We start from the raw sequence: 111,109 nt of genomic DNA on the forward strand, positions 1-111,109 counted from the left end.
AAGGAAGGCCGCGACCGTGCCCACACGGATGAGGCTGAACCATCAGCCTCGCGCGATCAAACCAGCGTCACCTTCCCAGTGGCCAAGTCGTACACGCCGCCCGCCACCATCAGCTTCTTTTGCTCGACCATGCTTTTCAACACCGGCTGCGCGCTCTGTAATCGCTGGACGGCCAAGCGGACGTTTTCAGCGATGGCGGCGGCCAGCAGGTTTTTCGGTTCGCCCTTGCTGGCGCGTTCCACGGCGGGTTTGATGGCGTTGACCAGTTCGGGCAGATGGCCGGGCAGCTCGGCGTTTTCTTTCAGCACCTTTACCGTGGCATCCACCGCGCCGCAATTGTTATGGCCCAGCACCACGATCAGCGGCACGTTCAGAAACTTGGCGGCATATTCAAAACTGGCCAAGCCATCGTCATTGACGAAGTTTCCCGCCACGCGAACGATAAATACATCGCCCGGGTTCTGGTCAAAGGCCAATTCCGGCGCCACCCGGGAATCCGAACAACTGAGTATCGCGGCAATCGGTTTCTGCGTTTTGACGCGAGCCGCCCGGCCCGCTGAAAAGTCCCGCATATTGGGTTTGTTGGCCGCATACCGGGCGTTGCCGGCCAGCAGTCGTTTCAACGCCTCTTCGCCACCAATGTCATTCGACGGGACTTCGGCATAGGCGGTTTCCGCCCAGCCCGTCGCGCCAAAAGCCGCCAGACCCGCCGCGCCCAACAGCAGGCGGCGGCGGGGGTTGTCCGGCGTGGAAGCAGTCAGGCAATCAGCACAGTCGCACATAGGTTTCTCCCAAAGGACAAATGTCCAGAGAATTCGTGCGCAATCATTGTGCGGCGATAACTGTGTTTTGACGCGGTAACCCGTGTGGACTTAACAATTGTTTTGGCTGGCCGGCGCTTGACCTTGCCAGCGTGGGCATCTTTAGGCTGGGGGCCTGGTTTGAATGTTCCAAGACCATCCACTAAGGCGGGCCCTATGCCAAAAATCACTGTTCTTCCCCATCCCGATCTTGCTCCCGCCGGCGCAGAGCTGGACGTTCCCGCGGGAACGTCGCTTTGCGACGCGCTGCTGGACCACGGAATAGCCATTGAACACGCGTGCGAACAAAGCCGCGCCTGCACGACATGCCACTGCATCGTGCGCAGCGGTTTCGATGCGCTGAATGAAGTGGAAGAGGGCGAAGAAGACCTGCTGGACCGCGCCTGGGGAGTCGAGCCGCAGTCACGTCTAAGCTGCCAGGCCATCGTCGGCGATGAGGACGTGACGGTCGACATCCCCAAGTACACCGTCAACCATGCGAAGGAAAATCACTGAAGCCAGACGCGCTGCTGCCCGCCGATAGGTCGCCCGCTGAGCGAGGGTTCCCCCCTATTGAAGGGCTTGTTTTCGATCCCTTACATCGGTGTTACGACTCCAACGATAGGATTTGGATATTCGAAACTAGGAGTCCATCATGAATAACGAGAAGCCGACACCCGAACCAAATAAGCGTCGCTGGCCTTTCGGCTATGGGGACGAATCCAATCAGCTGGAGACGTCATGGACTGTTCGGTAGAAGGAAAAGTGGCATTCGCGGATGGCCATTCGTACCATTTCGCCACGGTGGACGCCGCGCTGGCATTTGCCGAATGCGTGAAAAGCTCCCAGCAACCCGGTCAATGCGCGGCAGCCAATGGCTGTACGCAGACGGTAAAGCTGGAAGATGTGGCGGCCGCGGAAGAGCAGGAGCAGCGCGAAGACCGCTGATCAGCGGCCGGGTTCAGTCGCGCCCCTGGGTCATTGCACCCGGGGGCGCGACGTCGTTTGCGTTACCCCGTTTACGTTACTCCGTTTACGTCGGCCCGTTTACGTCGGCCCGTTTAGGTCACGCCGTTTGCGACGCCTCTGCGTTAGCCGGGCGCACGCTGCCGGGTTTGCCGTAAAACCAGTAGGCACAAAGAAAACCGGCAAGCATACCCGGCAGGCCACCCACAAATAACGGAAACACCATGTCGCGCACGGCGGCGTCGCGGCCGGAGAACGGCAGGAATGCACCCATTCCAAAGACCAGGCCGACCAGCGCTACCTTGCCCAAGGCTTTCCAGGTGGATCGCACCGGCCGTAGCGCGCCGGCCACGATGCCGCACAGCAGCGCGGGGATGACACCAAACAGATAAAACCAGGGCAGGCCAAAGACCATGATCATCAGGTTTTGGGGCGTTTGCGACAGCACGCTGAGAACCAGCGTAACGGCGATGCCGCCAATGGCGGGCGCGATGAACGCAAACATCAAGCCGCCCGCGAAAATATCGCTGCGTATGCGGTGGCCGGTGTCATCCGGGCTGCGTCGGGTCACCCGATAAACCACGGATGCCACGGTGGCCAATAGCAAAATGGCGGCGGTGATGATCAATTTCATGGCGCCATTCTGGCATAAACCCAAGCTTGCGCCGGCACGCGTTAATGCCGGTAGACTGCTTGCTTTCGCGTCCCGTTTTTAATGGGGCAACGAACCGGCGCCGGCCCATGCGGGTGGCCAGGCGCCAATATCAAGGGGGCATCAACGCTGTGAAAATAAAAAAACTGATTGAAGAACGCCGTCTGGGCGAACGCGTCGCCGTCAGCGAACGCGACGACCCGACCCACGCCGATACGCTGGCCGCGCTGGACCAGCTGGACGGCGCGCAATACAGTTCCGTCGCCTTCGTGACGGAAGACGACACCGTCATGGCGATCGGGGGCGGCGATGGCGCGTTTGTCGTGTCCATCACGCTGGATGACGACGCGCGCATCTATACGCTGGTCGACCCGTCGCGGTCCGAAGACCACGACCAGGAAGTGGTGGTGGGCGGGCAGGCGGGCAGCTACCAGCAATACCAATGCGTGGACCGCGACATGGCGAGGGCGGCGCTGCTGCATTTCCACCAGGAAGGCGCGCCGTCACCCGACCTGCAATGGGTTAGCGAGTAGGGCGGGCTTTACACCACCCGCGTCAGCACCTTTTTTTCCCGGAACCAGCCGTCCAGATTGGCCACCATCAACTCGGCCATGGCGCGGCGGGTTTCGTGCGTGCCGCTGGCGATGTGGGGCAACAGCACCACGTTGTCCATGGCGTGCAGGGCGGCCGGGGTCTTGGGTTCATGTTCGAACACGTCCAGCCCGGCGCCCGCAATCCGCTTGCCTTCCAGGGCGCTGACCAGCGCGGCCTCGTCCACGACCGTGCCGCGCGCGATATTGATGAGCCACCCATCGGGGCCCAGCGCTTCCAAGACACGCGCGTTCACCATGTGCTGCGTGGCGCCGCCACCGGGCACCGCCAGCACCAGGAAGTCGCACTGCGCGGCCAGCGTTTCGATGTCCGGCACGTAACGGTATTCCGCCGGCGCATCCGCGCGCGGCTTGCGGTTGGTGTACAGAATTTGCATGTCGAAGGCGGCGGCGCGGCGGGCGATCTGCAAGCCGATATTGCCCAGGCCCACGATGCCGCAGCGCTTGCCGCTCATGCGGGTGCCCAGCGGAAAGCCTTCGTTGGGCCAACGGCCGGCGCGCACGAAGCGGTCGGCTTGGGCGATGCGGCGCGCGGCGGCCAGCATCAAGGCCAACGCCGTGTCGGCGACGCAGGCGTCCAGCACGCCCGGGGTGTTGGTGACGACCACGCCGCGTTCGCGGGCGGCCGCCAGGTCTATCGTGTCGTATCCCACGCCAAAACTGAAAATGCCTTCCAGCGCGGGCAGCGCGTTGATCAGGTCGGCGGTAGCGCCAAAGCGTCCGCTAGTGGCGATGCCGCGTATGTTGGCGCCGTGTTCGCGCAGCAGCGCATCGGCGTCGGCGGCTTCCCACAGGCGATGCACGTGATAGCGCGATTCCAGGTCGGCGACCAGATCGGGCAGCAATGGGCCGACCATCAACAGGTGCGGGGCGGAGGAGGGCGTGGAATCTGTCATGGATGCGGCTTATTGGAAAGGCTGAAAGAAAATGGCTAAATGAAAGCGACCGGCCCGACCATCGGGCCGGTCAACGATCAATTGGTCTGGATATTACGGGTCTTGATGATCTGCCCATAGCGCGCGCGTTCGCTAGCGGCCAGCTCTTGCAACTGCTGCGGGGTGGAGCCGTGCGCGACGGCGCCTTGCGATTCCAGCTTGGTCTTCATGACCGGATCGTTGGCCACGTCGCGAATGGCTTGCGACAGCTTTTCAATCACGGCCGGCGGCGTGCCGGCAGGCGCCAGCACGGCGGTCCACGAGCCGGATTGCGCGTTCTTCACTCCCGCCTCATCGATCGTGGGCACGTCGGGCATGGCGGGCGAACGCGTGGCGCCCGTGACGGCCAGCGCGCGCAGCTTGCCGCCGGTGACGTAGGGCATGGTTTCCAGTACGGACGCAAACAGCATGTCGACGCGGCCGGCCATCAGGTCGGTCATGGCGGGGCCGCCGCCTTTGTACGGCACGTGCATCAGGTCCACGCCCGTTGCCTGTTGGAAGATTTCGCCGGACAGGTGCGGCGCGCCGCCCGTGCCCGAGCTGGCGAACGTGTGCTTGCCAGGTTCCGCCTTGGCCAGCTTGACCAGTTCGCCCACATTCTTGGCGGGCAGGGTGGTGGGCACGACCAGCACGAAGGGCAGGTCCGAAAAGAGTGACACGGGGGCGAAGGCGGTGGCCGGGTCCGAATGCAGTTTGTAGATCCACGGGTTGATCGCCAGCATGCCCGAATTGGCGAACAGCAGGGTGTAGCCGTCGGCGGGCGAACGCGCCACCAGGTCGGCGGCGATCTGGCCGCCCGCGCCGGGGCGGTTGTCCACGACCACGGACGACGCCAGCTTGTCGCCCAACGCCGCCGCCAACAGGCGCGCCGAGATGTCGGTGCCGCCGCCCGGTGAAAAAGGCACGATCAGGTTGATCGGGCGCTCGGGGTAACCGGCGGCCTGCGCGCTGAACGGCAATGCGGCGGTGGCGGTCAGGGCCAGCGCCGCGGCGATGAGCCGGACGCGGTGGCGTGCGATGGGGGTTGTCTCCATATCTTTTCTCTTTTTGGGGGGGGAACGGCTTGCGCCGCGAAAAAATTACCGTGCTGCGGTGATGCTCCTTTGGATCCCTGATGCCGTCGTGCGGCCTTTTTTTGCGAGTATAGAAACGGCTTTCGATGGATAGCCGTTCGAGCTATAAATAGCATTGATCAATTCAAGGATTGAATCGATGGAGTTTCGTCAGCTGGAGTGTTTCATTGCGGTAGCCGAGGAATTGCACTTCGGCCGCGCGGCCGAACGGCTATGCATGACGCAGCCGCCGCTGTCGCGCCAGATCCAGTTGCTGGAGCAAGACCTGGGCGTGACGCTGTTCGAGCGCAACAGCCGGCAGGTGTTGCTAAGTGCCGCCGGACGCCGCTTTCTGCGCGATGCGCGTCATTTGCTGGAGTTCTCGGCACGGGCCGCCGCCACGGCGCGGCGCACCTCGGGCGGCGAGGCCGGACATATCACCCTGGGCTTTACCGCCGTGGCGTCCTACCGCTTGATGCCGTCGATGATCATGCGGGCGCGCAAGCTGCTGGCCGATGTTGAAATCCAGCTGCGCGAAACGGTCAGCACCGATCTGGCGCGCTTGCTGGTGGCGCGCGAACTTGACGCGATTCTGGCGCGCAGCGTGCCGCAGCAGGCGGGCATCGAATCGCGCTTGGTCGAGCGCGAACCGCTGGTGCTGGCCTTGCCCGTCGGATCGCCGTTATGCGAACACGAGACCGTGCCGCTGCGCTTGTTGCAAGGGCAGCCCTTCGTGCTGTATTCGCCGCGTGACGGCAAGTATTTTTACGACCGTATCGTGGGCGCGTTTGGGCTGGCCGATGTGCAGCCGGACTATGTGCAGCGCGCGGGGCAAACCCATACCTTGCTGGCGCTGGTGCGGGCGGGGCTGGGCGTGGGCATCGTGCCGGATTCCGCGCGTGAACTGCGCTTTGAAGGCGTGGAGTTTCGTCCGATCGGCCAGCGCGATCTTTACGCGGATATGTATTTGGCGTGGCACGCCCAGCATGACAATCCCGCGCTGGACGCGTTTCTGGAACGCGTGGTGGGGGTGGATGTCGCGGCGCGCCGCGCGCCGTAGGCCGCCGTGCCTACAGCTGCATCTTGCGCTTGCCCAGCAGCGTCAACGCCAAACTACGGCCGGTACGCATGAACGGGTACAACGCCGTGGACAGGCAGGGGTTGCGGAATACGGCGGCGTTCACGCTGTTGAACAGGTCGTTACTGGTGCTGATCAAGGCCAGCCGGTTGATGCAATCGGCGCCCCAGTAGTCTTGCCCATCCAGGTGCAGCAGCATGCCCTGGTTCAAGTCGTAGCCTTGCGCCTTGTAGGCCACGGCCAGGTCGGGGTGGTCGCGCATGTTCAGCAGGTCGATCGGCCCCACCGCTTTCTGCAATTGCAGCATCCGCACGTAGTTCGAGCAGAAGGGGCAGTCTCCGTCGTACAACAGGAAGTTCTTGGAGATGGACATGATGCACCTTGGGTTGAAAACACAGGTCCATTAAAGCGCAATGCGTGCCGCTGTGCGCGGGGCGTTCTGCCAGCCCCCGGCCTTCACCCTTGCGCGGGCGGGCGGCGCGTGGCGGCGTCGCGATCCTGGTCGCGCCAGCGCGCGCGCAGCTGTCCGATCTGGCGCAGCGCCGCTTGCGACATTTTCCACCAGCCGAACGGCCGGGGGTCGGCCAGCATGCTCATGGCGCGCGCGTAGTCCAGCGTCAGCCCGGGCGTCCAGGCCATCGTCAGGGCACGTTTACGAATCTGCGAGGCCACCCACAGTTCCGGCGTCAACAGCAGACGCAGCAATACGCGCCAGCCGGCCTGGCTGCCATGCAGCCGTCCCACCACGCCGTCCAGCGCGGCATCCAGCGCCCGGGCAACCGAGCTTGAGCAGTTGCGGTGAGTCAGGTTGTAGGTGCTGTCCTGGCGATACTGCTGCCAGAAATCGGCCAGCTTCTGCGCGTCGTAATTGCGAAACCGCACGCGCACGGTCGACGGGCACCAGGCCTTGGATTCCGTGGGGTAGTCGGGTTGATACACGCCGGGGATATCGTTTTCGGCGGTGGCGCGCAGCAGGTTGCCGAATTCATCGGGCGAGCGGTCGATTTCGTCGCGCGGGTACAGGCTGATGTAGATGCCTTCCGGCGATTCCAGGGCGGCGTGCCCGGTCGAGATGACGCCGTTGACGTCCACGGCCGCAATGTAGCGGTCCACCAGCGGAAGGTTGCGTGTTTGCGCCTTGGCCGAGCCGGACGGCGTCCACACGTGTACCGTCAGCGCGGGCTCGGAGTCGGCGGGGGGGCCATCCCACATGGTGGGGCCAAGGGGGCGGGGCGACAGTGTCGACCCTGCCTGTGAAGCCGCCGTAGCAGCGGGCTCCGACGGCATGAAGTCCGGCGACGGGTTGGAGGCGAACGCCGGGTTCGATGCCAGGTGCCTGACCCGCCGCGCCAGCCACAACAGCTTCAGGCCCGCGATGCCCAGGAACAGTCCTACGCAATACGGCAGCGTGCCGACATAGTTGGTGGGGTAGGGCTGGAAGAAGAAAATGGCCAGCAGGATTTCTACGATGCCCCCCGCAAAGGCGTAGCGCCAACGCTGGTAGCGCACCACATACGCGGCCAGGCACTGCAATACGCCGTCGGTCAGGAACAAGGCGCCAAAAATCATCGACAGGGCAAAGTGCCCGTGGTGGTGGCCCGCCAATATCAAGCTGCCGGCCAGCAGCACGAACAGCCCTTTCACATAACGCAGCACACGCTGCCCGCCCACGCCGCTGGACGCGATCATCAGCGTGGCCAGTCCTTCGATGATGAAGAGGATGGCAAAGGCGTTCAGCGGAAAGTACAGCGCGTTGTCCAGCGCGTCGATGAAAACGAAGATGCCCGCAACCAAGAAAAACAACCCGGCCGCGAACAGGCCCTTCCAACGCTTGCGCAGATAGGGGACTCCCAAGAGCAGCAATACAAGTTGTGGCATGCCTGTGTTCCGGTTCAAGAAGGGCGAAGGACGAAAACCGAATCGTACAGAAACTTGATGGCTTTTTTATCTTTATGGCCGGCGCTGCGCCGGCGGCTAGGGCTGCGGCTGGGGCGTCGTCGGCGCATCCCATGCCAAGCGCATCGCATAGCCGCGCACGTCTTCCGGCCACGCGGCGACACACCGCACGTAGCGGTCGCGATCATCGGCATACAGCGCGCGGGTGGCTTCTTCAAAGCCGGGCAGGTTGCCGGCCATGCTGGCCATGAACCGGTACGCGGCTTCCTGGCGCTGACGTTGCCGACCTTGCGCGTCGTTGTCACGGCGAGCCTGTTCCACCAGCTTGCGCAACGCCACCGACGCGCCGCCCGGCTGCGCGCCCAGCCAATCCCAATGCCTGGGCAACAGCGTGACTTCGCGCGCCACCACGCCCAGCTTGGGCCGGCCGCGCCCGCGCGGCGCCAGGGCGGCGCTGTCGGAAATCTCGTTCGATTCGGGGGGGCCGTCAGCGGGCGCCGCGCCAACGGGCGCCGCGCCATCGGGCGCCGCGCCGGCGGGCGAACGGTAGCGGTCGGCAACCTGCGCGTCGGACCCGGACAGGTTCAGGTCCGTCTGCGTGCCACTGCCGTCTTGATAGACAAGCAGCGCTTGCGCCGCATCGGCGTCCATGGCGCGCTTGACGGCAAGCGCCACGTCGGCCAGCGGCCCGGCGGCAAGTATTCGGTGGCCTTCAAAGGCGGTGTAGGTGGGGGCGGGCGAGTGGTCAGAGGCAGTCATGGCGTATGGGTTGCGGTGGCCAATATCGGGTTGGATGCGTCCAACGCCTTTTGCGAAACGGCGGCGGAAACGTGGTGCAATTATGACCCGGGTGAAAATAGCCTGTCAATAACGCCCGGGTAAAAATAGTTGTGGGATTCGTGTGTCGGGGCTATAACCCGGGCACTGATTCCGGCGCCCATGCGTGCCGGCCTGGCTGCGCCGTGCCCTGTAAAAAACCCTGCATAAACCTAGGGTAGACACCTAGAAAAAATCAGCGGGCGGCGTATAATCTTGCTTTGCGCCCGGAGTTACCCATGCGTCTCGTTCAAAAAGCGCTCACCTTCGACGATGTGTTGTTGGTGCCTGCGTATTCCGAGGTGTTGCCGCGCGACACCTCCCTGGCCACCCGCCTGACCCGCAATATCAGCCTGAATATTCCGCTTGTGTCCGCCGCCATGGACACCGTCACCGAGTCTCGCCTGGCTATCGCCATGGCCCAAGAAGGTGGCATCGGCATCATTCACAAGAATTTGACCGCCGATCAGCAAGCCCGTGAAGTGGCTCGCGTCAAGCGCCACGAATTCGGCATCGTGATCGATCCGGTCACCGTCACCCCCCAAATGAAAGTGCGCGACGCCATTGCGTTGCAGCGCCAGCATGGCATTTCGGGTCTGCCGGTCGTTGAAGGCCGCAAGCTGGTCGGCATCGTGACCAATCGCGATCTGCGTTTTGAAGAAAACCTGGATCAACCCCTGCGCAACATCATGACGCCGCAGGAACGCCTGGTCACCATGAAGGAAGGCGCCACGCTGGACGAGGCTCAGGCGCTGATGCACAAGCACCGTCTGGAACGCGTGCTGATCGTGAACGACGGCTTTGAGCTGCGTGGCCTGGCCACCGTCAAAGACATCGTCAAGAACACCGAACACCCGATGGCCAGCAAAGACGGCCAAGGCCAGTTGCGCGTTGGCGCGGCCGTGGGCGTGGGCGCGGGCACCGAAGAGCGCGTGGAAAAGCTGGTTGCCGCCGGCGTTGACGTCCTGATCGTCGACACCGCGCACGGCCACTCCAAGGGCGTGCTGGAAGGCGTGCGCTGGGTCAAGCAGAACTACCCCAAGGTTGAAGTCATTGGCGGCAACATCGCCACCGCTGCCGCCGCGCGCGCGCTGGTCGAGTACGGCGCCGACGGCGTCAAGGTCGGTATCGGCCCCGGCTCCATCTGCACCACGCGTATCGTCGCCGGTGTGGGCGTGCCGCAGATCCATGCCATTTCCGAAGTGGCCAAGGCGCTGGAAGGCACGGGCGTTCCGCTGATCGCCGACGGCGGCATCCGCTACTCGGGCGACGTCGCCAAGGCGCTGGCCGCCGGCGCGTTCTCGTGCATGATGGGCGGCATGTTCGCCGGCACGGAAGAAGCCCCGGGCGAAGTCGTGTTGTTCCAAGGCCGCTCGTACAAGTCGTACCGCGGCATGGGCAGCCTGGGCGCCATGACGGACGGCTCGGCCGACCGCTACTTCCAGGACCCGGCCAATAACGCCGACAAGCTCGTCCCCGAAGGCATCGAAGGCCGCGTCCCCTACAAGGGCAGCGTGCTGGCCATCATTTACCAATTGGTCGGCGGCATCCGCGCCTCGATGGGCTACTGCGGCGCCGCCACCATTGACGACATGCGCACCAAGGCCGAATTCGTGGAGATCACCTCCGCCGGCGTGCGCGAGTCCCACGTACACGACGTGCAGATCACCAAGGAAGCGCCTAACTACCGCGCCGACTGATCCGTACAGTCAACTACAATGTCATGCATCACGCACCGGCAGAATCGCATTAACAATCGCGGTTCTGCCGGTGCGGTTTTATTTAATCGGTAGAGCTCAATGCACCAGCGCATCCTCATTCTTGATTACGGTTCGCAAGTCACCCAACTGATTGCCCGCCGCGTCCGCGAAGCCGGCGTCTATTCCGAAGTGCACCCGGGCGACGTCGACGACGCCTTCGTGCGCGACCAAATGGCGCAGGGCTTGAAGGGCATCATTCTGTCCGGCAGCCACGCATCCGCGTACGAAGAAGGCTCGATGCGCGTGCCGCACGCCGTGTTCGAACTGGGCGTGCCGGTGCTGGGCATCTGCTACGGCATGCAGTCCATGGCGCAGCAACTGGGCGGCGTGGTCAGCTTCTCGGACCACCGCGAATTCGGCTACGCCGAAGTGCGCGCCCACGGCCACACCAAGCTGCTGGAAGGCCTGGACGACTTCACCACGCCCGAAGGCCACGGCATGCTGAAGGTCTGGATGAGCCACGGCGACAAGGTCACCGAGCTGCCCCCGGGCTTCAAGCTGATGGCGTCCACGCCGTCGTGCCCCATCGCCGGCATGGCCGACGAAGAACGCCGCTTCTACGCCGTTCAGTTCCACCCCGAAGTCACGCACACCGTCCAAGGCAAGGCCATGCTGGCCCGCTTTGTGAACGAGATCTGCGAATGCCAGGGCGACTGGAACATGCCCGACTACGTCGCCGAAGCCGTCGCCCGCATCCGCGAGCAAGTCGGCACCGACGAAGTCATCCTGGGCCTGTCCGGCGGCGTGGACTCCTCGGTGGCCGCTGCCCTGATCCACAAGGCCATCGGCGACCAGCTCACCTGCGTGTTCGTCGACCACGGCCTGTTGCGCCTGGACGAAGGCAAGCAGGTCATGCAGACCTTCGCTGAAAACATGGGCGTGAAGATCATTCACGTCGACGCCACCGCCCAATTCATGGGCAAGTTGTCTGGCGTTGCGGACCCCGAAGCCAAGCGCAAGATCATCGGCCGCGAATTCGTCGAAGTGTTCCAGGAACAAGCCGGCAAGCAGCAAAGCGCCAAGTGGCTGGCCCAGGGCACGATCTACCCCGACGTCATCGAATCCGCCGGCGCCAAGACGGGCAAGGCCACGTCCATCAAGTCGCACCACAACGTGGGCGGCCTGCCGGACACGCTGAACCTGCAACTGCTGGAACCCCTGCGCGAACTGTTCAAGGACGAAGTCCGCGAACTGGGCGTTGCGTTGGGTTTGCCGCCGCAGATGGTCTACCGCCACCCGTTCCCGGGTCCGGGTTTGGGTGTTCGGATTCTGGGCGAAGTGAAGCATGAATATGCTGAACTGCTGCGCCGTGCGGATGCGATCTTCATTGAAGAATTGCGGAACACCAAGGATGAAGCTAGTGGCTTGACCTGGTATGAGCTGACGTCCCAAGCGTTTGCCGTGTTCCTGCCGGTGAAGTCGGTGGGTGTGATGGGCGATGGACGGACTTATGAGTACGTTGTGGCGCTGCGTGCAGTCCAGACGTTTGACTTCATGACGGCCGACTGGGCGCCGCTGCCGCACCCGCTGCTGGCTCGCGTTTCTTCGCGGATCATTAATGAAGTGCGCGGGATTAATCGCGTGGTTTATGACGTGTCGAGCAAGCCGCCGGCGACGATTGAGTGGGAGTGATCCTGCTTAAAGGCTGAGGTAAGAGAAAAGAGCGCTTCGGCGCTCTTTTTGTTTCTGCCGTGGTTGTCAGTGGCTTTAATTGGGGAGGTGGCTCGCAGCTCAATAAGAATGGGAGGTTCAAATTAAAGTCCTCCCGTTTTTTATTCGGACCAAAGCGATCATGCTAACCGCCGCTCGCTCGTCGCCCGAAAACTAGGGTTATCCGGGATTCTTTATGCTTAAACTTTTGTGAAGAATAAGCGCCAGATGCAGGGCTCCGCCGCGATGAGGCATCAAGGTGGTTCACCGGGGTGCGGCACCTGACGCACCGTACGCAGGATCGCGCGGTGGCGGCCCAGAAGGAGAATCGGATGCTGTTGCGTAGACATTGCCTGGCCGTGATGATGCTGGCGCTGACTGGCTGGGCGACGGGCAGCCAGGCGCAAACGGCGCCTCAGGCCTGGCCGACCAAGCCGGTGCGTCTGGTTGTGGGATTGGCCCCTGGCGGGCTGGTCGACGTGCTGGCGCGCACGGTTCAGCCGCATTTGGCCGAGGCCTTGAAGCAGACCGTTATCGTGGAGAATCGGGGCGGGGCGGGCGGCAACGTGGCGGGCGCCGAGGTGGTGCGTAACGGCGGAGACAACCATACCTTCTTGCTCAATCCATCGACCACCGAATCGGTCAACCCGCTGATGTTCACCAGCATGCCGTTCGATCCGCAGCGTGACCTGCGGCCGGTTGCCTTGTTGGCCAACAGCCAGTTGTTCCTGTTTGTCCGGTCCTCGCTGGGCGTGGATACGCTTGAAGCGTTCGTCGAATACGCGCGCAAGCAGCCCAATCCGCTTAACTACGGGTCGGCCGGCAACGGCACGACGCCGCATCTGGCTGGCGAGCTGCTCAAGCAGGCTACCGGCATGCAGGCCACCCATGCGCCATATCGCGGCGTGGCGCCGGCGATACAAGACCTGGCCGCGGGCCAGATCGACTTTGCGTTTGGACCGGCCACGGTTTTTCCCATGGTGCAAGCGGGCAAGCTGAAGGTGCTGGCGGTGGCGAGCCGGCAACGGGCTGCCGTGGCGCCGGACATACGGACCTTTTCTGAGGCGGGCATTGACGGCGTTTTCGCGGACAGCCTGTTCGGCGTGTATGCCGCCGCCGGCACCCGCGATGATGTGGTCGATCGCATGAACGGCGAAATCAACAAGGTGCTGGCGCGGCCGGAGATCAAGGCGCGATTCCTGGACGCCGGCGCCGAGGCGCTACCGCTGAGCGTGGCGGACTACACCGCGCGCGTGCAGGACGAAAAGAAATTGTTCGCCCCATTGATGAAGTCATTGGGGCTGAAGGAACAGTAGAGAAATAAGGAAATAAGGAGTCAGACTGCAATTTCGATGAGACTGCAATTTCGCCGATGCCAGCGAAAAATTGCAGTCTGACTCCATGGTGCATCAGCCCAACAGTTCCTTGCGAACGATTTCCGCGCCTTCGCTCAAAGCCAGCAGCTTGCCCTTCGCAATAGCCCGCGACAACGGCGCCATGCCGCAGTTCGTGCACGGATACAGCTTGTCGGCATCCACAAACTTCAGCGCCTTTCTCAGCGTATTGGCGACTTCTTCGGGCGTTTCCACCTTATCGCTTGCCACGTCAATGGCGCCGACCATCACCTTCTTGCCGCGAACCAGTTCAAGCAGATCGATCGGCACGTGCGAGTTGTGGCATTCCAGCGAGATGATGTCGATATTGGATTTTTGCAGCTTGGGGAACGATTCCTCATACTGACGCCACTCGGACCCCAGCGTCTTCTTCCAGTCGGTATTGGCCTTGATGCCGTAGCCGTAGCAGATGTGCACGGCGGTTTCGCACTTCAGGCCTTCGATGGCGCGTTCCAGCGTGGCGATGCCCCAGTCGTTGACTTCGTCGAAGAACACGTTGAATGCCGGCTCATCGAATTGGATGATGTCCACGCCCGCGGCTTCCAGTTCGCGGGCTTCCTGGTTCAGGATCTTGGCGAATTCCCAGGCCAGTTTTTCGCGGCTCTTGTAGTGGGCGTCGTACAGCGTGTCGATCATCGTCATGGGGCCCGGCAGCGCCCATTTGATGGGTTGCTTGGTTTGCTGGCGCAGGAACTTGGCGTCTTCAACAAACACCGGCTTTTGACGGCTGACGGCGCCCACCACGGTCGGCACGCTGGCGTCATAGCGATCACGGATTCGAACGGTTTCGCGCTTTTCGAAATCGACGCCGTCGAGATGTTCGATGAACGTCGTGACAAAGTGCTGACGGGTTTGCTCGCCGTCGCTGACGATATCAATGCCCGCATGCTGTTGTTCTTGCAGCGCCAGGCGCAAGGCGTCTTGTTTGCCCTCGACCAGCTCTTCGTCTTGCAGCTTCCAAGGCGACCAAAGTTTTTCAGGCTGTGCCAGCCACGAGGGCTTGGGCAGGCTGCCGGCGGTGGAGGTGGGCAGTAGTTTTTTCATGATTAGGTCGTCTCGTCTGTTTTTTGAGTGATTAGTGCGCGTAGTTGGCGGCCCAGCTTTCCAGCACGTGCTTGTAGGGTTTGATGAAGTGCTCTTCCGTGAACTTTCCCTGCTTCACGGCAAGCTGGCTGCGCTCATCGCGGTCATAGACAATCTGCGTCAGCGAGTAATCCTGATTCTTCAGGCTCGGTTGATAGACCTTGCCCGCGGCGGAATTGGCGTTGTAGATCTCGGGGCGGTAGATCTTCTGGAACGTTTCCATCGTGCTGATGATGCTGATCAGCTCAAGGTTCGTGTAGTGGCCAAGCAGGTCGCCCTGAAAATAAAAGGCCAACGGCGCGGCGCTGCCCGGGGGCATGAAGTAACGGACCTGCAAGCCCATTTTTTCGAAGTACTGGTCCGTTGGCGAGAATTCGCTTTGCTGATATTCAACACCCAGGATGGGGTGCTGATTTTCAGTACGCAGGTACGTCTTGCTGCTTGAGGCGCTGATGCAGATGACCGGCGGCTTGCTGAATCGCTCGGTGTAAGCGCTGGAACCGACAAAGTGCTTGAACAGCTTGCCGTGCAAGTCGCCGAAACCGTCGGGCGAGCTAAAGCTGGATTTGTTCTTGTTGTGCTCTTGCAAAAGCACGCTGAAGTCGTAGTCGCGCACGTACGAAGAGAAGTTATTGCCGACGATCCCATCGATGCGTTCGTTGTTGTGGCGGTCGACGATATTGGTCTTCAATATCTCAATCAGCGGAAACGCATCACTGCCGCCGTTGGCGGCGATGTTCATTTCAACCGAGATGATTTCAAGTTCGACCGTGTAGCGATCTGCCTTGGGGTTGTCCCAATGCGCCAGACTATTGAAGCGCCTGTCGATCATCTTCAGCGTGTTGCGAAGGTTCTGTTGGCGACTCGCGCCCCGCGCCAGATTGGCGAAGTTGGTCGTGATGCGCGTGTTGTCGGACGGCTGATAATTTTCATCAAAAGGAATGCTCTTGATGTTGAAAGTGAACGCGTTGCTCATGGTGATGGTGTGCTGATTTTGGCGAATGGAATACGGAGCCGGCTGCCGCTAGGCGACGGACGCTATGGCCGCTGCGGGCGGCGTTGAATTGGCTTTGCTTCAGGCTGCTACCGGTTCTTCTGTGGCGGCGGTGCTTGGATGGCGCATCAATTCGATTAAGGGCAACGCGCGCTGGACCGCCAGTCTGGCCCGTTCGATCAGGGCCATGTCGTGCAGGCGGTAGTCGGCAAAATCCTTGTCGGTCGCGTAGACGCCCAGCGGCAAGGTGCGCGCCTGGAAGAAGCTGAACAAGGGCCGCAACTGGTGATCGATGATCAGGGCATGGCGTTCGCTGCCGCCGGTGGCCGCCAACAAGACGGGCTTGTCGATGAGGGCGTCTTGATGAATGAAGTCGAAGAAGTGCTTGAACAGCCCCGTGTACGAGCCTCGGTAGACCGGGGTTGTCACCACCAGGACGTCCGCTTGTTCGACCGCGCCAAGCTCGCGCTCCACCGTGTCGGGCAATTGAGAGCGCCAGACGGCGCCGGCCAGTTGCGGGGCCAGCTCACCCAGTTCAACAAGGTGTTGGTCGCACGGAATATGGTCGGCGATCAGGTCCAGCAGGTGTTCTGCCAGGGCCGCTGACTTCGAGGGGCGTTGCAGTCCGCCGGAAACTGCGACTAGACGGAGTGGACGTGTCATCTTTGCTTCACATGAATAGAGCTGCCCGGCGCGGCATCTGTGTTTGTGCAGTTGCAGCATCAAGCTGGAACCGCATGCTAGAGGAGGGTAACGATGAAGTAAAATGGTTTTATTTCACCTATCCATGAGCAGGAATCATCTGAATGCTTGAACGCATCCACCTCAGCATCGTCCAGCAGGTCGAAAAGCAAGGGTCGTTGACGGCCGCTGCGGGCGTGTTGAACCTGACCCAGTCGGCACTGAGCCACAGCATGAAGAAGCTGGAAGTGCAGTTGGGCACCGACGTCTGGCTGCGCGAAGGTCGAAGCCTGCGCCTCACCCAGGCCGGCCAATACCTGCTGGCGGTGGCGAACCGCGTGTTGCCGCAACTGGACCTGGCCGAAGAGCGACTGGGCCAGTTCGCGCAGGGCGAACGCGGCGCGCTGCGCATTGGCATGGAATGCCACCCTTGCTACCAATGGTTGCTGAAGGTGGTTTCACCGTATCTGGCGGCGTGGCCCGACGTGGATGTGGACGTCAAGCAGAAGTTCCAGTTCGGCGGGATCGGCGCGCTGTTCGGCTACGAGATCGACCTGCTGGTGACGCCGGACCCGCTGTTCAAGCCGGGCCTGAAGTTCGAGCCTGTGTTCGACTACGAGCAGGTGCTGGTCGTGCCCAAGGGCCACCGCCTGGCAACGGCTGCGTACGTGAAGCCGCAGCAGCTGACGCAGGAAGTGTTGATCAGCTACCCCGTGGACATCGAGCGCCTGGACATCTACAACCAGTTCCTGCTGCCGGCAGGCGTCACGCCCAAGCGCCATAAAGCCATCGAAACCACCGACATCATGGTGCAGATGGTGGCCAGCGGACGCGGCGTGGCCGCGCTTCCGCGCTGGCTGGTCGAGGAATACGCGGCCCGGATGGAGGTGGTGCCGGTACGGCTGGGCGCGCGCGGCATCGCCAAGCAGATTTTTCTTGGCGCGCGCGAAGCGGACAGCGCCATTGATTACGTGCGGGCATTCATTGAACTGGCCCGCCACCCGGGCACCGACGCGCCGACCGCTGTGGCGCAAGAAGCCAATGGACAATCACGGTAGCGCTACAGTGAATGTCGCGACTCCAGCGGGCACGGAATCGTCCTGACAGTCCCAGCTACATTAGAAAGTCACGCAGCGGCGCGGGGTAGAGTACGCAGGCATCGAAGATCTGGATGTCGCAATAAACGAAAGCCGAAGGCTCACTCGTGCCTGCCCCCCTCGATCAGCATGCCTCGCAACCGCTGGCGCTGTCTTTCCAGCGCCGCTATCTGCTTCTCCAAGATCGCCAGCCGTTTGCGCTTCGCATCCTTCATATCCGCGCATGCCTTCGCCCCTTCAATCAGCAACATGCAACCCGGAAAGTTGCGGATTTCTTCCAAACTGAAGCCGGTAGCGATCAATCGCTGAATCTGCTTGACCTGAGTGACGGCCACTGCGTCAAAGGCGCGGTAGCCATTCTGGGCACGCGTTGACGCAAGCAAGCCATGCTGATCGTAGTGACGAATCGAACGTACGCTGACGCCGGTTGCTTGCGCCAGCGCGCCGATCTTCAGCAGGGTGGTGGGCTCAGTTTTATTCATGGATCGAACCTTATCACCTAGTGCTTGACTGTGACACTAATGTCAGGCTTTAGCCTGGGCTCTTTCCATTCGAAGGAGCTTCAACATGATGTCTTTCACCGCTTTCACCCATTGGCGCAAGGGGTTTGCCGCAATGGCCCTGATGGTTCTATGCACGCTGGCGCGGGCCGCAGTAGATCCATACACAGTGACGGCGCCTGATGGCGTGCGCATCGCGGTGCAAGAGGCCGGCGACCCGAACGGTCAGCCCATCATCTTTATTCACGGTTTGCTTGGCAGCCACCTTAGCTGGGAAAAGCAGGTCAACAGCCCTCAGTTGCAGCGCTACCGCCTGATCACTTTCGATATGCGGGGGCATGGCCTGTCCGGGCAACCTGAGCGTGCCGATGCCTACCGTGATGGACGCCGTTGGGCGGATGATCTGGCTGCGGTGATTGCGGGGTCAGGCGCCCGGCAGCCCGTCTTGGTGGGATGGTCGCTAGGCGCGGCGGTTACCACGAATTATCTGGCTGCCTATGGTGACGAGAAAATCGCCGGTGCCGTGTACGTGGGAGGGGTCATCGAGCTGACACCGGAACAAATCGTGTCGCAGCCGCATGCTTACAAAGGAATGGCGTCGCCAGATCTCAAGACGCATCTCGATGCTGAACGCGAATTTATGGCCCTGTGCTTTGCCACCCAGCCTGACGCGCGGACGTTCCAGCGTTTGCTGGCCAATGCCGCCATGGCTTCCCAGAGCATGCAGAACGCCGTGCACGGTATGTCGCTGAATGCGCCCAAGGGCTTGGGGGCCATGCACAAGCCGCTGTTGTTGATTTATGGCGCGCGTGATGCGTTGGTGCAGGCCCAACCGTCCTTCAATCGCGCCAAGGCCTTGAACGCCGGCGCCATCGGCAAGTTCTACGCAGACTCGGGGCATGCTCCCTTTCTGGAGGAGGCCGAGCGTTTCAACCGCGATCTGTCCGCCTTTGCTGACGCCGCGACGCAGCCCTAGCCGTTCATGTGCCCAGCGCAAATATCAACGCTGGCATGTTTTATGGCGATCGATATAAAATCCCCGGACGTTCTCGGGTACCTGCCACGCACGTGCCTTCGTCAACCCGCTTGCCCCACGGAAGGCCACCGCATGACGCAACTTGCCGACCCCGTCCAGGATGCCCCCGTCGGACCCGTTCCCGTCCCCCATCTTCCGCGACCCTCGCGCAAGACTCTCCACGGACTCTGTTGGGCGGGCCTCAGCGTGTTGATCTTTGCCGGCTGGTTTGTGGTGACGCGCTTTAGCGTGACGCGCGAACTGCGGTTGTGGGATGTCACCGCGCTGCGGTTCGGTATCGGCGCTGTGATTCTTTTTCCGGTGCTGCTGCGGGGTTCCGGGCGCATATCCGGCAAACAATGGGGTGAGGGACTGTTGTACGCCTGTCTGTGGGGCATGCCTTTTGTCCTGGCGGTGGCTCTGGGACTACAGCTCACGTCAGCCGGGCGGGCGGCGGCAGTCGCGCCGACATTGATGCCCGTTTTTGTCGGGCTTTTTGCCTGGGTCTTCCTGAAAGAAAAGCAGGGCTGGGGCCGCTGGCTGGGCTATCTGGCCATCGTCATCGGATTGGTCTGCATGATTGCGGGCGGCGCCTCGGCGCACGGCGTGGCGAACCCCGTGGGGATCCTGGCGCTGATCACTGCCGCCGCGATGTGGGCCGTCTATACGCTGCTGTTTCGGCGCAGCGCGCTGACGCCGGTGCAGGCCGCGGCGTTGATCTGCTTCTGGTCGGCCGTGCTGTTTCTGCCGATCTACCTGATTGCCGGCCTCAGCCGCCTTGGTTTGGCGTCGGCCGGCGAAATTGCTTTGCAGGCGTTTTACCAAGGCGTCTTGATGAGCGGCGTGGCCATCGTGTCCTTCAACAGATCCGTTGCGCTGCTGGGGCCGTCCGCCGCCACGGCCATCATTGCCTTGATCCCGGCGGTTGCCGCGCTGACCGCCATTCCCGTCCTGGGCGAGCTGCCGTCGTGGGAAGAGGGCATTGCCCTTCTTGCCGTCGTTGGCGGCGTGCTGCTGGCGTCCCGTCCCAAGCGCAAGGCAGCAGCCCCATCGACCACCACGACAGCGAGACAACAGCCATGATCCGTTTTTACTTTCATCCGACGCCTAACCCCGCAAAGATCGCGCTTTTCCTGGAAGAGACCGGGCTGGAGTACGAAGCCGTGCCGGTCGACACCAGCAAAGGCGAGCAGCACACGCCGGCGTTTCGGGCCATCAACCCGAACGGCAAGGTGCCGGCCATTGTTGATACTGACGGCCCTGGCGGCAAGGAAGCGCGCGTGTTCGACTCGACGGCCATCCTGATCTACCTGGCCGACAAGACCGGCCAGCTTACGGGCACCCCCGAAGATCGGCCTGAGCTGCTGTCGTGGTTGCTGTTCATTGCGTCCGGCCTGGGTCCGTTTTCCGGCCAGGCGGTGCACTTTCAGTTTGCCGCGCCGGATGGTCTGGACTACGCCGTCAACCGTTACCGCCGCGAAGCCGACCGGCACTATCAGGTGCTGGACGAGCATCTGAAGGGGCGCGAATTCATCGTGGGCAACTGCTACACCATCGCCGATATTTCGGCGTGGGGCTGGCTTGATCGGGCCTCCCGCGTGCGCAAGGGCGCAGAAGACCCGCTGGCGCCGTTTCCGGAATTGAAACGCTGGTTCGCCGGCGTGGATGCACGCCCGGCGGTTGCGCGCGCCCGGGCGCTCAGCAAAAGCCACCAATGGAAAACCGTCAACGACGACGAGACCAAGCGGGCCTTGTTTCCCTCAAATTTCGCGCCTGCGTCGTCGCAAGCGATTTGAAATGAAGATCCAGAACGAGCGTAATAGGATGACGTCACCATCGTCTGCTTATTGCACGACACAGCCGCGTAGGGTTGCACATGGCGCGCCCCAAAGAGTTTGACGAAGCGGCGGCGCTTGATGCCGCTATCGAATGCTTCTGGTCGCGCGGTTACGAAGCCACGTCGGTGCGTGATCTGGCCGCTGCCATGGGCATCGTGGGCCCCAGCTTGTACAACACGTTTGGCGACAAGCGCCGGCTGTACCAGCGGGCGCTCGCGCATTACGTCGAGCGCGGCTTTTGCGAACGGGTCAGGCGTTTTGAATCGCAAATGACGCCTCGCGAGGCCATCGGTGCGTTCTTTGACGAAATCATCGAACTATCGCTGGCGGACGAACAGCGCAAGGGCTGCATGATCGTGAACTCGGCGCTGGAGTTGTCTGCGCACGATGCCGAGTTCCAAGAGGCGCTGGCGCTTGTGCTGCGGGATATGGAGGCTTTCTTCCTGCGCTGCGTGCAGGCGGGCCAGCAAGCCGGCACGATCAACGCCACGCAGCCGGCGGATGACCTTGCGCGCATGCTGCTCGGCTTGCTGATGGGCCTGCGCGTGCTGGCGCGCTCGCGGCCGGAACCGGAGCTGCTGCGTGGTCTGGTTCGGCCCGCGCTGGCCTTGCTTGATGACGCCCGCCCGCGTTGATGACAAGGCCGGACAAAGCGGCGGGCTCCCCGCAATAAACCCGGCATCGGGCAATGGCCTCGAACTTGTCTACCAAAGCTGGCCGCACGGGCGGTGATGTGTTGAGGCTGTCCGTGCCGTGCTGCCTTATAAATCCAGCACGAGCCTGCTGCCCTTGGCGCTGGACACGCAAATCAGCATCGTCTTTTGCGCGGCCTTTTCCGCGTTGCTGAGATATTGGTCGGCGTGTTCGGCTTCGCCTTCCAGAATGCGGGTCTCACAGGTGCCGCACACGCCTTCGCGGCACAGGCAATCCACCGGCACGGTGCTGTCGCGCTCGATGGCGTTCAGGATGGACTCGCCGGCGGCCACCTCTACGGTCTTGCCGGACTTGGCCAGCACCACGGTGAAAGCGCCGCCGGTTTGCTTGGGCGCGGCGAATTGTTCGACGTGCACGCGCGCTGACTCGATCCCGACCGCTTGCGCGGCGCCGCGCACGGCATCGATCAGTGAGGGGGGGCCGCATACGTAGGCGTGCGCACCGGGTTCCATGCCGCCCAGCAGGCCCGCCAGATCCATGCGCTGGCCTTTGCTGTCGACATAGAAACGGACGCCATTCCCGCAAAGCCGGGCAAGCTCGTCCCGAAAAGCGCCGTGTTCGTCAGCGCGATAGGCGTAGTGCAGTTCGTACGAACCACCGCACCGGTGCAGGTCATGCAACTGCGACATGAATGGGGTGATGCCGATGCCGCCGGCGATCAGGACGTGGTGGCGGGCGGCCTCGTCCAGGGCGAATAAGTTGCTGGGCGCGGTGATGTAGAGTGCGTCGCCTTCGGCCACCTTGTCATGCATAAAGGCAGACCCGCCTTTGGACGGCGTTTCGCGCCGCACGCCGATCTGGTAGTTGCCCAGGGCGTTGGGCGAACTCATCAGCGAGTAAGCGTTGTTGTAATGGCGACTGCCGTCGCGCAGCTGCACGATGATGTGGCTGCCGCCCGTGAAGGGCGGCAACGCGCCGCCGTCCATGGCTTCCAGCGTGTAGCGCTTGACCAGCGGGGTGACGTGCTCGATGCGCGCGACGCGCACGAGCAGGGCCGCTTGGGTGCTAAGGGTGCTGGCGGTGCTGGTGGTGCTGGTGGTGCTGGCGGTGCTGGCGGTGCTCAGGCCGCTCATGGTGCTGATGGTGCTCATGGTGCTCATGCTTGGGCCGTGGCGCGATGGAGCGCGGGCGGGGAAGTGTCGGCAGACAAGGCTTCCTGGTATTCCGTGGCCAGCTTGCGATGAAAATGCACGATGCCGTGCTCGCTGATTCCACTGCGCTGGCGGTCGACCATGATGCGGCCTTGCCCGCGATAGCCGCGCGACTTCAATCCCTTCTGCACGCTTTCCACCAGTCGCAGGTCTTCAGGCCGAAAAACGTCGCGATACCAGTCCACCAGCGTCTGCTGTTCCTCGGTCAATTCCTTGTTCAGAAAGTAAATGTCGTAGTGCTGCAACGTGACGCCCGCGCTGGCGGGGAATTCGTAGATGACGGTCATGAAGTCGGCGCCCGGCGGCACGTTGAACATCGTGCAGGGCCAGGCCCAGAAGCCTGCAAAGCTGGGGTCCTTCACCGAGGCATCAACCTTGAAGGATTTTTCGGACGACTTCGCCAGGCCGAATTGCAACGTCCAGTTGCCGTGCATCGTGTGGGTGTATTTGTCGACCTGGACAGAGTCCGCAAAGCTGGGGTGCACCGGGCCGCAGTGATAGCACTCCAGGTAGTTGTCAACGATGGACTTCCAATTGGCGGGGGTTTCAGTGACGAAGCGCGCGGCCAGTTGTAGCGTGTCCACCACCGGGCAGGCGGCGCGCAGGCGGGCTTCGAAGCCGGGGAGTTGGTCTTCTACCGACCCCGCGCGGGGGTTCAGGTTGATGAAGACAAAGCCCGCGGCTTCTTCGACCTTGATCGGGACCAGCGTGGCCTTGTCGCGGTCAAAGTTGGGCACGTTGTCGCAGTTGCGGGCGAAGGCCAGCTCGCCATCCAGCTTGAACGTCCAGGCGTGGTACGGACAGGTGATGACGTTTTTGGCTTTGCCGCTGCCTTGCAACAGTTGGTGGCCGCGATGCGGGCACACGTTGTAGAACGCGCGCAGGATGCCGTCGCGGTCGCGCAGCACAATGATGCTTTCACCGATGATGTCGCGCGTTACGTAGTGGTTGGGCTCGGCTAATTCGCTGCGATGGGCCACGCAGATCCAGCTGTGGGCAAAGATCTTTTCCTGCTCGTACTGGAAGACGGCGGCTTGGGTGTAATACGGGGCGGGCAGCGTCCAGGCGTTTTCTTCGTCGGCGTTGAAGTCGACGGGTAGCTTGGGGATGCGGTTCATGATGATCTCCTGGGAACAAAGGCCGGCTGGGTGGGCGATTCAATCTGATGCGCCGGGATATCTCCGTAGTCCTGCATCAACCAGCGGAACAGGCCGAACAGCTTGATACCCAGAATGAAGACAAAGGGGATGGCGGTCAGCACCACGGCCGTTTTCATCGTTTCCAACGACGCCTTGGTGAACAGCATTGCCAGCGGGACCAGCGTCAGTGCAATGCACCAGAAGACGCGGCTGGCGGGCGTGGGGTCTTCGCCTTCCGACAGGTTGCGCGTGGTGGTGGCGGCGACGGCGTAGGCCACGGCGTCGACGTGGGCGGCCAGAAAGACCAGCATGGTTGCCAGATACAGCGCCAAAAATAGCTTGCCGGCCGGCAGCGCGCTTAGCAGCATTTCCACTGCCGTTTCGCCGCCTTGTTCCTGCAAGACGCGGGGCACGTCGATGGCGCCCGTCATGAACTGGTGCATTGAATAGCTTTCCAGCGCGCCGAAGAAGAACCAGCATCCGGCGCTGCCGCCCAGCAGCAGCGCATAGATCACTTCCTTGATCTTGCGGCCCTTGGAAACGCGCGCCACAAACATGGCCACGCCCGGCGAATACGACACCCACCACAGCCAATAGAACACCGTCCAACCGCGGTTGAAGGCCCCGTCGCCGGCGGGGTCGGTGAAGAGGCTCATGCGGACGTAGTTTTGCAGCATCAGGCCCAGGCCATTGACGATGTTGTTGCCGGAAAACTGCGTGGGGCCCACGACCAGCACGACGGCAGCCAGCAGCAGCGCGCCCCAACAGACCAGATGGCTCAGGCGCTTCATGCCGCTGGCGATGCCGATATAGGCGCTGGCCGAAAACAGCGCGGACACGCCGACGATCACGATCACCTGCATGGCGAAGGTGTCGGGCGTGCCGACCAGGCCGGCCAGGCCGCGCGTGAAGGTGGAGGCCGTCAGCGCAATGGACACCGTCAGCGCGCCGAACATCGTCAGCAGGAAGATCAGGTCCGCCAGACGGCCGACGGGACCCGTCGCACGGAACCCGGTTATCGCCTGGAGGATAGATGCCAGGTTCAACCCCGCCTTCTTGCGCACATGAAAGTGGTAGGCCATGGCCAGCGAGGGCAGGGCGTATACCGCCCACGCGCTTAACCCCCAGTGGAAAAACGAATAGCTGATGCTGGTTTCTAAAGCCTCGCGCGTGCCGGACGCGACGTTGAGCCCGGGCGTTTGGTAGTAGTAGGCCCACTCCATCACGCCCCAATACAGCGTCGACGAGCCCATGCCGGCACAGATGAACATGAAGATCCAGGACAGCGTCGAATATTCGGGCTTGCTGTCACCGAGGCGCACGTTGCCGTATTTGCTGAACGCCAGGCCGATGCAGGCGATGACGCAGCCGAAAACAAACACCTGGATCAGCGAGCCGAATGAACGCGTGGTCCAGTCGAATAGATCGGCGGCGGTGGTGGCGGCTTGCATGGGCCACAGGACCATGGCGATGACGGTGAGCAGCACGGCGGTAAGTGTGCAAAGCGTCAGGAACCCGTCGCGGCGTGGCGCGGCTATTTTCACGTTGTCTCCTTCCTTGCGTCGTTGCGCGCGGTATCTTGTCGTGTGTTAACCAGAGGTTTACATTAACCATTGATTAACCCAATGATTGACCCGGACTGTAGGAAGAACCTTGCCCATGCACAAGCTTCAATCGGAAAACGGCGCGTTTGTAACGGGTGGTTTTTGTTTTCGCTGTGTCGGCTGGACACGGTCGTCATGAAAGAAGACAGCTTTGCATTCCGCTTGAAAGAGCTGCTTGAACACAAGCAACTGACCCTGCAAGCCGTGGCCGGCGCGCTGAACGTCTCGCGCCCCGCCGTCCATAAATGGACGAAGGGCGGCGAGATCGACTACGAAAAGCTGCGCAAGCTGGCGGCGTTTCTGAGGGTGAACTGGATCTGGCTGCGATACGGCGAGCAAGCGCGGGAAGAGGCCGGTGCAGCAAGCGCCGTGGACATCCCCATGACGGATACGCGCCGCCGCTACATGGCCGACATCATGGAAAGCGAAGCGCGCATGAAGCTGGCGCAAGAGGGCGCGCGCATCGTTACGTGGGAATGGAACCTGATCACGGACGACGTCAGCTACTCGCCCAACGTCCAAGCCGTATACGGTTGGCGCATTGTCAGCAACGACAGCTTCTGGTTGCACGTGCACCCCGACGACGTTGCCATGATGCAGGCGGTCTACGACGAATCCCTGCGCACCGGCAACGCGCACGAATTCGACTTTCGCGTGATCCAGCCGGATAGCGCCCTGCGCTGGATTTCCTCCCGCGCCACCCCCGTGCGCGACTTTGACGGACGCATCGTCAAGGTGGTTGGCATCAGCATGGACAACACCGCCCGCAAGCTGGCCGAGCAATCCCTGCGCGATCAGCAGGCGCGTTTTGAAGCGGTATTTGAGCTGACGTCGCAAGGCATGGCGCTGCTGGACGCCGACCTGCGCTGCGAATCCGTCAATGGGGCGCTGGCGACGATGCTGGGGGCCGACCCGAAAGCGCTGCTGGGCGATGGCCTGGCCGGGCTGCTGGCCGATGGCGGCGCGCGCCTGAAGAAGATGCTGCACGGCAGGCCCACCGCCGCGTTTGGCGCAAAGATGCGCGGCGAGGATGGCCGCTGGCTTGCAGTGAACGTGCGGGCGGTGTTGACACGCGGCACAGAGGTGGGGGCAGCGGCGTACTTTGCGTTGGCGGTGGAGCAAGGGTGAGCGGGGGGAAGACGCTGCCAGCCCGCCCCGCGCAAACGCCGGTCATCACCCCCCGCGACTCTTCACCACCAAATTGCTCACAAACACCTGCACCACTTCATCTTTCTGATTCAAGGTGGTGGTGCGTGCTTTGACCAAGCCCTGTTCCGGCCGGGTTTTCGACGGCCGCACTTCCAGCACCTCGCTTTCTATCCGCAACTCGTCGTCCGGACGCACCGGCAGCGGCCAGCGCATTTCTTCCACGCCCGCGCCGATGATGCCGCCGGCGGGTTTGAAGTCGCTGGCGACCAGCAGTTGCATGGTCAGCGCGGCGGTGTGCCAGCCGCTGGCGGCCAGGCCTTTGAACAGCGTGACGTTGGCCGCGTCTTCATCAAGATGGAACGGCTGCGGGTCGAATTCCTTGGCAAAGGCCTTGATGCGTTCGCGCGTGACGCGCACGCGGGCGGTGCCGATGAAGCGTTGTCCGGGGGTCAGGTCTTCCAGGTAGTGCACGGCCATGTTGGTTTGCTCCGTCGGTGGGCGTGGCAGGCGTGAATAAGGAAAAATCAGCGGGGGGATTCTGAAGCCAGGGACGCCAGCAATTCGCTGCGACAGGCTTCGAGGATTTCGTCGGCTAGCGGCGAGTCATCAGGGCAGGCCCGCGACAGCGCGACGGCGCCGATCACGTGGGCCAGCAAATCGATGCGCTTGGCGCGCGCGCGCTTGGCGGATAAAGACGGGTCTATGTTCGGATTTGAATCGGGGTTTGAATTCGCACCCGAATCCGCACCCGAATGCGCACCCGAATGCGCACCCGAATCCAGGCCCGCGTTCAGACCCGCGTTCAGGCCCGAATCTTGCGGCGCATCGTCGTCCTTGGCCAACGCCGCCAGCATGTTCTCGATGCCTGCGGCAAAGGTGGTCTTGACGTCGTCGGACTGGCGCGCGGCGTCGCCGCACAGGGCGGCCATGGTGCAGCCCGCGCTGCGGCCGTCGCGATGGGCGCGGGACAAGTAGATGTTGACGAACTTGGCGGGGTCCATGTCGCCCGTCATCGCCAGGGATTGCGACAACCCCGACGCGGCCGTTTCGGCCATCAAGTCGGCCTTGGAGCGGAAGTGCTTGTAGAACCCGCCGTGGGTAAAGCCGGCGGCGGCCATCAGTTCGGCCACGCCCACGCCGTCGTACCCGCGTTCTCGAAACAGGGTCGATGCGGTCTCGACAATGTGCGCCCGGTTTGCCTGCGCCTGCGCCTTGGTGACCCTCATTTTTGCAACCTCGTGTGATGACACGCCCGCGCGTGCCAGTCTGTTAATGCCATGTGCAGGTGACAAATATACATTGATGTCGATTATCATCAAAGTGCTTGACGATTTAGATGTTGATCATCATCATTAACGCCGTTGGCCGCCCGGCCCGGACCGTAATCCGGACCTGGCCCTGGCGCGATCAGCCCAAGGCCAACGCCTTGCGCACCGCAATCAACCCCTATTTATGGAACCCGACCATGACCGACAACGCTTTGTTCCAGCCCTACACCTTGGGACCCCTGACGCTTTCCAACCGCATCGTGATGGCGCCGCTGACGCGCAATCGGGCCGAAGCGGGCTTTGTGCCCAGCCGCCATGCCGCGACGTACTACGGCCAGCGCGCTTCGGCGGGTTTGTTGATTGCCGAGGCGACGCAGATCTCGCAGCAGGGGCAGGGGTATCAGGACACGCCGGGTATTTACACGGCTGCGCAGGTCGAAGGCTGGCAGCAAGTGACGCAGGCCGTGCATGCCAAGGGCGGCAAGATTTTCCTTCAGTTGTGGCATGTGGGCCGCGTGTCGCACGTGGACCTGCAAGAGAACGGCGCCGCGCCGGTCGCGCCGTCCGCCATCCGCGCCGAGACCAAGACGTTTGTAAACAATGCCTTTGAGCCGGTGTCGATGCCGCGCGCCTTGGCGCTGGACGAGCTGCCCGGCATCGTCGACGACTTTCGCCAGGCAGCCGCGAACGCCATCGCGGCGGGTTTCGATGGCGTGGAAATCCACGGCGCCAACGGTTATCTGCTTGAGCAATTCGCCAAGGATGGCGCGAACCATCGCGACGACGCGTACGGCGGTTCGGTGCAGAACCGTGCGCGGCTGTTGCTGGAGGTGACGCAGGCGGTGGCCAACGAGGTGGGCGCCGACCGTACCGGCGTGCGCATTTCGCCGGTGTCGCCGGCCAACGGCATTACGTGCAGCGACCCGCAGGCGCAGTACGACTACATCGCTGATCAGCTCAATGCGTTGGGCGTGGTCTACCTGCACGTGGTGGAGGGCGCGACGGGCGGGCCGCGTGATGTGGCGCCGTTCGACTACGGTTCGCTGCGCAGGCGTTTTACGAACACCTATATCGCCAACAACGGGTATTCGCTGGACCTGGCCACCACCCAGCTTGCCCAGGGCCATGCCGACCTGTTTGCATTCGGCCGTCCGTTCATCGCCAACCCCGATCTGGTGCAGCGCCTGAAGACGGGCGCTGCGCTGGCGCAGCTGGACCCCGCCACGCTGTATGGCGGCGGCGCACAAGGCTATATCGACTACCCGGCGCTGGCCGACGCGCGCTGATTGGCGGGCTATCGCCGTTTGCGCGGCGTGTCATCCGCGGACTTACAACGAGAACTGCAAAATGAATTCCTCTACTGTTTTGATTACCGGCGCGTCCTCGGGCATAGGCGCAACCTATGCCGAGCGCTTTGCGCGGCGCGGCCACGATCTGGTGCTGGTGGCGCGCGACCTGACCCGGCTGGAGACGCTGGCTGCGCGCTTGCGGCAGGACCATGGCGTGGCGGTTGACGTGCTGGCGGCCGACCTGACGCGCAATGACGACATTGAAGCCGTCGAGGCCAGGCTGCGCGATGATGCCCGCATCCAGATCCTGATCAACAACGCGGGCGCTGCGCAGACGGGCAACTTTGTGGCGCAGACGCCCCAGGCGGCCGGCCAATTGGTGGCGCTGAACACGACCGCGCCCACGCGGCTGGCCAGCGCCATCGCGCCGCGCCTGGTGCAGGCCGGCGCCGGCGCCATCGTGAATGTGGGTTCGGTGGTGGGCTTCATGCCGCAGTTCGGCATGGCGGTGTATGGCGCCACCAAAGCCTATATGTTGTTCTTGTCGCAGGCCTTGCATGAAGAGCTGGCGCCCGCCGGCGTCTATGTGCAGGCGGTGCTGCCCGCCGCCACGCGCACCGAGATCTGGCAACGCGCGGGCATCGATATCAATGCGCTGCCCGAAGTGATGGACGTGGGTGAATTGGTGGATGCGGCGCTGGTCGGATTCGACCGCCGCGAGACGGTGACGATCCCGCCGCTGCACGAGGCGTCGCGCTGGGATGCCCTGGACGGGGCGCGCCAGGCGCTGTTGGGCGACATCAAGATGGCCAGCGCGGCCGCGCGCTATCAGGCAGCGTGAGGCGACGATGGGCGAGCGTCGGTGCCGACATGCCCGCCCGTCTTTGCAGTCGTGGGTGCGCAAGCCACGTCTTGGTGTCCAAGCCAAGGCTATTGAAGCATCGGCGCGCCCAGTCCGATCGCGCCCGTGTTGATCAGCCGTTGCAGATACTGCGTGCCTTCGCGCAACGCCTCGGCTGGGGTTTCCCAAGGCGTGTGCGGGCAGGGCATGCACCAGTCAACCAGGATGTCGGTGCATCGCACCACCTGCACCAGCGAAATGAAACCGGCCGGCAACGCGCCTGGCTTTTCCAGCGCGCGCAACGGGATGGCACGTACGCTAAGGACGTAGCCGCGATACTGCGTGATGACGGAATGCTCCATAAGGCCTCCCCCACATGGTGGCTAAAACGCGAACGCGCCCGGCATACACCGGGCGCAACGTTTCAAGCCTGCCGATCAAGTCACGGTGACAGAGATCTTGCGGGGCTGCGCCTCGCGCAGTCGCGGAATCTGCAAGGTCAGCACGCCGTGCTTCAAGTTGGCGGTGATGTTGTCCTTGTCCAGATCATGGCCCAGCGTGAAGCTGCGGCGGAACAGCGGTTCGCGCAGTTCGTTATGCACCAGCCGCACCTCGGCCGGCACCTGCACCGCGGCTTCGCCTTCGATCAGCAATTCGTTCGACTGCACCTTGATCGACAGCCTGTCCTTGGACACGCCGGGCAGGTCGGCCAAGAGCGTAATGCCGGTGGTGTTCTCGTAGATGTCCACGGCGGGCAGGGTGGCGGGGCGGTTGGTGTCGTCAGCGACCTTGGCCAGGGATTCCGAGCCACGCGTGGCGGCTAGTTGGTTGCGTTCTTCCATGATGATCCTCCTGTGTCGTCGGCCAGTGTTCATTGGATGGAAATCAAACGCGGCTTGGCGGACTCGCGTTTGCCGATCGAAATGCAAAGGCAGCCGTCGGTGTAGCGCGCCTGGATGTTCTCTGGATCGGCGTCGGCAGGCAGTTCCACCACGCGGCTGAATCGGCCGCGCGCGCGTTCGCGTGCATACAGGGTGGTTTGCCCGGAAGGTTCTTCTTCGCGGCGTTCACCCGAAATGGTCAGCAGGCCTTTTTCCATGGTGACTTCAAGCGCGTCCGGGTCTACGCCGGGCACAAACGCCACGACTTCAATCGAGTCGGCGCACGCGCCTACGTTCACGGGCGGAAAGTCACCGCGTGCCGTGGACCGCAAGTTGGAAGGCGCGGTCGAGGATCGCAGGATTTTGTCCAGCTGTTGCAGGGTGTCCAGGGCGGAACTGATGCCGCTATCGAAAAATGGATAAGTTGCCATGTTCGTCTCCCGATAAGGTCTGGTTCAGACGGGCGTAGGGCTTGGCGGCATGGGGTGTCTACGCTGCGCTGCCCCGCCATAGCGCAAATGTGGCATCGGGTTTGCGGGTTTCAAGAGAGGGGGCGATTGAATTCTTCAATCAAGGCGGCGGGAAAAATTGCGGATTTTTAGCGCGAGTGGTGGCCCGCGGGCGGCGTTGAACGGCCGTGGCACGATGCGCCTTTCCCCGCCGGTTGAGCGCCTTGTGAAGACGCGATAAATTCATTCGACACGTTGGTTCGATGGGCATGACCCCACGCGAAATCCGCTTTTGGCTAACGGAGATCCCATGGACATATTCACGACTATCCACACGCACATCTCCGCGCTGGGCCTGCCGCTGTATGCGGTCAGCGCCAGCGCGGTGCAAAAGGCAGACACCCCCATTTTGTTGACGCTGCACTGGCATGGCTTCAAGCCTGACCGGACGGCGATTGCACAGCCGCTGCGGTCGGTGGCGGCGTCGGCCTTGCAGTTGAATCAGCGCTGGAACCACTACGCCGAAATCGATGAAGCCGTGCTTGAAGCCGGATGGCGCTTGGGCGCCTGGGACGTGGAACGCGTGGCGCATCCCGGTTGGTGCCGCCTGAATGCGCCGCTGGAAGAAGCCGTGGCTTGCCGTCGGGCGTTTGCCGACTATTCCGATCTGCCCGGCGGGCAGGAACGCGTTGCGCTGGAGGCGCCGGATCATTCGGCGCTGATGGAGCTGGCCGCGCGCAAGGGATACCTGCGCTGGATGTTCCGGCCGCGCAAGAACGGCATCTGGAATCAGACGGACGCGGACGACGCCACGGTGGACGCCGAGGGAGGCCGTACGCAACCCTGTCCCGTGCATGCCGCGCCCGCCGCCCAGCTGCAAAAGCGCGTGACGTTTCGGCTGGGAAAGGCGGTCGGCATCTGGGTCTGCGGTGATGCACGTCGGTGATGCACGTCCCTGATGCAATTTGATTCAATTTGCGGCTCTTGAACTTGCGCGGCCCTGCCCATAAATCCTGATGCGCGCCCGCGAAGGCGCAGTGTTTGGTGATCTGAATTGTTCAGGAGATTGAGTCATGAAGATCCGTCCCCTCTATGACCGGGTAATCGTCAAGCGCATCGAACAGGAACGCAAGACCGCATCCGGCATCGTGATTCCCGATTCCGCGGCGGAAAAGCCCGAGCAGGGCGAAGTCGTGGCGGTCGGTAGCGGCAAGGTCGGTCGCGACGGCGCCGTGCAGAAGTTGCAACTTAAAGTGGGTGACCACGTCCTGTTCGGAAAATACGCCGGGCAGACCGTCAAGGTCGACGGCCAGGAACTCTTGGTCATGCGCGAAGACGACGTGCTGGCGGTGCTGGAACCCACACGCGACACGTTCAAGAAAGCGGCATAACGCGCTTGCCCGAGCCGCTATCAGGAATCTACCCAAGAAATAGCAGGAGCCTTAGAAATGAGTGCCAAGGACATTCAATTTCACGATAACGCGCGCGCCCGCGTGGTAAAGGGCGTCAACATTCTGGCCGACGCCGTCAAGGTCACGCTGGGTCCGAAGGGCCGCAACGTGCTGCTGGAACGCAGCTTCGGCGCGCCGACCATCACGAAGGACGGCGTGTCTGTCGCCAAGGAAATCGAGCTGAAGGACAAGTTCGAAAACATGGGTGCGCAGATCGTCAAGCAAGTGGCCTCGAAGACGGCCGACGTGGCGGGCGACGGCACCACTACCGCCACCGTGCTGGCGCAGGCCATCGTGCAAGAGGGCATGAAGTATGTGGCCTCGGGCATGAACCCCATGGACCTGAAGCGGGGCGTGGACCAGGCGGTGCAGGCGGTGGTGGACAAGCTGAAGGATCTTTCCAAGCCCATCTCGACCAGCAAGGAAATTGCGCAGGTCGCGTCCTTGTCGGCCAATTCCGACGAGACCATCGGCCAGATCATCGCCAAGGCCATGGACAAGGTGGGCCGCGAGGGCGTCATCACGGTGGAAGACGGCAAGTCGCTGGACAACGAACTGGATGTGGTCGAGGGCATGCAGTTTGACCGTGGCTACCTCAGCCCGTATTTCGTGACCGACCCCGAGAAGCAGGTGGCGCAGCTGGACGAGCCGCTGGTGCTGCTGCATGACAAAAAGATCTCGAACATTCGCGATCTGCTGCCGGTGCTGGAAATTGCCGCCAAGGCGGGCAAGCCGTTGATGATCGTGGCCGAGGATGTGGACGGTGAAGCGCTGGCCACCTTGGTCGTGAACTCGATTCGCGGGGTGCTGAAGGTGGTGGCGGTCAAGGCCCCCGGTTTTGGCGACCGCCGCCGCGCGATGCTGGAAGATATCGCCATCCTGACGGGCGCCACGGTGATCTCGGACGAGACCGGCATGCAGCTGGAAAAGACCACGCTGGAACAGCTGGGCAACGCGCAGCGCGTCGAGGTCCGCAAAGAAGAGTCGGTCATCATCGGCGGCGCGGGCAAGCAGGCGGACATCCAGGCGCGCGTGGCGGTCCTGCGCAAACAGGCGGACGAGGCCACCAGCGACTACGACCGCGAAAAGCTCCAGGAGCGCGTGGCGAAGCTGGCGGGCGGGGTGGCGGTCATCAAGGTGGGCGCCGCGACCGAGGTCGAGATGAAAGAGAAGAAGGACCGCGTGGACGACGCGCTGCACGCCACGCGCGCGGCCGTCGAAGAGGGCATTGTGCCCGGGGGCGGCGTGGCGTTGCTGCGGGCGCGCACGGCCATTCACGGCTTGAAGGGCGCCAACGCCGATCAGGACGCCGGCATCCGCATCGTGTTGCGCGCGCTGGAGGCGCCGTTGCGCGCCATCGTCACGAACGCCGGCGACGAGCCCTCGGTGATTGTGGCCAAGGTGCTGGAAGGCAAGGGCAACTACGGCTATGACGCCGCCACCGGCAACTATGGCGACCTGGTGGACCTGGGCGTAGTCGACCCGACCAAGGTGACGCGCACCGCGTTGCAGAACGCGGCGTCTATCGCGGGCCTGATCCTGACCACCGACGCCACCGTGGCGCAGTTGCCGGAAGAGTCCCAGGCACCCGCCGCGCCCACGCCTGAGATGTCGTTCTAAGGGGGGCTCGGGGTTGCCCACCCCGATTCAGTGCGAAAGAAGGGCGCCGGGCAGCAAGGTCAACCTTGCCGTCTGGCGCCCTTTGTCGTGGGGGCTTTTGTCGTGCGGGGGCCTTTGCCCCGGGGGGCTTATCGATCCGGCCTTAGCTTTGGCTATTCGGCCTTAGCTTTGGCTATTCGGCCTCAGCCTTGGCTATTCGTTCTCAGCCTTGGCGGCCCATGATGCTCAGCGCTACGGCTTCGGCAATCTTGATGCCGTCCACGCCCGCCGACAAGATTCCGCCCGCATAACCGGCGCCTTCGCCGGCTGGGAACAATCCCCGGGTATTCAGGCTTTGCAGCGTGTCGTTGTCGCGCTTGATGCGCACGGGCGACGACGTGCGCGTTTCCACGCCGGTCAGCACGGCGTCATGCATGCCGAAGCCCTTGATGGTCTTGTCGAACGCGGGCAGCGCTTCGCGGATGGCCGTGATGGCAAAGTCGGGTAGCGCGGTGGCCAGGTCGGTCAGGTGCACGCCGGGCGTGTACGACGGCAGCACGGACCCGAATTCCGTGGACGCCTTGCCCGCGATGAAGTCGCCCACCAACTGGCCGGGCGCGCTGTACGTTTCGCCGCCCAGCACAAAGGCCTGCGATTCCCACTTGCGCTGGAAGTCCACGCCGGCCAGCACGTGTTCCGGGTAGTCTTCTTCGGGCGAAATCCCGACCACGATGCCGGCGTTGGCATTGCGTTCGTTGCGCGAATACTGGCTCATGCCGTTGGTCACGACGCGGTTCGGCTCCGACGTGGCGGCCACCACCGTGCCGCCCGGGCACATGCAAAAGCTATAGACCGACCGCCCGTTGCTGGCGTGATGCACCAGCTTGTAGTCGGCCGCGCCCAGGATGGGGTGGCCGGCGCTGGGGCCAAAGCGCGCCTTGTCGATCAGCGATTGCGGGTGCTCGATACGGAAGCCGATCGAAAACGGCTTGGCTTCCATGAACACGCCTTGCTCGTGCAGCATCTGGAACGTGTCGCGCGCGCTGTGGCCGATGGCCAGCACCACGTGGTCGGCTTCGATGTGCTCGCCACTGGCCAGCGTGACGCCGGTGACCTGGCCGTTTTCGCGATGCAGCGTTTCCACCTTGCTGGAAAATCGCACTTCGCCACCCAGCTTGGTGATGGTGTCGCGCATGACTTCCACCATGCCCACCAGCCGGAACGTGCCGATGTGCGGCTTGCTGACGTACAGGATTTCTTCCGGTGCGCCGGCCAGCACGAATTCCTTCAGGACTTTTTCGCCGTAGTGCTTGGGGTCTTTGATCTGGCTGTACAGCTTGCCATCCGAAAACGTGCCCGCGCCGCCTTCGCCGAACTGCACGTTGGACTCGGGGTTCAAGATGCGCTTGCGCCACAGGCCCCAGGTGTCCTTGGTGCGTTCCCGCACCGCCTTGCCGCGTTCCAGGATGATGGGCTTGAACCCCATCTGCGCCAGCACCAGGCCGGCGAACAGGCCACAGGGGCCGGTGCCGATGACGATGGGGCGCTTGGTCAGCGCGGCGGGCGCCTGGGCGACGAATTTGTATTCGGTGTCGGGCGTAGGCTTGACGTGGCGGTCGTCATGAAAGCGCGCAAGCAACGCGGCCTCGTTTTCCACGTCGATATCCAGCGTGTAGGTCAGCAGGATATTGTGCTTTTTGCGCGCGTCGTAACTGCGCAAAAAAATGGTGAAGCCGTGCAGGTCGCTGGCCGGTATGCCCAGTTTCTTGAGAATCGCGGCGGGCAATTCCTCGGGCGTGTGGTTCAACGGCAGCTTGATTTCGGTCAGTCGCAACATGCTTCGGGTCCAGAAGGTGGGCGATCACAACGTCGCCAAACGCGGGATTGTACTGGAGCGATCAGCCGGCGGCGTCGCCGATTCGCCACCAGGGGGAACCCACCTCCGGGGTCTCTATCGCCACCCGTTCCCCCATGACCGGCGTCGTCAGCGCGACGCCTTTGGCCGCTGCCAGCGCGGCAATGCGTTCGAACGGGTCTTCCCATGCGTGCAGCGCCAGATCGAATGTGCCGTTATGAATGGGCAGCAACCAGCGGCCGCGCAGGTCCAGGTGGGCTTGCAGGGTTTCTTCGGGCTGCATGTGTACGAAGGCCCAGCGCTTGTCATAGGCGCCGGTTTCCATCAGCGTCAGGTCGAAGGGGCCGTGGGTGTCGCCGATGGTTTTGAAGCCGTCGAAGTAGCCGCTGTCGCCGCTGAAGAAGACGCGCAGGTCGGCGTCCTGGATGACCCACGAGGCCCACAGGGTGCGGTCGGAGTCGGTCAGGCCGCGTCCCGAAAAGTGTTGGGCCGGCGTGGCGGTCAGCCGAAGGCCGTCGACGTCGGTGGATTGCCACCAGTCCAGTTGTTCGACGCGCGCCGGGTCCACGCCCCAGGCGATCAGCTGGTCGCCCACGCCCAAGGGGGTGATGAAGCGGGCGGTCTTGGCGGCCAGCTTGTCGATGGCGGCGCGGTCCAGGTGGTCGTAGTGGTTGTGCGACAGGATCACGCCGGCAATGGGCGGCAGGTCTTCGATGGAAATGGGCGGCGCGTGAAAGCGCGCGGGGCCGGCCCATTGCACGGGCGAGGCGCGCTTGGAGAACACCGGGTCGGTCAGCCACAAGCGGCCGCGCAGTTTCAAGAGGATGGTGGAGTGGCCCAGGCGGTACAGGCTGCGGTCGGGCGCGGCTTGCAGGTCGGCCAGGGTGAGGGGGCGCACGGGAATGGCTTGCTCGGGGACCGTGCCGCGCGGCTTGGCAAAGAAGAACGTCCACATCAGTTTCACGCCTTGCCAGAAGCCCAGCGAGGGGCGCGGCAAGGGGTTTCTAAAACGGCCCTCGTGGTGTTGGGGCGACTGCGGATAGCGGGGCTGGGCAGTGGGGCAGGAGGTGAGGGCGGTCACGGCGGGTTCCAGGCGGGTAAAAAATTACACTGCGCAGTGTAGTTTTGTTTTTCTGAAAAGTACACCGATCAGTGTAAAATTTTTCGCACTCCGATCCGCGCATTCCATCCGCGCATTCCGTCCGCGTATTCCGTCCGCGTATTTCACCTTCCAAAAAGCCGAGCCTGTTCATGTCCAGCCCCCCGACCCGCCTCACTGACCGCAAACGCCAGGCCATCGTGCGCGCGGCGGTGGAAGAGTTCCGGTCGGCCGGGTTTGAGGCCACCAGCATGGATCGCATCGCGGCGGCGGCGGAGGTTTCCAAGCGCACCGTCTACAACCATTTCCCCAGCAAGGAAACGCTGTTCTCGTTGATTCTTGAAGAGCTTTGGGCCACGAGTGCGGACAGCGTTTCGCTGGCCTATCAGCCCGACGTGGCGCTGGATCAGCAGTTGCGGCAGTTGCTGATGCAAAAGCTGGACCTGCTGGCGGACTCCAACTTTATCGATCTGGCGCGCGTGGCCATGGCCGAAATCATCCATTCCCCCGAACGCGCCCAGGCCATCGTGTGCCGCATGGGCGAAAAAGAGGGCGGCGAAACGGCGTGGATACGCGCGGCGATCCAGGACGGGCGGCTAATGGACGTGGACCCCGAGTTCGCCGGCCACCAGTTGCAGGGGCTGGTCAAAAGCTTCGCATTCTGGCCGCAAGTCACGCTGGGGCAACCGCCATTGAGCGCCGCCGAGCGTAAGCACGTGGCGGATTCGGCGGTGGAGATGTTCTTGGGGTGCTACGCGCGGCGCGGGTGACGGGGCGCATAGGGTTGCTGCAATCCGATGGCGCGGCCTTGCGCAAGCGCGTGCCTTACATTATGGTAAGGCGCACTTCCAAGGAGCTAGCCAATGCCTTCCGCCACCGTGACCTCCAAGGGCCAGATCACTATTCCGGTCGATGTACGGAACCGTCTGGGCTTGTCGACTGGCGACAGAATCGAGTTTGTTCTCAACGAGGCAAGCGGCCGTTACGAAATGGTGCCGGCAACGTACTCGGTTACGGCGCTCAAAGGCATCATCGCGAAACCACGCAAACCCGTCACGATTGAAGAGATGAACGACGCGATCGCCGAGCAGGGCAAGTCAGCGCGATGATCGGCCTGGATACCAATGTGCTGGTGCGCTACTTCGCGCAGGATGCTCCGGTGCAGACGCGGAAAGCAAATGCCCTGATCGAATCTTTGACGGCCGAGCAACCCGGTTTCGTCACCTTGGTGGCTCTAGTCGAAACGGTATGGGTGCTTGGTCGGGCCTACGATGTGCCGCGCTCTTCCATTGTGGAGGTCGTCGAAACCCTGCTTCGCACGAAGGAAATTCATGTCGAGGCGGCCGAGACGGTATGGAAGGCAGTGCGTTTGTACGCCGCCTCCACAGCGGATTTTGCCGATTGTCTGATCGAGCGCACCGGACACGAGGCGCTGTGTGAATACACGGCGACGTTTGACGTGAAGGCGGCAAAAGCCAGCGGCATGCGTCTGATCAAATAGTCCGTGCGGGATGCATTGGCGGACGCAAAGCACTCGTGTCGTGTCGCGCGACGGCAATCGCCCTAAAACACATTCAACGCCCGCGCCACCCAAAGCGCCAAGCCCACGGCGATGCCGATTAAAAGCGCGCGCCGCAGGCCGCCGCTTTTGGGCACGGCGCCGGGGGACGCGGCGGGGTCCATCTCGACGCGCGCGCCCTGCGCGGCGGCAGTGCTTGGGGGCCTGCCGGTTTCAGCGGCGTGGGGCGCGTCAGCCACCGGCGCAGACGTTGCCGCTATCGCACCCGCGCCATCACCGTCCGTCTCAATCGTGAACGCAGGTTTGCCAGTGCGCGCAACGTGATCACCAGGCATATCTTCAGTCTGCACCCCGGCATTTTTCAGCATGTCCCACAGACCTTTCATGCCTTCGCCGTCGCGTAGCGCCTCGATGCGTTCGCGGGTGGCGCGCGGGACTTCGTCCAGGCTGTCGTAGTGCCGGCCGTTGACGGTGACCGCGCCGTTGTCGATGTCGACCTTGAAGGCTTCGCCGTTTTCCGTGCCGGCGTAGCTCCATTTTTCTTGAACGCTGACGCTGCCCGGCGCGCCGCCCAACAGTTCTTCGATGCTTGCCTGCTGCTCGGGCGTCAAGTTCGTTGTGGAACTCCAGCTGCGCGTTGTCGTCGAACTTTTCCAGATCTTGGTCTTGTCGTTCATGCCTGCCATCCGTGGTGTTCCATGCGCGGAATATACAGAATCCGTTCACCCAGTTGTCAGAAAAGCCCGCAATTTCGGACTTCTTACTTTGTCCTTAAAGCAAAAGACTTTTCCATGTCAAGAATTTTGATCTGATCCGCTCCAATGAGCAGATCAGATGCCTGAATAGGCGCATAATGCAGCACCTTCTCTTGCGTCCCCCATGAAGAGAAGGTTCAGCTTGTTTCTGTAAGTACAGAGCGTGTTGTCACTAGCTCGGCAGTTCGTGTTTCCAGGGTTCATGTTCGGTAGCGCGCTAGGACAACTTGGAAAATTCACGGAGATGTCTATGACAGATGATGCAAAGCCGCGTCGTCGGTTTCTTCAGGCGTTGGCTATCGTGCCGGCGTCGACATTGGCGGTAGGTGCACTGACCACCGGCTGTACCAACGCTGCGGACACCAAGACCGCCGCGCCCGCCAAGCCCTACGAGCCCACCTATTTCACCAAGCCCGAATGGGACTTCATCGTTGCCGCGGTGGATCACCTGATCCCCGCCGACCAATACGGTCCTGGCGCGATTGAAGCCGGTGTGCCCGAATTCATCGACCGTCAAATGGAAACGCCGTTCGGCCACGGCAAGCTCTGGTACATGCAGGGCCCGTTCCACACCGACCAGGTGCCTGAACTGGGCTATCAGCTGAACCAAAACCCGCGCGAGGTCTATCGCCACGGCATCGAAGCCTGCAATGCCTGGTGCGTGAAAACGCACGGCAAGGTGTATGCCGAGCTGGACAAGGCCTTGCAGGAACAGATCCTGAAAGACCTGCAAGGCAACAAGATCAAGCTGGAAACCGTTCCCGCGTCGACCTTCTTCAGCTTCCTGCTTTCCAACACCAAAGAAGGCTTCTTTGCCGACCCGATCTACGGCGGCAACAAGAACATGGTGGGCTGGAAGATGGTGGGCTTTCCCGGCGCGCGCGCCGACTACATGGACTGGGCCGACCAGCCCAACGTCAAGTACCCCTATGGCCCCGTGTCGATTTCTGGGGAAAAGGGGTAATCAATCATGGCAATCAAGAAAGACAAAGTTGATGCGGTCCTGGTCGGGTTCGGCTGGACCGGCGCGATCCTGGGCCAAGAGCTGACCGAAGCCGGCCTGCACGTGCTGGCGCTGGAACGCGGCGGCATGCAGGACACCCCCAAGGACGCCGAATACCCCAAGGTGATCGACGAGCTGGCCTATTCGGTGCGCGGCAAGCTGTTCCAGGACCTGTCGAAAGAAACCGTGACCATCCGCCACGGCGTGGATGACGTAGCCGTGCCGTATCGGCAAAATGGTTCGTTCCTGCTGGGCACTGGCGTGGGCGGCGCGGGCTTCCACTGGAACGGCATGCACTACCGCGTGCTGCCCGAAGAACTGGAACTGCGCACGCGCTACGAAACGCGCTATGGCAAGAACTTCATCCCGGAAGGCATGACCATCCAGGACTTCGGCGTGACCTACGACGAACTGGAACCGTACTTCTCCAAGTTCGAATACGTGTGCGGCACGTCGGGCAAGGCCGGCAACCTGAACGGCAAGATCGTGGAAGGCGGCAATCCGCTGGAAGGCAAGCGCAGCAAGGAATTTCCGCTGCCCCCGCTCACCACCACCTACGGCGCGCAGTTGTTTGAAAAGGCCGCGCGCGAAGTGGGCTTCAACCCGTATCCCGCGCCTGCCGCCAACGCGTCCGGCCCATACACCAACCCGTACGGCGTGCGCCTGGGTCCGTGTAATTTTTGCGGCTTCTGCGAAAACTACGGCTGCTACATGTATTCCAAGGCATCGCCGCAGACGACGATTCTGCCGGTGCTGCTGAAGAAGACCAACTTCGAACTGCGCACGCATTCGCAAGTCATCAAGGTCAATCTGGATTCGACCGGCAAGAAGGCCATCGGCGTGACGTATATCGACGCCCAGGGCCAAGAGATCGACCAGCCGGCCGACCTGGTGATCCTGTCGGCGTATCAAATGCACAACGTGCGTTTGCTGCTGCTGTCGGGTATCGGCAAGCCGTATGACCCCAAGACCAACGAAGGCGTGGTCGGCAAGAACTACGCCTACCAGATGAACGGCGCGGTCAACGTGCTGCTGCCCAAGGGCACGCAACTGAACCCCTTCGTGGGCACGGGCGCGGGCGGCGTCGGCATGGACGACCTGAACGGCGACCAATTCGATCACGGCCCGCTGGGTTTCGTGGGTGGCGCCAGCATCCGCCACGTGCGTTACGGCGGTCGTCCGATCAAGCAGACACCCACCACGCCGGGCACGCCGTCGTGGGGCACGGCCTGGAAGGCTGGGGTGCAAGACGCGTACCAGCGCTTCATGACGATCGGCATCTCGGGCTCGGTGATGTCGTACCGCGACGCCTATCTGTCGCTGGACCCGACGTACAAGGACGCCTTCGGCCAACCGCTGCTGCGCATGACGTTCGACTGGCACGACAACGAATTCGACATGCTGGGCTACATGGGCAAGCGCATGGAAACCGTAGCCAAGGCCATGAATCCGGAAAAGCATTTCGTGGCGGTACGCAAGAAGGGCGCGCGCTATGACACGCGTGTCTACCAAAGCACGCACAACACGGGCGGCGCGATCATGGGCTCGAACCCCAAGGAAAGCGTGGTCAACAAGTACCTGCAAAGCTGGGATGTGCCGAACGTGTTCGTGATGGGGGCCTGCGTGTTCCCGCAGAACATGGGCTACAACCCGACCGGGCTGGTGGGCGCCTTGGCCTATTGGGCCGCGCAGGCGATCCGCGATCAGTACTTGAAGAACCCCGGCCCGCTGGTCCAGGCATAAGGAGACGGAACAATGTTCAAGCAAACCATTGTTGCGGCCTTCTCGGCCCTGGTCGCCAGCGCCGCTTTCGCGGCGGACGGCACGCCGGCCTCGAACGACGCGCAGATGATCAAGCAGGGCGAATACCTGTCGCGCGCCGGCGATTGCATTGCCTGCCACACGGCTGGGGGCGGCAAGCCCTTTGCCGGCGGCCTGGGCATTGAATCGCCGCTTGGCACGATCTATTCGACCAACATCACGCCCGACAAAGAAACCGGCATCGGCAACTACACGTACGAGGACTTCGACCAGGCCGTGCGCCACGGCAAGGCCAAGGACGGCCATTCGCTGTATCCGGCCATGCCTTACACCGCGTACGCCAAGGTCACGCCCGAGGATGTGAAGGCGCTGTACGCGTACTTCATGCACGGGGTCGAGCCGGTCAAGCAGGAAAACAAGGACACGGATATTTCGTGGCCCATGTCGATGCGTTGGCCGCTGACGGTGTGGCGCTGGATGTTTGCGCCGGATGTCGTGAACGGCCCGGCCGCCAGCGACTTGAAGGGCGCGGACCGCGCGGCACTGCTGCGCGGCCAGTACCTGGTTGAAGGCCTGGGCCATTGCAGCACCTGCCACACCCCGCGCGGTTTTGCCTTGCAGGAAAAGGCGCTGAGCGACGCGGACGGCTCGGCCTTCCTGTCGGGCGGCGTGGTCGAAGGCTGGCTGGCCAAGAACCTGCGCGGCGACATGGTCGACGGCCTGGGCAGCTGGACCAAGGAAGACATTGCCGTCTTCCTGAAGTCCGGGCGCAACGGCCATTCGGCCGCGTTCGGCGGCATGGCACAGGTGGTGCAGGACAGCACGCAGCACCTGACCGATGACGACCTGAACGCCATCGCCGTGTATCTGAAGAGCTTGCCGCCGGTGAACAAGGACGCCGCCGCCAAGCCCCTGGCCTATGACGAGACCGTGGCGCAAGCGCTGCGTACCGGCAAGGACAAGGGCGACGGCGCCATGGCCTTCCTGAACAACTGCGCGGCCTGCCATCGCAGCACGGGCAAGGGCTACACGGAAACGTTCCCGCAGTTGGCGCTGAGCTCGACGGTGAATTCGGCGGACCCCACGTCGCTGATCCACATCGTGCTCAAGGGCGCGCAGATGCCGGGCACGACGGCGGCCCCGACCGCCTACGCCATGCCGGGCTTTGACTGGCGCATGACCGACAAGGAAGTAGCCGACGTGGTGACCTTTGTGCGCTCCAGCTGGGGCAACAAGGGCGCGGCGGTCAGCGCGGCCGACGTAGCCAAGGTCCGCAAGGACGTCGGCGCGGCAGCGCAGCCGGCGCGCTAGGGCAGTGTGGGAAGTGGCCGCTTGTCGGAGCGGCCATTGACAACAAAGCGCGCCAGGCGCACTGTTGTGCCCATGCGCCAAACTTTGAACGCGTTCGCCGTGATTATTAGCCGCCTTGTCACCAAGGTGGGTTAGCGCGCATCGGTACATCGCCACAAAAACCCGCCAACCGGCGGGTTTTTTGTTGGCTCGCCAGGCATGGATTCCCCAGGAGAGCCTTGCATGACACCGCCGTCCCCGACCCAAACCCCCGCCCAAACCCCTGCCCAACCCCAGGCCGAAGCCCAAGCTCAAACCGAAGCTCAGGCCCGAAGCCCGTCCTTCGCGCCTGCCACCCTGCATTTTCTGTGCGGCAAGATTGCCGCCGGCAAGTCCACCCTGGCCGCGCAGCTTGCCGCGCAACCCCATACGGTGCTGATCAGCGAAGATGCGTGGCTGGCGGCTTTGTATCCCGGCGAGATCCTGGGCATCGCGGATTACGCCCGCTGCGCGGATAGGCTGCGCAACGGCATGGGCGGCCACATGGCGGCATTGGTGGGGGCAGGGGTGTCGGTAGTGCTGGACTTTCCGGCCAATACGCTGGCGGGCCGGCAATGGCTGCTGGACGTGGCGCGGCAAGCGGGCTGCCCGCATCAGTTGCACTACTTGCGGGCGTCGGATGCGCTGTGCAAAGCGCGGTTGCGCGCGCGCAACGCGTCCGGTACGCATGCATTTTCCACATCGGATGCGCAGTACGACGCCATCACCGCCTATTTTGTCGAGCCCGGTCCGCAGGAAGGGCTGACCATCGTGACGCACGCGCAAGGCTGAGAACCGACGCAAGAATGTCCCGGTGCAACGCCGGGCCGCCTGCTATGATTACTGGATAAAACCCCAGCTATCCGGCCCGGCCGATGTTTCCCCCGCACCGCTACTACTATCTGCACAATTTCCTCTGCGCCCTGGCGTGGGTCGGCGAGCGCTACGCCGACCTGCTGGACGCCGACGAACGCCGTTTCCTGGCAGACTTCCACGCCTTGCCGCAAGCCTCGCAGGCGTTGATGGCGCGCATGCTGATGCGCCGTGGGCCTTGGTTTCGGGCCAGCCGGCTGGTATACGAGGAAATCGGCAACGCCGTCGATGCCGCCGGGCCGCTTGCCGCGCTGGGCTGGCTGGATGCCGCAGCGCCGATGACGCTGGATGAATTGTTCGATCTGCATACCAAGCCCGAGCTTTGCCGGCTGTTTTTCGGCGCAAGTTCGGGCTCAAAGTCGGGCTCAAATCCGGAATCAAATCCGGGAACAAAGCCGGGAACAAATCCGGGAACAAATCCGGGATCAAATCCGGAATCGAATCCGGGCTCAAATTCGGAATCAAATTGCGGCCCAAGCACAGGCCCGCATCACTTCGCCAGCCTCAGACCCACCGCGCGCAAAGCCGATCTGCTGATCGCGCTGCGTGCCGTGCACGCCGCGCCCCGGCCTTACTCCGAATGGAACCCCGTTGCGCAAGAACCCGTCTGGCGCGTCATGGTCGGCGACTTGTGCGAACGCTTGCGCCTGATGTTCTTCGGCAATCTGCACCAGGACTGGTCGGAATTCGTATTGGCTGACCTGGGCGTCTTCCAGTATGAAACCGTACCGTTTGATGCCTCGTCCCGCGCGTTCCAGACGCGGGCGGACGTAGACGCTTATTTGGCGTTGCACGCCTGCCGGACGGCCTTGGAAGAAGGCGCGAACATGCCCGACCTGCTGGCTCGAGTACACGGCTGTGTCAGCCAGAACCCCTGGCTGGAAAAGCGCCGCGCCAAGGTGCTGCTGCGCATCGGGCAGGCATGTGAACGCGCCCGCGATTGGCCCACGGCGCAAGCCGCCTATGAGCAATGCGCGTACCCCGGCGCGCGCCATCGCCGCATCCGCGTGCACGAGCGCATGGCGCGGTATGACCAGGCGCTGACCCTGGCGCTGCAAGCGCGCGACGCACCGGAAAGCGAAGAAGAAAGCCAGCGCGTGGCGCGCATGTTGCCGCGCCTGTATCGGGCGGTGGGGCAGGGCCGGCCGGCCCGCCCACCCGTCCATGCCGTGCCGCGCACCGATCTGACGCTGCAACGGCCGCCGACGCCGGCTTCGGTTGAATTCATCACGCGCGACCACCTGCATCAAGACGACGCGCCCGTGCACTACGTGGAAAACGCGCTGCTTAATTCCCTGTTCGGCCTGCTGTGCTGGCCCGCCGTGTTCGCGCCGTTGCCGGGCGCGTTCTTTCATCCGTTTCAACGCGGCCCGGCCGACCTGGACGCGCCTGATTTTTACCAGCGCCGCCAAGACCTGTTCGCCGACTGCCTGGCGCAACTGGACACGCCCGAATATCGCGACGTGATCTTGCAGCGCTACGCCGATAAAGCTGGCGTGCAATCGCCGTTTGTGTTCTGGGGCGCCTTGTCCGAAACCTTACTGACGCTGGCGCTGGATTGCCTGCCCCCCGCGCACCTGAAGCTGGTTTTCACGCGCCTGCTGCGCGACGTCAAGACCAACCGATCCGGCTTGCCGGACCTGATCCGCTTTTGGCCCGCCCAGCGCCGTTATGAGCTCATCGAAGTGAAAGGCCCGGGCGACAAGCTGCAAGACAACCAGATTCGGTGGTTGCAATACTGCGTGTCGCACGGCATGCCGGTGCGCGTATGCCACGTCAGCTGGCAGGAGGGCGCGGCATGAGCTATGCCGTGGCGGTGCGCGCGCTGTGCGAATTCACGGCGCGGGCCGGCGACCTGGACCTGCGCTTTACCCCCGCGCCGACCGGCCTGGAGGGTATGGCCGGGCACGCGGTGGTGACGGGGCGGCGCGGCCCACAGTACGAGACCGAGGTGCCTTTGTCCGGCCAGCACGAGGGCCTGCTGGTGCGCGGGCGCGCCGATGGTTTTGACCCGGTCTTGAACCAGCTTGAAGAGGTCAAGACGTATCGCGGCCAGTTGGACAGCGTGCGCGACAACCACCGCGCGGTGCACTGGGCGCAGGCGCGGGTCTATGGGCATCTGCTGTGTGAATCGCGCGGGCTGGAGCAGGTGCGCGTGGCGCTGGTGTACTTCAACGTGGTTACCGAAGAAGAAACGGTGCTGACCGAAACGCATGACGCCGCCGCGTTGCGCGCGTTCTTCCAGGAACAGTGCAACCGTTTCCTGGCCTGGGCCAAGACCGAACTGGCGCATCGGCAGGCCCGCGACGCGGCGCTGGAAAAACTGGCGTTTCCCCATGGCGAATTCCGTGCCGGGCAGCGCGACCTGGCCGTGGCCGTGTACCGCACCGCGCGCGACGGTCGTTGCCTGATGGCGCAGGCGCCCACCGGTATCGGCAAGACGCTGGGCACGATTTTTCCGTTGCTCAAAGCCAGCCCCGGCACCGGCCTGGACAAGATTTTCTTCCTGGCGGCCAAGGGCTCGGGCAGGGCGCTGGCCGTTCAAGCGCTGGACACCATCAACGCGCAACCCGCCGCGCCCGGCCTGCGCGTGCTGGATCTGCAAGCGCGCGACAAGACCTGCGAGCATCCGGATTTGGCGTGCCACGGGGATTCCTGCCCCTTGGCGCAAGGCTTCTATGACCGCCTGCCACAAGCGCGCGAGGCGGCGGTGCAGCACGCACGGCTGGATGCGCCCACGGTGCGAGCCGTTGCCCGGGATCACCACGTTTGTCCGTATTACCTGTCGCAAGAGCTGATCCGCTGGAGCGATGTGGTGGTGGGCGACTACAACTATTACTACGACGCGTCGGCCATGTTGTACGCCATGACGCAGGCCTATCAATGGAAAGTGGCGGTGCTGGTGGACGAGGCGCACAACCTGGTCGACCGGGCACGTCGCATGTACACGGGCGAGCTGGATCAGGCGTCGCTGTCGGCGGCGCGTTATGCCGCGCCCAAGGAATTGAAAAAGCCGCTGGATGGCTTGCAGCGGTCCTGGAATGCGCTGAACAAGAAGCAGGCGGAACGCTATCAGGCTTACGACGCGGTGGCGGCCGGTGTGCTGTCGGCCGTGCAGAAAGCAGTGGGCGCCATCATGGAATACATGGGCCAAACCCCCTTGCCGCAAGACGACCCGGTGTTGACCTTCTACTTCCAGGCGCTGCAATTCATGCGACTGGCGGAACAATTCGGTTCGCACGCTTTGTTCGACGTGACGCTGTCTGACGTGGGCGTGGCCAGCGCCAAGACCCGGCCATCCACCTTGTGCGTGCGCAACGTGATACCCGCCCCGTATCTGGCGGCGCGCTACGCCGCGGCGCATGCCACCGTGCTGTTTTCCGGCACGTTAAGCCCGCAGCAGTTCTATCGCGACACGCTGGGCTTGCCGCGCGACACGCCCTGGATCGACGTGGCCGCGCCGTTCCAGGCCGAACAGTTGGCGGTGCGGGTGGTGGGCAACGTGTCCACCCGCTATCGCGACCGCGAGCGCTCGCTGGCGCCCATCGTCGACCTGATCGCCACACAGTACGCCGAACGACCGGGCAATTACCTGGGCTTTCTCAGCAGTTTTGACTACTTGCGGCAGGTGTCCGACCTGATGCGCGAGCGCCATCCTGCCGTGCCGATCTGGTTGCAGACGCCCGGCATGGACGAAGCGGGCCGGGCGGCCTTCCTGGCGCGCTTCACCGAAACGGGGCAGGGCGTGGGTTTTGCGGTGCTGGGCGGCGCGTTCTCGGAAGGGGTGGACCTGCCGGGCAAGCGGCTGGTCGGCGCATTCATCGCCACGCTGGGCTTGCCCCAGGTCAACCCCGTGAACGAAAACATGAAGCGGGCAATGGACCAGCGCTACGGCGAGGAAAACGGCTACGACTACACCTACCTGTATCCCGGGATGCAAAAGGTGGTGCAGGCGGCCGGCCGCGTTATCCGCACCGAAAACGATGTGGGCACGGTCCACCTGATCGACGACCGCTACCGCCGCGCGAAGGTGCGCGGCCTGCTGCCTAGCTGGTGGCGGGTGGACTGAGCGGCGCGGCAACCGGATCACGACGGCCCAGCAGCAGCGTTATCGCCAGCGCGGTCAGCACCGCGATGACGGCCAGGGCATGCAAAACGTGGCGAAACGCGTTGTCATAGGCGTGATGCAGCAGCGGCAGGGCAGTGGTCAGGGATGCCGGCAGCCGCGCCGCCGCGTCGTCCAACTGCCCCAGCGCCGCGCGGTTGGCGGCCGCGGCCAAGGCCTGCGCCTCGGGCATCGCCGCCGTCAACTGCGTCTGGATCAGCAACGCCAGCAGCGCGCTGACCACGGCGATGGCCACGCCGTCGGCCGACACGCGCACCGTATTGAAAATGCCGGTCGCCATGCCGACGTTGCGGGCGTCGACCACGCTGACCGCCATTGCGTCCATCAAACCCCACGGCAAACCGATGCCACACCCGATCAACAGCATCGGCATCCAGAGCGCCGCCGTGCCGGTGTCCAGGATGCCGGCCAGCCACACCAAACCCGCCGCCACCGCCAACAACCCCAGGGCCGACAGCACGCCCGGTCGGAACCAGCGTGTCAGCAACGCGGCCACGAAAGGCACGACGAGCAAAGGCGCGGCCAGGCCGATCATCAGTTGCCCCGCTTGCAGCGCGCTATGGCCGTCGATGCCGATAAAGCGGCCGGGCAGCAGCGCGACCAGCACAATGAACAGGAACGCGGGGGACGCCGCCAGCACCTGCACGCCGACAAAGCGCGGGCTGCGGAACAGGCGCAAGTCCAGCATGGGTCGAGCCACCCGCCGTTCAATCCGCACGAAGGCCACGGCCAGCAGCACGGACGCCAGTAGCGCGCCCAGGACGTGCGTGTCCGTCCAGCCCGCTTCGGGCGCCAGCAGGATGCCGTAGGTGAACAGCCCCAGCGCGCCGGTAAAACTGATGGCGCCCGGCCAGTCGAGACGGCCTTGCACGGCGCGCGCCGTGGGACGCACGCTGACGGCGACCATGGCGGCGCCCAACACGCCCACCGCACCGGTAGCCAGGAACACCCACTGCCAACCGGCGGCGTCCACCATCCAGCCGGCGGCCAGCGGCCCGAACGACAGGCCCACGCCAAACGTGGTGCCCAGCAGGCTGAACGCGCGGGTGCGCGCCACGCCGTGGAAAAGCGGCGCCAGCGACGACATGGCGGCGGCGAAAGCGGCCGCGCCACCCACGCCCTGCAACAGGCGCAGCAAGTTGATCCAGCCCGTTGTCGGCACGAAGGCAATGGCGAAGGTCGTGACGCAAAAGCCCACCAGGCCCAGCAGCCATACGCGTCGCGGCCCGTACAGGTCGGTCAGGCTGCCCGACACCATGATGACGCTGCCGTACGCCAGGATGTAGCCGTTCAAGATCCAATTCAGTTGCACGGGCGTGCCGCCCAGGTCGTGACTGATGGACGGCAGCACCACGGCGGGGCCGGTAAAGCACAGCGGAATCAACAATGCGGTCAGACAGGCCGACAGCAATTGCAGCCAGCGGCGGTAAGGGGGTAAATGGTCGTGGGTGGGCATGGAACGCGCCAGGGAAAACGAAAGGACGGCCAGCTTAGGGCGCGATGCATAAAAGAAAAATAGGCTAGGATTCCCGACATTCCGGACATTGATGTCCGTATTGGAGTGCGTGAAATGGATAGCCTTAGCGGCATAGGGGTGTTTGTGCTGGTGGCGCAGGCGGGCAGCTTTGCCGAGGCAGGGCGCGCGCTGGGGGTGTCGCCGTCGGCGGTGGGCAAGAGCATCGCGCGAATGGAAGCGCGCCTGAAGGTGCGCCTGTTTCATCGCAGCACACGCCAACTGGCGCTGACGCCGGAAGGTGAGAAATTTCTGGATCGCTGCCGCCGCATCCTGGCCGAGGTCGAAGCGGCGGAGCTGGAACTTTCCGCCGCCTCGGACGCGCCGCAGGGCAAGCTGCGCGTGAGCCTGCCCCGCTACAGCGGCCTGTTTGACGCCGCCGTGGCCAGCTTCATGCGGCAATACCCGCTTGTGGAGCTGGACCTGGACTTCACCGACCGCATGGTCGACGTCATAGGCGAAGGCTACGACGCCGTGGTCCGCACCGGCGAGATGGAAGACTCAGGCCTGAAGCGCCGCCGCCTGGGCCCGTTCCGCCGGGTGCTGGCGGCTTCGCCCGACTATCTGCGTCAGCACGGCACGCCCAAGCGCGCCGCCGATCTGCTGGGCCACGCCTGCCTGCATTACCGCTATCCCGCCACGGGCCGCCTGGAAAAATGGCCGTTCAAGCTGGGGCCGGATGCGCAGGCGCCCGAGCTGCCGTTGACGCTGGTGTGCAACAGCGTGGAAATGCGGATTGCGCTTGCCGTGGGCGGGCATGGCATTGCCTGCCTGCCGGACTTTACGATCCGCCGCGAGCTGGCGGCGGGGCAGTTGCACGTGGTGATGGAAGACCGCACGCGCGGCGGCGGCACGATGTGGGCGTTGTGGCCCGCCAGCCGTCAGGCGTCGCCCAAGCTGCGCGTGTTCATCGACCACCTGGCGCAGCATTTGTTTCCGTAGTGGCGCTGGCCTGCGCCCGCCCAGGTTGCGTAGTATGTCGCCTGGGCGCACTGGCACTGCCCGCCAGTGTGACAACCATCACGATCATCCGGAGCCTCTCGCATGCCACTCGCCACGCCGGCCGACGCCGCCAGCCTGAACCCCATCGTCGCCATGTCGGCGCATGCCTTGTCGGACGCGATCCGGCGCCGCGAGCTCTCCTGTGTCGAGGTCATGCGCGCCTATCTGGCGCATATCGACAAGGTCAATCCCAAGGTCAATGCCATCGTCGCGCGCCGCGATGCCGATGAACTGCTGCGCGAGGCCGCTGAACGCGATGCGCAGCTGGATGCCGGCCAGTGGCTGGGCTGGATGCACGGCATGCCCCAGGCGCCCAAGGACCTGACCGCCGTGCGCGGCATGGTCACGTCGATGGGCTCGCTGGTCTACAAAGACCAGGTTACGCAGCACGATTCGATCATCGTCGAACGCATGCGGGCGGCGGGCGCCATCTTCATCGGCCGCACCAACGTGCCGGAATTCGGGCTGGGCTCGCACACGTACAACCCGGTCTATGGCACCACGGGCAACCCCTACAACCCCACCAAGACGGCCGGCGGCAGCAGCGGCGGCGCGGCGGCAGCGCTGGCCGCGCGCATGCTGCCGGTGGCCGACGGCAGCGACTTTGGCGGCTCGCTGCGCAACCCCGCGGCGTTCTGCAACGTGTACGGCATGCGGCCGTCGGCGGGGCGCGTGCCGTTTGGGCCGTCACCCGAAGTGTTCTTGAAGCAGCTGTCCTACGAAGGCCCCATGGGTCGCACCCCGCGCGACGTTGCAATGCTGCTGTCCGTTCTGGCTGGCTATGACAAGCGTTCGCCCTTGTCCTTGCGTGACGATCCCGCGCAGTTCACTGCCGCGCTGGATGCGGATATGCGCGGCAAGCGCGTGGGGTGGTTGAGCGACTGGAAGGGCTATCTGCCGATGGAGCCGGGCATTCTTGACGTGTGCGCGCAGGGCCTGGCCACGCTGGACACCGCGGGCTGCGACGTGGTCGATTACGACGTGCCGTTCGCCGGCGACCGGCTGTGGCGCATGTGGTTGACGCATCGCCACCTGATGGTGGGCGGGCAGTTCCAGGCGTTGGTGCAGGACCCGGCCACGCGCAAACTGGTCAAGCCAGCGCTGATCTGGGAAGTGGAAGGCTTGGACGGCATGACGGCGCTGGATGTCTATCAGGCCACGCAGGAACGCAGCGCGTGGTACCAGACGGTGCTGCGCATGTTCGAAGACGTGGACTTTCTGGCGGTGCCGTCCGCGCAGGTGTTTCCCTTTGACGCCACGCTGGATTGGCCCAAGCACATCGACGGGCGCGCCATGGACACCTATCACCGCTGGATGGAAACCGTCACGCCGTGGACGCTGGCCGGCTGCCCGGTCATCAGCGTGCCGGTGGGCTTCAGCCCTGACGGCCTGCCGATGGGCATGCAGTTGATCGGGCCGCCGCAAGCGGACCTGGACGTGTTGCGCTTGGCCCAGGCGTACGACCAGGCCTGCGATTGGGTTGCCGCGTATCCGCCTGCTGCCCTGTGGTCCGCGTCGACGTAGGCGCGGGAACTTCCGATCGGCCGGTCGGCCGATCGGCCCCGGCCCCGTGCGCCCGTGCCGCCATAGGGGCCTGACCGGGCGCACGCCGCGCCTCAACCGGGCTACGCACCGTCATCCAGAAAAGACAAGCTTTGTAAGCGATCTTTGCTTTTTTCTGACGAATGCCCCATTTTTGCGGGGATTTCCCTAGTTTTTCATGGCTGGGTGGACCGGGCTTTGCAATAATCAGCCAAATTCCCCACATCCTGTCATGGGTGCAGGGGCGGGCGTTGTCGTGTGGCACCACCACAAAGGTCTTCCAGTATGAATAATCTGACTCTTCGCCAGCGCATCTTGGCCAGCTTCATGGTGATCCTGGCCATCATGGCCTTGATGGTGGTGGTGGATTACCGGCGCCTGCTGCACATCGAAGACGAAGTGGTGATGATCAACACCGATGCCGTGCCGGGCATTTACTACAGCACGTCGATCCGGGCGTCGTGGTTCGCGGGCTTTGTCGTGGTGCAGGACGCCTTTAACAGCGACACCGAGCAAGAGCGCCGCGACACGCTGGAAACACTGCCCAAGAACGATCAGCAACTGCAAGAAAACGTCGATTTCTACCGCCGCACAATTGCGCGCGACGACGACCGCGCGATGTTCGCGGAGTTTGAAAAAGACTTGCAGGAATACAAGCGCATCCGCGCCGACATCCTGGCGGCGACGGCCGATCCGCTTGTATCGCGCATGCGGGTCAAGAACGAACTGCGGCCTGCTTTCTACAAAGGGCGCGACATCCTGGCCAAGATGGTGGCCGAAAACAAGAAGCAGGCCGATGACGCCGCCGTCAGCATCAAGTCCGCCGTGGATTCGGCCGAGGTCGGCATGCTGGTGTCGCTGGCGTTTGCCATCGCGGCGGCGCTGGTGTGCGGCTTCTTGCTGATGCGCGCCATCGCCAACCCCATGCGCGACATCGTCAAGACGCTGGAATTGACCGGCGGGGGTGACCTGACCCGCCGCCTGTCGCTGGCCCGCAAAGATGAATTCAACGCCATCGAAACCGGCTTCAACGGCATGGTCGATGAGCTGACCGGCCTGGTGGGCAAGACGCAGCGCTCGGCCGTGCAGGTCGCGACCTCGGTCACGGAAATCGCCGCCACCTCCAAGCAGCAGCAAGCCACGGCATCCGAAGTGGCGGCCACCACGACCGAGATCGGCGCAACCTCGCGCGAAATCTCGGCGACCTCGCGCGAATTGGTGCGCACCATGACGGAAGTGTCTAGCGCGGCCGAGCAGACGGCGTCGCTGGCGGGCAGCGGGCAGGTGGGCCTGGCGCGCATGGAAGACACGATGCGCAACGTGGTGGGCGCCGCGGGTTCGGTCAACGCCAAGCTGGCCATCCTGAACGAGAAGGCCGGCAATATCACGCAGGTGGTCACGACGATCACGAAAGTGGCGGACCAGACGAATCTGCTTTCCCTGAACGCGGCGATTGAAGCCGAGAAGGCCGGCGAATACGGCCGTGGCTTTGTGGTGGTGGCCACCGAGATCCGCCGTCTGGCCGACCAGACCGCCGTGGCCACCTACGATATCGAACAGATGGTGCGCGAGATCCAGTCGTCGGTGTCGGCCGGTGTGATGGGCATGGACAAGTTCTCGGAAGAAGTGCGCCGGGGCATGGCCGACATGCAACAGGTGGGCGATCAGCTGTCGCAGATCATCCAGCAGGTGCAGACGCTGGCGCCGCGCGTGCAGATGGTCAACGAAGGCATGCAGGCGCAGGCCACGGGCGCCGAGCAGATCAACCAGGCCTTGCAGCAATTGAGCGATGCGGCCCAGCAAACGGTGGAATCGCTGCGACAGTCCAGCCTGGCCATCGAAGAACTGACGCTGGTGGCCAACGACCTGCGCAGCGGCGTGTCGCGCTTCAAGATCTGATTCTTCCATGCTGGAAACTGCGTCCTTGCCCAAGCCCAGCGTCGCCGTCGCCGCCAACGCGGCGGCCAGGCGGCTGTATCTGCTGTTCCGCATCGGCGGCGACCGCTATGCGCTGGACGCGGGAGATGTGATCGAGGTGCTGGGCCTGCGCGTCTTCAAGCAAGTGCCGGGCGCCCCGTCGTGGGTGGCGGGCTTGTTGCAATGGCGCGGCGCGGCGGTGCCCGCCATCGACATGAGCGCGCTGGCCGGCCACGCCGACGCGGCGCGCGTGACCAGCACCCGCCTGGCGCTGGTGCGCTATCGGGCAGCCGGGGCGGCGGCCGAGCATGTGCTGGGCCTGATCCTGGAACAGGCCACCGAAACCGTGCATTACGACCCCGCCGCGTTCCAGCCGTTTGCGCTGGATAACGCCAATGCGCGCTACCTGGGGCCCGTGCTGAACGACGGGCAGGGCATGGTGCAGGCGGTGGGCGTGAACGAACTGCTGCCGCCACCCGTGCGCGCGATGCTGTACCCGGCGGACCGGGAGATCACGCCATGATGCTGGTCGACGAATTCAGCGCCTTGCTCAAACGCAAGATGGGGCTGGATAGCGGCTCCATCGGCAAGGCCGCCGTTGAACGCGCCGTGCGCCACCGGATGGGCGCGGCGGGCGTGGCCGACGAACACGATTACCTGACGCGCCTGCATACCACGCCGGCCGAGATGCAGCAGCTGATCGAAGCCGTGATCGTGCCCGAGACCTGGTTCTTTCGGTATCCGGAATCGCAGACGGCGATGGCCGCGCTGGCGCGTGAACGCCTGTTCGCGGCGGGCGCGCCCGATGACCGCGTGCTGCGCGTGTTGAGCATGCCGTGTTCCAGCGGCGAAGAACCGTATTCCATTGCCATGGCCTTGCTGGACGCGGGGGTGCCCGCTGCGCGTTTCCAGATCGATGCCGTGGACATCAGCGAACGCATGGTCCAGTTTGCGCAACGCGCCGTGTATGGCCGCAACTCGTTTCGCGGCGACGACCTGGCGTACCGCGACCGCCACTTTGCCGAGACGGCCGACGGCCATCAACTATCCGCGCAGGTGCGGGAACGCGTGTGCTTTCGGCAGGGCAACGTGTTCGACAGCCAGTTGCTGCTGGGCACGTCGCCGTATGACTTCGTGTTCTGCCGCAACCTGCTGATCTATTTCGACGGGCCGACTCAGGAGCGCGCGGTGCAGGTGCTGCGGCGCTTCACGCGCGCCGACGGCGTCATCTTCGTGGGTCCGGCTGAAACCAGCTTGCTGACCGCGCGCCGCCTGCCGTCGGTGGCAATGGCGCGCTCGTTCGCCTTCCGTAATCAAGCCATGCCGCCCCAAGCCGATATGCCCGCGGCGTCCCGGCCGATCGTGCACGCGTGGACGCCGCCCCGACGGCCGGTGGCGCAGGTCCCGACCGGACACCTGCCGGTGCCGCATGCGGCGAATCCGCCCGGTTCGGCGGCCTCGCCGATGCGCGCGCCCGTGGCCGGCCCGACCGGGACGTCCGGGTCGACGTCCGGGTCGACGTCGAGGGCGACAAACGCCGCTAGCTGGCAGGCATCGCCCGGCGCGGCGACCAGCGCATCCCCCAGCCCATCCCCCAGCGCCGACGCTTCCCTGCGCCAGATCGCCGTGCTGGCCGACCGGGGCCGCGTGCAGGACGCGCTGGCGCAGTGCCGCGCGCATATCGACATCCACGGCGTCAGCGCCGACGCGCTGCATCTGCTGGGCCTGTTGCAGGACGCGGCGGGCGACTCGCGCGAGGCGCAGGCGTCCTACCGCAAGGCGCTGTACCTGGACCCCACCCACCGCGAGGCGCTGCTGCACCTGGCCGCGCTGATCGCGTCGGCGGGCGATATCGAAGGCGCGCGCCGCCTGCAAGCGCGCGCGGCGCGACAGGAGGCCAGACGTGGTTGAACCCATCGCGCTGCTGTCCGACGTGGACGACTGCTGGAACCGCATCGGCATCCGGGGCGACAAAACCTGCCCGCAATTGCCCGAGCACGTGCATTGCCGCAATTGCCCCGTCTACGCCGCCGCCGCCAAACGCATCCTGGACCGCCTGCCGCCGCAGATGGACGCCATTGATGGTGATTCGTCAGATGGCGACCACGACAAGCCCCGTGAAGACGTTCGGATGTCTTCGCTGCTGGTCTTCCGGCTGGGCCGTGAATGGCTGGGCCTGCCGACGCGCGCGCTGGACGAAGTGGCCGGCACGCGTGGCATCCTGGCGCTGCCCCATCGCCGCGACCCGGCAGTGTTGGGCGTGACCAACGTGCGCGGCACCTTGACCGTCTGCGTGTCGCTGGCGCGTTTGTTGGGGCTGGACATGACGCCGGCCCCGCTGGATGTGCGCGAACGCTCGGGCGCCGCGCGCATGTTGATCTTCGGCGGCGCGGGCCGGGCCGTGGTGTTGCCGGTGGACGAGGTGGAAGGGATACACGCCGTCGACCTGGACCGGCTGGAACCGCTGCCGTCCACGGTGCAGGGCGCGGGCCTGAAATATTCGCGCGGCGTGCAGCGTTGCGGCAGCCGCAGCGTGGGCGTGCTGGACGAAACCCAGTTGATGCAAGCTTTGGAACGGAGTCTGGCGTGAACCCGGACGACATGCGCGACGCCTCGCTGCTTGAGCTGTTTCAGCTTGAGACCCGCACCCAGGTGCAGGTATTGAACAACGGCCTGTTGGCGCTGGAACACGACCCCACCTCGGCGGCGCAGCTGGAAGCCTGCATGCGAGCGGCGCATTCGCTGAAAGGGGCCGCGCGCATCGTGGACCTGCACCCGGCCGTCCGCATCGCGCACGCCATGGAAGATTGCCTGGTGGCCGCGCAGGAAGGGCGGCTGCGCTTGCAGGCAGACGATATCGACGCCTTGCTGCTGGGCACCGATTTGTTGCAGCGGGTCGCTACGCCGGGCGCGGAGCTGGGCGGTGAAATCGACGAGGTGGTGGTGCGCCTGAGCAGCGCGCCCAACGCGCCGCCGGCCGTGCCGCCGCGCGCGCCCCGGCCGTCGGATTTCCTGCCGCCCATCAAGCGCATCGAGGACGAGCCGCTGACGGCAACGCCGCCGAGGTCGCCCGATCCGATGCCCTTGGGCGTGCCGGGTTCGCCCGCATCGCCCACCCCGGCGCCGGTGCGCCGCAGTTCCGACCAAGGGCTCTCCGAAGGCGAACGCGTGCTGCGCGTCACGGCCGACACGCTGAACAAATTGCTGGGCCTGTCCAGCGAAACGCTGGTGGAATCGCATTGGGTCGGGCCGTTTGGCGCGTCCATGTTGCGGCTGCGGCGCATGCAGGCGGGCGCCGCGCAAGCGCTGGACGGCGTGCGCAGCGCCCTGGCCGGACAGCAGCTGGACGCGCGCGCCCAGGCGGCGCTGGACGAGGCGCAGCGCATCGTGGACCAATGCCAGCAGGAACTAATTCAACGCACCAATGAAGTGGATGAGTTCGGCTGGCGCATGAGCCATCTGGCGCAGCGCTTGTACGACACCGCGCTGACGTGCCGCATGCGCCCGTTTGCCGACGGCGTGGGCGGCATGGCGCGCATGGTGCGCGACCTGGGCCGATCGCTGGGCAAGCAGGTGCGGCTGGAAATAGACGGCGACGCCACGCAGGTGGACCGCGACATCCTGGAAAAACTGGACGCGCCGCTGATGCACCTGCTGCGCAACGCCGTGGATCATGGCATTGAAATGCCGATGGACCGCATGGACGTCGGCAAGCCGCCCGAAGGCTTGATCCGGCTGTCGGCGCGCCATTCGGCCGGCATGCTGGTGATTGAACTGAGCGATGACGGCTCCGGCATTTCGCTGGATCGGCTACGCGTTGAAGTCGTGCAGCGCAAGTTGACCACGGCGGAAACGGCCGCCCGTCTAAGCGAAGCCGAGCTGCTGGAATTTCTGTTTCTGTCCGGCTTCAGCACGCGCGGCGAAGTCACTGAAATTTCAGGACGCGGCGTGGGGCTGGACGTGGTCCAGACCATGGTGCGCCAGCTGCGCGGCGCCGTGCGTGTGCACCAGACGACCGGGCAGGGCACGCGTTTCGTGCTGGAAATGCCGCTGTCCCTATCGGTGGTGCGCAGCCTGCTGGTCGAGGTGCAAGGCGACATCTATGCGTTTCCGCTGGCCTATGTCAGCCATGCCTTGCAGGTGCGCTCGCAAGAGATCGAGCAGCTGGAAGGGCACCAGCACTTTCGCTTCATGGGCCGGCAGGTTGGCCTGGTGTCCGCGCGGCAGATCCTGCGGGGCGGCGAGCCCGCGCCCTCGGCCGAGTCCATGGCCGTGGTGGTCGTGGGCGACCACGACAAGCGGTACGGCATCGCCGTTGACCGCTACGTCGGCGAGCGCACGCTGGTGGTGCAAGCGCTGGACCCCCGGCTGGGCAAAGTGCAGGACGTGATGGCGGGTGCCTTGATGGACGACGGCACGCCGCTATTGATCCTGGACGTGGAAGACATGCTGCTGTCGGTACAAAAGCTGATCGAAGGCGGGCGGCTGGCGCGGGTGGACGGCGGTGGCCCCATCGCCCAGGAGCGGCGCCGCAAGCGCGTGCTGGTGGTGGACGATTCCCTGACCGTGCGCGAGCTGGAACGCAAGCTGCTGGTGAACCGGGGCTTCGACGTGGCCGTGGCGGTGGACGGCATGGATGGCTGGAACATGCTGCGCGGCGAGGATTTCGACCTGGTCGTGACCGATGTGGACATGCCGCGCATGGACGGCATCGAACTGGTGTCGCGCATCAAGGCCGACCCCAAGCTGCAGGGCTTGCCGGTGATGGTGGTGTCGTATAAGGATCGCGAAGAAGACAGGCGGCGCGGGCTGGACGCCGGCGCTGATTACTATCTGGCCAAGGGCAGCTTCCACGATGACGCGCTGTTGGACGCCGTCGAGGACTTGATCGGGAAGGCACTGACGTGAGAATCGGCATCGTCAACGATATGCAGATGGCGGTTGAAACCCTGCGCCGCGCCATCGCGCTGGAACCGGGGCTGGAAGTGGCGTGGGTGGCGTCAAACGGCGAAGAAGCCGTGGCGCAATGCGCGCGCGACCGGCCCGACGTGGTCTTGATGGACCTCATCATGCCCGTCATGGACGGGGTAGAGGCCACCCGCCGCATCATGGCGGAAACGCCGTGCGCCATCGTGGTGGTGACGGTGGACGTCGCCCGCCATACGGCGCGGGTGTTCGACGCCATGGGCCACGGCGCGCTGGACGCGGTGGACACGCCGGTGGTCAGCGGCGGCGACATGCGTGCCGCCGCCGCGCCCTTGCTGCGCAAGATTCGCAACATCGGCTGGCTGATCGGGCGCTATGGCAACCGGCCCACGCTGACGCCCGTGCCCAAATCAGCGGCGCGTGCCGACGCACAACGCCTGCTGGTGATCGGCGCGTCGGCGGGCGGCCCGGCCACGTTGGCCCAGCTGCTAGGCGACCTGCCGCTGGATTTTGCCGCCGGCATCGTACTGGTGCAGCACGTGGATGCCTCGTTCGCGGCAGGCATGGCGGACTGGCTGAACGACCAGGTGCAACTGCCCGTCAGGCTGGTGCGCGAGGGCGAACGGCCGGTGCCCGGCCAGATCTTGCTGGCGGGCACGGACGACCATCTGCATCTGCTGCCCGACGGCACGTTGCGCTACACGCAAGACCCAAAAGAAAGCCTGTATCGGCCTTCCATTGACGTGTTCTTTCACAGCGTGGCGCAGCATTGGCGCGGCACGGCGGTTGGCGTGCTGCTGACCGGCATGGGCCAGGACGGCGCGCGTGGCTTGAAGGCCATGCGCGAGCGGGGCTGCCTGACCATCGCGCAAGACCAAGCCACCAGTGCCGTCTACGGCATGCCCAAGGCGGCCGCCGCCATGCAGGCCGCGGTGGAAATCAAACCACTGGACCAGATCGCGCCGCGCTTGATTCAGGCCTTGGCCTAAGCGCTCGATCCCGTTCGACATCAAGGACTTACCATGCACCCACCTTTCGACAGCGCAGCCTCGGCCGACCTGAACGCGCACGCAGCCATGGTGCTGCTGGTTGACGATCAGGTGATGGTCGGCGAAGCGATCCGGAGGGCGCTGGCCACGGAAGGGAACATCGATTTCCACTATTGCTCGGACCCGTACAAAGCGCTGACGGTGGCGATCCAGACGCGACCCACCGTGATCCTGCAAGACCTGGTGCTGCCGGGCGTGGACGGGCTGAGCCTGGTCAAGGAATACCGCAGCCATCCGGTGACGCGCGACATTCCCATCATCGTGCTGTCCACCAAGGAAGACGCAGCCATCAAAAGCGCCGCGTTTTCCGCCGGCGCCAATGACTATCTGGTCAAGCTGCCGGACGCCATCGAACTGGTGGCGCGCATCCGCTATCACTCGCGTTCGTACCTGGCGCTGGTGCAGCGCGACGAGGCCTACCAGGCGCTGCGCCAAAGCCAGCAGCAGCTGCTGGAAAGCAATATGGAGTTGCGCCGCCTGACCAATTCGGACGGGCTGACGGGCCTGGGCAACCGCCGGTATTTCGATGAATACCTGAATGCCGAATGGCAACGCGCGCGTCGCGACCAACGCGAAATCAGCATGTTGATGATTGATGTGGACCACTTCAAGGCCTACAACGACACCTATGGCCACATCGCGGGCGACGAGGCGCTCAAGCGCGTGGCCAACACCATCTTCGCCAGTTGCGACCGGTCCACCGACCTGGCCGCCCGCTTTGGCGGCGAAGAGTTTGCGCTGGTGCTGCCGGGCTCGCCGGCGGGCAGCGCCAGACTGGCGGCCGAGAAACTGCGGCGCGCCGTCGAGGCCATGCAGATTCCGCAAAAGGACACGGGCTCAGGCCCTTGGCTGACCGTCAGCATCGGGACGGCCACGGCCATTCCGGTGGCCGACCAACCCTGCACCGACCTGATCCAGGTGGCCGATCGCGGCCTTTACCAAGCCAAGCGCGACGGCCGCAACCGCGTCGTTCCCGGGCAGATGCAAGCGCCGGCCTAGGCGCCGCGACAGGGGAAGCGGGGTTGACGACTTCGCTTCATGCGCGCAAGGTCTCCAGGCGCGGTAACCGTTTCCAGCAGGGCGAGGCCGATAGCGACACCGCTCGGCCAGCTCGGCGTTAGCTCGGCCTGCTCGGCCTGCTCGGCCTGCTCGGCCTGCTCGGCCTTGCTGAGCCGGCCATCTTCCTGACGGATTTTCACGGTTTTCCAATCGATCGCGTCCAGTTGATGTAACAAGGCAGTGTCTTTCAGGGACAAGTGCGAATGGGAAACAAAGTTTCTCATCAATATTTCGCATCAATATTTCTCATCAATATTTCTTATCAATACTGCAAGACATCCCGAGGCGGCTGGCGCTATCGTCGCAGCATGCGAAACGCGCCTGCCCGGTCGGCTGGAACCCCGAAGAAAGAGGCACACCATGACGTATTCGACTTATCACAAGAAAGATATCTTTGGCCGTCCGCTGCATGCGGAAACGCAGATGATGTCGTACGGCTACGACCCCTTCCTGTCCGAAGGGGCGGTCAAGCCGCCGGTATTCCTGACGTCCACCTTTGCCTTCCGGTCCGCCGAGGACGGCGCGGCGTTTTTCGACCTGGTGTCGGGCCGCAAACCCTTGCCCCAGGGCGAATCCGCCGGGCTGGTCTATAGCCGTTTCAACCATCCCAACCTGGAAATCGTGGAAGACCGGCTGGCCCTGCTGGACGGGTCCGAGGCGGCGGCCGTGACGGCCAGTGGCATGGCCGCGATCAGCGCTGTGCTGATGGCCTTTTTGCGCCCGGGCGACCAATTGGTGCAATCGCTGCCGCTATACGGCGGCACCGAAACCCTGATCGCCAAGATTTTCCCGGAATGGGGTATTGGCTCGCACCCCATTCAGGACGGGCTGTCGCCCAAGCACATGCGCGCGGCGCTGGAAGCGGCGGCGGCCAAGGGGCCGGTGCGCGTCTTCTACGTGGAAACGCCCGCCAACCCCACCAACGCGCTGATCGATTTCGAAGGCATGAAAAACGAGCTGGACGCCTTCGAAACGCGGCACGGCTATCGCCCGGTTTCGGTGTGCGACAACACGCTGCTGGGGCCCATCTTCCAAAAGCCGGCCGAGCATGGCGTGGACCTGTGCGTGTATTCGCTGACGAAATACGTGGGCGGTCACAGCGACCTGGTGGCGGGCGCGGTGACGGGCAGCAAGGACCTGATCAAGAAGGTGCGCGCGATACGCAGCGCGTTCGGTTCGCAGCTGGACCCGCATTCGTGCTGGATGATTACGCGGTCGATGGAAACCGTGGTGCTGCGCATGAAGCAGGCCGCGCGCACGGCGACCAAGGTGGCGCAATGGCTGGCCGGCAACCCCTACGAAAAGGTCACGCTTTTTCATCCCGAGATGATTGCGGATCGCACCTATCAGGAAGTCTACAAGCGGCAGTGCACGGGGCCTGGCTCGACGTTTGCGTTCGTGCTGGACGGTGGCCGCGAACGCGCCTTCCGCTTCATCAACGCGCTGCATCTGTTCAAGTCGGCCGTGAGCCTGGGCGGCACGGAATCGCTGGTGTGCCATCCCGCGTCCACCACCCATTCCGGCGTGCCGGCCGCCGAACGCGAGGCGGCGGGCGTGTCGGAAGGGCTGATCCGCATTTCGATCGGGCTGGAGCACGAAGAAGACCTGATCGCGGACATGGACAACGCGTTTCGCACGCGCTGAGCGCTTGGATGCTTATGGGACAGGGGACGGGTTGCGCCACCTTAAGCAGCCGCCGCCTGCCGCCGCGACCGGTTCAGCAGCACGAACGCGGCGGTGGCCACCAGCATGACCGTGGCGGTGGCGATGACCGCGGCGTAGCCCGTGTCGAACGCCGTCCGGGCCAACTCGGTCAGCGTGGCTGCCAGGTCGGTGGGCAGGCCTTCGGCCACGATCAACGCTTCGTCCAGGCTGTCGCGCAGCGCGGGGGCCGCCGCCAGCGCCGGCGGCACGTCCAGCGTGTTGGCGTACACGCCCGACAGGATGGACCCCATCAACGTCACGCCCAGCGCACCACCCAGCTCGTACGACACTTCCTCAATCGATGCCGCCATGCCCGCGCGTTCCGGCGTGGCGCTTTGCATGATGGAGCTGGACGCCGCAGTCATCGTTGCACCGATGCCCAGGCCCAGCACGCTCAGGCTGACCATCTGCGGCAGCACGGCGCCGTCATAGCACAGCAGGTACGCGCCCATGCCCGCCGCCGAGACGGCCAGCGACAGGAACATCAGCCGAGGTCCGCGCACGTAGGCCAGCAGCCATCCCGCCACGGGGCCGGCCACGAAGGCGGCCAGCGGCAGCGGCAGGATGAACAGCGCGGCCTGGATGGGCGACATGCCCAGCACCAGTTGCAAGCGCTGGCTGAAGACCAGTTCCAGGCCCAGCAGCGCGGCGCCGGCGAACAGCGCGGCGGCGACCCCCGAGCTGAAGGTGGCGTTGCGGAAGATGGCAAAGTCGATCAACGGATAGGGCCGGCGGCGCTGGCGGCGCACGAACACCGTCAGCATGGCGACCCCGGCCACGCAGGCCAGGCCCGCATGCAGCCACGACGTGGACGCGCGGCCCAGTTCCTTTAGCGCATAGGCGCACAGGATCAAGCCGGCCATGACTTGCAGCGACCCGGTCAGGTCCCACGGCCGCGCGGTGGCGGGGCGGCTGGCCGGAATCAGCCGCCAGGCCAGCGGCAGCGCCAGCAGCACAATCGGCACGTTGATCAGGAACACCGACCCCCACCAGAAATGCTCCAGCAGCACTCCGCCCACCACCGGCCCCAGCGCCGCGCCGCCCGAGGCCACCGAGGCCCAGATGCCGATCGCCACGGCGCGCTCGCGCTCTTGCGCGAAAGTCAGCCGGATGATGGACAGCGTGGCGGGCATCATCATGGCGGCGCCCACGGCCAGCAGCACGCGCGCCGCGATCAGCGGGGCGGCGGCCGGCGAATACGCCGCTGCCAGCGAAGCCACGCCGAACACCACCAGCCCCATCATGAACAGACGCTTGTGGCCCAGCCGGTCGCCCAGCGTGCCCATGCCCAGCAGCAGGCCCGACACCACCAGGCCATACACGTTCACGATCCACAATTTTTCCGACGCGGTGACGCCCAGCTCGTGCGTCAGCCGGGGCAGGGCGGTGTACAGCACCGTCATGTCCACCACGATCAATAACAAGGCGATGGACACAATGCCCAGCACCAGCCAACGGCGCGGATCGGCCGTGGCGACAGCGTTCGAATGAGTCCGCTGCATAGTTCTACTCCTTTGAATCCACGCTTGGGTTGTTGCGCCGCAAGGGCGGCTGCCAAGCGCAAGGCACGCATTATCTATCTGTTTATTTGCCCTAAAAAGTTTGATTCCATCTATAAAATAGATGAATTAAGGAGGCGCTCATGCAATGGACCCTGGACCAACTTCGGCATTTCGTCGCGGCGGCCGACGCCGGCTCTTTCTCGGCGGCGGCGCGCGGGCTGGGGCGGGCACAGTCCGCCATCAGCACCTCGGTGGGCCTGCTGGAGGCGGATCTGGGTGTGGAACTGTTCGACCGGTCGCGCCGCAACGCCACCCTGACGCCCGCCGGCGAAGTCATGCTGCAAGAAGCGCGCGAACTGCTGCGGCAGGCCGGCGGGCTGGACCAGCGGGCGCTGTCGTTTGCCGCCGGGCAGGATGCGCGCCTGTCGATCGCGCTGGACGAAGCACTGCCGTATCAGGTGCTGGGCGCGCTGGTGGTCGAAGTGGCCGACCGCTTTCCCGCCCTGGAATTAACGCAGCTGAACGGCACCGCCACCGAGGTGGCCGACTACGTGCAGCAAGGCCGCGCCAGCCTCGCGTTCCACTTTGACCGGGGCGACCCGGGCAGCGCGTTCGCGCACCGTTACCTGGGCAATGTGGCGCAGGCGGTGTTCGTGGCGTCGGGGCATCCGCTGACCGAACTGGCCGAGGTCACGCGCAGCGATCTGGCCCGCTATCGGCAACTGGTGATGCAGATGGAAGGGGTGGAAGAGGTGGTGCTGAGCCCGACGGTGTGGCGCACGGACAGCTTCTACAGCATCGCCGGCATGGTGGCGGACGAGCTGGGCTGGGCGATCCTGCCGCTGAACATCGCGGAATACGAAAGCTTTCGCCGCACGCTGGCGCGCGTGCCGTGCGCGGGCCTGTCCTTGCCGATGCTGTCGGTGCGCGCGCTGTGGCTCCAAGGGGCGACGCTAAGCGCGACCGAGGTTTGGTTGCAGGAACGGATGGGGCAATTGCTGGGGTGATGCCAGCCCGGCTAGCTAAGCAACGCCGTCACCAGATCGCTGCCGCCCTGGCTGTCGTCGGTGAAGTTCAGCGCTGTCTGCACGTGTTCCAGATGCTCGTCCATCAGCGCGCAGGCGCGTTCGGTGTTGCCCGCGCGGGCCGCCTCGATGAAGGCGTGGTGCTCTTGCGACGAGCAACTGGCGTCGTGCGAACTTTGGTACAGCACGGTAATCACGGCACTGCGCGCCGACAGTTCGCGCAGCATGCCGGTCAGCACCGAATTGCCCACGGCTTCGGCCAGCAGGATGTGGAAATGGCCCAGCAGCTGGTTGCGCTTTTGCACGTCGCCGGCTTCAAGCGCCGCGCGTTCTTCTGCCAGATGGGCGTCAATGCGGCGGTAATCGGCAGCCGTGGCGCGCGCCACGAATTCCTTGGCCAGGGCGGCTTCCAGGATGCGGCGCACGGCGTAGACCTCGCGCGCTTCGTTCGCGTCGGGCTTGCTGACGAACGCGCCCTTGTCCGGAACGATATTGATTAGCTTGTCCTTGGACAGCATCAGCAGGGCGGCGCGGATCTTGGTGCGGCTGACCTTGTAGACCCGCGCCAGCGCCTCTTCGCGCAGCCGGGTGCCGGGCGGAAGCTTGTGCGCCACGATGGCGGCGGAAACTTCGCGGGCAATATCGTCGGCGCTGGGGTCTGTGGAAACTTCCTGGGTCATGGGACGCGGCTGCGGCGGCCGCAGGGCAAAATCTTCGGGCAGCCAGTCTATCAAAAAGCCGGACAGGAAAGACAAACATTTTTTGCATACAAAGCGCGGATGCAAAACCGGGTCCGGGCGCGCGTTGTGCTTCCATACCCATTGCCCCCAAAGGCCGCCATACCGCGGTGCGCGCAGCCTTATCCCCCGCGCGCACCGCCCAGGCGTCAGTCCTTGGCCATCAGACCCAGGTATTCGATCAAGCCCTTTTCCTTCACATAGGTCGCCTGCGCCCACGCCTTGTAGTCTTCGCTGTTGCGATAGGCCGGCTCCTGGTTCAGCTGCTTCATCACGTCCATGCTGGCCTGGTCGAACAGCGCTTTCTTGAACGCATCGTGCAAGGTCTTGACCACGGCCGGGTCCATGCCCTTGGGGCCGGCCAACCCATATGGTGACGTGGACACGACCTTGTAGCCCAGCTCTTGCGCCGTGGGCACGTCGGGCCAGCGCGTGGTGCGCTTTTCGCCAAAGGTCACCAGCAGCCGCATCTTGCCCGAGTCCACGAACTGGTCCCAGCCCGTGGCGTCGCTTTGCGCCATGACGTGGCCGCCCAGCAGCGCCTGCTGCATGTCGGCGTTGCCCTTGAACGGCACGTGGTTCAGCTTGACCTTGGCGTTGATGGCGATTTCTTCAATCAACAGATGCGGCGACGAGCCGATGCCCGTGGAGCCGTAGTCGATGGTGCCCGGCGCCTTGCGAGCCGCCTCGATGTATTCGTTAAACGTCTTGTACGGCGAATCCGAGCGCACGGTGAAGCCGAACGTATAGCCCGACAGCCCGATGATGAAGCTGAAGTCGTTGATCGGGTCCCAGCTGCTTTTCTGCATGTAGGGCATGCGCAGCATAGCCAGCGTGTACAGCGCGATCGTGTAGCCGTCGGGCTTGGCGGTGCGCGCCATGGTGGCCGTGCCCAGCGTGCCGCCCGCGCCGGGACGGTTTTCCACGATGACCGGTTGCCCCAGATATTTGGACGCGTCCTGCGCCACGATGCGCAGGTGGCGGTCGGTCGAGCCCCCGGCCGGGAACGGCACGATCAGGGTGATGGGCTTGGTGGGAAAAGCGGCTTGCGCGCTGGCGGCCAGCGGCACGGCGGCGCCAACGGCGGCAAGCAGCAATGCGCCCAGGCAGGCGCGGCGCAAAGGCATCTTCAGCATGGGTTGTCTCCTGTGGTGTTGTTGTGGTGTGTTGTGGTCGGTCGTCGGTCGTCGGTTGTCGCTGAAAGGGCGGGGGGGCGGCGTCGGTTCAGTCGCGCAAGGCCACCTTGACCGGCAATCGCGCCAACGCCTCGCGCAGCTGCTCCTTCAGCGGCGCGGGCGCGTCGGCGTCCGCCTGGACGGCGACATCCGGTTGTGCATCGGCCAGCACGCGGAAGATCTTGCTGTCTTCCGTCAGGCCGGCCGCTTGCAGGGTGCGCGCCACCACGGCCTCTACCGAGACGGCAGTGGCCAGGCGGCGCAAATCGGGTTTGTAGATCTTGCCCACATTGGTCATGGGCATGGCGTCCAGCACGATCACGCGCTTGGGCCGCGCCGGGCCTTCGTCCACATGGGCGGCGGCGTAGGCAACCAGTTCGGCCTCCGTGACCTCGGCGCCCTCCATCAGCGTGACGAAGGCCACGGGCAACTCGCCGGCGTAGGCGTCCGGCGCGCCGACCGCCGCGCACAGGTGCACGCCGGGGTGCGTGGCCAGGGCGTCTTCGATGGTCTTGGGATCGATGTTGTGGCCGCCCCGGATGATCAGGTCCTTGGCGCGGCCTTGCAGGTGCAGCCGGCCTTCGTCGTCCATGAAGCCGACGTCGCCGCTGATCAGCCAGCCGTCTTCCGTGAAGGCGCGGGCGGTGTCTTCCGGGTCCAGAAATCCGGGGATCACATTCGGTGCCTTGAACAGCACCATGCCCGGCGTGCCGGGCGGCAAGTCGCGCGCGGCCTGGCCCGAGGGCACGTCCAGCCCCACGATGCGCACCTGCACGTAAGGCAGCGGGTAACCCACGCAATTGACCGGAAACACCGAGCCGGGCGGGGTGATGGACGATATGCCCGCCATTTCCGTCATGCCCAGGCTTTCGTTTACCTGCAAGCCGAACAGCCGCTTGAAGCGCGCGGCCAGTTCAGCGGGCAAGGGCGCGGCGCCCGTGCGGCAATAGCGTAGCGATGAGATATCCGCGCCGGCCAACGGTATGTCGGCCAGGGCCGCCAAAATCGTCGGCACGCCTTGCAACGAGGTTGCGCGGTGCTTTTCCACCAGCCGCCAGTAGTTGCGCAGCACCTCGCGGTTGCGCAGCAACATGGGCGTGGGGATAACGGTTTCCACGCCCGCCGACAAGGCCGCCAGCGACGCCGGCAACACGCCCGCCACGTGAAAAAGCGGATAGCCGTTGATGACCACGTCCGTCGGTCCGGCGTTCTGCAACTGCACGGCGGCCCAGGCAGTGAAGACCTGGTTGGCGTGCGTGTGGATGGCCAGCTTGGGTGCACCGGTGGTGCCGCCCGTGTGGAAATACGCCGCCACGTCGCTGGCGCGAATAACGCGTTCGCTAAGCAGGCGGCTGGCGGGCTGCGCGGACCGGTTGGCGTTGAAGTCCAGCGCGTAATCGGGCAGGGCGGGCCGGTCGGACAGCGCTTCGGTGTGGGGCGCCACGCGCAGGATCGTCTGCAAGGTCGGTACGCGGTCGCGCAGGCGCAGGGCCTTGGTCCACATCTCGCATTCGGCCTCGGCGCCGTAGGCGATCAGCACCTTGGCGCGCGCCGCCGTCATCAGGGACGCGAGCTTGTCTTCGGTCAGCATCGGGTTCAGCGGCTGGACGATGCCCGCCGCCTCGCCGCCCCACAGCGCCAGGTGGTATTCCAGGCAGCCGGGCAGCATGACCGCCACGGCGTCATCCGCGCGCACGCCCAGGTCGTGCAGCAGGTTGGCCGTCTGGTGGATGCCGGCCAGCAAGTCGCGGTAGCTCCAGCGGATGGCCTCGTCGTCCGGGTCGGCGGATCGCAGGAAGGTCAGCGCGGTCTTGTCGCCGAAGGCCGCGGCCGAGTTGCGGAAGATCTCGTAGGTGCTTTGCACCGTCAGCGTTTCCGCCAGCGGCCGCGCTTGCAGGCGCTGTACGTCGGCGGCGCTGCGCACGGGGAACGGCGCCGAGAATGGGGGCGACAGGGGCGGGGCGGCGTGGGCCTGCGTCATGGTGTGCCGGCCTCCGTTCACGCCTGTGCCAGCGCGATGTAGCGGCGCAGGTGGTGGTCTTCGTCGCCCAGTTGGTGGTCGATCATGACGAGGCGCTTGGCGTAGTGGGCCAGCGGCAATTCCCAGGTCATGCCGATGCCGCCATGCAGCTGGATGCTTTCTTCGGCCACCAGCGTGCCGATGCGGCCGATGGTGAACTTGGCGGCGGACAGCGCGCGTTCTCGGGTGGCGCGGTCCGGGTGGTCCAGCGCGGCGGCGGCGTTGATGACGGCCGAGCGCGCCTGTTCAATTTCCAGCAAGACATCCGCCATGCGGTGCTGCAAGGCCTGGAAGCTGCCGATAGGCGTGCCGAACTGGCGCCGCGTGCGCAAGTATTCCAAGGTGGCGTCGCGGGCGCAGTCCATCGCGCCCACGGCTTCGGCGCACAGCGCCAGGATGCCGCGCCCCACGGCGCGTTCCAGCACCGCATGGCCCGCATCCACATTGCCCAGCAGCGCCTCGTGGCCCAGCTTGACGTTGTCCAGCGTGACTTCGGCCGCGCGCCCGCCGTCGATCAAGCCATAGCCGCGCACGCCCAGCCCGGCCGTGCCCGCGCTGACCAGGAACAGGCTGATGCCCGCTTCGTCGTCTTGCGCGCCCGATGTGCGCGCCGACACCAGGAACAGGTCGGCATGTTCACCCGCCGTGACAACGGCCTTGGCGCCGTTCAGTACCCAGCCGTCGCCTGACCGTTCGGCGCGCGTGCTGACGCGCGACAGTTCGTAGCCCGAGTCCGGTTCGGCCTGCGCCAGCGCGGCCGTGATGCTGCCCGCGATCAGGCCATCCACCGCTTCGCGCTGGGCGGGCGTGCCGGTCGCGGCAATCGCGCTGCCCACCATCAAGGCGTCCAGAAAGGGTTCAACAACCAAGCCGCGCCCCAAGGCCTCGAAGACGACGGAGATATCGAAGCCCGCGCCGCCCAAGCCGCCGTCGGCTTCGGTGAACAAGGCGCCGATCGCGCCCAGCTCGGCATAACGGCGCCAGAACTGCTCGCTATAGCCTTGAGGCGATTGGGCATTGCGTTCGCGGGTCGCAAAGTCGTACTGCTCGGTGACAAAGCGGCGCAGCATGTCGGAAAGCATGCGCCGGTCTTCGGTGTGTTCAAAGTTCATGGCCGGCCCTTACAGTCCCAGGATCATCTTGGAAATGATGTTCTTTTGAATTTCGTTGGAGCCGCCGAAGATCGACAGCTTGCGGTTGTTGAAGTACTGCGCGGCGGCGCTGTCGGCGCCTTCGGGGCCGATGGGGGCGGCGTCATAGCCGTCATGCAGCGCTTCGGGCACGAAGGGGCGCGCGTACGGGCCCATCGCGCGGCGGTTCAACGCCGTGATTTCCTGGCGGATCTGCGTGCCGCGTATCTTCAGCATCGAGCTTTCAGCGCCCGGTGCACCGCCGCCCGCCACCGCCGCCACCACGCGCAGGTTGGTGGTGCGCATGTTGGCCAATTCAATTTCCACGCGCGCCAGTCGGGCGGCAAAGTCCGGGTCTTCGGCCAGCGGGCGGCCGTTCTTTCTTTGCTTGGCGGCCACGGCCTTCAAGCGTTCCAGCGCGGCGGTGGACTGGCCCACGCCGGCAATGTTGGTGCGTTCGTAGGTCAGCAGGTACTTGGCGCAGGTCCAGCCACGGTTTTCTTCGCCCACCAGGTTGGCCACCGGCACGCGCACGTCCGAGAAGAACACCTCGTTGACTTCGTGTTCGCCGTCCAGCGTGATGATGGGGCGCACTTCAATGCCGGGGCTGTTCATGTCGATCAGCAAAAAGCTGATGCCTTCCTGGCGCCGGCCTTCCTGCGACGTGCGTACCAGGCAGAAGATCATGTTGGCGTACTGGCCCAGCGTGGTCCACGTCTTCTGCCCATTGACGAGGTAGTGATCGCCGTCGCGCACCGCCGTGGTCTTGACCGAGGCCAGGTCGGACCCCGCGCCCGGTTCCGAATAGCCCTGGCACCACCAGTCGCTGCCGTCCAGGATGCGGGGCAGCCAGTACTGGCGCTGCGCGTCGTTGCCGTACTTGATCAGCACCGGCCCCAGCATGCTCAGGCCGAAGGGCACGATGCGCGGCGCGGCGGCCAGCGCGCATTCGTTGTCAAAGATGTACTTCTGCGTGGCGCTCCAGCCGGTGCCGCCGTATTGCACGGGCCAGTGCGTGGCCAGCCAGCCTTGTTCATTCAGGATGGCGTGCCACTGGACCATGTCGTCCTTGGTCAGCAGCTTGCCCAGGTTGACCTTGTCGGACAGGCGGCGCGGCAGCTTGGCCGCCAGGAACGCGCGCACGTCGTCGCGAAAGGCATTTTCTTCGGGGGTGAATTCCAGGTCCATGACGATCCTCAGGCGATATCAAGCATAGATTTCAAACAGGCCGGCCGCGCCCATGCCGCCGCCGATGCACATGGTGACCACGGCGTAGCGGGCGCCACGGCGGCGGCCTTCGATCAGTACATGGCCGGCCAGGCGCGCGCCGGTGACGCCAAACGGGTGGCCCAGCGCGATGGAGCCGCCGTCCACGTTCAGGCGGTCCATGGGGATGCCGAGTTTTTCCTGGCAATACAGCGCTTGCGACGCAAACGCCTCGTTCAGTTCCCACAGGTCGATGTCCTCGACCTTCAAGCCGTGGCGCGCCAGCAGCTTGGGCACGGCGTAGACGGGGCCGATGCCCATTTCGTCGGGCTCGCAGCCGGCAATGGCCAGGCCCCGGAACGCGCCCAGCGGGCGGATGCCGGCGCGCTGCGCCTCGGCCGCTTCCATCAGCACGCAAGCGGCGGCGCCGTCGGACAGCTGCGACGCGTTGCCGGCCGTGACGAACTGGCCTTCGCCGCGCACGGGCGCAAGGCTCGCCAGGGCTTCGTAGGTGGTGCCGGGGCGGTTGCAGGTGTCCTGGTCGACGGTGACTTCGCGTTCGCTGACCACGCCGGTGGCGCGGTCGGTGACGGACATGGTGGTGATGACCGGAATGATTTCTTCGCGATAGCGGCCGGCGGCCTGCGCGGCTTCGGTTCGCGCCTGGCTTTGCGCGGCAAAGCGGTCTTGCGCTTCGCGGCTGATGCCGTAGCGCGCGGCCACGATGTCGGCCGTTTCGATCATGGGCAGGTAAAGCTCGGGCTTGTTGGCCAGGATCCACGGGTCCATGCCGCTGACGCCGTCATCGCGAGTGCGAATCTGGGACACCAATTCCACGCCGCCCGCGATCACGGCCGGCGCGCCGTCCATCACGATGCGGCCGGCGGCCGACGCAATGGCTTGCAGGCCCGACGCGCAATAACGGTTGATGGTGGCGCCGCCCACGCTGACGGGCAGGCCCGCGCGGATGACGGCCTGGCGGCCGATGTTGCGGCCGGTGGCGCCTTCCGGGTAGCCGCAGCCGATGAAGGCGTCTTCGATCAGCGCGGGGTCGATGCCGGCGCGATCAACGGCGGCGCGCACCGCGTGCGCGGCCAGCGTGGGCCCGGCGATCTGGTTGAATTCGCCGCGCCCCGCCTTGGTGATGGGGGTGCGGGCGGTAGAGACGATGACGGCTTCGCGCATAAGAGTTCCAGTAAAAAGTAAGGAGCCGGGATCAGGCAGCCGTGCTAAGTGGCTGCGATCCGGTGCAGCGGCCCGGCGCGGCGATCCTGGGCGGCGATCGGGGCTTGCATGGATTGCCCGCGTTCAAGCGCCTTGGTTCAAGCTGGCGAAGGTGCCGCCGGATTCGGCCAGGCGAACCAGCAAGGGCGACGGCTTCCAGAACGCCGGGTCTTCTTTGGCAAAGGCGCGGATGTCGGCCAGCACCTGCGCCGCGCCCACGCTGTCGGCGTAGTGCATCGGGCCGCCGCGATGGCGCGGAAAGCCGTAGCCGGACAGAAACACCACATCCACGTCCGACGGCCGCAGCGCGATGCCTTCGTGCAGCACGTTGGCGGCCTCGTTGACCATGGCGGCCAGATACCGGCGCAGGATGTCCTCGTGGGTAAAGGCGCGTGGCGTAACGCCGGCGCGGCGGCGTTCTTCGTCGATGATGGCCAGCACCTCGGGGTCCGGCGTGCCCACGCGCGCGCCGTCGGGATATTGGTAGAAGCCCCGGCCCGTTTTCTGGCCGAACCAGCCGCGTTCGCACAACCGGTCCGGGATCTGCACATAGCGCAGCGCCGGGTCGCGGGTGGCGGCGCGGCGCTTGCGCGTGGCCCAGCCGATGTCGCCGCCCGCCAGGTCCGCCATTTGATACGGGCCCATCGGGTAGCCGAATTCCCGCGCGGCGGCGTCGATGTCATAGGGCGACGCGCCGTCTTCCATCATCATGTCGGCGGCCTGGCGGTAGACGGCCAGGATGCGGTTGCCAATGAAGCCGTCGCACACGCCGGCGCGCACCGGCGTCTTGCGCAGGCGGCGCGCCAATTCGAAGCCGGTGGCCACCGTGTCGGGGGCGGTATGTTCGCCCACCACGATTTCCAGCAGCTTCATGATGTTGGCCGGTGAAAAGAAGTGCAGGCCCAGCACGTCGGCCGGGCCGCGCGTGGCTGAGGCGATGCGGTTGATATCCAGGTAAGACGTGTTCGTGGCCAGCACCGCGCCGGGCTTGGCCACGCGGTCCAGCTGCGCGAAGACGGCCAGCTTGACGTCCATGTCCTCGAACACCGCCTCGATGATCAGGTCTGCATCGTCCAGCGCATCGTAGGTGGTGGCGCCGGCCAGCCGCGCCAGCCGCGCATCGCGTTCCTGCGCGCTGATGCGGCCGTTTTTCACCAGTCGGTCATACACCTGCGCCACGCGGGCGCGACCCCGTTCCAGCGCGGCGTCGTCCTGTTCCACCATGACCACCGGCAGGCCCGCGTCCAGCACCGACACGGCAATGCCGGCGCCCATCGTGCCGCCGCCCACCACGCCGATCTTGTCCAGGCGGCGCGGCTTGGCTTCCTTCAGTTCGGGGATTTTCGTGGTTTCGCGTTCGGAAAAAAAGGCGTGCACCAGGCCGGCGCGTTGCGGGCTGTCCAGGCATTGCAGAAACAAGGCGCGTTCGGTACGCAGGCCCTCGTCAAACGGTTGTTCGATGGCGGCGCGCACGGCTTCGACGATCTTCGCGGGAGAATACAAACCGCGCAGGGTCTGGGCGACGCGTTCGCCGGCGGCGGCGGCTTCGGCCAGGGCGGCGGCCTTGTCGGCCAGCGCGGCGGTGGCGTCGCGGCTGCGGCGCGGGCCGGCGCCCTGCGCCAACAGTTGGCGGGTGTAGGCCAGCCCGGCCGCCAAGGCGTCGTCGCCGTCGGCCAGTGTATCCACCAAGCCCGCACGCAAAGCGGCGTCGGCTGACAGGTGCTTGCCGGACAGCATCAGGTCCAGTGCCGCCGCCGCGCCAATCAGGCGGGGCGTGCGCTGCGTGCCGCCGGCGCCGGGCAACAGGCCCAGGTTCACTTCGGGCAAGCCCAGCTTGGCGCTGGCCAGCGCCACGCGGTAGTGCGCGGCCAACGCGACTTCCAGGCCGCCGCCCAATGCCGCGCCATGCAGCACGGCGACGACGGGCTTGGTGCTGGCCTCGATGTGGTTGCACACGTCGGGCAGCGCGGGCGGCCTGGGCGGTTTGCCGAATTCGCGGATGTCGGCGCCCGCGATGAAGTTCTTGCCCGCGCCCACCAACAGAATGGCGCGTACGGATGTATCGGCCTGGCCTGCCTGGATGGCGTCGGACAGGTCGCGGCGCACATCGGCGCTCAGGGCGTTCACGGGAGGGTGGTCCAGGGTGATGACCAGGATGTCTTCGTCGCGGCGCGCGTGGGCGGCGCCGGCAGTGCTGCTGTCCGTCATGGGGTCCTTGTCTCCGGTAAGGCGTCCGCCGGGGCGGCGCCTGGGCAAGCCGGTAACGGCTTATCGCTGATCGCTTGTCGCGTATCGCTGATCTCTTATTTCTTTATTCTTTCGCAGTAAAGATGTCTTGACAATGACATCTGGAATTGACACTACGGATAATAAAATTTGACAATTCCGCGCAAGGAGACACCATGGACACCAAATCCCTGACCTTGCTGGTCGATATCCTGGACGCCGGCAACCTGAGCGAAGCGGCGCGCAGGCTCAAGATGACGCGCGCCAACGTCAGCTATCACCTGAACCAGCTGGAACGGTCGGTGGGCATGCAGCTGGTGCGGCGCACGACCCGGCACGTTGAGGCCACCGAGATCGGCCTGAAGCTGTATCAACATGGCCGCAGCATTCAGGACGAGCTGGTGGCGGCGCGCGAAGCCGTCGATACGCTGGGCAAGACGCCGCAGGGCAAGGTGCGGCTGAGCGTGCCCAGTGGCTACGGGCAATTCGTGATGACGCCCTGGCTGCTGGAATTCAAGGCGGCCTATCCCGACATCGTGCTGGACGTGTTGTTCGAGAACAGCGTGGACGATCTGCTGCGCGACGAGGTCGACATCGCGGTGCGGATCATGTCCGAGCCTCCGCAAAACCTGGTGGCGCGCGAATTGGGCCTGGTGCGCTACGTGGCATGCGCGTCCCAGTCCTATGCCGACGCCCGAGGCTTGCCCGAACGCCCGGAAGACCTGGCGCAACTGCCGGTCATCAGCGCCGCCGTGATCGGCAGGCCGTTGCGGCTATCGGCGTATTACGACGGCCAGCCGCGCCAGCACGTGGTGCTGGAACCGACGGTGATTTCCCGCAACTACGCATTTCTGCGCGATGCCATCCGGGCTGGGCTGGGCGTGGGCGTGGTGCCCGACTATGTGGTGCACGACGACATTGCGCGGGGCGAACTGCTGCCGGTGCTGACACCATGGCGTTTAAGCATTTTTGGACGCGGCATGTATATGCTGTACATGCCCAACCGACACCATCCGCGCGCGATATCGATGCTGATCGAATTCATCCTGGAACGCGCGCAACGCAGTCACGAAGGTCAGGCCGGCCTGCTGGCGGTGAAGGGCTGACAAGCGCCGGGCACGATACTTGCTGACCACCTCAACCAAAAAACGGAAAGTGGGGGCGGGATGGATAGCGCGACACCGGCGAACAAGACGCCGGACAACACGCGTGACAACACGCGGGATGACACGCGGGATGACACGCGGGACGGCACGCAGGACAGCGCGCGGGACCGCACGCGTGACACCACAGTGCCTGACACGGCAGGCCGCGCAGCGGGCGCCGTCCAGGCGAAGGCCGGGGCAGTTGCGGCCGGCGCGGCCGAGCCAAAATCACCCGAAGAACGCGCGGCGGAAAAGTCGGGGCCGGATGATCGTGCCTCGGACGAAAAAGCCACGGTCCAGGACGCCGGCATCGTCCCCGAGCCCGCGCCTGACGTCACGCACGTCTGGGCCCGCGGCGCCTGTCTGACCACGCTGACCGTGCTGGCCGTGCTGTTCTCACTGAAGATGGCGCAGGAATTCATCGTGCCGGTGGTCATGGCCATCGTGGTCTCGTATGCGCTGGACCCGGCCGTCGCGCTGATGGAGCGCGTCCGCGTGCCGCGTCCCATCGGCATCGTCATCCTGATGGCCGTGATCGCCTTCGGCCTGGCGGGGCTGGTGTATGCCACGCAAAGCCAGGTCACTTCCATCGTGGACGCCTTGCCCGAGATCTCGGGCAAGATCTCGCGCACGCTGGGCGGCTTTGCCAGCGGCGACGGCTCCATCATCGAACGCATCAAGGGCGCGGCCAGCGTGCTGCAGGAAACCGGCGGCATCCCGCCCGGCCGCCAGGTTGTGGTGACGAAGTCGGACGCGGGATTCAGCGAGTTCCTGCTGTGGGGCTCCAAGGGCCTGGCCACCTTCCTGGGCCAGGCGACGATGAGCGTATTCCTGGTGTTCTTCCTGCTGCTGTCGGGCAACGCGTTCAAGCGCAAGTTCGTCAAGGTGGCGGGCAAGACCTTGTCGCAGAAAAAGATCAGCGTGCACATGCTGGACCAGATCAACAGCTCGATCCACATGTACATGGCGATGATGCTGGTGACCAATGTGGCGCTGGGCGTGCTGTCGTGGGGGGCGTTTCGGCTGCTGGGCCTGGAAAACGCCGCCACCTGGGCCGTGGTGGCGGGCGCGCTGCACATCGTCCCGTACTTTGGCCCGCTGCTGACGGCGGTGGGCACGGGGGTGGCCGCCTTGATTCAGTTCGGCGAGATCGGGCCGGCGCTTCAGGTGGCGGGCAGTTCGGTTGTGATCGCCTTGCTGATCGGCGTGCTGGTGACCACGTGGATGTCGGGCCGCATTGCCCGGATGAACTCGGTGGCGGTGTTCATGATGCTGCTGCTGTTCACCTGGTTGTGGGGCATCTGGGGCACGCTGCTGTCCGTGCCCATCGCCTTTATCGCGAAGGTGGTGGCCGACCATATCGAAGGGCTGGAGGCCGTGTCGGAGTTCCTGGGCGAATAGCGCTGTTGGTATGCTGACGCCTCGCCACGCCGGAACCGTCATGCCCGAAACTTCCTCGCCCGCCGCCGCGTTCGCCACGCATTCGTCCCTGGCTTCCGATGTGCGCCGCACGCAATTGCGGCGCATGAAAATCGCCGCGCTGGCGTTGCTGGTGGCCATGGTGTGCGGCTTCATCACCAGCCACGTCATGGGCGGGCAGGGCGCGTGGGCCTGGGTGCGGGCGTTCTGTGAAGCCGCCACCGTGGGCGCGCTGGCCGACTGGTTCGCGGTGGTGGCGCTGTTTCGCCGCCCGCTGGGCCTGCCCATCCCGCACACAGCAATCATCCCCAGCAACAAAGACCGCATCGGCGACAACCTGGCGGTGTTCGTGCGCGACCACTTCCTGGATCCGGACACCTTGATGGAAAAGCTGCGCGTCTTTGATCCCGCCGCGCGGCTGTCACGCTGGCTGGTGCGGCCCAGGCAGGCGCAGGCCTTGAGCGACGGCGCGCGCCGCGTGGCGCTGCAAACGCTGGACATGCTGGACGACCACGCCGTGCGTGGCGTGATCCAGGAGTTCGTCGTGAAGAACCTGCGCCGTTGGGACGCGGCGGGCACGGTGGGCGAAGTGCTGGGCTTGCTGACGCGCGACGGCCGCCATCAGGAATTGCTGGATGCCGCCATGGAACGGCTGGGCGGCTACCTGGGCCAGGACGAGGTCAAGGATCGCGCGTCGACGCTGTTGGTGAAATTCGCGCGCAAGGAATGGCCGCGCATCATCGCGGCCGTGAACGCGGTGAAGTCGGTGGACGGCATCGCCGACAACCTGGCCGACCGGCTGGCGATGGCGTTGATGGACGAGCTGCGCGACGTGCTGTCCGAACCCGACCATCCCGTGCGCCGCGACTACGAGGCGTGGGTGTTGAACTACATCGAACGCCTGAAGGCCGACCCGGCCTTGTCCGCCCAGGTTGAAGAACTGAAGCAGCGCGCCATTGACCACCCCAAGGTGCAGGAATACGTGCAAGGGCTGTGGGACGACATCCACGCGGCGCTGCGGCGCGATCTGTCCGACGAAGGCTCGGCGCTGGCGGCTCACCTTGAAAGCGCGTTGCTGGCACTGGGCCGCAAGCTGGGCGAAGACCCCGGCCTGCGCGAGGCCATCAACAGCCACGTGCTGGGCAGCGCGCGGCGGCTGACCGGGCGGCTGCGCATCGGCGTGACGGAGCACATCTCGCGCACGGTCAAGAACTGGGACGAACGCCATCTGGTCGATGAACTGGAACTGAGCGTGGGCCGCGATCTGCAATACATCCGTTTCAACGGCACGCTGGTGGGCGGCTTGATCGGCGTGGCGTTGCACGCATTGGTGCTGCTGCTGAATCGTTAACAAGCCTGATGGCTTGTATCAGGAAGGAAGAGTGCTGGCGCGCGTTGGCGCGCCGGTGCTATTGTTTTCTGCGCTATCGGCCAGGCGGCACGGCCGCCGTGGCTGGGCATCCGCACCTTGCGTGCATGATTCCAGGAGGCACTTCATGAAGAAAATCTCGATGCTGGTCGCGGGCCTGACGTTGGCGGGCGCATCCAGCGCGGCCTTGGCCGAAGACGTCACGATGTCGTTCCTGACTGCCGAGGGCCTGGGTAAAAGCGCCGGCACGATTTCCCTGAAGGACACCAAGGGCGGCTTGCAGATCACGCCCCACCTGAAAGGCCTGCCGCCCGGCGAGCATGGGTTTCATGTGCATGAAAAAGGCTCGTGCATGCCAGGCATGGTGAACGACAAGATGGCGCCCGGCGGCGCGGCGGGCGGGCACCTGGACCCCAAGGGCACCAAGGCGCACAAGGGCCCCATGGCCACCGACGGCCATCAAGGCGATCTGCCTTTCATCGTGGTGGCCGCCGATGGCACTGCCAAAAAAGCCGTGGTGGCGCCGCATCTGAAGCTGGCCGACGTGAAAAAGCATGCGGTGATGGTGCACGTGGGCGGCGACAACTACAGCGACACCCCGGCGCCCTTGGGCGGCGGAGGCGGCCGACTGGTTTGCGGCGTGGTGAAGTAGCGCGGACAGGGCGTCAGGGCGGGGCGTGCGGGCGCGGCGTCGCCCGCATGCCAGGGTCAGGCCACGCCGTTGCGGCCGTACAGCCGATAGCCGTCGCGCTCGGTCAGGCGATCGTAGTAGGCCTGCACCGCGGGCAGCGCGGGCTTGTCGAAGGCAGGCAATGACGCCGCGGCGGATAGCGAGGCGGGCGGCGTCGTGGTCGGTGTGGCGGTCGGTGCGGCGTTCGTAGCAGCGGGCGCTGCGGCGTTCGGCGCCAAGGTCGGCAAAGCGAAGGGCGTGGCGAACCAGCGGTTGACGGATAGGCCGATGGCGATGTCTGCCAGCGTGAATGCGTCGCCCGCGACGTAGGCCTTGGTCGCCGCCAGTCGCGCGTCCAGTATCCCCATATAGAACGCCCATGCCCGGCGCGAGGCGTCGATGCTTGCCGCGTCCTGGTGCGCCGGGGAATGCCGCGCCAGCGCCATGAAAGCGTAGCTCCATGACCGGTTCAGGTCAGTGGCCTGCCAGTCCATCCATTGGTCCACGCGGGCGCGTGTCTTGGGATTGGCGGGGTAGAGCGCATCGCCGCCATATTGCGCCGCCAGGTAGCGGATGATGCTGTTGGACTCCCACAGCACGAAGTCGCCGTCTTCAATGACGGGCACCATGGCGTTCGGGTTCAGCGCCAGAAATTCCGGGTCGCTGGTGGGCCGAAAGCCCGCGCCCCAGTCTTCGCGGATGAAAGGCAGGTTCAATTCAGCACAGGTCCAAAGCACCTTGCGCACGTTGATGGACGAAGCTTTACCTAGAATTTTCAGCATCATGCGGGGGCGGCGTATTGGTGGAGTGAGCGCAAATGAAGTGGGCGCAAATGAAGTGACCGCAAATGAAGTGAGGGCAAATGAAGTGCGGGCAAATGAAGTGCGGGCAAATGAAGAGAGGGGCAACTAAGGGGGTATGCCATCGGCTTACCGGCGCGCGGACAGGGGCGAGTCTAACGGGCCGTGTCGTGCCCCGCCAGATACAGAAACGCCCACCGACGACCGCAACAGCCCGCGTGGCATTCTTCGTAACGTCCGGCCGGCCAGCTAGCTAGCCAGCCAGCCCGCGTGGCATTCGTCGTAACGTCCGGCCAGCCAGCCACCAGCCACCAGCCAGCCATCCAGCCCGCCTGATGGCAACGCCGCGCTATGCGCCCGCGCCGACGCTTTCCGGCTGACTGCGCAGCCGCAACACCGGCGACGCGAACAGCACCAGGAACTGAACCACGAACCCCGCCGTGGACGCCCACAGGCACGCTTCGACCCCCACGCGCGCCGCCAGACCCGCGCCGATCAGCGCGCCGACCGGGCGGGCGCCGAACGTGGCGGTCAGGATCACCGCCGACACGCGGCCCAACAGTGCATTGGGCGTGACGGCCTGGCGCAGCGTGGTGGTGGTGATCGTCCACAGAATCGGGCCCGCGCCGAACAGAAAGAACCCCAGGGCCGCCCACACGCCGGACGGGTAGGCCAGGGTGGACAGCAAGATGCCGCTTGCCACCAACGCCGTCAACGGCCCGGCCGCGATCATCGCGCCGAAGCTCAGCCGGCGCGCCAGCCACGGCGCCGCCAACGCACCGGCCAGCATGCCGGCGCCATACACGCCCAGCGTGATGCCCACGCCCGTGGCGCTCAGGCCCAGCCGGTCGATGGCGTACGCCACGTACACCGCTTGCAGAATGAACCAGGCGGTGTTGAAGAACACGGCGGTGATCAGCACGGGACGCAGCAATGCATGTGCCGCGACAAACGCAGCGCCTTCGCGCAATTGCGCCAGGATGCCGGGGCGCAAGGGCGCGCCAACGGGCGGCGCATCCCGCGCAGGCGCCCCTGCATCAGCTCCCCCATCAGACGCCGCATCAGACCCCAGATCGGACGCCGCATCAGACCCCGCATCCGGCGCGGCATCTTGCGGTAAGCCCGCCAGGCACACTGCCGCCAGCAGCGACAAGGTGGTGGCCAGCACATAGGCGATGGGCGCGCCCATCCAGCCCACCAGCGCGCCGCCCGCAGCCGGCCCGGCCGAGAACGCGCAGCTGCGCGCCAACTCCAGCCAGCGGTTGGCGTTGGCCAGGTCGCCGGCCCGCACCAGGCGCGGCACCAGCGCCGGGGCCGATACGTTGTACGCCACGGTGCCCACTGCACCCAGGAAACCCAGCGCCGCCAGCCACGTCAGGTTCAGCGCGCCCATCCAAAGCAGCGCCAGCAAGACCAACAGGCTGGCCGCGCGCACGCATTCGGCCCCCGTCATCAGCGCCTTGCGCGACATTCGGTCGGCCAGGACGCCCGCCGGCAGGGACAGCAGCAGAAACGGCAAGGTCTGCGCCGCTTGCAGCGCGCCGGTCTGCGCGGCCGTGGCGCCCAGCGTCAACACCGCCACCAACGGGGCGGCGGCCAATGCCATCTGTTCGGAAAACTGGGCGGCCAGGTTGGACGCGGCCAAGCGGCGAAAGGCGGCGGGCAGGGAAGACAGGACTGGCGGGACGGGCATGAAGGAATGGGGCAGGGGGCTGCAATAGCGCCGGAAACGGCAAGGGCACGATCATGATCGTGCCCTTGATGGCCTGCACTCCGGTCCTTGCCATGGACCCCGCGACGTTGGGGCGACAGGCCGCCCGGCCCGCCGCAACGGTCACACTTCCCGTCAGGGTATCGGCGGATAGTCGCCGTAGCCGTCGGGCCAGGGCGTCAGTACCTCGTAGCCGGTGTCGGTCACAACCACCATGTGTTCCCATTGCGCCGACAGCGAGCGGTCTTTGGTGACCACCGTCCAGCCGTCCGGCAATTGCTTGGTGGCCGGCTTGCCGGCGTTGATCATCGGTTCAATCGTGAACATCATGCCGGGTTGCAATACCAGCCCTTCGCCGGGGCGGCCGTAGTGCAGCACTTGCGGCTCGTCGTGATAGATCTGGCCGATGCCGTGACCGCAATATTCACGCACGATGCTGAAGTGTTCGCGATGCGCCACCGTCTGGATGGCGTGGCCGATGTCGCCCAGCGTGGCCCCGGGCTTGACGGCCATGATGCCGGCGCGCGTGGCTTCGTACGTGGTGTTGACCAGGCGGCGCGCCAAGGGGCTGGGCTGGCCCACGTAGTACATGCGGCTGGTGTCGCCAAACCAGCCATCCTTGATGACGGCCACGTCGATGTTCAGGATGTCGCCGTTTTTCAGCACCTTGGCCGACGGGATGCCGTGGCAGATGACGTGGTTGACCGACGCGCAGATCGTTTTCGGAAAGCCGTGGTAACCGACGTTGGCCGGAATGGCCTTCAACACGTTGACGATGTATTCGTTGCAGATGCGGTCGAGCTCGTCGGTGGTGACACCGGGGCGCACGTGTTCGCCGATCATGTGCAGCACTTCGGCCGCCATGGCGCCTGCCTTGCGGGCCATGGCGATATCAGCGGCGGATTTGATGGAAACCTTGCGCGCCATTTACGCAACCTCCTGGGCGGCGTCCGGCGTGCGCCGGGACAGCGATGCAATCGTGAAGCCTTCGCTTTGTTCGATGCGGATCAGCAACTGGCAGATGTCCGCGTGGCACATCTCGGGGTAAAGCTCGGACAGCATGCCGATGCGCATCCAGTGTTCAGCTTGGGAATTGATCGAGCGGCTGAGCGCGCTGCTGGCGACACGCAGATTCTCATGCATCTGCTCGGAAATTTTGACGAGGCCCATGAAGGAACGATCCGTATATGGTTTGTATATGGATCGTATAGTACTGCGCGCGACGATCACGTGCAAACGGGGCAAACGGGGCAAACGGGGCAACCCGGGCAAAGCGGAGCAAACCGAAGCCACCCGGAGCCAGCCCTGGCCGGCGTTCGCCCCGGCTTCAGCCCTGCTGGCTGAGCGCGCGGGCGATGCGGTTTTTCGACACGGTGGTCTTGGGCACCTTGAACGGGAACCACGTACGCACGTCTTCGTCCAGGCCGATGCCATGCATGAAGTTGTAGATGGCCTTTTTTAGCGCGCGGCCCAGCGCGTCGTGGTCCACGCCCGTGGGGTCATGAAAGCCGATGTCGTTCTTGGCGAACGTGACGGGCGGCAGGGGTTGCAGCGTGACGCCGTATTCCTCGGGGTTCTTGCCCACCGGCGAATGCACCGTACAGGCAAAGCGGTGGAAGAAGCCGCTTTGGATGCAGTCGTTGGCGAACAGCTGGCGCACGTATTCCAGCGCGTCCACGGTGTCTTGCACCGTTTGCGTGGGAAAGCCGTACATCAGGTAGGCGTGCACCAGGATGCCGGCGTCGGAAAACGCCCGCGTGACGCGCGCCACCTGATCCACCGACACGCCTTTCTTCATCAGGTTCAACAAGCGGTCGGACGCCACTTCCAGCCCGCCCGACACTGCAATGCAACCGCTGTCGGCCAGCAGTTCGCACAATTCCGGGCTGAACGTTTTTTCAAAGCGGATATTGCCCCACCACGAAATGCCCGCGTTGCGGTCGATGAGTTCGGTGGCCAGCGCCTTCAGCGATTTGGGCGGCGCGGCTTCGTCCACGAAATGGAAACCGGTTTGCCCGGTTTCTTGCACGATGGCTTCGATGCGGTCGGCCAGCACCGAGGCGGATGCGCCCTCGTAACGGCCGATGTAGTCCAGGCTGACGTCGCAGAAGCTGCACTTTTTCCAGTAGCAGCCATGCGCCACGGTCAGCTTGTTCCAGCGCCCGTCGCTCCAGAGGCGGTGCATGGGGTTCAGCATGTCCAGCAGCGACAGGTAGCGGTCCAGCGGCAGGCCGTCCCACGTGGGCGTGCCGACTTCGGCAAAGGCCACGTCCGGTTCGACCAGGTTCACGTATTGGACGGCGCCGCTGTCCTTGTCGCGCAGGAACGTGCGCACCAGACGCTGGCGCGACCGCTTGCCTTGCACGTGTTCCAGCAGCGCCAGCAGCGGGCGTTCGCCGGCGTCCAGGCTGACGAAGTCAAAGTAGTCGAACACGCGCGGGTCTTTCAGTTCGCGCAGTTCGGTGTTGACGAAGCCGCCGCCCAGCACGGTGATGATGGCCGGGTCCTGCGCCTTGATGGTTTGCGCAATGCGGAACGCCGCGTATACCGCGCCCGGAAACGGCACCGACAGCAGCACCATCGTTGGCTGATGGCGGGCCAGGGCGTCGATCGTCAGGCCGTGCAGCGTGTCGTCCACCAGCGTGGGCGCGCCGGCCAGGGCGTTGGCCAAAGGGTCGAACGTGGGTTGGCTGCCGGCCAGCGATTCGGCGTAGCGCACGAACTCAAAGCGCGAGTCCACCGCGTCGCGCAGCACGTCCGCCAGGTCATTCAGGTACAGCGTGGCCAGGTGCTTGGCCCGGTCTTGCAGCCCCAGGGCGCCGAACGCCCAGCCCAGCGGGTCGCCACCGTCTTCGTCCATATAGACGTCCAAGGTGCTGAAACGCGGGCCTTCCGGCAGAAAGTGACGGCCCACGATGCGATGCGCCAGCGTGGAATCGCGGCCTTGCAAAAACGCGATGGTCGGGCCGATGGTGGCCAGGTACCGCGGCTGCATCGCCACGAACGCCTGGATGGCGGGCGTGTGCTTTTCAAGCGGCAACGTGGCGATCCGGTCCGCCACGGCGCGCAGGCCGTCGCCCGACAACAGGCGCAACACCAGCGCAAGCGCCAGGTCTTCCTGATAGGCAGTGACCCCCCGCGACCGCAAAAAGCCGGTCAGATAGGCGGTGGAGGGGTAGGGCGTATTGAGCTGGGTCATCGGGGGGATGATCGACAGCACACGGATAGGCAAGGTGGACATGAGGTACGGCGACGGGGCCGTCAAAGCGGGTGGGGGCGATGGGTGGCCGACGGGGTGGCCGGATACGGATGGGCTTAATTATAGGCAGGGCCGGCAACCCGGCCGCAGGGGCTAGCCTTGCCGCGCCTTCGCCCGCGAGGTCTTTTTCGCGGCGCCCGAGCGCGTGCTTTCCTTGGGCGCGGGCGCCGTGGCCGCGTGGATCTGCTCCATCCACATCAACGCGTCCGTGTACGACAGAAACTGTTGCAGGTAACCGGGCGACAACTCGCGCATGAGCGACAGCGCACGGTGCACCAGTTGGTTGGAGTTGAGCGGGCCGGCGTTCTTGTGCACCTGCTCTTGCGACTGGCGCACCTGCCGGTCGGCGCTGACGCGCGACCAGACGCCGCGAAAATACTCCAGCATCTGCACGTCGGGATATGCCTCGCGCAGGCCAAGCGCATCGCGGTCCCAGGTCGGGTCGTTGTCCGGGGCGTCGGGGTACGTCAGGTAGGCCAGCAGCTCGGTCAGCGCGGCGGGGGCGGATTGGGGGGTGGCAGAGGCGGCAGGCGATGTCTCGGCCGATGTCGACGCGGGATGCGATGAGTGGGGCGAAGAGGGGTGCGAAGGGCGGTGCGAAGGGCGGTGCGAAGCGGGGGGCGAAGCGGGCTCTGATGCCTCGGCCGAATCCATCGTCGAAGCGTCCGGCTCCACTTCCTCCAGCAGCTGCGCATAAGCGCGCAGATGCGTGTCCAACTTGTCCTCCAGCTGTTGGCGGGCAAGGCCTTGCAGGGGGGCGGTGCGCCGCGCCATGGCTTGAAGAAAGCGAAAGCGCACCGGGTCGAGGCGGTCGGCACCGCTGTCGCCCCAGGCGTCCAGGGTGGCTTGTGCCGCCAGCCAGGGCACGTCAACGCCCGCTGCGTCCGCCGCGTCGGCGGCGCCCGCGGTATCCACGGCTTGGGCGGCCTGGACGGCATCGGTCGGCTCCACGGCATCCGCCGCGTCCACGCCGTCCACGCCATTCACGGCATCCACCGCGCCGTCGACATCGTCGTTACTGTTCACGCGGCTTTCCCGGCTCATTGGACGGCTTCGGGATGGGCGTGATTTCCACGCGGCGGTTCTTGGCGCGGCCGGCTTCGTCGGCGTTCGACGCCACCGGCTGCTCGGACCCAAAGGCGGCGGCAAACACGGTGGCGGACGGCACGCCTTCGTCGATCAACGCGCGCGTGACCGTCAGCGCGCGCTGCGCCGACAAGTCCCAGTTGTCCGCAAAACGGCGGTTGCCTTCGCGCACTTGCTGGTCGTCGGTGTAGCCGCTGACCATCAGGATTTCGTCGTGCGTCTTCAGGTACGCGGCCAGCGGTTCGATCAGCGTCTTCAAGACCTCGCGGCCTTCGGGCTGCAACTGGTCCGAGTTCAAGGCAAACAGCACGCTGCCGCTGATGCCGATGCGGCCGTTGATCAAGGTCACGCGGCCGGCGGCCAGCGGCCCCGCCAGCGCCTGCTCCAGCGTTTCGCGCCGCTGCGTTTCTTCCTGCCGTTGCTTGACCTCTTCTTCCAGCTGCGTCGACAGTTGCAGCTGCACGCCGATCACACTGACCAGAATCAGCACGAACGCGCCCAGCAGCACCGACATCAAGTCGCCGAAGACGGCCCAGGCCGGTGCGGAGGCTTCGACGCCGCCGTCGATGTCCTCGCTCATGCGATCTGCTCTCCGGCGGTGGCGCGCTGGGTGGCCAGCTGTTGCAGGTTTTCAATGATCTGCTTTTGCGACATCAGGCTCAGGTCCACCACTTCGCGCGCCTGCGCCACGTAGTAGGACAGTTGCTCGTCGCCGCGCGCGATGGACTTGTCCAGCGCCGCTTCGATGCGTTGCAGGTGCGCCACCAGCTTGTCGTTGGACTCGCCGAACAGCTGCACCGCCGCGCCGAACGATTCGCCCAGGCTGGCCACTTCCACGGCGCTGCTGGTCACTGCCGCAGCCACATCGGTCAGCTTGCCGGTCTCGGCTTGGACGCGGTCGGTGAACTGCGTGCCCACGCGTTCCAGCAGCTCGGCCGACGAGGCCACCAGCGCATCCACGGCCGTGCGCTGTTCGGCGGCGGTGTGGTTGACGGCGTTAAGCAGCGTGTCCAGCGTTTCCAAGAGGCGGTTGCGCTCTTGCAGCATGTCGTTGTCGCGCACCATGCTGTCGGAAAGCTTCTGGCGCAGTTCGCCGATGACGTCGGCGGCGGCCTTGGGCGCTTCCGACGCGGCTTGCACCAATCGGCCGATTTCCGTGATGGTTTCGCTGGCATGCGCCTGCGTTTGCGCGGTGATGTCGTTGGCGGTTTGCGCCAGCGTGTCGGCAACGGCGGCCAGCTTGCCGGTCCACGCGGCCAAGCGTTCTTCGTCCTTGGCGGCCAGCGCCGCTTGCAGATCGGCGTGGGATTGGTCCAGCGTGTGCAGCAACGATGCCGAATGCTGTTCGAACGTGGCGGCGGCGGCCTCCAGCGCCTGCTGGTTGCCGTCGGCCAGTTGCTGGTTGACCTGCTCCTGGCGCGTCTGGGCGTCCGTCCAGGCCTGGGTGACCTGGCTTGCCGCTGTCTCCAGGCGGGTGGACGCGGTTTCCAGCACGCTTGCCTGCGCCTCGGCCTGCGCCGTGAGGGTTTGCGTGGTTTGCGCCAGCGCCTGCGTCAATTCCTGCTGGCGGGTGGCGGCCTGCGCGCCCGCCAATTCCCATTCCTGGCCCAGCGCATCGGCCAGCGCGGCCAGCTTGCCGGTCCAGGCAGCCAGGCGCGCTTCGTCCTTGGACGCCAGCGCGGCTTGCAGATCGGCGTGCGATTGATCCAGCTTTTGCAGCAGCGATGCGCCGTGCTGCTCGAACGTGGCGGCGGCGCTCGTCAGGGCTTGCTGGTTGTCGGCGGCCAGCTTCGCGCTGACGTGTTCCTGGCGCGCCTGCGCCTCGGTCCACGCCTGCGTCACGCTGCTGGCGGCGGTTTCCAGGCGGGCCGATACGCTCTCCAGCAGGCGCGCCTGCGCTTCGGTCTGGCCGGTGACGTCCAGCGCGGTCAGCGCCAGTGCGTCGCTGATTTCCTGCTGGCGCGCCACGGTATGGTCGCCTGCGGCCTTCCATTCCTGCCCCAACGTGGCCGCCATGGCGGTCAGCGTGCCGGTCCAGGCGGCCAGGCGTTCGTGGTCCTTGGCGGCCAGCGCCGTTTGCAGATCGGCGTGCGACTGGTCCAGCTTTTGCAGCAGCGATGCCGAATGCTGCTCGAACGCAGCGGCGGCGGTCGTCAAGGCTTGCTGGTTGTCGGCGGCCAGCTTTTCGGCCACTTCGCTCTGGCGATCCAGCGCGGTGTTCCAGCGGTCCGACACGCTGTTGGCGGCGGATTCCAGGCGGGTCGATACGTTTTGCAGCAGCTGCGCCTGCGCTTGGGCTTGCGCGCCGATGTCGCGCGCGGTGCCGGCCAGCGCGGCGCTGATGGCTTCCTGCCGAGTCGCGGCCTGCGCACCGGCCTGTTCCCATTCAGCGCGCAGGGTGGCAGCCGTAGCGGCAAGCGATTCGGTCCAGGCGGCCAGACGCGCTTCGTCCTTGGACGCCAACGCCGCTTGCAGGTCCGCATGCGACTGGTCCAGCGTGCGCAGCAGCGACGCAGAATGCTGCTCGAAGGCGGCGGCGGCGGTGGTCAGGGCTAGTTGGTTGTCGGCAGCCAGCTTTTCGGCCACTTCGCTCTGGCGATCCAGGGCAGTGTTCCAGCGGTCAGACACGTTATTGGCGGCGGCTTCCATGCGGGCCGACACCGCTTCCAGCACGCTGGCTTGCGCGGCGGCCTGGGCGTTGATGTCGCGCACGGTCTGCGCCAGTGTGTCGCTGATGGCCTGTTGCCGGGTGGCGGCTTGCGTGCCGGCCTGCTCCCATTCCTGGCGCAGCGTGGCGCCCATGGCGCCCAGCGTTTCGGTCCAGGCGGCCAGGCGTTGCTGATCGCGCGAGGCCAGTTCCGATTGCAGCAAGCTGTGCGAATCGTTCAGTGTGCGCAACAGCGATGCCGAGTGTTTTTCGAAGCTGGCGGCAGCAGCCGTCAGCGCTTGCAGATTGTCGCCCGCCAGCTTTTCGCTGACGTGTTCCTGGCGCGACAACGCCGCCGTCCAGGCCTCGGACAGGTTGCCCGACGACGCTTCCAGCCGCGCCGACACACCGTCCAGCAAGGCGGCCGAGCGCTGTTCAAAGGTTTCGGCAAAGCGGTCCAGCGAGGCGCGCAGATCTTGCGCCAGCGTCTCGCTGGCGCGTTGCTGGCCGGCCAGCGCCTGGTTCCAGATGTCGGCCACATTGCTGGTGGACGCCTGGAAGCCCGAGGTCAGGCTGCTTAGTTGCTGCTGCACGGCCTGGGCCACGGTGTCTTGCAGGCTGGCGGTTTCGCGCGACAGGCTTTCCATCGTGGCTTGCACCACCGGCTGCAAGGCAACGCCGGCAGAGCGCGCGCTTTCGGCCACGCCTTCTTTCATGGACTGCTCCATGACGGCAGCCAGGCGGGCGTACGCCGCCTCGGCTTTGCCCTGGAACGCGTCCTGGCTGGCCAACTGGCGTTCGTTCAGGGAACGCGTCTGCTGTTCCATGCCCTGCATCATGGCTTGCAGGCGGTCAACCAGCGTGGGCATGGCTTCGGCCTGACGCTGCATGACTTCGGCCTGGCGTTGCAGCAGCTTGAACGATTCTTCGCGCTGATAGCTTTGCGAGTACACGCGCAGCGTGGTGGCGATCTTGGCGTCAAGCAGCTGCGCGGCCTGCACGCGTTCGCGGCGGCACAGCGCGGCCAGCAGGCCCAGCATGGCGGACGTGGCCACGCCGGCAATCGAGGTGCCGAACGCAAAGCCCAGGCCCTTGACCGGCGCGGCGAGCGAGGCGCGGATGGCGCCCAGGTCAGTGGCGCTTTCCAATGCCATGCCGGTGCCGCGCAGCGTCACAACCATGCCCAAAAAGGTGCCCAGCATGCCCAGCAAAACCAGCAGGCCGACCAGATACGGGGCCAGCGCCGGGCCGGGCAAGCCCACCCGTTCGCCTTCCACCCGCAGCCGGACGGCGTTGCGTAGGCTGGCCGGTAATTGGTCCAGCCACGAGGCCAGGCTGGCCGGCGGTTCGTTCAGTGACGTGCTGGCGCGCGCCAGTCCGCTGGTGGCCTGCTGATACCGCAGCAGTTCCCAAGCGCCCGCCAGATAGCAGATGCCGATCAGCAGCGTCACGGCCAGCGCCAACGGGTTCGACCCCGCATAGCCCGCGCCAATCCAGCCCACAACGGCCAAGCCGGCCACAAATACAACGAAATTGATCAGAGTCTTGGACATGGTGTCCTGGTTAGCTGGCGCGAAGGGCGGCAAGCAGCCCTTCGACCGGTTGTAGTCGAACATCCAATTCGGCAAGCAGGACGCTGCGCATATCCTTGCGGAAAACGTCCAGCCAGGCGCCGGGGGTGACAGGCGGTGTTGCGGTTGCCGGCCCGGGCGCCTTGCCGTTGCCGTCCTCCAGCTTGGCGGCGCCATCGGCGGGCGGCGCAGCATCGGCTTGAGCGGCGGGTGCGTCCACGGGCGCATCCACAGACGCATCCACGGGCGCCAACGCCGCCGCCTCGGCCAGCCGCAAGCGCTCGAAATGCCCCTGCAAAAGCTTGGGGATCGCGCCGAACAGCGCGCGTTCCTTGGGCAGCAGCGCCCGGTCCATGATGGCGTCCACCACGGCCAGACGGGTCATCTCGCCATTTTTGGCCGCGACCATTCCGCGCAGACGGCTGCGCAAGTTGCCCACGCTGGTTTCCATAGTGTGCTGCAACGACAGGTAGCGCTGGCGAAAATTCGAGTAATCGGCCTCGGCCTGCTCGACGGCCGCCGACTTCTTGGCCGGCGCCTGTCCCGGCACGATCCGCTTGGCGCTTGTGGCTGCCGTGTCGCTGGCGATGGCGTCTGCCAGCGTCGTGCGCACGCGCGCGCATTCCCGCTCTTCGGCGCTGCTGAACATGCGCGCGCCGGGGGCGATCACCGGCGGGCTCGTGTTCAGGGCCGCGGACAGTGCGATCGCGTCCGTCCAACCAAGCCACTGGCTCAAATGGTCGGACAACGATTGCCTGGATTCCGGAACGTCGACATCCGTCAGGCGAGTCAGCAAGCGAATGAGCGTCGGGCCGCTTAAACCTGTGCGCTGTGGGGCTTGCAACATACCACCAGAGTCAAAAAGGGGGGAGTTTACACGCTGGCGGGCCGCCCAAGGGTGGGGGAACCCTGGTGACCATGTAAATGGGGTCGCATCCCTTGCCCCCACGCACGCGTCGTGCTTGCCACGAGCGTTGCGCCTGAGCCGAAGGCGCGGGCCGGCAGGGCGGCAGGGGGCGGGCGGCAGCGGCAGGGCCGGGGCTGGCGGACCAGAAGATCAAGCGACGGAAAGCGGTGGTAGATTGGTGCGCGGCCGACGCCAAGGCCGAAGCCCGGACCCAGGCGAGACCGACGCCAATGCCAAGGCCAAAGCCGAAGCCAAAGCCAAAGCCAAAGCCAAGCCAAAGCTGAAGCTGAAGCCAAGCCAAAGCCAATGCCAATGCCAATGCCAAGGCCCAAGCCCAAGCCGAAGCCCAAGCCGAAGCCCAAGCCCAAGCCCAAGCCCAAGCCCAAGCCCATACAGGGAAACTTCAGTTGCCTGAGCACTCCATCGATTTGCCGATCACCCGCGCGGCGCGTGCCTTGGCCGCCGGCGACCCATTGACGGCGCTGAACCAGGTGTCGCTGCGTGACGATGCCCCGGCGCTGGCCTTGCGCGGCATCGCCATGGCGCAACTGGGCGACTTCGCCCGGGCCAACGCGCTGTTGCGCAAGGCCGCGCGTGCCTTCGGGCCAGCGAACCCGGCCGCGCGCGCCCGTTGCATCGTGGCCGAAGCCGAAGTGGCCTTGGCCTCGCGCGATCTGGCGTGGCCCGAAAAGGCGCTGGCCGCCGCCCGCACCGCCTTGGCCGTCCACGGCGACCTCGTCAACGCGGCGCACGCCGCCTACTTGCAGGCGCGGCGGCTATTGCTGCTGGGTCGCCTGGACGAAGCCGAGCAGGCCCTGGCCGGCGTGGACGCCCCGGCCATGCCTGCCGCGTCCCGCGCGATCCACGAATTGATCGCGGGCGGCATCGCGTTGCGCCGGGTGCGCGCGCACGACGCCGCAGCGGCGCTGGCCCGTGCCGAGCACGCCGCGCGCCAGGCCGGCGTGCCCGCCTTGGTGGCCGAAGTGGACCACGCCGTGCAGGCGCTGCATGCGGTGGCCGCCCGTCACGTCACGCCGGACGGCACGCGCGACCTGACGCTGGCTGACGCCGAGGCGCTGTTGGCGTCCCCGGCGCTGATCATCGACGCGTGCCGCAATGCCGTGCGGCAAGGCCAACTGATCGTGCCTTTGGCCAGCCGCCCGATTCTGTTTGCCTTGGCGCGGTTGCTTGCCCAGGGCTGGCCACACGATGTCAGCCGCGAATTCCTGATCGCCCGCGCTTTTCGCACCGGCTTTCAAGACGATTCGCATCGCGCCCGCCTGCGTGTGGAAATCGGACGCTTGCGGACCGCGTTGCGGCCATTGGCGGCGGTGACCGCCACGCGTGACGGCTTTGCGCTGCAACCCCACGCCGATCTGGGCGTCATCGTGCTGGCGCGTCCGGTGGACGTGGCCGACCGGGATCATGCCGCGGTGCTGGCTTGCCTGGTTGACGGCCAGGCCTGGTCCAGCTCGGCCCTGGCGCTGGCGCTGGGCGCCAGTCAGCGCACCGTGCAGCGGGCGCTGGATGCGCTGGCCGCGTCGGGCCAGGTGCTGCCGCTGGGCCAGGGCAGGGCGCGCCGCTGGACGACGCCCAGCGTGCCGGCGTTCACGACAAGCTTGTTACTCCCCACTCTCATGCCCGGTCAGTAGGATGAAGTTTCCCCTCTTTCAAGGAAGCAACCATGAAACGAAGCCAAGCTGAAATCGTCCGTGAATACGGCCCGTTCCCCGGTGCCGACGCCGTGCATGGTGTCAGCTACGACGGTCGCCATGTGTGGGTCGCGCTGGGCGAAAAGCTGATCGCGCTGGACCCCGAGTCCGGCGAAACCCTGCGCACGCTGGACGTCGTGGCCAATGCCGGCACGGCCTTCGACGGCAAGCATCTCTATCAGATCGCCGAAGGAAAAATACAGAAGCTGGACCCGGTCAGCGGCAAGGTGCTGGCAAGCATTCCCGCGCCGGGCGGCGGCGATGACTCGGGCATGGCCTGGGCCGACGGCTCGTTGTGGGTCGGGCAGTACCAACAACGCAAGATCCACCAGGTGGACCCGGAGACGGGCCGCGTCCTGCGCACCATCGATTCCAACCGGTACGTGACCGGTGTCACGTGGGTGGACGGCCAGCTGTGGCACGGCACCTGGGAAGAAAACGCACGCGAATTGCGGCGTCTTGAGCCCGACACGGGCGCCGTGCTGGAAAGCATCGACATGCCCGAAGGCGTGGGCGTGTCGGGTTTGGAATCCGACGGCGCCGACCGCTTTTTCTGCGGCGGCGGCAACGCGGGCAAGGTGCGCGCCGTGCGCCGCCCGACCTGATCCACCCGCACGCCGAACGGCGTTCTTACCCGCGCGCCGTCATGTCCGCACATGGCGGCGCGCTTGTTTATCGCGGCCAAACGCGCTAGGTCCTTCGGCTAGGGTAAGTCCTGACAAACAGCTGATTGTCAGCCGTTAGTCAGGAAGGTTTAATCAGCACAAAGTTGCAACGCAGTCGTAGCCCCGACACCGGGAAGCTCGCAGCAGGCGTTTCCCCGCGTCCCCCGCAGGTGCAGTTACTACACGCTGGTCCATGTAGTCCACCAAGGAGACAAGTAGCCATGCAACACGTCACAAAGCCCCGCCGCAAGTTCATCTCGGGCGCTGCCGTCGCCGGCGCCGCCGCACTGGGTTTCCCTGCCGTGACACGGGCGCAGAATGCGCCGGTTTCATTGCGGTTCCAAAGCACCTGGCCCGCCAACGACATCTTTCACGAGTTCGCGCGCGACTATGCGCAAAAGGTCAACGACATGGCCGGCGGCCAGTTGAAGATCGAAGTCTTGCCGGCCGGCGCGGTGGTCAAGGCGTTCGACCTGCTGGACGCGGTATCGGCCGGCACGCTGGACGGCGGGCACGGCGTCGTGGCCTATTGGTACGGCAAGAACACGGCCGTAGCGCTGTGGGGCTCGGGGCCGTCATTCGGCATGGATGCCAACATGTTGCTGGCCTGGCATGAATACGGCGGCGGCAAGGAATTGCTGACCGAAATCCAGAAGGCCATGGGCGTGAACGTGGTGTCGTTGATGTACGGCCCGATGCCGACGCAGCCGTTTGGATGGTTCAAGCGCCCGGTCACCAAGGTGGAAGACGTCAAGGGCGTGAAGTTCCGCACGGTGGGCCTGGCCATCGACATGTACACGGCCATGGGAGCGGCGGTGAACGCCTTGCCCGGCGGCGAAATCGTGCCGGCGCTGGATCGCGGGCTGCTCGATGGCGCCGAGTTCAACAACGCGTCGTCCGACCTGGCGCTAGGCTTTCAAGACGTGTCCAAGATCTGCATGCTGCAAAGCTTTCACCAAAGCGCGGAGCAGTTTGAAGTGCTGTTCAACAAGGCCAAGTACGACTCGCTGCCGCCGCACTTGAAGCACGTGCTTAGCTACGCGGCGCAGGCCAGCAGCGCCGATATGTCGTGGAAGGCGGCAAACCGCTATTCGCAGGACTACATCAAGCTGCAGAAGGAACACAACGTCAAGTTCTACAAGACGCCGGACGCCATCTTGCAGCAACAGTTGAAGATCTGGGACGAGATGATCGCCAAGCGTTCCGCCGAGAATCCGCTGTTCAAGAAAGTGCTGGATTCGCAGCGCGCGTTTGCTGAGCGGGTGGGGCGTTGGCACGGGGATACCTCGGTCAATTACCGGATGGCCTACAACCATTATTTTTCGCGCACCAGCAAGCCGGCCTGACCTCATCCCAGGCCCATCGATGCTTCGTCTTATCCACCTGATCGACCGCGTCTCCACCTTCGTCGGCAAGACCTTTGCCTGGCTGATCGTTGTGCTGACCCTGCACGTGTGCTGGGAGGTGGCGGCGCGGTATCTGCTGAACCAACCCAGCGCGTGGGCGTTCGACATGCAGATGATGTATTACGGCGTGCTCTTCATGATGGCCGGCGCCTACACGCTGGCCAAGAACGGGCACGTGCGCGGCGACATCCTCTACGGCTTTCTGCCGCCGCGCGTGCAGGCGGGGTTGGACGTGCTGCTGTACCTGGTGTTCTTCTTTCCCGGCGCCATTGCGCTGGTCTGGGCGGGCTGGTATTACGCCGGCTACTCCATCGCCATCGGCGAGCATTCCTCGCTGATGGCCAACGGGCCGCCCATCTATCCGTTCAAGGCGTTCATCCCCGTGGCGGGCGCGGTGTTGCTGCTGCAAGGCGTGGCCGAAGTGCTGCGTTGCGTGCTGTGCCTGCAACGCGGGGCGTGGCCATCGCGCGAGGAAGATGTCGAGGAAGTGGACGTGGACAAGCTCAAGAAAATGGTGCACGTCAAAGACGAAGACATCGTCCAGCTTGACCGCTACGTGACCCCGCCCGGGGAGCCGCGCCGATGAAAATCCACAAGGCCTTGTGGTTCGGCTTGTCGTGCATCGGAATCGTGCTGCTGATGATCGCGTTCCTGACGCCGTGGGGCGAACTGACCACGGGGCACATCGGGCTGTTGATGCTGGCGTTGATCGTGGTGGCGATCATGCTGGGCTTTCCCACGGCGTTCACGCTGATGGGCATGGGCGTGCTGTTCACGTTCCTGGCGTACTACATGCAAAGCGCCGACGCGGGTCGGTCGGTGGGGCAGACGCTGGACCTGATGGTGCAGCGCACGTACGCCACGATGACCAACGATTCGCTGATTTCGATTCCGCTGTTCGTGTTCATGGGGTACCTGGTCGAACGCGCCAACCTGATCGAAAAGTTGTTCCGGTCCATGCATCTGGCGCTGGCGCGCTTGCCGGGCGCGCTGGCGGTTGCCACGCTGGCCACGTGCGCGATCTTCGCCACGGCTACCGGCATCGTCGGCGCGGTGGTGACACTGATGGGGCTGCTGGCCATGCCCGCCATGTTGAAGGCAGGCTACAGCGTGCGCCTGACGGCGGGGTCGATCACGGCGGGCGGCTGCCTGGGCATCTTGCTGCCGCCGTCGGTGATGCTGATCGTCTACGGCGCGACCACCGGCGTGTCGGTGGTGCAGCTGTACGCGGGCGCGCTGTTTCCCGGCATCATGCTGGCCGGCCTGTACATGCTGTATGTGATCCTGGTGGCCAAGCTGCGCCCCGACATGGCGCCGCCGCTGCCCGTCAGCGAACGCGGCGTGCCGCTGTCGCCCGAAGCCAAGACGGTGGCCGCCGCCGGCTACACGCGCGCGTTGTCGGGCATGGTGGCGGCGCTGTTCAAGGGCCGGCGCAATCACGGGGTGCCGTTCGGCTTCATGCTGCGCAACCTGGTCACGGTGCTGGCGCCGCTGGCGCTGACGGTACTGCTGGTGGCCGTGGTGCATCACGGCGTGACGCGTCCGATCGTGGAATACGACATTCCGGCGGAATTGCAGTTGGGGTCGGGCGGGTTTGATTCCGGCCTGAGCGAGCCCGGGGCGGACGGCTTGGCAGAGCCGCCGGGCGGGGGATTGGCGGAGCCTCCCATCGGGGGACTGGCGGAGCCACCCGTCGGCGGGTCGGCGGAGCCTTCCGCTGGTCAATTGGCGGAACCGCCATCGCCCGGCGCTGCGGACTCGTCCGCCTCTGCGTCCCGCCCCGCACCCACCGGGTTCTGGATATTCGTCGCCGTCTGCGCGGTGGTGCTGGCCGTGTTCTATGCCGCCCTGACGTGGGCGCGGCTGGAAATCTTCAAGATGCTGATGGGCTCGTTCTTTCCTTTGGCGGTGATGATTGCCGCCGTGCTGGGCTCGATCGCGTTCGGCCTTGCCACCCCCAGCGAAGCGGCCGCCATGGGGGCCATGGGCGGGGCCTTGCTCGCCTTGGCCTACCGCCGGCTGAACCTGCCCGTGCTGCGCGAATCCGTATTCCTCACCGCCAAGACCACCGCGATGGTGTGCTGGCTGTTCGTGGGCTCGTCGATCTTTTCCGCCGCGTTCGCGCTGCTGGGCGGCCAGCGCATCATCGAAGAATGGGTGCTGTCGCTGGGCTTGACGCCGATTCAGTTCCTGTTGCTGGCGCAGGTCATCATCTTTCTGCTAGGCTGGCCGCTGGAGTGGACCGAGATCATCGTGATCTTCATGCCCATCTTCGTGCCTCTGTTGAATGCCTTTGGTATCGACCCGCTGTTCTTCGGCCTGCTGGTGGCGCTGAACCTGCAAACCGCCTTTCTGTCGCCGCCCGTGGCCATGTCGGCCTTCTATCTAAAGGGCGTCTCGCCGCCGCACGTGACGTTGAACCAGATCTTCCTGGGCATGATGCCGTTCATGGGGATCCAGGTAGTGGCGATTTTCCTGTTGTACGTATTCCCGGGCATCGGCATGTGGCTGCCCACGGTGCTGTATCGCTAAGCGGGACGATCCGTGCGGTGGCGGAATGTGCCGGCGCTGTGTCGGCGCTGTCTCGGCGCTGTGTCGGCGCATTGCCGGCGCTATGCCGGCGCTTTGCCGTGCTTTGCCATGCCCATGCCTTGCCGACCCTTTGCCCGCGATTACTCGCGCACCAGATACGCCTGGCCGCCCGGCGCCAGATACGGCGTCAGGTCCTTGAACGGCACCATGGCGTGCGTGCCCAGGCATACGCCCATCGCGTGGCCCACGCCGGATACCGACAAGGTCAGCACGCCCGGCGCCTCGGTTCCCAAGGCCAGATAGCTGGGCCAGAGGTCCGAGCATTCCTTCAGCGAATCATCGTCACCGCCCTCGATCTTCATGTCGGCTTGCGGCGCGCGGGCCTTGTCGATCAACGCAAGCAGCGCGGGGCTGGCTTCGCGCCATCCGTTTTCGCCCGGCACGTACGCATCCAGCACGCGGTTCCAATCCAGGTGTTTGCCTTGAAGCAGGTCGAAGGTGTAGGGCTCGAAATGGTTGTTGGGGTGCGCGCCGCCGCAGTACAGGCTGCCGGATTCGGTCACGGTCATCAGCGCGGTGGATAGCCATTGCACGGTGATGGCTTCCTCGTCATAGCTGCCCAGCGTGCCGGCGGCCGGATTGTCGTTGGTGTAGGCAGACGCCTTGCAAGCCAGCGCCGCCAGGCTCATCTGCCAGTGGCGCTGTTCAAGCAGCGCGTTGACGCGGGCCATCACCTGAGGATCGGGGTGGCGGCTCAGGCGCGGGTAGCTGAACTGTGTGCGGGGGTCGCGCCACATGCGGTAGGCGACGGCGCCCGTGCCGCTGTCAGCGCCGACCGGCACGGCGTGGCCGGCCAGCTTCAAGGTTTCGTAGGGGGCGTTGTTGGCGTTGATGCTTACGCCGTGATCGATGCCGCTGCCCATACCGCCGCTGATCGCATCGGTAACGGCCTGCCCGCTGCCCGGCGCCAGCGCGCGAGGATCGTACTGCGCCACGCGGCGCAGCGCGAAGGCGCGTTGTTTGCCCGTGCGGGTATCGACCCAGTGGCCGCGATACCCGTCGGCGTCGCGGTGCCCTTGCCAGGTGGCGGCTGCGGCGGCCTTGGCGTCCGGGGCGATGCCCGCTTCCTGTAGTTCATAAAACAGCCGGGGTTCTGCCAGGGCTTCGGGCGTGCCTTGCAAGGGGATGTCGACGCCGTGCTTCGGATAGAAATACCGGCCCGTCACGGGGCTGCCGTCCGACCCCTGACCGTCCAATTCCATCACCACCTCGCCCGCGCCTTCAAGCGTGCCGACGTAGACGGTGCGTAAGCGGGTTTCGGCGGGTGCAGCCGCCGCGGCATTGGCCGCCACGGCATTGGCCGCCACGGCACGGGCCGCCACGGCACTGGCCGCCACGGCACCGGCCGCCGCGGCACCGGCCGCCTCAACATAGGGGGGCGATGCGATCAGCGCCAGTGCGGCAAGCATCAGACGGACAAGCGGGATAGGGGACATGGCGCAGTGTGGAAGACGGATGACAACGGGATGATAGCGGCCCCGTTCAGTCCGGATCACCGGCAGTGTCAATATCGTCACTTGCCAATCGGTGTGACGCCAGCAAAAACCGGCCCGCCTGGGTGCGCGAGGTATGCGCACGGCGGCTGGCGGGCACGCCGACCGCCGCGGCCGAACGCCTGTGCAAGCGCGCACTGCGGTCGGTCGGGCCATAGCGGCTGCGTTCAAAGCTGGCTCATGCCGCCATCCACGATGATTTCGGTGCCCACGATAAACGCGGATTCCGGCGCCGCCAGATGCAATACGGTCGAAGCCAGTTCCTGCGGTGTGCCAAAGCGGCCCAGCGGGATTTGCGCCTGGATGCCGGCGGCCGTCTTTTCCAGGGTGGCTGCGTCCAGGCCCAGCTTGCCGTAGATCGGGGTCGCGATCGGGCCGGGGCTAACCACGTTCACGCGGATGCCTCGGGGCAGCAGCTCGGCCGACAGCGTCTTGGCCAGCGAGATCAGCGCGGCCTTGCTGGCGGCGTAGATACTGGAGGCCGGCATGCCGATGTGGGCGTTGATCGAGCCGTTCAGCACGATGGACGCGCCCGGGTTCAACAGCGGGTCCAAGGCCTGTAGCTGAAAGAACACGCCCTTGATGTTGGTGTTGAAAGTTTGGTCCCACAGGTCTTCGGTGGCCTCGGCCAAGGTCGCAAACTTGGCGATGCCCGCGTTGACGAAAACGGCGTCCAGCCGCACGTCCGCGTCTTTCAGTGCCTGGGCCAGCGCAGCCGAGGCGCCCGGCGCGCCGGCCACATTGCGGATGGCCAGCGTGTTGCCGCCCAGCGTGGCCCGCGCGGTTTGCAGCGCGGCTTCGTCGCGACCCGTGACGATGACGCGGGCGCCTTCGGCCGCAAACGCTTGCGCTGCCGCCAGGCCGATGCCGCTGGTGCCGCCGGTGACCAATACGGTCTTGTGTTCAAAACGGTTCATGGTGATCTCCTTGGGAGTCGTTCGATAAGGTGTAGCCATGTTGCGCCTGGGGCGGCGCTTTGTCGTACCATCTTTCGAACGAACACGTTCGAAGGAATTGCACATGTTGACGGCTCACGAACTGGCGCTGCTGGAAGCCATCCGGGACAGCGGCAGCCTGTCTCGCGCGGCGGTAAAGCTTGGCCGAGCGCCATCGTCCGTGTCGCACGCGGCCCGCCAGCTGGAAGAACGCTTTGACGCGCTGCTGTTCGACCGCCGCCGCTACCGGCTGCAACTGACGCCCGCCGGGCAGCTGCTGGCGGACGAAGCCGCGCGGCTGATGCTGGACGTGTCCCGGCTGACGCAACGCGTCAAGCAGGTAGCCAGCGGTTGGGAAGACCGGCTGCATATCGTCAGTGACGAGATCCTGGAATTTGAATTGATGCCGCCGTTGATACATGCGTTTGATCGCCTGGATTCCGGGGTGAGCCTGCGCTTGACGCATGAGGTGCTGGGCGGCACATGGGAGGCGCTGCGCGAGGGCCGGGCCGACCTGATCGTGGGAGCGACGAACGAGCCCCAAGCTATGCCGAATCTTCAGTGGGCGCAATTGGGGGCAATGGAATGGTTGTTCGCGGTGGCGCCGCGCCATCCCCTGGCCAAGCTGAAAACGCCCTTGCGGCAGGACCAGATTCAGCAGTACCGCGCGGTGGTGGTGGCGGACACGTCGCGCGGGGCGGCGGCGCGCGGCTATGGCCGGGTCAGCGGCCAGCCGGTGCTGGCCGTGCCCAGCATGCGCGCAAAAATCCTGGCGCAGCGCGACGGCCTGGGCATAGGCTGGGTGCCGCGCCACCGTGTGGCGTCGTTGCTGGCGCGCGGGGAATTATTGGAAATGGCCACTGAGACACCGCGTGAACCCAACATGCTGTACCTGGCATGGCGCGGCGGTCACGAGGGCCGCGCGTTGAAGTGGTGGCTGGAGCAGTTGCGCCAGCCCACCATGGCGGCGGCGCTGATGCGGGGCGTGGATGCGTTTCGCTGATGTGCGAGTCCCGGCCCGTTAATCCGGCACATCACAGGGCACATCACAGGGCACATCACAAGGCACATCACAAGGCACATCACAAGGCACATCGCGCTGGCATGACACGGCGCGTCACATCGTCCGTCAAACTGCGCGGGCGATGCCTTCGGCCGCCAGCGCCGCCTGCACGCTCGGCCGCATTTCAATGCGCGCCATATAGTCAGCCAGCGCGGGTCGGCCCGCCAGATCGATGTCAAAAAACCGGGCCCATCGCAGCACCGCATACAGGTAAGCGTCGGCCACGCCAAAGCGGTCGGCAAGCAGGAAGGGCACAGATTGCAAAACGCCCGTCAGATAATCCAGCCGCTTTTCCATCCGGCCCTGCCACCACTGGCGCGCCTCGGCGGGCAGGGCCCGGTTGAACAGCGGGCCAAAGCCGCCATGGATTTCGGTGCTGATGAAGTTAAGCCATTCCTGCAAGCGGCTGCGGTCCCAGGTGCCGTTGGGCGGCGCCAGCCCGGCTTGCGGGTTCAGGTCGGCCAGATATTGCACGATGGCCGGTCCTTCGGTCAGCACCTGCCCGTCGTCCCGTTGCAGCGCGGCAACGTAGCCCTTCGGGTTGATCGCCAGGAAGTCGCCGCCGTCCTCGGTGCGCTTGGTTTGGTTGTTCACCCGCACCAGGGTAAAGGGCAGATCCAGCTCGCGCAGCACGATGTGCGGCGACAGCGAGCAGGTGTCGGGGGCGTAGTACAGCTTCATCGGTCGGTCCTTCGGTTCAGCAAGAACGGCAAGCATGAGGCCGCGCCAGGCATGCGTAAAATTACTTCTTCAAAAATGTGAAATAAGCAGAGCTGATGCCATGATGAACCTGATGCACTGGCGGCTGGTGTTGGCCGTGGTGGACGCCGGCAACATCACGCACGCGGCGGCCGACGTGGGCATGACCCAGTCCGGCGCCAGCCAGGCCGTCGCCAACTTGGAAGACATGCTGGGTGCGCCGCTGTTCACGCGGGACCGTCGGCAGACGCTGCCCACGGCATTGGGCCTGCGGGTGGCGGACGAGGCGCGGACCATGCTGGATGCGCTGGGGCGCATTCAAAATATGGCGCAAGACGCGCGGGGAACTGCGCGCGGTACCTTGCGCCTGGCCAGTTTTCCGATGGTGTTTTCCACCATCCTGCCGCCGGTGCTGCGGCGTTTTCGGCAGCAGCATCCGGGCATCGACGTGGTGTCGCTTGAAGCCTCGGATGACGAAGTCGAAGCCCTGCTGGCGGCGGGCACCGTGGATGCGGGCGTGGTGCTGAACGCCGCGCCCGGGCGGCACGTGTGTCCGCTTGGCCAAGACGAATGGATGGCCGTGCTGCCCGCCGCGCATCCGCTGGCCCGCGCGGGTAACGCCGTCGACCTGGCGGCGCTGGCGGCGCAGCCTTTCGTGTTGGCCACGGGTGGATGCAGCGTGCACGCGCAGAGCGTGGCGCAGGACGCCGGCCTTGCCATCGATGACGTGCGCGCCACGGTGCGCGACTGGAGCAGCGCCTTTGCGCTGGTGCGTGAAGGCGTGGGGGTGGCGCTGGTGCCCGCGCTGACCCTGCCTGAAAACCGTCGCGGCCTGCGCGTGCTGCGACTGGCGCAGCCCTTGTACCGGTCGTTCGGGCTGGCGGCATCGGCGCAAGCGGCCGACAGCGCGCCGGTTCAGGCCTTGTTTGCAATGTTGCGATCCCAACAGGAGGACCGGCGCGCGCCTGCGCCTTTGTCCGCGCCTTTACTCGGGCCTTTGCCCACGCCTGTGCCCTGAAGCCTTTTCCTGATGATCGTGGTCGTCATGCGTGCCGAATTTGCCACATGCTTGCGGCGCGGCGATGCGTGTTTGCCTTTAAGCTGCGACGGATAAGCGGATCGCCACCAACGTCGATGCGCCAAACCCAATGCACCAAACTTGATGCACCAAACACAACAGTCCCAAGGACGGATATGGAAGAGACAACAACAAACGCGGCCATGCACTGGCCGCAACTGGTGGACGACCTGAACAAGCTGCTGCGCTTGAAGACCACCGTCATCGGCATGAAGCTGTTCGAAGACGACGCCGACATGGCCGGCATCAAGGGATTGCGCCGGCCGCAAGCCACGCACACCACGGATCAAATCGTGGGCATGGCCGCGCGGCTGGGGTGGACGGTGGGCATCACCGGCAACGACTTGGTCGGTGCGCAGTGCCGCGCGGTGATCGGGCTGGGCCCGCAAGACGAAGACTGGAAAAGCGGCAAGGATTACGTGGGCGTGTGGCACGCCACCGAAGCCGATGCGCGGGCACGCCAGGAAGCCTTGTCCTGTGTGCCGGCGGGCAAGTATCGCGGGCTGGTGGTGTCGCCGCTGGCATCGGGCCGGCTCAACCCGCCCGACATCTGCCTGATCTACGCCACGCCCGGGCAGATGATCATTCTTATCAACGGCTTGCAGTGGAAGAACTACCGGCGCTTTGACTGGAGCGTGGTGGGCGAGACCGCCTGTGCCGACTCCTGGGGCCGGGCGCTGGCCACGGGTGAACCCAGCTTGTCCTTGCCCTGTTTTGCGGAACGCCGCTACGGGGGCGTGCCCGACGAAGAGATGCTGATGGCGCTGCCGCCGCGCTACCTGCCCATTGCCATCGAAGGCATGAAGGCACTGGCCGCCAACGGCTTGCGCTATCCGATTGCGCCGTATGGCATACAGAACGACGTGCGGGCCGGCATGGGCGTCAGCTACGCACAGCCGCCCGCGCGCGGCGCTTAGAGGGGGTGGTGCAGCGCATCGGCAAAGGCGCGGGCGGCGGGACCCAACGGCATGTCGATGCGGTGCGCCAGGTACGTCTCGGTCTCAACCTGGCTGCCGCGTCCCAGGCTGTGCGTGGGCAGGCGCACCAGCCGGCCTTCGGCCAGGTCGCGCTCTACCTGCCACAGCGGCAGACGGCCCCAGCCCAGGCCCGACAAGATCAGTGCGTGTTTGGTGTCCTGGCCGCTCACGCGGCAGGTCTGCGGCGACAACACGGCAAAGTCGCGCCCTTCACTTAAGCCGGACGGATCGGCTTGCACGATCTGCAAGTGGTCGGCCAATTCCGGGGCGCCCAGCATGGCGTTGCCCGCCGAGTTTCCAGCCGGCTTGCTAGCCAGGTTGCTAGCCAGGTTGCTAGCTAAGTCGCCGGCTGCGTCGCCCGCCGAGTCGCCTGCCGCGTTGCCCGCCGCGTTGCCCATCGGGTAGCCCACCACTTTGCGCGCCAAAGGATGGCCGGCGCCGACCACCGCCACCATCTGCACCGACGACAAGGCCTGCACGGCGATCCGTGGATGGCGGAAGTGCTCGCCCGCAACGATCCCAAGCGTATGGCTGCCCGACAGCAGCGCCTCGATGGGACCGCCCAGCGGCAAGACCGCCACGCGCGTGGCCACTGTGGGATAGGTGGCGTGCATGGCCTTCAGCGCCGCGCCCACGTCGGCAATGGGAAACAAGGTGTCCACGACCAGTGACAGTTCCAGTTCGACCCCCGTGCCCATACCCTGAGCACGAGCGCGCATGGCGTCCACCCGCAGCAGGATGTCGCGCGCGTTGGCAAGCAGCGCCTGGCCTTGGGGCGTCATCACGGGGCGATGGCCGGCGCGGTCGAACAACGTCACGCCCAATTGCTGTTCCATATTCGCAATGGCGTGGCTGACCGCCGACTGCACGCGGGACAGGCTGCGCGCGGCCGCGCGAAAGCTGCCGGCATCGGCCACGGCGACGAACACACGCAATTGGTCCAGGGTCAGGGCGTCTATCATCGGGCGGGCCGGTGGCCGGTTCGGTTCGGTTCGGTTTGCTTCGGTTCAGGCCGGTTAAATCGGGCGGGTTGATCTATTCCGTCGATCATTCTCATCGAAAAATAATCACTTCTCAAGATCGTGCGGGGCGGGCATGCTGGCGCCTTCGCATGGGTAATGAGGCAGGCATGAACCAGGTTGAAACCCGTTGGGCCGGCGTGGGGGCCATTGTGGGCGCGGGCGTGGTGGCGTCGCTACAGGTGGGCAAGGTCATCATTGCCGCGCCGCTGTTGCGCCAGGACATGGGCCTGGATCTGGCGTCAATCGGCACGCTGACCGCCGTGTTTTCCCTATTAGGCGTCGTGGGAGGCATCGCCGCCGGCGGCGTGATCGCGCGTTTCGGCGCCCGCCGCATGTTGTTGCTGGGCTTGTTGGCCACGGCGCTCGGCACGGCCATGGGCGCCATCGCGCCCAGCTACGCGCTATTGCTGGCGTCCCGCGTGGTCGAAGGCCTGGGTTTTCTGATGATTACCGTGGCCGGCCCGGCCGCCTTGCAGCGCCTGGTGTCCGCGTCCGGTCGGGATTTTGCCTTTGCTCTCTGGAGTTGCTACATGCCCACCGGCATGGCCATTGCCATGCTGGCCTCGCAGACGTTCGAGCACTGGCAGGCAGTTTGGTGGTGCGCGGGCGCGGCAGTGATCGTGTCGCTGGCCAGCGTGGCCGCGCTGCTGCCGGCTGGGCAAGCTGCTGCCCCCGCGCCCTTGTCCTGGCGCGGCATGCGGCAGGATACCGTTGATACGCTGAGCGCGGCCGGGCCGGTGCTGCTGGCCTTGTCGTTCACGCTCTACAGCCTGATGTTCTTCGCGCTGTTCACCTTCCTGCCGGTGCTGCTGATGGATCAGCTTGGCCTGACGCTGGCCCAGGCAGGCCTGTACAGCGCCATCGCCAGCGCCGCCAACATCGTCGGCAACCTGGGCGCGGGCGTGCTGCTGGCGCGCGGCTGGCGGCGATCCACCTTGATTGCCTGCGCCGGCGTGACGATGGGGGTGGTGGCGCTATTGATTTTCCGTTCCGTGCTGCCGGCCATGCCGACCTTCTTGCTGTGCGTGCTGTTCTCGGCAGTCGGTGGCCTGATCCCCGCCACCTTGCTGGGCACGGCGCCGCTGGTCGCGCCGCGTCCGGCGTTGACGGCGGCGTCGGTCGGGCTGGTGATGCAGGGAAGCAACCTGGGGCAGGTGATCGGGCCGGTCACCGTGGGCGGCGTGATCGACCGCTACGGATGGAGCGCGGCGTCGACCATCGTGCTGGCGGCGGGCCTGGGCGGCGTGTTGATCGCGGCCGCCTTGCGGCGCGTGCGTGCGGCACGCTTGTAGGGGCCTATCAAAGGCCGTCCTGTGCAGGCTACGTTTTGCATGCTGATGCTGAGCGACTTGTGCGCGTGCAGAACCCGCTATAGCGCCACGGGGACCGGCACCGGCTTGACGCGCACTGCGCGCAACACGCCCACGATCAGGCACGCAATGCCCACCATTGTCAGCGGCTGCGGCATGGTGCCGCGCAGGATGAAGGCGTACGCCAGCGCGGCCAGCGTTTCGAAGACGATGAGCTGGCCGGCCAGCGCGGTGGGCAAGCGCTGGCTGGCTTCGTTCCAGCACAGCGTGCCCAGCCAGGAGGCGAACAGCCCGATGGCAATCATCAAGCCCAGGAAGCGTTCCGGGTTGGGACCCAGCGGCATGTCAAAGCCACTATCGGCGGCGGCCATGCCGATCCACAGCAGCCCGTAGCCCGCCAGCGCCAGCGGCAACGTCGCCAGCCCTTGCGCGGTGGCCCAGGTGCTGGGGCTGCGGTCTGGGTGCGCCCGCAGCCAGTCGGCATTGCGCAGCGGATACCAGGTCCAGCAGGCGACGGCTACCAGCGCCAGCAGGGCACCTACTGCGTAGCGCGACAAGGCGGCATCCGCGTCCTGGCGCAACGCTTGCAGCTCTACCTGGTTGACGCAGCCGATGCCGAACGCGATCAAGGCCAGCGAGGGGGCCAGCCGCTTCCACGGCAACTTGCCGTCGCGGCGCGCGTTACGCAGGTTGGCGCACACGGCAATCACGACCGGCAGCGTGCCGATGATCATCGTGGGCACGGGGCCGCCCGCGCGTTGGATGGCGCTGGCCAGGCACAGGTAGTACAGCAGGTTGCCGATGGCGGCCAGTTTCAGCGCCTCGATCCAGTCGGCACGGCGCAGTTGCCGCAGCCGGTTGCGGTCCAGCCATGCCAGCGGCAGCGCAATCAGGCCAAAGGCCAGGTAGCGCGCCACCGATTGCAGCGCGGCCGGATATTCCGGCAGCAACAATGGCCCCACGAATACCAGCCCCCACATCAAGCCCGCGGCCAGCGCGTAAAGGGTTCCTGCCCACATGCCTAGCTCTCCTGCGTATCGATGGGGCAGTCTAGCCAGGGCGGGCCGGTAAATCTTGTACCAGATTGCGGTGCGGCCGGCGCGTGCGCGCAGCCGCTGGGCGCTTGGCGCTTGCGGTGGGTCCTTATCCTGTTCCGGATTCGAAGGTGGGCGCGCGCCTGCCTATCGGCGCACCTGCTTCTGATAGCGGGCGGGCGTCACGCCGTAGCGGCGTGAAAATGACCGCGTCAAATGCGCCTGGTCGGTCAGACCCGCTGCCAGCGCCACCTGCGCCGGCGCAATGCCATCGGCCAACAGGCGCTTGGCTTCGAACAGCCGCAGTGCCATCAGCATTTGCTGCGGCGTGGCGTGATAGTGCGACTGAAAGCGTCGCAGGAAATGAAAGGGGCTGAGTCCGGCCACCGCCGCCAGCTCGTCCAGCGTCAAGCGGCGCGACAGGTTTGCCCGCAGATAGTCGATGACAGGCGCAAAACGCGGCGCGCCCTCGGTCGGCGCGTTATTCGGCACCCGGGCGTGACGGCGGAATTCATAGACCAGCGTATACAGCGCGCTGTCGAAAGCCAGCGGTTCATGTGCCTGCCATAAACAGTCGAGCAGGGCGGTGACGCGCTGCGCGCTGGCCGCGTCATGGCCGACGGCCGCGTTGAACCACCAGCCGCTTTCGCCAGATACCCGCGCCACCACGTCGGAGTCGATGTACGCCATGCGATAGCGCCAGCCGCCCACCGTTTCGGCGCGGCCGGTGTGCAGTTCGTCGGGGTTCATCAGCACGACCGAGCCCGAAGGCGCCAGGTGGTCCGCACCGCGATACCGGAAGCGTTCGACGCCGGATTCGATGGCGCCCAGTCCATAGGCTTCGTGCGTGTGGGGTTCGAAGGCGTGGCGGATGATGTGCGCGCGGTACAGCTCCACGCCGGGCAGATGCGCGGCGCGGCGGAATTCGGCGCGGTCATTGGGATGATCGAACGCCGCCGGCACGCCCGTCAGGGCGGGAGCGTCGGGGGTGGCAGAGAACGGGGAGGCGGCGAGCGGGGAAGCCATGCTTCGGATTTAAGCACGGTGCGGAATCGGTGGATGCGTCGGCGTGTATGAAGCCAATGCAGGCCCCGGGCCAAGGGGAAGCCGAAGTCGGAGCCGGAGCCAGAGCCGTAGCCGAAGTCGAAGCTGTAGCCGAAGTCGAAGTCGAAGTCGAAGTCGAAGTCGAAGTCGAAGCCGAAGCCGAAGCCGAAGCCGAAGCCGAAGCCGAAGCCGAAGCCGAAGCCAAAGTCGAAGCCGGAGCCGGAGCCAAAGTCGAAGCCAAAGCCGAAGCCGAAGCCGGAGCCAAAGTCGAAGACAAAGCGGCTATTCCCGCATCGCTTTCGCTCGCCCCTGCAACAGTTCGCGTTCGCGAGCGTTGCGGGTCATGCCGGCCGCGCGCTCGAATTGTTCGTGCGCTTCGGCGATGCGGCCTAATTTGGCCAGCAGGTCGCCGCGCACGCTGGGCAGCCAGTGGTAGTTGGCCAGCGCGGGCTCGTCGGCCAGCGCGTCGACCAAATCCAGCGCCGCTTGTGGCCCGAACGCCATGCCCACGGCCACGGCGCGGTTCAGCGCGACCACGGGCGAGGGCACCAACTGCACCAGCGCGTCGTACAGCGCAACGATGCGCGGCCAGTCGGTGTCGCCGGGCGTTGCCGCGCGCGCGTGGCAGGCGGCAAGTTCGGCTTGCAGGACATAAGGGCCGGGCGGCCCGCCCAGCGCGGCGGCGCGGGCCAGGGCGGCCAGCCCGCGCCGGATCAGCAAGGGGTCCCAGCGGGCGCGGTCCTGGTCCATCAGCAGGACGGGCCGGCCCTGGGCGTCCGTGCGCGCATGCAGGCGCGAGGCTTGCAGTTCCATCAACGCCGCCAACCCGTGCACCTCGGCCTCGTCCGGGCTCAGTTCGGCCAGGATGCGCCCCAGGCGCAGCGCCTCGTCGCACAGCGCCGGGCGCGTCCAGTGGTCGCCGGACGTGGCCGAATAGCCTTCATTGAAGATCAGGTATATGACTTCCAGCACAGAGGCCAGCCGCGCCCCGCGGTCTTGCGCGGCGGGGACTTCAAACGGCACGTTGGCCGCCGTCAGGTTGCGCTTGGCGCGCACGATGCGCTGTGCAATGGTGGATTCCGACGCCAGGAACGCGCGGGCGATCTCGGCGGTGGACAGCCCGCCCAACAGCCGCAACGTCAATGCCACGCGCGCGTCGGTGGACAAGACCGGGTGGCAAGCGGTAAACAGCAGGCGCAGCAGGTCGTCGCCGATATCGTCCTGGCGCGCGGCGTCCAGCGCATCGACAAAGTCGGGCTCCACGTCCGCCTGCAAGGCTTCAAGTTCGTGGCCGATCTGCTCGTGCTTGCGGGTGTGCAGCGCGTCCAGCCGCAAGCGGTCGCGGGCGCGGTTTTTTGCGGTCGTCATCAGCCAGGCTCCCGGGTTGTCCGGCACGCCGGTGTCGGGCCAGCGTTCCAGGGCGGCCACCAGCGCATCCTGCGCCAGTTCTTCGGCCAGCCCGACGTCGCGCACCAGCCGCGCGACGCCGGCGATGACGCTGGCGGCCTCGATCCGCCAGACCGCCTCGATAGCGCGATGCGTGGCCGCTTGTGTCATGCCTGTCCGGTCTGATCGGTTTTGACGGTTTGGTCGGCTTTGTCGGTTTGGCCGGATTGTTCGACGTGGCCGGGCTCCATGTAGACCAGCTCCCAGATATGGCCGTCCGGGTCCTCGAAGCCGTGCCCGTACATGAAGCCGTGGTCCTGCGGTTCGCGCGGCGCGGTGCCACCAGCCGCCACGGCGCGGGCCACCAGGTCATCAACTTCGGCGCGGCTGTCGCAAGACAGGCAGAGCAGCACTTCCGTTGCCTTGGTGGCGTCAACCAGCGGCTTGCTGGTGAAGCCCTTGAAGAAATCGCGCGTCAG

At 65.1% G+C, this 111,109-nt stretch carries 99 protein-coding genes and 4 pseudogenes (1 of these 103 cut by a window edge); 53 read left to right on the forward strand and 50 right to left on the reverse strand.

Features of this window, described 5'->3' with window-relative positions; translation table 11 throughout:
* Nucleotides 1-56 precede the first annotated feature (56 nt).
* Nucleotides 57-782, reverse strand: coding sequence for a carbonic anhydrase (locus AC6LJY_RS13220; RefSeq protein WP_498136129.1), 726 nt, complete (start codon nucleotides 780-782; stop codon nucleotides 57-59).
* Nucleotides 783-977: 195 nt separating this feature from the next.
* Here AC6LJY_RS13220 and fdx point away from each other — a divergent pair, with 195 nt between their 5' ends.
* Both fdx and AC6LJY_RS13230 read left to right on the forward strand, forming a co-directional pair.
* Complete coding sequence (fdx, locus tag AC6LJY_RS13225) at nucleotides 978-1,316, forward strand: ISC system 2Fe-2S type ferredoxin (RefSeq protein WP_046805852.1); 339 nt, start codon at nucleotides 978-980, stop codon at nucleotides 1,314-1,316.
* A gap of 225 nt (nucleotides 1,317-1,541) precedes the next feature.
* Nucleotides 1,542-1,748 (forward strand): hypothetical protein, encoded by a 207-nt coding sequence (locus tag AC6LJY_RS13230; protein ID WP_046805853.1) that lies wholly within the window; start codon nucleotides 1,542-1,544, stop codon nucleotides 1,746-1,748.
* 118 nt (nucleotides 1,749-1,866) lie between these two features.
* Here the strand turns inward: AC6LJY_RS13230 and AC6LJY_RS13235 are convergent, their stop codons facing one another.
* Entirely contained in the window at nucleotides 1,867-2,400 is a 534-nt protein-coding gene (locus AC6LJY_RS13235) for a hypothetical protein (RefSeq protein ID WP_498136130.1), read from the reverse strand.
* A 149-nt stretch (nucleotides 2,401-2,549) separates the two neighbouring features.
* Between AC6LJY_RS13235 and AC6LJY_RS13240 the strand changes: the two genes are divergently transcribed.
* Nucleotides 2,550-2,951, forward strand: a complete 402-nt coding sequence (locus AC6LJY_RS13240) for an Imm1 family immunity protein (protein ID WP_314363679.1) — start codon at nucleotides 2,550-2,552, stop codon at nucleotides 2,949-2,951.
* An 8-nt stretch (nucleotides 2,952-2,959) separates the two neighbouring features.
* Here the strand turns inward: AC6LJY_RS13240 and AC6LJY_RS13245 are convergent, their stop codons facing one another.
* Both AC6LJY_RS13245 and AC6LJY_RS13250 read right to left on the reverse strand, forming a co-directional pair.
* Nucleotides 2,960-3,925 (reverse strand): 2-hydroxyacid dehydrogenase, encoded by a 966-nt coding sequence (locus AC6LJY_RS13245; RefSeq protein WP_498136131.1) that lies wholly within the window; start codon nucleotides 3,923-3,925, stop codon nucleotides 2,960-2,962.
* A 77-nt stretch (nucleotides 3,926-4,002) separates the two neighbouring features.
* The gene (locus tag AC6LJY_RS13250) at nucleotides 4,003-4,998 is read right to left on the reverse strand and encodes a Bug family tripartite tricarboxylate transporter substrate binding protein (protein WP_104143719.1); all 996 of its coding nucleotides are present in this window, start codon (nucleotides 4,996-4,998) and stop codon (nucleotides 4,003-4,005) included.
* Between the two features lie 178 nt (nucleotides 4,999-5,176).
* Between AC6LJY_RS13250 and AC6LJY_RS13255 the strand changes: the two genes are divergently transcribed.
* Nucleotides 5,177-6,076, forward strand: a complete 900-nt coding sequence (locus tag AC6LJY_RS13255; RefSeq protein WP_498136132.1) for a LysR family transcriptional regulator — start codon at nucleotides 5,177-5,179, stop codon at nucleotides 6,074-6,076.
* Nucleotides 6,077-6,086: 10 nt separating this feature from the next.
* On the opposite strand, the gene AC6LJY_RS13260 is transcribed toward AC6LJY_RS13255, so the two are convergent.
* The 3 genes from AC6LJY_RS13260 to AC6LJY_RS13270 all read right to left on the reverse strand — a co-directional run bounded on the left by AC6LJY_RS13260 (nucleotide 6,087) and on the right by AC6LJY_RS13270 (nucleotide 8,749).
* Nucleotides 6,087-6,467 carry a DCC1-like thiol-disulfide oxidoreductase family protein gene (locus tag AC6LJY_RS13260; protein WP_046805857.1) on the reverse strand — a complete coding sequence of 127 codons (381 nt, stop codon included), beginning with the start codon at nucleotides 6,465-6,467 and terminating at the stop codon, nucleotides 6,087-6,089.
* 83 nt (nucleotides 6,468-6,550) lie between these two features.
* A complete protein-coding gene (locus tag AC6LJY_RS13265) occupies nucleotides 6,551-7,972 on the reverse strand; it encodes an HdeD family acid-resistance protein (RefSeq protein ID WP_498136133.1) in 1,422 nt (473 codons plus the stop codon).
* Nucleotides 7,973-8,068: 96 nt separating this feature from the next.
* Nucleotides 8,069-8,749 carry a DUF2239 family protein gene (locus tag AC6LJY_RS13270; RefSeq protein ID WP_498136134.1) on the reverse strand — a complete coding sequence of 227 codons (681 nt, stop codon included), beginning with the start codon at nucleotides 8,747-8,749 and terminating at the stop codon, nucleotides 8,069-8,071.
* A gap of 296 nt (nucleotides 8,750-9,045) precedes the next feature.
* Between AC6LJY_RS13270 and guaB the strand changes: the two genes are divergently transcribed.
* The 3 genes from guaB to AC6LJY_RS13285 all read left to right on the forward strand — a co-directional run bounded on the left by guaB (nucleotide 9,046) and on the right by AC6LJY_RS13285 (nucleotide 13,532).
* Entirely contained in the window at nucleotides 9,046-10,506 is a 1,461-nt protein-coding gene (gene guaB / locus AC6LJY_RS13275) for an IMP dehydrogenase (RefSeq protein WP_046805860.1), read from the forward strand.
* 99 nt (nucleotides 10,507-10,605) lie between these two features.
* Nucleotides 10,606-12,198: a glutamine-hydrolyzing GMP synthase gene (gene guaA, locus AC6LJY_RS13280; RefSeq protein ID WP_120155167.1), complete on the forward strand. Its 1,593-nt coding sequence runs from the start codon at nucleotides 10,606-10,608 to the stop codon at nucleotides 12,196-12,198.
* Between the two features lie 350 nt (nucleotides 12,199-12,548).
* Nucleotides 12,549-13,532 (forward strand): Bug family tripartite tricarboxylate transporter substrate binding protein, encoded by a 984-nt coding sequence (locus AC6LJY_RS13285; protein ID WP_219992326.1) that lies wholly within the window; start codon nucleotides 12,549-12,551, stop codon nucleotides 13,530-13,532.
* Nucleotides 13,533-13,625: 93 nt separating this feature from the next.
* Here the strand turns inward: AC6LJY_RS13285 and AC6LJY_RS13290 are convergent, their stop codons facing one another.
* From AC6LJY_RS13290 to msuE, 3 genes are all read right to left on the reverse strand, one after another.
* Entirely contained in the window at nucleotides 13,626-14,654 is a 1,029-nt protein-coding gene (locus AC6LJY_RS13290; protein ID WP_046805863.1) for a methionine synthase, read from the reverse strand.
* Nucleotides 14,655-14,685: 31 nt separating this feature from the next.
* Nucleotides 14,686-15,669: a DUF1852 domain-containing protein gene (locus tag AC6LJY_RS13295; protein ID WP_046805864.1), complete on the reverse strand. Its 984-nt coding sequence runs from the start codon at nucleotides 15,667-15,669 to the stop codon at nucleotides 14,686-14,688.
* Between the two features lie 99 nt (nucleotides 15,670-15,768).
* Nucleotides 15,769-16,350 (reverse strand): FMN reductase, encoded by a 582-nt coding sequence (gene msuE, locus AC6LJY_RS13300; protein WP_314363697.1) that lies wholly within the window; start codon nucleotides 16,348-16,350, stop codon nucleotides 15,769-15,771.
* Between the two features lie 143 nt (nucleotides 16,351-16,493).
* Here msuE and AC6LJY_RS13305 point away from each other — a divergent pair, with 143 nt between their 5' ends.
* Nucleotides 16,494-17,426, forward strand: a complete 933-nt coding sequence (locus tag AC6LJY_RS13305; RefSeq protein ID WP_046805866.1) for a LysR family transcriptional regulator — start codon at nucleotides 16,494-16,496, stop codon at nucleotides 17,424-17,426.
* A gap of 7 nt (nucleotides 17,427-17,433) precedes the next feature.
* Here the strand turns inward: AC6LJY_RS13305 and AC6LJY_RS13310 are convergent.
* Together AC6LJY_RS13310 and AC6LJY_RS13315 are read right to left on the reverse strand one after the other, a co-directional pair.
* A pseudogene (locus tag AC6LJY_RS13310) lies at nucleotides 17,434-17,541 on the reverse strand (PIN domain-containing protein); the annotation flags it as partial.
* 25 nt (nucleotides 17,542-17,566) lie between these two features.
* The gene (locus tag AC6LJY_RS13315; protein ID WP_498136135.1) at nucleotides 17,567-17,947 is read right to left on the reverse strand and encodes a MerR family transcriptional regulator; all 381 of its coding nucleotides are present in this window, start codon (nucleotides 17,945-17,947) and stop codon (nucleotides 17,567-17,569) included.
* An 88-nt stretch (nucleotides 17,948-18,035) separates the two neighbouring features.
* Between AC6LJY_RS13315 and AC6LJY_RS13320 the strand changes: the two genes are divergently transcribed.
* The 4 genes from AC6LJY_RS13320 (at nucleotide 18,036) to AC6LJY_RS13335 (ending at nucleotide 21,453) form a co-directional block, all read left to right on the forward strand.
* Nucleotides 18,036-18,941: an alpha/beta fold hydrolase gene (locus AC6LJY_RS13320; protein WP_498136194.1), complete on the forward strand. Its 906-nt coding sequence runs from the start codon at nucleotides 18,036-18,038 to the stop codon at nucleotides 18,939-18,941.
* Between the two features lie 132 nt (nucleotides 18,942-19,073).
* Entirely contained in the window at nucleotides 19,074-20,063 is a 990-nt protein-coding gene (locus tag AC6LJY_RS13325) for a DMT family transporter (RefSeq protein WP_498136136.1), read from the forward strand.
* Entirely contained in the window at nucleotides 20,060-20,776 is a 717-nt protein-coding gene (locus tag AC6LJY_RS13330; RefSeq protein WP_219992330.1) for a glutathione S-transferase family protein, read from the forward strand. The genes AC6LJY_RS13325 and AC6LJY_RS13330 overlap by 4 nt, the downstream gene beginning before the upstream one ends.
* Nucleotides 20,777-20,856: 80 nt before the next feature.
* Nucleotides 20,857-21,453, forward strand: a complete 597-nt coding sequence (locus tag AC6LJY_RS13335; protein ID WP_046805869.1) for a TetR/AcrR family transcriptional regulator — start codon at nucleotides 20,857-20,859, stop codon at nucleotides 21,451-21,453.
* Nucleotides 21,454-21,579: 126 nt separating this feature from the next.
* Here AC6LJY_RS13335 and AC6LJY_RS13340 read toward each other — a convergent pair whose 3' ends face one another.
* From AC6LJY_RS13340 to AC6LJY_RS13350, 3 genes are read right to left on the reverse strand one after another with little or no spacing between them, the layout of a single operon-like run.
* Nucleotides 21,580-22,623 (reverse strand): PDR/VanB family oxidoreductase, encoded by a 1,044-nt coding sequence (locus tag AC6LJY_RS13340; RefSeq protein ID WP_498136137.1) that lies wholly within the window; start codon nucleotides 22,621-22,623, stop codon nucleotides 21,580-21,582.
* A 5-nt stretch (nucleotides 22,624-22,628) separates the two neighbouring features.
* Nucleotides 22,629-23,801, reverse strand: a complete 1,173-nt coding sequence (locus AC6LJY_RS13345) for an aromatic ring-hydroxylating oxygenase subunit alpha (RefSeq protein WP_498136138.1) — start codon at nucleotides 23,799-23,801, stop codon at nucleotides 22,629-22,631.
* The gene (locus tag AC6LJY_RS13350) at nucleotides 23,798-25,366 is read right to left on the reverse strand and encodes a BCCT family transporter (protein ID WP_498136139.1); all 1,569 of its coding nucleotides are present in this window, start codon (nucleotides 25,364-25,366) and stop codon (nucleotides 23,798-23,800) included. The genes AC6LJY_RS13345 and AC6LJY_RS13350 overlap by 4 nt, the downstream gene beginning before the upstream one ends.
* A gap of 195 nt (nucleotides 25,367-25,561) precedes the next feature.
* Between AC6LJY_RS13350 and AC6LJY_RS13355 the strand changes: the two are divergent.
* The 3 pseudogenes from AC6LJY_RS13355 to AC6LJY_RS13365 all read left to right on the forward strand — a co-directional run.
* Nucleotides 25,562-25,738 (forward strand): annotated as a pseudogene (locus AC6LJY_RS13355) (helix-turn-helix domain-containing protein); the annotation flags it as partial.
* 57 nt (nucleotides 25,739-25,795) lie between these two features.
* Nucleotides 25,796-26,203, forward strand: a pseudogene (locus AC6LJY_RS13360) (PAS domain-containing protein); the annotation flags it as partial.
* A 36-nt stretch (nucleotides 26,204-26,239) separates the two neighbouring features.
* Nucleotides 26,240-26,554: pseudogene (locus AC6LJY_RS13365) on the forward strand (PAS domain-containing protein); the annotation flags it as partial.
* A 45-nt stretch (nucleotides 26,555-26,599) separates the two neighbouring features.
* Here the strand turns inward: AC6LJY_RS13365 and AC6LJY_RS13370 are convergent.
* Both AC6LJY_RS13370 and AC6LJY_RS13375 read right to left on the reverse strand, forming a co-directional pair.
* The gene (locus AC6LJY_RS13370) at nucleotides 26,600-27,052 is read right to left on the reverse strand and encodes a MaoC family dehydratase (RefSeq protein WP_046805872.1); all 453 of its coding nucleotides are present in this window, start codon (nucleotides 27,050-27,052) and stop codon (nucleotides 26,600-26,602) included.
* 47 nt (nucleotides 27,053-27,099) lie between these two features.
* Complete coding sequence (locus AC6LJY_RS13375) at nucleotides 27,100-27,801, reverse strand: TetR/AcrR family transcriptional regulator (RefSeq protein ID WP_498136140.1); 702 nt, start codon at nucleotides 27,799-27,801, stop codon at nucleotides 27,100-27,102.
* 239 nt (nucleotides 27,802-28,040) lie between these two features.
* On the opposite strand from AC6LJY_RS13375, the gene AC6LJY_RS13380 reads away from it, so the two are divergent.
* Complete coding sequence (locus AC6LJY_RS13380; RefSeq protein WP_498136141.1) at nucleotides 28,041-29,129, forward strand: alkene reductase; 1,089 nt, start codon at nucleotides 28,041-28,043, stop codon at nucleotides 29,127-29,129.
* Nucleotides 29,130-29,190: 61 nt separating this feature from the next.
* The gene (locus AC6LJY_RS13385; protein WP_498136142.1) at nucleotides 29,191-29,973 is read left to right on the forward strand and encodes an SDR family NAD(P)-dependent oxidoreductase; all 783 of its coding nucleotides are present in this window, start codon (nucleotides 29,191-29,193) and stop codon (nucleotides 29,971-29,973) included.
* Between the two features lie 89 nt (nucleotides 29,974-30,062).
* Here the strand turns inward: AC6LJY_RS13385 and AC6LJY_RS13390 are convergent, their stop codons facing one another.
* The 3 genes from AC6LJY_RS13390 to AC6LJY_RS13400 all read right to left on the reverse strand — a co-directional run bounded on the left by AC6LJY_RS13390 (nucleotide 30,063) and on the right by AC6LJY_RS13400 (nucleotide 31,285).
* Complete coding sequence (locus AC6LJY_RS13390) at nucleotides 30,063-30,335, reverse strand: hypothetical protein (RefSeq protein ID WP_104143743.1); 273 nt, start codon at nucleotides 30,333-30,335, stop codon at nucleotides 30,063-30,065.
* 75 nt (nucleotides 30,336-30,410) lie between these two features.
* Nucleotides 30,411-30,815 (reverse strand): Hsp20/alpha crystallin family protein, encoded by a 405-nt coding sequence (locus AC6LJY_RS13395; RefSeq protein ID WP_498136143.1) that lies wholly within the window; start codon nucleotides 30,813-30,815, stop codon nucleotides 30,411-30,413.
* Nucleotides 30,816-30,844: 29 nt separating this feature from the next.
* Complete coding sequence (locus tag AC6LJY_RS13400; protein ID WP_046805876.1) at nucleotides 30,845-31,285, reverse strand: Hsp20/alpha crystallin family protein; 441 nt, start codon at nucleotides 31,283-31,285, stop codon at nucleotides 30,845-30,847.
* A 328-nt stretch (nucleotides 31,286-31,613) separates the two neighbouring features.
* On the opposite strand from AC6LJY_RS13400, the gene AC6LJY_RS13405 reads away from it, so the two are divergent.
* The 3 genes from AC6LJY_RS13405 (at nucleotide 31,614) to groL (ending at nucleotide 34,374) form a co-directional block, all read left to right on the forward strand.
* Nucleotides 31,614-32,249, forward strand: a complete 636-nt coding sequence (locus tag AC6LJY_RS13405) for a diguanylate cyclase (protein ID WP_498136144.1) — start codon at nucleotides 31,614-31,616, stop codon at nucleotides 32,247-32,249.
* Between the two features lie 127 nt (nucleotides 32,250-32,376).
* Nucleotides 32,377-32,694 (forward strand): co-chaperone GroES, encoded by a 318-nt coding sequence (locus AC6LJY_RS13410; RefSeq protein WP_104143747.1) that lies wholly within the window; start codon nucleotides 32,377-32,379, stop codon nucleotides 32,692-32,694.
* Nucleotides 32,695-32,751: 57 nt separating this feature from the next.
* Nucleotides 32,752-34,374 carry a chaperonin GroEL gene (gene groL / locus AC6LJY_RS13415; RefSeq protein ID WP_498136145.1) on the forward strand — a complete coding sequence of 541 codons (1,623 nt, stop codon included), beginning with the start codon at nucleotides 32,752-32,754 and terminating at the stop codon, nucleotides 34,372-34,374.
* A 202-nt stretch (nucleotides 34,375-34,576) separates the two neighbouring features.
* Here groL and AC6LJY_RS13420 read toward each other — a convergent pair whose 3' ends face one another.
* Nucleotides 34,577-36,190: an NAD(P)/FAD-dependent oxidoreductase gene (locus tag AC6LJY_RS13420; RefSeq protein WP_498136146.1), complete on the reverse strand. Its 1,614-nt coding sequence runs from the start codon at nucleotides 36,188-36,190 to the stop codon at nucleotides 34,577-34,579.
* Nucleotides 36,191-36,251: 61 nt separating this feature from the next.
* Nucleotides 36,252-37,289, reverse strand: a complete 1,038-nt coding sequence (locus AC6LJY_RS13425) for an MBL fold metallo-hydrolase (protein ID WP_498136147.1) — start codon at nucleotides 37,287-37,289, stop codon at nucleotides 36,252-36,254.
* A gap of 170 nt (nucleotides 37,290-37,459) precedes the next feature.
* Between AC6LJY_RS13425 and AC6LJY_RS13430 the strand changes: the two genes are divergently transcribed.
* From AC6LJY_RS13430 to AC6LJY_RS13440, 3 genes are all read left to right on the forward strand, one after another.
* Entirely contained in the window at nucleotides 37,460-38,077 is a 618-nt protein-coding gene (locus AC6LJY_RS13430) for a TetR/AcrR family transcriptional regulator (protein WP_498136148.1), read from the forward strand.
* 93 nt (nucleotides 38,078-38,170) lie between these two features.
* Nucleotides 38,171-38,416, forward strand: coding sequence for an AbrB/MazE/SpoVT family DNA-binding domain-containing protein (locus AC6LJY_RS13435; RefSeq protein WP_332607788.1), 246 nt, complete (start codon nucleotides 38,171-38,173; stop codon nucleotides 38,414-38,416).
* A complete protein-coding gene (locus AC6LJY_RS13440) occupies nucleotides 38,413-38,808 on the forward strand; it encodes a type II toxin-antitoxin system VapC family toxin (RefSeq protein WP_498136149.1) in 396 nt (131 codons plus the stop codon). The genes AC6LJY_RS13435 and AC6LJY_RS13440 overlap by 4 nt, the downstream gene beginning before the upstream one ends.
* A 62-nt stretch (nucleotides 38,809-38,870) precedes the next feature.
* Here the strand turns inward: AC6LJY_RS13440 and AC6LJY_RS13445 are convergent, their stop codons facing one another.
* Nucleotides 38,871-39,503: a hypothetical protein gene (locus AC6LJY_RS13445; protein ID WP_498136150.1), complete on the reverse strand. Its 633-nt coding sequence runs from the start codon at nucleotides 39,501-39,503 to the stop codon at nucleotides 38,871-38,873.
* A gap of 328 nt (nucleotides 39,504-39,831) precedes the next feature.
* On the opposite strand from AC6LJY_RS13445, the gene AC6LJY_RS13450 reads away from it, so the two are divergent.
* From AC6LJY_RS13450 to AC6LJY_RS13475, 6 genes are all read left to right on the forward strand, one after another.
* Complete coding sequence (locus tag AC6LJY_RS13450; RefSeq protein ID WP_046805883.1) at nucleotides 39,832-40,545, forward strand: gluconate 2-dehydrogenase subunit 3 family protein; 714 nt, start codon at nucleotides 39,832-39,834, stop codon at nucleotides 40,543-40,545.
* 6 nt (nucleotides 40,546-40,551) lie between these two features.
* Entirely contained in the window at nucleotides 40,552-42,327 is a 1,776-nt protein-coding gene (locus AC6LJY_RS13455; RefSeq protein WP_046805884.1) for a GMC family oxidoreductase, read from the forward strand.
* Between the two features lie 12 nt (nucleotides 42,328-42,339).
* The gene (locus tag AC6LJY_RS13460; protein WP_314363750.1) at nucleotides 42,340-43,656 is read left to right on the forward strand and encodes a c-type cytochrome; all 1,317 of its coding nucleotides are present in this window, start codon (nucleotides 42,340-42,342) and stop codon (nucleotides 43,654-43,656) included.
* A gap of 222 nt (nucleotides 43,657-43,878) precedes the next feature.
* Nucleotides 43,879-44,466, forward strand: coding sequence for a P-loop nucleotide/nucleoside kinase family protein (locus tag AC6LJY_RS13465; RefSeq protein ID WP_498136151.1), 588 nt, complete (start codon nucleotides 43,879-43,881; stop codon nucleotides 44,464-44,466).
* Nucleotides 44,467-44,549: 83 nt separating this feature from the next.
* Nucleotides 44,550-46,349: a VRR-NUC domain-containing protein gene (locus tag AC6LJY_RS13470; protein WP_498136152.1), complete on the forward strand. Its 1,800-nt coding sequence runs from the start codon at nucleotides 44,550-44,552 to the stop codon at nucleotides 46,347-46,349.
* Nucleotides 46,346-48,616 (forward strand): ATP-dependent DNA helicase, encoded by a 2,271-nt coding sequence (locus tag AC6LJY_RS13475; protein ID WP_498136153.1) that lies wholly within the window; start codon nucleotides 46,346-46,348, stop codon nucleotides 48,614-48,616. The genes AC6LJY_RS13470 and AC6LJY_RS13475 overlap by 4 nt, the downstream gene beginning before the upstream one ends.
* On the opposite strand, the gene AC6LJY_RS13480 is transcribed toward AC6LJY_RS13475, so the two are convergent.
* On the reverse strand, nucleotides 48,594-50,129 hold the full coding sequence (locus tag AC6LJY_RS13480) for an MFS transporter (RefSeq protein ID WP_498136154.1): 1,536 nt from the start codon (nucleotides 50,127-50,129) through the stop codon (nucleotides 48,594-48,596). The two genes, AC6LJY_RS13475 and AC6LJY_RS13480, sit on opposite strands and share 23 nt — an antisense overlap.
* Before the next feature lie 114 nt (nucleotides 50,130-50,243).
* Here AC6LJY_RS13480 and AC6LJY_RS13485 point away from each other — a divergent pair, with 114 nt between their 5' ends.
* From AC6LJY_RS13485 to AC6LJY_RS13525, 9 genes are all read left to right on the forward strand, one after another.
* On the forward strand, nucleotides 50,244-51,128 hold the full coding sequence (locus AC6LJY_RS13485) for a LysR family transcriptional regulator (RefSeq protein ID WP_498136155.1): 885 nt from the start codon (nucleotides 50,244-50,246) through the stop codon (nucleotides 51,126-51,128).
* Between the two features lie 102 nt (nucleotides 51,129-51,230).
* Nucleotides 51,231-52,712 carry an amidase gene (locus AC6LJY_RS13490; protein WP_498136156.1) on the forward strand — a complete coding sequence of 494 codons (1,482 nt, stop codon included), beginning with the start codon at nucleotides 51,231-51,233 and terminating at the stop codon, nucleotides 52,710-52,712.
* A gap of 303 nt (nucleotides 52,713-53,015) precedes the next feature.
* Complete coding sequence (locus AC6LJY_RS13495) at nucleotides 53,016-54,629, forward strand: methyl-accepting chemotaxis protein (protein ID WP_314363761.1); 1,614 nt, start codon at nucleotides 53,016-53,018, stop codon at nucleotides 54,627-54,629.
* 7 nt (nucleotides 54,630-54,636) lie between these two features.
* The gene (locus AC6LJY_RS13500) at nucleotides 54,637-55,170 is read left to right on the forward strand and encodes a chemotaxis protein CheW (RefSeq protein ID WP_498136157.1); all 534 of its coding nucleotides are present in this window, start codon (nucleotides 54,637-54,639) and stop codon (nucleotides 55,168-55,170) included.
* A complete protein-coding gene (locus AC6LJY_RS13505) occupies nucleotides 55,167-56,558 on the forward strand; it encodes a CheR family methyltransferase (RefSeq protein WP_498136158.1) in 1,392 nt (463 codons plus the stop codon). The genes AC6LJY_RS13500 and AC6LJY_RS13505 overlap by 4 nt, the downstream gene beginning before the upstream one ends.
* The gene (locus AC6LJY_RS13510; RefSeq protein WP_498136159.1) at nucleotides 56,551-57,237 is read left to right on the forward strand and encodes a chemotaxis protein CheW; all 687 of its coding nucleotides are present in this window, start codon (nucleotides 56,551-56,553) and stop codon (nucleotides 57,235-57,237) included. The genes AC6LJY_RS13505 and AC6LJY_RS13510 overlap by 8 nt, the downstream gene beginning before the upstream one ends.
* Nucleotides 57,234-59,555 (forward strand): hybrid sensor histidine kinase/response regulator, encoded by a 2,322-nt coding sequence (locus AC6LJY_RS13515; RefSeq protein WP_498136160.1) that lies wholly within the window; start codon nucleotides 57,234-57,236, stop codon nucleotides 59,553-59,555. The genes AC6LJY_RS13510 and AC6LJY_RS13515 overlap by 4 nt, the downstream gene beginning before the upstream one ends.
* Nucleotides 59,552-60,562 carry a chemotaxis response regulator protein-glutamate methylesterase gene (locus AC6LJY_RS13520; protein ID WP_498136161.1) on the forward strand — a complete coding sequence of 337 codons (1,011 nt, stop codon included), beginning with the start codon at nucleotides 59,552-59,554 and terminating at the stop codon, nucleotides 60,560-60,562. The genes AC6LJY_RS13515 and AC6LJY_RS13520 overlap by 4 nt, the downstream gene beginning before the upstream one ends.
* 33 nt (nucleotides 60,563-60,595) lie before the next feature.
* Entirely contained in the window at nucleotides 60,596-61,621 is a 1,026-nt protein-coding gene (locus AC6LJY_RS13525; RefSeq protein WP_046805897.1) for a diguanylate cyclase, read from the forward strand.
* Here the strand turns inward: AC6LJY_RS13525 and AC6LJY_RS13530 are convergent.
* Nucleotides 61,618-61,878 carry a hypothetical protein gene (locus AC6LJY_RS13530; RefSeq protein WP_498136162.1) on the reverse strand — a complete coding sequence of 87 codons (261 nt, stop codon included), beginning with the start codon at nucleotides 61,876-61,878 and terminating at the stop codon, nucleotides 61,618-61,620. The genes AC6LJY_RS13525 and AC6LJY_RS13530 overlap by 4 nt on opposite strands.
* A 163-nt stretch (nucleotides 61,879-62,041) precedes the next feature.
* Between AC6LJY_RS13530 and AC6LJY_RS13535 the strand changes: the two genes are divergently transcribed.
* Nucleotides 62,042-63,325 (forward strand): cystathionine gamma-synthase family protein, encoded by a 1,284-nt coding sequence (locus AC6LJY_RS13535; RefSeq protein WP_314363778.1) that lies wholly within the window; start codon nucleotides 62,042-62,044, stop codon nucleotides 63,323-63,325.
* 41 nt (nucleotides 63,326-63,366) lie between these two features.
* Here the strand turns inward: AC6LJY_RS13535 and AC6LJY_RS13540 are convergent, their stop codons facing one another.
* Entirely contained in the window at nucleotides 63,367-64,887 is a 1,521-nt protein-coding gene (locus AC6LJY_RS13540; RefSeq protein ID WP_104143772.1) for an MFS transporter, read from the reverse strand.
* Between the two features lie 140 nt (nucleotides 64,888-65,027).
* On the opposite strand from AC6LJY_RS13540, the gene AC6LJY_RS13545 reads away from it, so the two are divergent.
* Nucleotides 65,028-65,894, forward strand: coding sequence for a LysR family transcriptional regulator (locus AC6LJY_RS13545; RefSeq protein ID WP_120155235.1), 867 nt, complete (start codon nucleotides 65,028-65,030; stop codon nucleotides 65,892-65,894).
* A gap of 11 nt (nucleotides 65,895-65,905) precedes the next feature.
* Here AC6LJY_RS13545 and AC6LJY_RS13550 read toward each other — a convergent pair whose 3' ends face one another.
* The 7 genes from AC6LJY_RS13550 to AC6LJY_RS13580 form a co-directional block, all read right to left on the reverse strand.
* Nucleotides 65,906-66,592 carry a GntR family transcriptional regulator gene (locus AC6LJY_RS13550; RefSeq protein ID WP_046805930.1) on the reverse strand — a complete coding sequence of 229 codons (687 nt, stop codon included), beginning with the start codon at nucleotides 66,590-66,592 and terminating at the stop codon, nucleotides 65,906-65,908.
* 206 nt (nucleotides 66,593-66,798) lie between these two features.
* The gene (locus tag AC6LJY_RS13555) at nucleotides 66,799-67,785 is read right to left on the reverse strand and encodes a tripartite tricarboxylate transporter substrate binding protein (RefSeq protein WP_046805901.1); all 987 of its coding nucleotides are present in this window, start codon (nucleotides 67,783-67,785) and stop codon (nucleotides 66,799-66,801) included.
* An 88-nt stretch (nucleotides 67,786-67,873) separates the two neighbouring features.
* Nucleotides 67,874-69,805 (reverse strand): acyl-CoA synthetase, encoded by a 1,932-nt coding sequence (locus AC6LJY_RS13560; protein WP_314363783.1) that lies wholly within the window; start codon nucleotides 69,803-69,805, stop codon nucleotides 67,874-67,876.
* 17 nt (nucleotides 69,806-69,822) lie between these two features.
* Nucleotides 69,823-70,956 carry an acyl-CoA dehydrogenase family protein gene (locus AC6LJY_RS13565; RefSeq protein WP_314363784.1) on the reverse strand — a complete coding sequence of 378 codons (1,134 nt, stop codon included), beginning with the start codon at nucleotides 70,954-70,956 and terminating at the stop codon, nucleotides 69,823-69,825.
* Nucleotides 70,957-70,965: 9 nt separating this feature from the next.
* Nucleotides 70,966-72,162 carry an acyl-CoA dehydrogenase family protein gene (locus AC6LJY_RS13570; protein WP_498136163.1) on the reverse strand — a complete coding sequence of 399 codons (1,197 nt, stop codon included), beginning with the start codon at nucleotides 72,160-72,162 and terminating at the stop codon, nucleotides 70,966-70,968.
* Nucleotides 72,163-72,180: 18 nt separating this feature from the next.
* Nucleotides 72,181-73,365 (reverse strand): acetyl-CoA C-acyltransferase, encoded by a 1,185-nt coding sequence (locus AC6LJY_RS13575; protein WP_498136164.1) that lies wholly within the window; start codon nucleotides 73,363-73,365, stop codon nucleotides 72,181-72,183.
* A 123-nt stretch (nucleotides 73,366-73,488) separates the two neighbouring features.
* A complete protein-coding gene (locus tag AC6LJY_RS13580; RefSeq protein WP_498136165.1) occupies nucleotides 73,489-75,612 on the reverse strand; it encodes a 3-hydroxyacyl-CoA dehydrogenase NAD-binding domain-containing protein in 2,124 nt (707 codons plus the stop codon).
* Nucleotides 75,613-75,806: 194 nt separating this feature from the next.
* On the opposite strand from AC6LJY_RS13580, the gene AC6LJY_RS13585 reads away from it, so the two are divergent.
* The 4 genes from AC6LJY_RS13585 (at nucleotide 75,807) to sodC (ending at nucleotide 80,215) form a co-directional block, all read left to right on the forward strand.
* A complete protein-coding gene (locus tag AC6LJY_RS13585) occupies nucleotides 75,807-76,736 on the forward strand; it encodes a LysR family transcriptional regulator (protein WP_485131873.1) in 930 nt (309 codons plus the stop codon).
* A gap of 60 nt (nucleotides 76,737-76,796) precedes the next feature.
* Complete coding sequence (locus tag AC6LJY_RS13590) at nucleotides 76,797-78,176, forward strand: AI-2E family transporter (RefSeq protein ID WP_498136166.1); 1,380 nt, start codon at nucleotides 76,797-76,799, stop codon at nucleotides 78,174-78,176.
* Between the two features lie 124 nt (nucleotides 78,177-78,300).
* Nucleotides 78,301-79,545 carry a DUF445 domain-containing protein gene (locus AC6LJY_RS13595; RefSeq protein ID WP_143215434.1) on the forward strand — a complete coding sequence of 415 codons (1,245 nt, stop codon included), beginning with the start codon at nucleotides 78,301-78,303 and terminating at the stop codon, nucleotides 79,543-79,545.
* A 145-nt stretch (nucleotides 79,546-79,690) separates the two neighbouring features.
* Nucleotides 79,691-80,215: a superoxide dismutase family protein gene (sodC, locus tag AC6LJY_RS13600; RefSeq protein WP_046805909.1), complete on the forward strand. Its 525-nt coding sequence runs from the start codon at nucleotides 79,691-79,693 to the stop codon at nucleotides 80,213-80,215.
* A gap of 56 nt (nucleotides 80,216-80,271) precedes the next feature.
* On the opposite strand, the gene AC6LJY_RS13605 is transcribed toward sodC, so the two are convergent.
* The 9 genes from AC6LJY_RS13605 to AC6LJY_RS13645 form a co-directional block, all read right to left on the reverse strand.
* Nucleotides 80,272-81,015: a glutathione S-transferase family protein gene (locus tag AC6LJY_RS13605; protein ID WP_498136195.1), complete on the reverse strand. Its 744-nt coding sequence runs from the start codon at nucleotides 81,013-81,015 to the stop codon at nucleotides 80,272-80,274.
* 367 nt (nucleotides 81,016-81,382) lie between these two features.
* Complete coding sequence (locus tag AC6LJY_RS13610) at nucleotides 81,383-82,726, reverse strand: MFS transporter (protein ID WP_498136167.1); 1,344 nt, start codon at nucleotides 82,724-82,726, stop codon at nucleotides 81,383-81,385.
* Nucleotides 82,727-82,879: 153 nt separating this feature from the next.
* Nucleotides 82,880-83,671 (reverse strand): type I methionyl aminopeptidase, encoded by a 792-nt coding sequence (gene map / locus AC6LJY_RS13615; protein WP_046805911.1) that lies wholly within the window; start codon nucleotides 83,669-83,671, stop codon nucleotides 82,880-82,882.
* Complete coding sequence (locus AC6LJY_RS13620; RefSeq protein ID WP_046805912.1) at nucleotides 83,672-83,914, reverse strand: ParD-like family protein; 243 nt, start codon at nucleotides 83,912-83,914, stop codon at nucleotides 83,672-83,674.
* A gap of 157 nt (nucleotides 83,915-84,071) precedes the next feature.
* Nucleotides 84,072-85,985: a B12-binding domain-containing radical SAM protein gene (locus tag AC6LJY_RS13625; protein WP_046805913.1), complete on the reverse strand. Its 1,914-nt coding sequence runs from the start codon at nucleotides 85,983-85,985 to the stop codon at nucleotides 84,072-84,074.
* 111 nt (nucleotides 85,986-86,096) lie between these two features.
* Complete coding sequence (locus AC6LJY_RS13630) at nucleotides 86,097-87,029, reverse strand: DUF2894 domain-containing protein (RefSeq protein WP_498136168.1); 933 nt, start codon at nucleotides 87,027-87,029, stop codon at nucleotides 86,097-86,099.
* A complete protein-coding gene (locus AC6LJY_RS13635) occupies nucleotides 87,019-87,669 on the reverse strand; it encodes an OmpA family protein (RefSeq protein ID WP_046805914.1) in 651 nt (216 codons plus the stop codon). Before AC6LJY_RS13635 ends, AC6LJY_RS13630 begins: the two co-directional genes overlap by 11 nt.
* Nucleotides 87,666-91,289 carry a DUF802 domain-containing protein gene (locus tag AC6LJY_RS13640; RefSeq protein ID WP_498136169.1) on the reverse strand — a complete coding sequence of 1,208 codons (3,624 nt, stop codon included), beginning with the start codon at nucleotides 91,287-91,289 and terminating at the stop codon, nucleotides 87,666-87,668. The genes AC6LJY_RS13635 and AC6LJY_RS13640 overlap by 4 nt, the downstream gene beginning before the upstream one ends.
* Nucleotides 91,290-91,299: 10 nt before the next feature.
* Entirely contained in the window at nucleotides 91,300-92,154 is an 855-nt protein-coding gene (locus AC6LJY_RS13645; RefSeq protein ID WP_498136170.1) for a DUF3348 domain-containing protein, read from the reverse strand.
* 482 nt (nucleotides 92,155-92,636) lie between these two features.
* Between AC6LJY_RS13645 and AC6LJY_RS13650 the strand changes: the two genes are divergently transcribed.
* The 5 genes from AC6LJY_RS13650 (at nucleotide 92,637) to AC6LJY_RS13670 (ending at nucleotide 98,529) form a co-directional block, all read left to right on the forward strand.
* Entirely contained in the window at nucleotides 92,637-93,866 is a 1,230-nt protein-coding gene (locus tag AC6LJY_RS13650; RefSeq protein ID WP_498136196.1) for a helix-turn-helix domain-containing protein, read from the forward strand.
* 32 nt (nucleotides 93,867-93,898) lie between these two features.
* Nucleotides 93,899-94,531 (forward strand): Vgb family protein, encoded by a 633-nt coding sequence (locus AC6LJY_RS13655; protein ID WP_046807488.1) that lies wholly within the window; start codon nucleotides 93,899-93,901, stop codon nucleotides 94,529-94,531.
* Between the two features lie 281 nt (nucleotides 94,532-94,812).
* Nucleotides 94,813-95,937 carry a TRAP transporter substrate-binding protein gene (locus AC6LJY_RS13660; protein WP_046807489.1) on the forward strand — a complete coding sequence of 375 codons (1,125 nt, stop codon included), beginning with the start codon at nucleotides 94,813-94,815 and terminating at the stop codon, nucleotides 95,935-95,937.
* Nucleotides 95,938-95,956: 19 nt separating this feature from the next.
* Nucleotides 95,957-96,583, forward strand: coding sequence for a TRAP transporter small permease subunit (locus tag AC6LJY_RS13665; protein WP_498136171.1), 627 nt, complete (start codon nucleotides 95,957-95,959; stop codon nucleotides 96,581-96,583).
* 53 nt (nucleotides 96,584-96,636) lie between these two features.
* Nucleotides 96,637-98,529 (forward strand): TRAP transporter large permease, encoded by a 1,893-nt coding sequence (locus AC6LJY_RS13670; protein ID WP_498136197.1) that lies wholly within the window; start codon nucleotides 96,637-96,639, stop codon nucleotides 98,527-98,529.
* Nucleotides 98,530-98,669: 140 nt separating this feature from the next.
* Here the strand turns inward: AC6LJY_RS13670 and AC6LJY_RS13675 are convergent, their stop codons facing one another.
* Together AC6LJY_RS13675 and AC6LJY_RS13680 are read right to left on the reverse strand one after the other, a co-directional pair.
* Entirely contained in the window at nucleotides 98,670-100,025 is a 1,356-nt protein-coding gene (locus tag AC6LJY_RS13675; protein WP_498136172.1) for a hypothetical protein, read from the reverse strand.
* Nucleotides 100,026-100,249: 224 nt separating this feature from the next.
* Complete coding sequence (locus AC6LJY_RS13680; RefSeq protein ID WP_104143799.1) at nucleotides 100,250-100,999, reverse strand: SDR family oxidoreductase; 750 nt, start codon at nucleotides 100,997-100,999, stop codon at nucleotides 100,250-100,252.
* 103 nt (nucleotides 101,000-101,102) lie between these two features.
* On the opposite strand from AC6LJY_RS13680, the gene AC6LJY_RS13685 reads away from it, so the two are divergent.
* A complete protein-coding gene (locus tag AC6LJY_RS13685; protein WP_498136173.1) occupies nucleotides 101,103-102,020 on the forward strand; it encodes a LysR family transcriptional regulator in 918 nt (305 codons plus the stop codon).
* A gap of 126 nt (nucleotides 102,021-102,146) precedes the next feature.
* On the opposite strand, the gene gstA is transcribed toward AC6LJY_RS13685, so the two are convergent.
* Nucleotides 102,147-102,761 (reverse strand): glutathione transferase GstA, encoded by a 615-nt coding sequence (gstA, locus tag AC6LJY_RS13690; RefSeq protein ID WP_498136198.1) that lies wholly within the window; start codon nucleotides 102,759-102,761, stop codon nucleotides 102,147-102,149.
* Between the two features lie 100 nt (nucleotides 102,762-102,861).
* Here gstA and AC6LJY_RS13695 point away from each other — a divergent pair, with 100 nt between their 5' ends.
* Both AC6LJY_RS13695 and AC6LJY_RS13700 read left to right on the forward strand, forming a co-directional pair.
* On the forward strand, nucleotides 102,862-103,797 hold the full coding sequence (locus AC6LJY_RS13695; RefSeq protein ID WP_498136174.1) for a LysR family transcriptional regulator: 936 nt from the start codon (nucleotides 102,862-102,864) through the stop codon (nucleotides 103,795-103,797).
* 176 nt (nucleotides 103,798-103,973) lie between these two features.
* Complete coding sequence (locus AC6LJY_RS13700; RefSeq protein WP_498136175.1) at nucleotides 103,974-104,774, forward strand: DUF169 domain-containing protein; 801 nt, start codon at nucleotides 103,974-103,976, stop codon at nucleotides 104,772-104,774.
* Here the strand turns inward: AC6LJY_RS13700 and AC6LJY_RS13705 are convergent.
* The gene (locus AC6LJY_RS13705) at nucleotides 104,771-105,796 is read right to left on the reverse strand and encodes a LysR family transcriptional regulator (protein ID WP_498136176.1); all 1,026 of its coding nucleotides are present in this window, start codon (nucleotides 105,794-105,796) and stop codon (nucleotides 104,771-104,773) included. The two genes, AC6LJY_RS13700 and AC6LJY_RS13705, sit on opposite strands and share 4 nt — an antisense overlap.
* A 167-nt stretch (nucleotides 105,797-105,963) precedes the next feature.
* On the opposite strand from AC6LJY_RS13705, the gene AC6LJY_RS13710 reads away from it, so the two are divergent.
* Entirely contained in the window at nucleotides 105,964-107,148 is a 1,185-nt protein-coding gene (locus tag AC6LJY_RS13710) for an MFS transporter (protein WP_498136177.1), read from the forward strand.
* A gap of 77 nt (nucleotides 107,149-107,225) precedes the next feature.
* Here AC6LJY_RS13710 and AC6LJY_RS13715 read toward each other — a convergent pair whose 3' ends face one another.
* The 4 genes from AC6LJY_RS13715 to AC6LJY_RS13730 all read right to left on the reverse strand — a co-directional run.
* The gene (locus AC6LJY_RS13715; RefSeq protein WP_498136178.1) at nucleotides 107,226-108,185 is read right to left on the reverse strand and encodes a DMT family transporter; all 960 of its coding nucleotides are present in this window, start codon (nucleotides 108,183-108,185) and stop codon (nucleotides 107,226-107,228) included.
* A gap of 162 nt (nucleotides 108,186-108,347) precedes the next feature.
* Nucleotides 108,348-109,226 (reverse strand): AraC family ligand binding domain-containing protein, encoded by an 879-nt coding sequence (locus AC6LJY_RS13720; RefSeq protein ID WP_498136179.1) that lies wholly within the window; start codon nucleotides 109,224-109,226, stop codon nucleotides 108,348-108,350.
* A gap of 300 nt (nucleotides 109,227-109,526) precedes the next feature.
* Nucleotides 109,527-110,801: an RNA polymerase sigma factor gene (locus AC6LJY_RS13725; protein ID WP_498136180.1), complete on the reverse strand. Its 1,275-nt coding sequence runs from the start codon at nucleotides 110,799-110,801 to the stop codon at nucleotides 109,527-109,529.
* Nucleotides 110,798-111,109, reverse strand: partial view of a VOC family protein gene (locus tag AC6LJY_RS13730; RefSeq protein WP_498136181.1) — the 3' portion only. Its footprint extends 150 nt past the window's final position; the window shows 312 of its 462 coding nt (coding positions 151-462); its start codon lies beyond the right edge, outside the window; the stop codon is at nucleotides 110,798-110,800. The genes AC6LJY_RS13725 and AC6LJY_RS13730 overlap by 4 nt, the downstream gene beginning before the upstream one ends.

This window comes from Achromobacter sp. RT286_PF, assembly GCF_059760425.1.

What these genes read in the sequence shown, in the direction of transcription:
- AC6LJY_RS13260 (WP_046805857.1), bottom strand. Translation starts at nt 6,467, where the DNA reads ATGTCCATCTCCAAGAACTTCCTGTTGTACGACGGAGACTGCCCCTTC.
- AC6LJY_RS13595 (WP_143215434.1), top strand. Translation starts at nt 78,301, where the DNA reads ATGAAAATCGCCGCGCTGGCGTTGCTGGTGGCCATGGTGTGCGGCTTC.
- AC6LJY_RS13495 (WP_314363761.1), top strand. Translation starts at nt 53,016, where the DNA reads ATGAATAATCTGACTCTTCGCCAGCGCATCTTGGCCAGCTTCATGGTG.
- AC6LJY_RS13220 (WP_498136129.1), bottom strand. Translation starts at nt 782, where the DNA reads ATGTGCGACTGTGCTGATTGCCTGACTGCTTCCACGCCGGACAACCCC.
- AC6LJY_RS13305 (WP_046805866.1), top strand. Translation starts at nt 16,494, where the DNA reads ATGCTTGAACGCATCCACCTCAGCATCGTCCAGCAGGTCGAAAAGCAA.
- AC6LJY_RS13345 (WP_498136138.1), bottom strand. Translation starts at nt 23,801, where the DNA reads ATGAACCGCATCCCCAAGCTACCCGTCGACTTCAACGCCGACGAAGAA.
- AC6LJY_RS13710 (WP_498136177.1), top strand. Translation starts at nt 105,964, where the DNA reads ATGAACCAGGTTGAAACCCGTTGGGCCGGCGTGGGGGCCATTGTGGGC.
- AC6LJY_RS13640 (WP_498136169.1), bottom strand. Translation starts at nt 91,289, where the DNA reads ATGTCCAAGACTCTGATCAATTTCGTTGTATTTGTGGCCGGCTTGGCC.
- AC6LJY_RS13605 (WP_498136195.1), bottom strand. Translation starts at nt 81,015, where the DNA reads ATGCTGAAAATTCTAGGTAAAGCTTCGTCCATCAACGTGCGCAAGGTG.
- AC6LJY_RS13420 (WP_498136146.1), bottom strand. Translation starts at nt 36,190, where the DNA reads ATGTTGCGACTGACCGAAATCAAGCTGCCGTTGAACCACACGCCCGAG.
- AC6LJY_RS13585 (WP_485131873.1), top strand. Translation starts at nt 75,807, where the DNA reads ATGGACACCAAATCCCTGACCTTGCTGGTCGATATCCTGGACGCCGGC.
- AC6LJY_RS13375 (WP_498136140.1), bottom strand. Translation starts at nt 27,801, where the DNA reads ATGAGGGTCACCAAGGCGCAGGCGCAGGCAAACCGGGCGCACATTGTC.
- AC6LJY_RS13480 (WP_498136154.1), bottom strand. Translation starts at nt 50,129, where the DNA reads ATGCCCACCCACGACCATTTACCCCCTTACCGCCGCTGGCTGCAATTG.
- AC6LJY_RS13660 (WP_046807489.1), top strand. Translation starts at nt 94,813, where the DNA reads ATGCAACACGTCACAAAGCCCCGCCGCAAGTTCATCTCGGGCGCTGCC.
- AC6LJY_RS13670 (WP_498136197.1), top strand. Translation starts at nt 96,637, where the DNA reads ATGATCGCGTTCCTGACGCCGTGGGGCGAACTGACCACGGGGCACATC.
- AC6LJY_RS13230 (WP_046805853.1), top strand. Translation starts at nt 1,542, where the DNA reads ATGGACTGTTCGGTAGAAGGAAAAGTGGCATTCGCGGATGGCCATTCG.
- fdx (WP_046805852.1), top strand. Translation starts at nt 978, where the DNA reads ATGCCAAAAATCACTGTTCTTCCCCATCCCGATCTTGCTCCCGCCGGC.
- AC6LJY_RS13695 (WP_498136174.1), top strand. Translation starts at nt 102,862, where the DNA reads ATGATGAACCTGATGCACTGGCGGCTGGTGTTGGCCGTGGTGGACGCC.
- AC6LJY_RS13635 (WP_046805914.1), bottom strand. Translation starts at nt 87,669, where the DNA reads ATGAGCGAGGACATCGACGGCGGCGTCGAAGCCTCCGCACCGGCCTGG.
- AC6LJY_RS13535 (WP_314363778.1), top strand. Translation starts at nt 62,042, where the DNA reads ATGACGTATTCGACTTATCACAAGAAAGATATCTTTGGCCGTCCGCTG.
- AC6LJY_RS13720 (WP_498136179.1), bottom strand. Translation starts at nt 109,226, where the DNA reads ATGGCTTCCCCGCTCGCCGCCTCCCCGTTCTCTGCCACCCCCGACGCT.
- AC6LJY_RS13390 (WP_104143743.1), bottom strand. Translation starts at nt 30,335, where the DNA reads ATGGAGCATTCCGTCATCACGCAGTATCGCGGCTACGTCCTTAGCGTA.
- AC6LJY_RS13500 (WP_498136157.1), top strand. Translation starts at nt 54,637, where the DNA reads ATGCTGGAAACTGCGTCCTTGCCCAAGCCCAGCGTCGCCGTCGCCGCC.
- AC6LJY_RS13295 (WP_046805864.1), bottom strand. Translation starts at nt 15,669, where the DNA reads ATGAGCAACGCGTTCACTTTCAACATCAAGAGCATTCCTTTTGATGAA.
- AC6LJY_RS13580 (WP_498136165.1), bottom strand. Translation starts at nt 75,612, where the DNA reads ATGACGGACAGCAGCACTGCCGGCGCCGCCCACGCGCGCCGCGACGAA.
- AC6LJY_RS13565 (WP_314363784.1), bottom strand. Translation starts at nt 70,956, where the DNA reads ATGAACTTTGAACACACCGAAGACCGGCGCATGCTTTCCGACATGCTG.
- AC6LJY_RS13685 (WP_498136173.1), top strand. Translation starts at nt 101,103, where the DNA reads ATGTTGACGGCTCACGAACTGGCGCTGCTGGAAGCCATCCGGGACAGC.
- AC6LJY_RS13235 (WP_498136130.1), bottom strand. Translation starts at nt 2,400, where the DNA reads ATGAAATTGATCATCACCGCCGCCATTTTGCTATTGGCCACCGTGGCA.
- AC6LJY_RS13245 (WP_498136131.1), bottom strand. Translation starts at nt 3,925, where the DNA reads ATGACAGATTCCACGCCCTCCTCCGCCCCGCACCTGTTGATGGTCGGC.
- AC6LJY_RS13490 (WP_498136156.1), top strand. Translation starts at nt 51,231, where the DNA reads ATGCCACTCGCCACGCCGGCCGACGCCGCCAGCCTGAACCCCATCGTC.
- AC6LJY_RS13525 (WP_046805897.1), top strand. Translation starts at nt 60,596, where the DNA reads ATGCACCCACCTTTCGACAGCGCAGCCTCGGCCGACCTGAACGCGCAC.
- sodC (WP_046805909.1), top strand. Translation starts at nt 79,691, where the DNA reads ATGAAGAAAATCTCGATGCTGGTCGCGGGCCTGACGTTGGCGGGCGCA.
- AC6LJY_RS13570 (WP_498136163.1), bottom strand. Translation starts at nt 72,162, where the DNA reads ATGGACCTGGAATTCACCCCCGAAGAAAATGCCTTTCGCGACGACGTG.
- AC6LJY_RS13335 (WP_046805869.1), top strand. Translation starts at nt 20,857, where the DNA reads ATGGCGCGCCCCAAAGAGTTTGACGAAGCGGCGGCGCTTGATGCCGCT.
- AC6LJY_RS13715 (WP_498136178.1), bottom strand. Translation starts at nt 108,185, where the DNA reads ATGTGGGCAGGAACCCTTTACGCGCTGGCCGCGGGCTTGATGTGGGGG.
- gstA (WP_498136198.1), bottom strand. Translation starts at nt 102,761, where the DNA reads ATGAAGCTGTACTACGCCCCCGACACCTGCTCGCTGTCGCCGCACATC.
- AC6LJY_RS13385 (WP_498136142.1), top strand. Translation starts at nt 29,191, where the DNA reads ATGAATTCCTCTACTGTTTTGATTACCGGCGCGTCCTCGGGCATAGGC.
- AC6LJY_RS13435 (WP_332607788.1), top strand. Translation starts at nt 38,171, where the DNA reads ATGCCTTCCGCCACCGTGACCTCCAAGGGCCAGATCACTATTCCGGTC.
- AC6LJY_RS13545 (WP_120155235.1), top strand. Translation starts at nt 65,028, where the DNA reads ATGCAATGGACCCTGGACCAACTTCGGCATTTCGTCGCGGCGGCCGAC.
- AC6LJY_RS13485 (WP_498136155.1), top strand. Translation starts at nt 50,244, where the DNA reads ATGGATAGCCTTAGCGGCATAGGGGTGTTTGTGCTGGTGGCGCAGGCG.
- AC6LJY_RS13590 (WP_498136166.1), top strand. Translation starts at nt 76,797, where the DNA reads ATGGATAGCGCGACACCGGCGAACAAGACGCCGGACAACACGCGTGAC.
- AC6LJY_RS13455 (WP_046805884.1), top strand. Translation starts at nt 40,552, where the DNA reads ATGGCAATCAAGAAAGACAAAGTTGATGCGGTCCTGGTCGGGTTCGGC.
- AC6LJY_RS13555 (WP_046805901.1), bottom strand. Translation starts at nt 67,785, where the DNA reads ATGCTGAAGATGCCTTTGCGCCGCGCCTGCCTGGGCGCATTGCTGCTT.
- AC6LJY_RS13560 (WP_314363783.1), bottom strand. Translation starts at nt 69,805, where the DNA reads ATGACGCAGGCCCACGCCGCCCCGCCCCTGTCGCCCCCATTCTCGGCG.
- groL (WP_498136145.1), top strand. Translation starts at nt 32,752, where the DNA reads ATGAGTGCCAAGGACATTCAATTTCACGATAACGCGCGCGCCCGCGTG.
- AC6LJY_RS13410 (WP_104143747.1), top strand. Translation starts at nt 32,377, where the DNA reads ATGAAGATCCGTCCCCTCTATGACCGGGTAATCGTCAAGCGCATCGAA.
- AC6LJY_RS13330 (WP_219992330.1), top strand. Translation starts at nt 20,060, where the DNA reads ATGATCCGTTTTTACTTTCATCCGACGCCTAACCCCGCAAAGATCGCG.
- AC6LJY_RS13320 (WP_498136194.1), top strand. Translation starts at nt 18,036, where the DNA reads ATGTCTTTCACCGCTTTCACCCATTGGCGCAAGGGGTTTGCCGCAATG.
- AC6LJY_RS13290 (WP_046805863.1), bottom strand. Translation starts at nt 14,654, where the DNA reads ATGAAAAAACTACTGCCCACCTCCACCGCCGGCAGCCTGCCCAAGCCC.
- AC6LJY_RS13460 (WP_314363750.1), top strand. Translation starts at nt 42,340, where the DNA reads ATGTTCAAGCAAACCATTGTTGCGGCCTTCTCGGCCCTGGTCGCCAGC.
- AC6LJY_RS13700 (WP_498136175.1), top strand. Translation starts at nt 103,974, where the DNA reads ATGGAAGAGACAACAACAAACGCGGCCATGCACTGGCCGCAACTGGTG.
- AC6LJY_RS13465 (WP_498136151.1), top strand. Translation starts at nt 43,879, where the DNA reads ATGACACCGCCGTCCCCGACCCAAACCCCCGCCCAAACCCCTGCCCAA.
- AC6LJY_RS13265 (WP_498136133.1), bottom strand. Translation starts at nt 7,972, where the DNA reads ATGCCACAACTTGTATTGCTGCTCTTGGGAGTCCCCTATCTGCGCAAG.
- AC6LJY_RS13610 (WP_498136167.1), bottom strand. Translation starts at nt 82,726, where the DNA reads ATGCCCGTCCCGCCAGTCCTGTCTTCCCTGCCCGCCGCCTTTCGCCGC.
- AC6LJY_RS13475 (WP_498136153.1), top strand. Translation starts at nt 46,346, where the DNA reads ATGAGCTATGCCGTGGCGGTGCGCGCGCTGTGCGAATTCACGGCGCGG.
- AC6LJY_RS13315 (WP_498136135.1), bottom strand. Translation starts at nt 17,947, where the DNA reads ATGAATAAAACTGAGCCCACCACCCTGCTGAAGATCGGCGCGCTGGCG.
- AC6LJY_RS13450 (WP_046805883.1), top strand. Translation starts at nt 39,832, where the DNA reads ATGACAGATGATGCAAAGCCGCGTCGTCGGTTTCTTCAGGCGTTGGCT.
- AC6LJY_RS13675 (WP_498136172.1), bottom strand. Translation starts at nt 100,025, where the DNA reads ATGTCCCCTATCCCGCTTGTCCGTCTGATGCTTGCCGCACTGGCGCTG.
- map (WP_046805911.1), bottom strand. Translation starts at nt 83,671, where the DNA reads ATGGCGCGCAAGGTTTCCATCAAATCCGCCGCTGATATCGCCATGGCC.
- AC6LJY_RS13725 (WP_498136180.1), bottom strand. Translation starts at nt 110,801, where the DNA reads ATGACACAAGCGGCCACGCATCGCGCTATCGAGGCGGTCTGGCGGATC.
- AC6LJY_RS13440 (WP_498136149.1), top strand. Translation starts at nt 38,413, where the DNA reads ATGATCGGCCTGGATACCAATGTGCTGGTGCGCTACTTCGCGCAGGAT.
- msuE (WP_314363697.1), bottom strand. Translation starts at nt 16,350, where the DNA reads ATGACACGTCCACTCCGTCTAGTCGCAGTTTCCGGCGGACTGCAACGC.
- AC6LJY_RS13430 (WP_498136148.1), top strand. Translation starts at nt 37,460, where the DNA reads ATGTCCAGCCCCCCGACCCGCCTCACTGACCGCAAACGCCAGGCCATC.
- AC6LJY_RS13620 (WP_046805912.1), bottom strand. Translation starts at nt 83,914, where the DNA reads ATGGGCCTCGTCAAAATTTCCGAGCAGATGCATGAGAATCTGCGTGTC.
- AC6LJY_RS13405 (WP_498136144.1), top strand. Translation starts at nt 31,614, where the DNA reads ATGGACATATTCACGACTATCCACACGCACATCTCCGCGCTGGGCCTG.
- AC6LJY_RS13645 (WP_498136170.1), bottom strand. Translation starts at nt 92,154, where the DNA reads ATGTTGCAAGCCCCACAGCGCACAGGTTTAAGCGGCCCGACGCTCATT.
- AC6LJY_RS13395 (WP_498136143.1), bottom strand. Translation starts at nt 30,815, where the DNA reads ATGGAAGAACGCAACCAACTAGCCGCCACGCGTGGCTCGGAATCCCTG.
- AC6LJY_RS13705 (WP_498136176.1), bottom strand. Translation starts at nt 105,796, where the DNA reads ATGATAGACGCCCTGACCCTGGACCAATTGCGTGTGTTCGTCGCCGTG.
- AC6LJY_RS13575 (WP_498136164.1), bottom strand. Translation starts at nt 73,365, where the DNA reads ATGCGCGAAGCCGTCATCGTCTCTACCGCCCGCACCCCCATCACCAAG.
- AC6LJY_RS13470 (WP_498136152.1), top strand. Translation starts at nt 44,550, where the DNA reads ATGTTTCCCCCGCACCGCTACTACTATCTGCACAATTTCCTCTGCGCC.
- AC6LJY_RS13250 (WP_104143719.1), bottom strand. Translation starts at nt 4,998, where the DNA reads ATGGAGACAACCCCCATCGCACGCCACCGCGTCCGGCTCATCGCCGCG.
- AC6LJY_RS13340 (WP_498136137.1), bottom strand. Translation starts at nt 22,623, where the DNA reads ATGAGCACCATCAGCACCATGAGCGGCCTGAGCACCGCCAGCACCGCC.
- AC6LJY_RS13550 (WP_046805930.1), bottom strand. Translation starts at nt 66,592, where the DNA reads ATGACCCAGGAAGTTTCCACAGACCCCAGCGCCGACGATATTGCCCGC.
- AC6LJY_RS13285 (WP_219992326.1), top strand. Translation starts at nt 12,549, where the DNA reads ATGCTGTTGCGTAGACATTGCCTGGCCGTGATGATGCTGGCGCTGACT.
- AC6LJY_RS13445 (WP_498136150.1), bottom strand. Translation starts at nt 39,503, where the DNA reads ATGAACGACAAGACCAAGATCTGGAAAAGTTCGACGACAACGCGCAGC.
- AC6LJY_RS13270 (WP_498136134.1), bottom strand. Translation starts at nt 8,749, where the DNA reads ATGACTGCCTCTGACCACTCGCCCGCCCCCACCTACACCGCCTTTGAA.
- AC6LJY_RS13665 (WP_498136171.1), top strand. Translation starts at nt 95,957, where the DNA reads ATGCTTCGTCTTATCCACCTGATCGACCGCGTCTCCACCTTCGTCGGC.
- AC6LJY_RS13505 (WP_498136158.1), top strand. Translation starts at nt 55,167, where the DNA reads ATGATGCTGGTCGACGAATTCAGCGCCTTGCTCAAACGCAAGATGGGG.
- AC6LJY_RS13380 (WP_498136141.1), top strand. Translation starts at nt 28,041, where the DNA reads ATGACCGACAACGCTTTGTTCCAGCCCTACACCTTGGGACCCCTGACG.
- AC6LJY_RS13255 (WP_498136132.1), top strand. Translation starts at nt 5,177, where the DNA reads ATGGAGTTTCGTCAGCTGGAGTGTTTCATTGCGGTAGCCGAGGAATTG.
- AC6LJY_RS13680 (WP_104143799.1), bottom strand. Translation starts at nt 100,999, where the DNA reads ATGAACCGTTTTGAACACAAGACCGTATTGGTCACCGGCGGCACCAGC.
- AC6LJY_RS13400 (WP_046805876.1), bottom strand. Translation starts at nt 31,285, where the DNA reads ATGGCAACTTATCCATTTTTCGATAGCGGCATCAGTTCCGCCCTGGAC.
- guaA (WP_120155167.1), top strand. Translation starts at nt 10,606, where the DNA reads ATGCACCAGCGCATCCTCATTCTTGATTACGGTTCGCAAGTCACCCAA.
- AC6LJY_RS13370 (WP_046805872.1), bottom strand. Translation starts at nt 27,052, where the DNA reads ATGGCCGTGCACTACCTGGAAGACCTGACCCCCGGACAACGCTTCATC.
- AC6LJY_RS13325 (WP_498136136.1), top strand. Translation starts at nt 19,074, where the DNA reads ATGACGCAACTTGCCGACCCCGTCCAGGATGCCCCCGTCGGACCCGTT.
- guaB (WP_046805860.1), top strand. Translation starts at nt 9,046, where the DNA reads ATGCGTCTCGTTCAAAAAGCGCTCACCTTCGACGATGTGTTGTTGGTG.
- AC6LJY_RS13540 (WP_104143772.1), bottom strand. Translation starts at nt 64,887, where the DNA reads ATGCAGCGGACTCATTCGAACGCTGTCGCCACGGCCGATCCGCGCCGT.
- AC6LJY_RS13625 (WP_046805913.1), bottom strand. Translation starts at nt 85,985, where the DNA reads ATGTCCACCTTGCCTATCCGTGTGCTGTCGATCATCCCCCCGATGACC.
- AC6LJY_RS13655 (WP_046807488.1), top strand. Translation starts at nt 93,899, where the DNA reads ATGAAACGAAGCCAAGCTGAAATCGTCCGTGAATACGGCCCGTTCCCC.